This window comes from Enterobacter cloacae complex sp. IR5450, assembly GCF_049238665.1.
Lineage (GTDB): Bacteria > Pseudomonadota > Gammaproteobacteria > Enterobacterales > Enterobacteriaceae > Enterobacter > Enterobacter hormaechei_C.
Genome location: NZ_JBMKIC010000004.1, coordinates 1 through 114,039, shown reverse-complemented (window position 1 = coordinate 114,039; position 114,039 = coordinate 1). Strand labels below are relative to the sequence as shown.

105 protein-coding genes and 3 pseudogenes (1 of these 108 only partly in view) are annotated in these 114,039 nt (G+C 57.8%); 34 read left to right on the top strand and 74 right to left on the bottom strand.

Annotation, left to right across the window (positions count from 1 at the left end; genetic code table 11):
- Window positions 1-304, bottom strand: the start of a protein-coding gene (gene mtnA, locus ACOTYB_RS05620; protein WP_047054240.1) for an S-methyl-5-thioribose-1-phosphate isomerase. Its footprint begins 713 nt before the window's first position; the window shows 304 of its 1,017 coding nt (coding positions 1-304); it begins with the start codon at window positions 302-304; its stop codon lies off the left edge, out of view.
- A 102-nt stretch (window positions 305-406) separates the two neighbouring features.
- Here mtnA and mtnK point away from each other — a divergent pair, with 102 nt between their 5' ends.
- Window positions 407-1,606, top strand: coding sequence for an S-methyl-5-thioribose kinase (gene mtnK, locus ACOTYB_RS05615; RefSeq protein WP_045342263.1), 1,200 nt, complete (start codon window positions 407-409; stop codon window positions 1,604-1,606).
- 52 nt (window positions 1,607-1,658) lie between these two features.
- On the opposite strand, the gene ACOTYB_RS05610 is transcribed toward mtnK, so the two are convergent.
- From ACOTYB_RS05610 to ACOTYB_RS05595, 4 genes are read right to left on the bottom strand one after another with little or no spacing between them, the layout of a single operon-like run.
- The gene (locus ACOTYB_RS05610; RefSeq protein ID WP_045332393.1) at window positions 1,659-2,900 is read right to left on the bottom strand and encodes an LVIVD repeat-containing protein; all 1,242 of its coding nucleotides are present in this window, start codon (window positions 2,898-2,900) and stop codon (window positions 1,659-1,661) included.
- A complete protein-coding gene (locus ACOTYB_RS05605; RefSeq protein WP_409248771.1) occupies window positions 2,897-3,961 on the bottom strand; it encodes a sugar ABC transporter substrate-binding protein in 1,065 nt (354 codons plus the stop codon). The genes ACOTYB_RS05610 and ACOTYB_RS05605 overlap by 4 nt, the downstream gene beginning before the upstream one ends.
- Before the next feature lie 19 nt (window positions 3,962-3,980).
- Window positions 3,981-4,976, bottom strand: a complete 996-nt coding sequence (locus ACOTYB_RS05600; protein WP_421765769.1) for an ABC transporter permease — start codon at window positions 4,974-4,976, stop codon at window positions 3,981-3,983.
- Window positions 4,973-6,475 carry a sugar ABC transporter ATP-binding protein gene (locus ACOTYB_RS05595; RefSeq protein ID WP_126525168.1) on the bottom strand — a complete coding sequence of 501 codons (1,503 nt, stop codon included), beginning with the start codon at window positions 6,473-6,475 and terminating at the stop codon, window positions 4,973-4,975. The genes ACOTYB_RS05600 and ACOTYB_RS05595 overlap by 4 nt, the downstream gene beginning before the upstream one ends.
- A 159-nt stretch (window positions 6,476-6,634) precedes the next feature.
- Here ACOTYB_RS05595 and ACOTYB_RS05590 point away from each other — a divergent pair, with 159 nt between their 5' ends.
- The 4 genes from ACOTYB_RS05590 (at window position 6,635) to ACOTYB_RS05575 (ending at window position 9,389) form a co-directional block, all read left to right on the top strand.
- Window positions 6,635-7,723, top strand: a complete 1,089-nt coding sequence (locus tag ACOTYB_RS05590) for an oxidoreductase (protein ID WP_126525167.1) — start codon at window positions 6,635-6,637, stop codon at window positions 7,721-7,723.
- 57 nt (window positions 7,724-7,780) lie between these two features.
- The gene (locus ACOTYB_RS05585; protein WP_017382507.1) at window positions 7,781-8,524 is read left to right on the top strand and encodes an SDR family NAD(P)-dependent oxidoreductase; all 744 of its coding nucleotides are present in this window, start codon (window positions 7,781-7,783) and stop codon (window positions 8,522-8,524) included.
- Between the two features lie 183 nt (window positions 8,525-8,707).
- The gene (locus ACOTYB_RS05580; RefSeq protein WP_022647393.1) at window positions 8,708-9,010 is read left to right on the top strand and encodes a type II toxin-antitoxin system RelE family toxin; all 303 of its coding nucleotides are present in this window, start codon (window positions 8,708-8,710) and stop codon (window positions 9,008-9,010) included.
- Complete coding sequence (locus ACOTYB_RS05575; protein WP_003858790.1) at window positions 8,985-9,389, top strand: helix-turn-helix domain-containing protein; 405 nt, start codon at window positions 8,985-8,987, stop codon at window positions 9,387-9,389. Before ACOTYB_RS05580 ends, ACOTYB_RS05575 begins: the two co-directional genes overlap by 26 nt.
- Here the strand turns inward: ACOTYB_RS05575 and ACOTYB_RS05570 are convergent.
- The 7 genes from ACOTYB_RS05570 to entC all read right to left on the bottom strand — a co-directional run bounded on the left by ACOTYB_RS05570 (window position 9,386) and on the right by entC (window position 16,778).
- Entirely contained in the window at window positions 9,386-9,583 is a 198-nt protein-coding gene (locus ACOTYB_RS05570; RefSeq protein WP_006809671.1) for a YbdD/YjiX family protein, read from the bottom strand. The genes ACOTYB_RS05575 and ACOTYB_RS05570 overlap by 4 nt on opposite strands.
- 114 nt (window positions 9,584-9,697) lie before the next feature.
- Entirely contained in the window at window positions 9,698-11,803 is a 2,106-nt protein-coding gene (gene cstA / locus ACOTYB_RS05565) for a pyruvate/proton symporter CstA (RefSeq protein WP_015571172.1), read from the bottom strand.
- Between the two features lie 149 nt (window positions 11,804-11,952).
- Window positions 11,953-12,366: a proofreading thioesterase EntH gene (gene entH / locus ACOTYB_RS05560; protein WP_015571173.1), complete on the bottom strand. Its 414-nt coding sequence runs from the start codon at window positions 12,364-12,366 to the stop codon at window positions 11,953-11,955.
- Window positions 12,366-13,118, bottom strand: a complete 753-nt coding sequence (entA, locus tag ACOTYB_RS05555) for a 2,3-dihydro-2,3-dihydroxybenzoate dehydrogenase EntA (protein ID WP_023305663.1) — start codon at window positions 13,116-13,118, stop codon at window positions 12,366-12,368. The genes entH and entA overlap by 1 nt, the downstream gene beginning before the upstream one ends.
- A complete protein-coding gene (locus tag ACOTYB_RS05550) occupies window positions 13,118-13,972 on the bottom strand; it encodes an isochorismatase (protein ID WP_017382510.1) in 855 nt (284 codons plus the stop codon). Before ACOTYB_RS05550 ends, entA begins: the two co-directional genes overlap by 1 nt.
- 10 nt (window positions 13,973-13,982) lie before the next feature.
- Complete coding sequence (gene entE / locus ACOTYB_RS05545; protein WP_045342271.1) at window positions 13,983-15,593, bottom strand: (2,3-dihydroxybenzoyl)adenylate synthase EntE; 1,611 nt, start codon at window positions 15,591-15,593, stop codon at window positions 13,983-13,985.
- A 9-nt stretch (window positions 15,594-15,602) separates the two neighbouring features.
- Window positions 15,603-16,778, bottom strand: coding sequence for an isochorismate synthase EntC (gene entC, locus ACOTYB_RS05540; protein WP_023324292.1), 1,176 nt, complete (start codon window positions 16,776-16,778; stop codon window positions 15,603-15,605).
- Window positions 16,779-16,966: 188 nt separating this feature from the next.
- On the opposite strand from entC, the gene fepB reads away from it, so the two are divergent.
- A complete protein-coding gene (fepB, locus tag ACOTYB_RS05535) occupies window positions 16,967-17,926 on the top strand; it encodes a Fe2+-enterobactin ABC transporter substrate-binding protein (RefSeq protein ID WP_047054257.1) in 960 nt (319 codons plus the stop codon).
- Between the two features lie 46 nt (window positions 17,927-17,972).
- Here fepB and entS read toward each other — a convergent pair whose 3' ends face one another.
- Window positions 17,973-19,220 carry an enterobactin transporter EntS gene (gene entS / locus ACOTYB_RS05530; RefSeq protein ID WP_045342275.1) on the bottom strand — a complete coding sequence of 416 codons (1,248 nt, stop codon included), beginning with the start codon at window positions 19,218-19,220 and terminating at the stop codon, window positions 17,973-17,975.
- Between the two features lie 108 nt (window positions 19,221-19,328).
- Here entS and fepD point away from each other — a divergent pair, with 108 nt between their 5' ends.
- The 3 genes from fepD to fepC are packed head-to-tail and all read left to right on the top strand — an operon-like array spanning window position 19,329 to window position 22,119.
- Window positions 19,329-20,333, top strand: coding sequence for a Fe(3+)-siderophore ABC transporter permease (gene fepD, locus ACOTYB_RS05525; RefSeq protein ID WP_045342277.1), 1,005 nt, complete (start codon window positions 19,329-19,331; stop codon window positions 20,331-20,333).
- Window positions 20,333-21,322, top strand: a complete 990-nt coding sequence (gene fepG / locus ACOTYB_RS05520) for an iron-enterobactin ABC transporter permease (protein WP_072206322.1) — start codon at window positions 20,333-20,335, stop codon at window positions 21,320-21,322. Before fepD ends, fepG begins: the two co-directional genes overlap by 1 nt.
- Entirely contained in the window at window positions 21,319-22,119 is an 801-nt protein-coding gene (gene fepC, locus ACOTYB_RS05515) for an iron-enterobactin ABC transporter ATP-binding protein (protein ID WP_032608819.1), read from the top strand. Before fepG ends, fepC begins: the two co-directional genes overlap by 4 nt.
- A gap of 88 nt (window positions 22,120-22,207) precedes the next feature.
- Here the strand turns inward: fepC and entF are convergent, their stop codons facing one another.
- The 3 genes from entF to fes are packed head-to-tail and all read right to left on the bottom strand — an operon-like array spanning window position 22,208 to window position 27,487.
- A complete protein-coding gene (gene entF, locus ACOTYB_RS05510) occupies window positions 22,208-26,065 on the bottom strand; it encodes an enterobactin non-ribosomal peptide synthetase EntF (protein WP_220153642.1) in 3,858 nt (1,285 codons plus the stop codon).
- Window positions 26,062-26,274 (bottom strand): MbtH family protein, encoded by a 213-nt coding sequence (locus ACOTYB_RS05505; protein ID WP_003858806.1) that lies wholly within the window; start codon window positions 26,272-26,274, stop codon window positions 26,062-26,064. Before ACOTYB_RS05505 ends, entF begins: the two co-directional genes overlap by 4 nt.
- A gap of 10 nt (window positions 26,275-26,284) precedes the next feature.
- Window positions 26,285-27,487: an enterochelin esterase gene (gene fes, locus ACOTYB_RS05500; protein WP_220153641.1), complete on the bottom strand. Its 1,203-nt coding sequence runs from the start codon at window positions 27,485-27,487 to the stop codon at window positions 26,285-26,287.
- Window positions 27,488-27,633: 146 nt separating this feature from the next.
- On the opposite strand from fes, the gene ACOTYB_RS05495 reads away from it, so the two are divergent.
- Both ACOTYB_RS05495 and entD read left to right on the top strand, forming a co-directional pair.
- Complete coding sequence (locus ACOTYB_RS05495; RefSeq protein ID WP_220153640.1) at window positions 27,634-29,883, top strand: TonB-dependent siderophore receptor; 2,250 nt, start codon at window positions 27,634-27,636, stop codon at window positions 29,881-29,883.
- A gap of 162 nt (window positions 29,884-30,045) precedes the next feature.
- The gene (gene entD, locus ACOTYB_RS05490; RefSeq protein ID WP_048210488.1) at window positions 30,046-30,735 is read left to right on the top strand and encodes an enterobactin synthase subunit EntD; all 690 of its coding nucleotides are present in this window, start codon (window positions 30,046-30,048) and stop codon (window positions 30,733-30,735) included.
- Here entD and ACOTYB_RS05485 read toward each other — a convergent pair.
- The 7 genes from ACOTYB_RS05485 to betT form a co-directional block, all read right to left on the bottom strand.
- The gene (locus ACOTYB_RS05485) at window positions 30,671-31,510 is read right to left on the bottom strand and encodes a metal ABC transporter permease (protein WP_003858815.1); all 840 of its coding nucleotides are present in this window, start codon (window positions 31,508-31,510) and stop codon (window positions 30,671-30,673) included. The two genes, entD and ACOTYB_RS05485, sit on opposite strands and share 65 nt — an antisense overlap.
- Window positions 31,507-32,355, bottom strand: a complete 849-nt coding sequence (gene sitC / locus ACOTYB_RS05480) for a metal ABC transporter permease (RefSeq protein ID WP_220153639.1) — start codon at window positions 32,353-32,355, stop codon at window positions 31,507-31,509. Before sitC ends, ACOTYB_RS05485 begins: the two co-directional genes overlap by 4 nt.
- Window positions 32,352-33,158, bottom strand: a complete 807-nt coding sequence (locus ACOTYB_RS05475) for a manganese/iron ABC transporter ATP-binding protein (protein ID WP_409248770.1) — start codon at window positions 33,156-33,158, stop codon at window positions 32,352-32,354. The genes sitC and ACOTYB_RS05475 overlap by 4 nt, the downstream gene beginning before the upstream one ends.
- Window positions 33,159-33,160: 2 nt before the next feature.
- Entirely contained in the window at window positions 33,161-34,072 is a 912-nt protein-coding gene (gene sitA / locus ACOTYB_RS05470) for an iron/manganese ABC transporter substrate-binding protein SitA (RefSeq protein WP_109948484.1), read from the bottom strand.
- Between the two features lie 211 nt (window positions 34,073-34,283).
- Entirely contained in the window at window positions 34,284-34,568 is a 285-nt protein-coding gene (gene nadS / locus ACOTYB_RS05465) for a NadS family protein (RefSeq protein WP_220153638.1), read from the bottom strand.
- A 2-nt stretch (window positions 34,569-34,570) separates the two neighbouring features.
- Complete coding sequence (locus ACOTYB_RS05460) at window positions 34,571-34,957, bottom strand: type II toxin-antitoxin system RelE/ParE family toxin (protein WP_032610190.1); 387 nt, start codon at window positions 34,955-34,957, stop codon at window positions 34,571-34,573.
- 138 nt (window positions 34,958-35,095) lie between these two features.
- Window positions 35,096-37,129: a choline BCCT transporter BetT gene (gene betT / locus ACOTYB_RS05455; RefSeq protein WP_003858825.1), complete on the bottom strand. Its 2,034-nt coding sequence runs from the start codon at window positions 37,127-37,129 to the stop codon at window positions 35,096-35,098.
- A 128-nt stretch (window positions 37,130-37,257) separates the two neighbouring features.
- On the opposite strand from betT, the gene betI reads away from it, so the two are divergent.
- Genes betI through betA form a run of 3 tightly spaced genes read left to right on the top strand, consistent with a single transcriptional unit; the run spans window position 37,258 to window position 41,009 of the window.
- Window positions 37,258-37,845, top strand: a complete 588-nt coding sequence (gene betI / locus ACOTYB_RS05450; RefSeq protein ID WP_003858827.1) for a transcriptional regulator BetI — start codon at window positions 37,258-37,260, stop codon at window positions 37,843-37,845.
- Window positions 37,846-37,858: 13 nt separating this feature from the next.
- Entirely contained in the window at window positions 37,859-39,331 is a 1,473-nt protein-coding gene (betB, locus tag ACOTYB_RS05445) for a betaine-aldehyde dehydrogenase (protein WP_421765768.1), read from the top strand.
- A gap of 13 nt (window positions 39,332-39,344) precedes the next feature.
- Window positions 39,345-41,009 (top strand): choline dehydrogenase, encoded by a 1,665-nt coding sequence (betA, locus tag ACOTYB_RS05440; protein WP_003858831.1) that lies wholly within the window; start codon window positions 39,345-39,347, stop codon window positions 41,007-41,009.
- 69 nt (window positions 41,010-41,078) lie between these two features.
- Here the strand turns inward: betA and ACOTYB_RS05435 are convergent, their stop codons facing one another.
- Complete coding sequence (locus ACOTYB_RS05435; protein WP_421765767.1) at window positions 41,079-41,777, bottom strand: GNAT family N-acetyltransferase; 699 nt, start codon at window positions 41,775-41,777, stop codon at window positions 41,079-41,081.
- A 200-nt stretch (window positions 41,778-41,977) separates the two neighbouring features.
- Here ACOTYB_RS05435 and ACOTYB_RS05430 point away from each other — a divergent pair, with 200 nt between their 5' ends.
- From ACOTYB_RS05430 to ACOTYB_RS05410, 5 genes are all read left to right on the top strand, one after another.
- Window positions 41,978-43,546: an ABC transporter substrate-binding protein gene (locus ACOTYB_RS05430; protein WP_220316767.1), complete on the top strand. Its 1,569-nt coding sequence runs from the start codon at window positions 41,978-41,980 to the stop codon at window positions 43,544-43,546.
- Window positions 43,547-43,617: 71 nt separating this feature from the next.
- Entirely contained in the window at window positions 43,618-44,631 is a 1,014-nt protein-coding gene (locus ACOTYB_RS05425; protein WP_058658483.1) for an ABC transporter permease, read from the top strand.
- Window positions 44,631-45,464, top strand: coding sequence for an ABC transporter permease (locus ACOTYB_RS05420; protein WP_003858839.1), 834 nt, complete (start codon window positions 44,631-44,633; stop codon window positions 45,462-45,464). The genes ACOTYB_RS05425 and ACOTYB_RS05420 overlap by 1 nt, the downstream gene beginning before the upstream one ends.
- On the top strand, window positions 45,457-46,293 hold the full coding sequence (locus tag ACOTYB_RS05415; protein WP_220153637.1) for an ABC transporter ATP-binding protein: 837 nt from the start codon (window positions 45,457-45,459) through the stop codon (window positions 46,291-46,293). The genes ACOTYB_RS05420 and ACOTYB_RS05415 overlap by 8 nt, the downstream gene beginning before the upstream one ends.
- The gene (locus ACOTYB_RS05410; protein WP_116290478.1) at window positions 46,280-46,984 is read left to right on the top strand and encodes an ABC transporter ATP-binding protein; all 705 of its coding nucleotides are present in this window, start codon (window positions 46,280-46,282) and stop codon (window positions 46,982-46,984) included. The genes ACOTYB_RS05415 and ACOTYB_RS05410 overlap by 14 nt, the downstream gene beginning before the upstream one ends.
- Window positions 46,985-47,053: 69 nt before the next feature.
- On the opposite strand, the gene ACOTYB_RS05405 is transcribed toward ACOTYB_RS05410, so the two are convergent.
- The 4 genes from ACOTYB_RS05405 to budA form a co-directional block, all read right to left on the bottom strand.
- Complete coding sequence (locus ACOTYB_RS05405; protein WP_003858845.1) at window positions 47,054-47,527, bottom strand: cold-shock protein; 474 nt, start codon at window positions 47,525-47,527, stop codon at window positions 47,054-47,056.
- Between the two features lie 137 nt (window positions 47,528-47,664).
- Entirely contained in the window at window positions 47,665-48,435 is a 771-nt protein-coding gene (locus ACOTYB_RS05400; protein WP_003858846.1) for a (S)-acetoin forming diacetyl reductase, read from the bottom strand.
- 20 nt (window positions 48,436-48,455) lie between these two features.
- Complete coding sequence (gene alsS / locus ACOTYB_RS05395) at window positions 48,456-50,177, bottom strand: acetolactate synthase AlsS (RefSeq protein WP_258319356.1); 1,722 nt, start codon at window positions 50,175-50,177, stop codon at window positions 48,456-48,458.
- Window positions 50,149-50,928 carry an acetolactate decarboxylase gene (gene budA / locus ACOTYB_RS05390; RefSeq protein ID WP_026094386.1) on the bottom strand — a complete coding sequence of 260 codons (780 nt, stop codon included), beginning with the start codon at window positions 50,926-50,928 and terminating at the stop codon, window positions 50,149-50,151. Before budA ends, alsS begins: the two co-directional genes overlap by 29 nt.
- Window positions 50,929-51,033: 105 nt before the next feature.
- Between budA and ACOTYB_RS05385 the strand changes: the two genes are divergently transcribed.
- Both ACOTYB_RS05385 and ACOTYB_RS05380 read left to right on the top strand, forming a co-directional pair.
- The gene (locus ACOTYB_RS05385) at window positions 51,034-51,915 is read left to right on the top strand and encodes a LysR family transcriptional regulator (RefSeq protein WP_022650550.1); all 882 of its coding nucleotides are present in this window, start codon (window positions 51,034-51,036) and stop codon (window positions 51,913-51,915) included.
- A gap of 282 nt (window positions 51,916-52,197) precedes the next feature.
- On the top strand, window positions 52,198-52,653 hold the full coding sequence (locus ACOTYB_RS05380) for a hypothetical protein (RefSeq protein WP_220153636.1): 456 nt from the start codon (window positions 52,198-52,200) through the stop codon (window positions 52,651-52,653).
- A 112-nt stretch (window positions 52,654-52,765) separates the two neighbouring features.
- On the opposite strand, the gene ACOTYB_RS05375 is transcribed toward ACOTYB_RS05380, so the two are convergent.
- Complete coding sequence (locus tag ACOTYB_RS05375) at window positions 52,766-53,428, bottom strand: hypothetical protein (RefSeq protein WP_409248769.1); 663 nt, start codon at window positions 53,426-53,428, stop codon at window positions 52,766-52,768.
- Between the two features lie 455 nt (window positions 53,429-53,883).
- Here ACOTYB_RS05375 and ACOTYB_RS05370 point away from each other — a divergent pair, with 455 nt between their 5' ends.
- The 3 genes from ACOTYB_RS05370 to ACOTYB_RS05360 all read left to right on the top strand — a co-directional run bounded on the left by ACOTYB_RS05370 (window position 53,884) and on the right by ACOTYB_RS05360 (window position 55,369).
- The gene (locus tag ACOTYB_RS05370; protein WP_022650547.1) at window positions 53,884-54,195 is read left to right on the top strand and encodes a type II toxin-antitoxin system HigB family toxin; all 312 of its coding nucleotides are present in this window, start codon (window positions 53,884-53,886) and stop codon (window positions 54,193-54,195) included.
- On the top strand, window positions 54,192-54,611 hold the full coding sequence (locus ACOTYB_RS05365) for a helix-turn-helix domain-containing protein (RefSeq protein ID WP_022650546.1): 420 nt from the start codon (window positions 54,192-54,194) through the stop codon (window positions 54,609-54,611). The genes ACOTYB_RS05370 and ACOTYB_RS05365 overlap by 4 nt, the downstream gene beginning before the upstream one ends.
- A gap of 323 nt (window positions 54,612-54,934) precedes the next feature.
- Entirely contained in the window at window positions 54,935-55,369 is a 435-nt protein-coding gene (locus ACOTYB_RS05360; RefSeq protein ID WP_045342299.1) for a hypothetical protein, read from the top strand.
- A 52-nt stretch (window positions 55,370-55,421) separates the two neighbouring features.
- Here ACOTYB_RS05360 and ACOTYB_RS05355 read toward each other — a convergent pair whose 3' ends face one another.
- A complete protein-coding gene (locus ACOTYB_RS05355) occupies window positions 55,422-56,312 on the bottom strand; it encodes an oxidoreductase (RefSeq protein WP_421765766.1) in 891 nt (296 codons plus the stop codon).
- Window positions 56,313-56,417: 105 nt separating this feature from the next.
- On the opposite strand from ACOTYB_RS05355, the gene ACOTYB_RS05350 reads away from it, so the two are divergent.
- Window positions 56,418-57,539, top strand: a complete 1,122-nt coding sequence (locus ACOTYB_RS05350; RefSeq protein WP_023324277.1) for a YbdK family carboxylate-amine ligase — start codon at window positions 56,418-56,420, stop codon at window positions 57,537-57,539.
- On the opposite strand, the gene ACOTYB_RS05345 is transcribed toward ACOTYB_RS05350, so the two are convergent.
- The 3 genes from ACOTYB_RS05345 to ACOTYB_RS05335 form a co-directional block, all read right to left on the bottom strand.
- Window positions 57,469-60,624: an efflux RND transporter permease subunit gene (locus tag ACOTYB_RS05345; protein WP_409248768.1), complete on the bottom strand. Its 3,156-nt coding sequence runs from the start codon at window positions 60,622-60,624 to the stop codon at window positions 57,469-57,471. The genes ACOTYB_RS05350 and ACOTYB_RS05345 overlap by 71 nt on opposite strands.
- 9 nt (window positions 60,625-60,633) lie before the next feature.
- Complete coding sequence (locus ACOTYB_RS05340; RefSeq protein ID WP_220153634.1) at window positions 60,634-61,698, bottom strand: efflux RND transporter periplasmic adaptor subunit; 1,065 nt, start codon at window positions 61,696-61,698, stop codon at window positions 60,634-60,636.
- A 108-nt stretch (window positions 61,699-61,806) separates the two neighbouring features.
- Window positions 61,807-64,515: a cation-transporting P-type ATPase gene (locus tag ACOTYB_RS05335; RefSeq protein WP_126525249.1), complete on the bottom strand. Its 2,709-nt coding sequence runs from the start codon at window positions 64,513-64,515 to the stop codon at window positions 61,807-61,809.
- Window positions 64,516-65,003: 488 nt separating this feature from the next.
- Here ACOTYB_RS05335 and ACOTYB_RS05330 point away from each other — a divergent pair, with 488 nt between their 5' ends.
- Window positions 65,004-65,252: a DUF1158 domain-containing protein gene (locus ACOTYB_RS05330; RefSeq protein WP_003858875.1), complete on the top strand. Its 249-nt coding sequence runs from the start codon at window positions 65,004-65,006 to the stop codon at window positions 65,250-65,252.
- Here the strand turns inward: ACOTYB_RS05330 and ACOTYB_RS05325 are convergent.
- A complete protein-coding gene (locus tag ACOTYB_RS05325; protein ID WP_126525247.1) occupies window positions 65,238-66,806 on the bottom strand; it encodes an alpha/beta hydrolase-fold protein in 1,569 nt (522 codons plus the stop codon). The two genes, ACOTYB_RS05330 and ACOTYB_RS05325, sit on opposite strands and share 15 nt — an antisense overlap.
- A 123-nt stretch (window positions 66,807-66,929) precedes the next feature.
- Here ACOTYB_RS05325 and ACOTYB_RS05320 point away from each other — a divergent pair, with 123 nt between their 5' ends.
- Window positions 66,930-69,074 carry a TonB-dependent siderophore receptor gene (locus ACOTYB_RS05320; protein WP_220153632.1) on the top strand — a complete coding sequence of 715 codons (2,145 nt, stop codon included), beginning with the start codon at window positions 66,930-66,932 and terminating at the stop codon, window positions 69,072-69,074.
- Window positions 69,075-69,180: 106 nt separating this feature from the next.
- Here ACOTYB_RS05320 and ACOTYB_RS05315 read toward each other — a convergent pair whose 3' ends face one another.
- Together ACOTYB_RS05315 and ACOTYB_RS05310 are read right to left on the bottom strand one after the other, a co-directional pair.
- Complete coding sequence (locus ACOTYB_RS05315) at window positions 69,181-69,522, bottom strand: RamA family antibiotic efflux transcriptional regulator (protein WP_003858880.1); 342 nt, start codon at window positions 69,520-69,522, stop codon at window positions 69,181-69,183.
- Between the two features lie 32 nt (window positions 69,523-69,554).
- Window positions 69,555-70,658, bottom strand: a complete 1,104-nt coding sequence (locus ACOTYB_RS05310) for a RomA family MBL fold metallo-hydrolase (protein ID WP_126525245.1) — start codon at window positions 70,656-70,658, stop codon at window positions 69,555-69,557.
- 191 nt (window positions 70,659-70,849) lie between these two features.
- Here ACOTYB_RS05310 and ACOTYB_RS05305 point away from each other — a divergent pair, with 191 nt between their 5' ends.
- The 3 genes from ACOTYB_RS05305 to nfsB all read left to right on the top strand — a co-directional run bounded on the left by ACOTYB_RS05305 (window position 70,850) and on the right by nfsB (window position 72,572).
- Entirely contained in the window at window positions 70,850-71,440 is a 591-nt protein-coding gene (locus tag ACOTYB_RS05305; protein WP_003858882.1) for a TetR/AcrR family transcriptional regulator, read from the top strand.
- On the top strand, window positions 71,430-71,798 hold the full coding sequence (locus tag ACOTYB_RS05300; protein WP_003858883.1) for an MmcQ/YjbR family DNA-binding protein: 369 nt from the start codon (window positions 71,430-71,432) through the stop codon (window positions 71,796-71,798). Before ACOTYB_RS05305 ends, ACOTYB_RS05300 begins: the two co-directional genes overlap by 11 nt.
- 120 nt (window positions 71,799-71,918) lie before the next feature.
- Window positions 71,919-72,572, top strand: a complete 654-nt coding sequence (gene nfsB, locus ACOTYB_RS05295; protein WP_023324270.1) for an oxygen-insensitive NAD(P)H nitroreductase — start codon at window positions 71,919-71,921, stop codon at window positions 72,570-72,572.
- Between the two features lie 36 nt (window positions 72,573-72,608).
- Here the strand turns inward: nfsB and ACOTYB_RS05290 are convergent, their stop codons facing one another.
- From ACOTYB_RS05290 to ACOTYB_RS05280, 3 genes and pseudogenes are all read right to left on the bottom strand, one after another.
- Window positions 72,609-72,896 (bottom strand): helix-turn-helix domain-containing protein, encoded by a 288-nt coding sequence (locus tag ACOTYB_RS05290; protein ID WP_015571209.1) that lies wholly within the window; start codon window positions 72,894-72,896, stop codon window positions 72,609-72,611.
- A pseudogene (locus ACOTYB_RS05285) lies at window positions 72,877-72,978 on the bottom strand (type II toxin-antitoxin system RelE/ParE family toxin); the annotation flags it as partial. The pseudogene ACOTYB_RS05285 and the gene ACOTYB_RS05290, both read right to left, overlap by 20 nt.
- Window positions 72,979-73,170: 192 nt before the next feature.
- Window positions 73,171-74,040: a helix-turn-helix transcriptional regulator gene (locus ACOTYB_RS05280; RefSeq protein WP_003858886.1), complete on the bottom strand. Its 870-nt coding sequence runs from the start codon at window positions 74,038-74,040 to the stop codon at window positions 73,171-73,173.
- Between the two features lie 107 nt (window positions 74,041-74,147).
- On the opposite strand from ACOTYB_RS05280, the gene ACOTYB_RS05275 reads away from it, so the two are divergent.
- Together ACOTYB_RS05275 and ACOTYB_RS05270 are read left to right on the top strand one after the other, a co-directional pair.
- Window positions 74,148-75,584, top strand: a complete 1,437-nt coding sequence (locus ACOTYB_RS05275; RefSeq protein WP_022650532.1) for an MFS transporter — start codon at window positions 74,148-74,150, stop codon at window positions 75,582-75,584.
- A gap of 67 nt (window positions 75,585-75,651) precedes the next feature.
- Complete coding sequence (locus ACOTYB_RS05270) at window positions 75,652-76,896, top strand: mechanosensitive ion channel family protein (protein ID WP_023315564.1); 1,245 nt, start codon at window positions 75,652-75,654, stop codon at window positions 76,894-76,896.
- Here ACOTYB_RS05270 and ACOTYB_RS05265 read toward each other — a convergent pair whose 3' ends face one another.
- The 8 genes and pseudogenes from ACOTYB_RS05265 to yahO form a co-directional block, all read right to left on the bottom strand.
- Window positions 76,897-77,868 carry a LacI family DNA-binding transcriptional regulator gene (locus ACOTYB_RS05265; RefSeq protein ID WP_220153631.1) on the bottom strand — a complete coding sequence of 324 codons (972 nt, stop codon included), beginning with the start codon at window positions 77,866-77,868 and terminating at the stop codon, window positions 76,897-76,899. It abuts the gene before it with no gap.
- 75 nt (window positions 77,869-77,943) lie between these two features.
- Window positions 77,944-79,086 (bottom strand): Gfo/Idh/MocA family protein, encoded by a 1,143-nt coding sequence (locus ACOTYB_RS05260; protein WP_045343165.1) that lies wholly within the window; start codon window positions 79,084-79,086, stop codon window positions 77,944-77,946.
- Complete coding sequence (locus ACOTYB_RS05255; protein WP_032657444.1) at window positions 79,079-80,104, bottom strand: sugar phosphate isomerase/epimerase family protein; 1,026 nt, start codon at window positions 80,102-80,104, stop codon at window positions 79,079-79,081. The genes ACOTYB_RS05260 and ACOTYB_RS05255 overlap by 8 nt, the downstream gene beginning before the upstream one ends.
- A gap of 15 nt (window positions 80,105-80,119) precedes the next feature.
- Window positions 80,120-81,355, bottom strand: coding sequence for an MFS transporter (locus ACOTYB_RS05250; RefSeq protein ID WP_045343166.1), 1,236 nt, complete (start codon window positions 81,353-81,355; stop codon window positions 80,120-80,122).
- Window positions 81,356-81,607: 252 nt separating this feature from the next.
- Window positions 81,608-82,996, bottom strand: coding sequence for a phenylalanine transporter (gene pheP / locus ACOTYB_RS05245; RefSeq protein ID WP_045343167.1), 1,389 nt, complete (start codon window positions 82,994-82,996; stop codon window positions 81,608-81,610).
- Window positions 82,997-83,098: 102 nt separating this feature from the next.
- The gene (locus ACOTYB_RS05240; RefSeq protein ID WP_022650528.1) at window positions 83,099-85,072 is read right to left on the bottom strand and encodes a PhoX family protein; all 1,974 of its coding nucleotides are present in this window, start codon (window positions 85,070-85,072) and stop codon (window positions 83,099-83,101) included.
- Window positions 85,073-85,199: 127 nt separating this feature from the next.
- Window positions 85,200-87,383: pseudogene (locus ACOTYB_RS05235) on the bottom strand (TonB-dependent receptor).
- 200 nt (window positions 87,384-87,583) lie between these two features.
- Complete coding sequence (gene yahO, locus ACOTYB_RS05230; protein ID WP_409248767.1) at window positions 87,584-87,859, bottom strand: DUF1471 family periplasmic protein YahO; 276 nt, start codon at window positions 87,857-87,859, stop codon at window positions 87,584-87,586.
- 611 nt (window positions 87,860-88,470) lie between these two features.
- Here yahO and ACOTYB_RS05225 point away from each other — a divergent pair.
- On the top strand, window positions 88,471-89,142 hold the full coding sequence (locus tag ACOTYB_RS05225) for an SOS response-associated peptidase (protein WP_045324550.1): 672 nt from the start codon (window positions 88,471-88,473) through the stop codon (window positions 89,140-89,142).
- 66 nt (window positions 89,143-89,208) lie between these two features.
- Here ACOTYB_RS05225 and ACOTYB_RS05220 read toward each other — a convergent pair whose 3' ends face one another.
- The 3 genes from ACOTYB_RS05220 to ACOTYB_RS05210 form a co-directional block, all read right to left on the bottom strand.
- Window positions 89,209-89,616 carry a cell envelope integrity TolA C-terminal domain-containing protein gene (locus ACOTYB_RS05220; RefSeq protein WP_032666022.1) on the bottom strand — a complete coding sequence of 136 codons (408 nt, stop codon included), beginning with the start codon at window positions 89,614-89,616 and terminating at the stop codon, window positions 89,209-89,211.
- Window positions 89,617-89,758: 142 nt separating this feature from the next.
- Window positions 89,759-91,027, bottom strand: coding sequence for a Y-family DNA polymerase (locus ACOTYB_RS05215; protein ID WP_217202383.1), 1,269 nt, complete (start codon window positions 91,025-91,027; stop codon window positions 89,759-89,761).
- The gene (locus tag ACOTYB_RS05210) at window positions 91,027-91,332 is read right to left on the bottom strand and encodes a hypothetical protein (RefSeq protein ID WP_126525303.1); all 306 of its coding nucleotides are present in this window, start codon (window positions 91,330-91,332) and stop codon (window positions 91,027-91,029) included. The genes ACOTYB_RS05215 and ACOTYB_RS05210 overlap by 1 nt, the downstream gene beginning before the upstream one ends.
- 293 nt (window positions 91,333-91,625) lie before the next feature.
- On the opposite strand from ACOTYB_RS05210, the gene ACOTYB_RS05205 reads away from it, so the two are divergent.
- The gene (locus tag ACOTYB_RS05205; RefSeq protein WP_126525302.1) at window positions 91,626-92,693 is read left to right on the top strand and encodes an acyltransferase family protein; all 1,068 of its coding nucleotides are present in this window, start codon (window positions 91,626-91,628) and stop codon (window positions 92,691-92,693) included.
- Window positions 92,694-92,727: 34 nt separating this feature from the next.
- Here ACOTYB_RS05205 and ACOTYB_RS05200 read toward each other — a convergent pair whose 3' ends face one another.
- The 24 genes and pseudogenes from ACOTYB_RS05200 to ACOTYB_RS05085 form a co-directional block, all read right to left on the bottom strand.
- On the bottom strand, window positions 92,728-95,103 hold the full coding sequence (locus tag ACOTYB_RS05200) for a hypothetical protein (RefSeq protein WP_250018369.1): 2,376 nt from the start codon (window positions 95,101-95,103) through the stop codon (window positions 92,728-92,730).
- Between the two features lie 59 nt (window positions 95,104-95,162).
- Window positions 95,163-97,643 carry a host specificity factor TipJ family phage tail protein gene (locus tag ACOTYB_RS05195; protein WP_421765765.1) on the bottom strand — a complete coding sequence of 827 codons (2,481 nt, stop codon included), beginning with the start codon at window positions 97,641-97,643 and terminating at the stop codon, window positions 95,163-95,165.
- Window positions 97,630-98,046 (bottom strand): NlpC/P60 family protein, encoded by a 417-nt coding sequence (locus ACOTYB_RS05190; RefSeq protein WP_058685235.1) that lies wholly within the window; start codon window positions 98,044-98,046, stop codon window positions 97,630-97,632. Before ACOTYB_RS05190 ends, ACOTYB_RS05195 begins: the two co-directional genes overlap by 14 nt.
- Window positions 98,009-98,479 (bottom strand): hypothetical protein, encoded by a 471-nt coding sequence (locus tag ACOTYB_RS05185; protein ID WP_058685234.1) that lies wholly within the window; start codon window positions 98,477-98,479, stop codon window positions 98,009-98,011. Before ACOTYB_RS05185 ends, ACOTYB_RS05190 begins: the two co-directional genes overlap by 38 nt.
- A complete protein-coding gene (locus ACOTYB_RS05180) occupies window positions 98,479-98,976 on the bottom strand; it encodes a hypothetical protein (RefSeq protein WP_395312629.1) in 498 nt (165 codons plus the stop codon). Before ACOTYB_RS05180 ends, ACOTYB_RS05185 begins: the two co-directional genes overlap by 1 nt.
- Entirely contained in the window at window positions 98,976-101,879 is a 2,904-nt protein-coding gene (locus tag ACOTYB_RS05175) for a tail protein (tape measure) (protein WP_421765764.1), read from the bottom strand. The genes ACOTYB_RS05180 and ACOTYB_RS05175 overlap by 1 nt, the downstream gene beginning before the upstream one ends.
- 12 nt (window positions 101,880-101,891) lie before the next feature.
- A complete protein-coding gene (locus ACOTYB_RS05170; RefSeq protein WP_047727152.1) occupies window positions 101,892-102,563 on the bottom strand; it encodes a DUF6246 family protein in 672 nt (223 codons plus the stop codon).
- A 57-nt stretch (window positions 102,564-102,620) separates the two neighbouring features.
- Window positions 102,621-103,364 carry an Ig-like domain-containing protein gene (locus ACOTYB_RS05165; RefSeq protein WP_421765763.1) on the bottom strand — a complete coding sequence of 248 codons (744 nt, stop codon included), beginning with the start codon at window positions 103,362-103,364 and terminating at the stop codon, window positions 102,621-102,623.
- 63 nt (window positions 103,365-103,427) lie between these two features.
- Window positions 103,428-103,811, bottom strand: a complete 384-nt coding sequence (locus tag ACOTYB_RS05160; protein WP_045898306.1) for a phage tail termination protein — start codon at window positions 103,809-103,811, stop codon at window positions 103,428-103,430.
- The gene (locus ACOTYB_RS05155) at window positions 103,808-104,248 is read right to left on the bottom strand and encodes a hypothetical protein (RefSeq protein WP_045898304.1); all 441 of its coding nucleotides are present in this window, start codon (window positions 104,246-104,248) and stop codon (window positions 103,808-103,810) included. The genes ACOTYB_RS05160 and ACOTYB_RS05155 overlap by 4 nt, the downstream gene beginning before the upstream one ends.
- 2 nt (window positions 104,249-104,250) lie before the next feature.
- Window positions 104,251-104,607 carry a hypothetical protein gene (locus ACOTYB_RS05150; RefSeq protein WP_421765762.1) on the bottom strand — a complete coding sequence of 119 codons (357 nt, stop codon included), beginning with the start codon at window positions 104,605-104,607 and terminating at the stop codon, window positions 104,251-104,253.
- A gap of 151 nt (window positions 104,608-104,758) precedes the next feature.
- Window positions 104,759-104,929 (bottom strand): hypothetical protein, encoded by a 171-nt coding sequence (locus tag ACOTYB_RS05145; protein ID WP_032665489.1) that lies wholly within the window; start codon window positions 104,927-104,929, stop codon window positions 104,759-104,761.
- Window positions 104,929-105,309 (bottom strand): DUF7370 family protein, encoded by a 381-nt coding sequence (locus ACOTYB_RS05140; RefSeq protein ID WP_421765761.1) that lies wholly within the window; start codon window positions 105,307-105,309, stop codon window positions 104,929-104,931. Before ACOTYB_RS05140 ends, ACOTYB_RS05145 begins: the two co-directional genes overlap by 1 nt.
- A gap of 2 nt (window positions 105,310-105,311) precedes the next feature.
- A complete protein-coding gene (locus ACOTYB_RS05135; RefSeq protein WP_219989889.1) occupies window positions 105,312-105,677 on the bottom strand; it encodes a hypothetical protein in 366 nt (121 codons plus the stop codon).
- 9 nt (window positions 105,678-105,686) lie between these two features.
- Window positions 105,687-106,784, bottom strand: a complete 1,098-nt coding sequence (locus tag ACOTYB_RS05130; protein WP_047716508.1) for a major capsid protein — start codon at window positions 106,782-106,784, stop codon at window positions 105,687-105,689.
- A 10-nt stretch (window positions 106,785-106,794) separates the two neighbouring features.
- Entirely contained in the window at window positions 106,795-107,229 is a 435-nt protein-coding gene (locus ACOTYB_RS05125) for a hypothetical protein (protein WP_277105989.1), read from the bottom strand.
- Window positions 107,230-107,232: 3 nt separating this feature from the next.
- Entirely contained in the window at window positions 107,233-108,621 is a 1,389-nt protein-coding gene (locus tag ACOTYB_RS05120) for a DUF2213 domain-containing protein (RefSeq protein ID WP_409248766.1), read from the bottom strand.
- Window positions 108,622-108,633: 12 nt separating this feature from the next.
- On the bottom strand, window positions 108,634-108,816 hold the full coding sequence (locus tag ACOTYB_RS05115) for a hypothetical protein (RefSeq protein ID WP_017693194.1): 183 nt from the start codon (window positions 108,814-108,816) through the stop codon (window positions 108,634-108,636).
- Window positions 108,817-108,885: 69 nt separating this feature from the next.
- A complete protein-coding gene (locus ACOTYB_RS05110; RefSeq protein WP_017693193.1) occupies window positions 108,886-109,368 on the bottom strand; it encodes a hypothetical protein in 483 nt (160 codons plus the stop codon).
- Between the two features lie 57 nt (window positions 109,369-109,425).
- Entirely contained in the window at window positions 109,426-110,412 is a 987-nt protein-coding gene (locus ACOTYB_RS05105) for a phage minor head protein (RefSeq protein ID WP_421765771.1), read from the bottom strand.
- Window positions 110,348-111,799: a DUF1073 domain-containing protein gene (locus ACOTYB_RS05100; RefSeq protein WP_421765760.1), complete on the bottom strand. Its 1,452-nt coding sequence runs from the start codon at window positions 111,797-111,799 to the stop codon at window positions 110,348-110,350. The genes ACOTYB_RS05105 and ACOTYB_RS05100 overlap by 65 nt, the downstream gene beginning before the upstream one ends.
- Before the next feature lie 11 nt (window positions 111,800-111,810).
- Window positions 111,811-113,379, bottom strand: a complete 1,569-nt coding sequence (locus tag ACOTYB_RS05095) for a terminase (protein ID WP_348575460.1) — start codon at window positions 113,377-113,379, stop codon at window positions 111,811-111,813.
- A complete protein-coding gene (locus tag ACOTYB_RS05090) occupies window positions 113,376-113,864 on the bottom strand; it encodes a DUF2280 domain-containing protein (RefSeq protein WP_112930155.1) in 489 nt (162 codons plus the stop codon). The genes ACOTYB_RS05095 and ACOTYB_RS05090 overlap by 4 nt, the downstream gene beginning before the upstream one ends.
- A 31-nt stretch (window positions 113,865-113,895) precedes the next feature.
- A pseudogene (locus ACOTYB_RS05085) lies at window positions 113,896-114,039 on the bottom strand (hypothetical protein); the annotation flags it as partial.

The window sequence follows — 114,039 nt, the reverse complement described above, 5'->3', positions numbered from 1 at the left end:
CAAGCTTCATGTGGTCGAGGTTGTTCATCAGGTTTACCGCCGTCGGGCGGGATGCGCGCAGGGTTTCCATCGCCACCGCTAGCTCGTCGCGACTTTTGCCGTTTTCCGCCAGCAGCGCCAGCAGCAGGCTTGCAGAGAGACCAATCAACGGCGCGCCACGTACGCGCAAAGCGTGGATATGCCCGACCAGCGCCTCGACCGTCGAGGCATCCAGCCAGCGTTTCTCCTGCGGAAGCGCCTGCTGGTCGAGAATAAAGAGCTGATTATTCGCCACCCGCAGGCTGGTCGTCTGTAATGTCTGCATGTCGTTAATTCCCTGTTGCGTTGTTGTAGCACATTGTGTCAGGATGAAATCCAGATGTATAGACGTCTACATGTCTTAATTAGCAAAACTGAGGAGCAGGCCATGTCGCAATACCGTACCTTTACCGCTCAGGACGCCGTGGAGTATGCCAGGCAGTTTGGCGGACTTGACGATCCGTCATCCCTGGTAGAGGCGCAGGAAGTGGGCGACGGCAACCTCAATCTGGTTTTTAAAATTTTCGACAGCGCGGGCGTCAGCCGCATCGTCGTTAAGCAGGCGCTGCCCTACGTACGCTGCGTCGGCGAATCCTGGCCGCTGACGCTGGATCGTGCCCGTCTTGAAGCGCAAACCCTGGTCGAGCATTACCAGCACAGCCCGCAGCACACCGTGAAAATCCACCACTTTGATCCGGAACTGGCGGTGATGGTGATGGAAGATCTCTCCAGCCATCGCATCTGGCGCGGCGAGCTGATCAGAAATAATTATTACCCACAGGCAGCGCGTCAGCTGGGGGAATATCTGGCTCACACCCTTTTCCACACCAGCGATTTTTATCTGCATCCGCACGAGAAAAAAGCGCAGGTGGCAAAATTCATCAACCCGGAGATGTGCGAGATCACCGAAGATCTGTTCTTCAACGATCCGTACCAGATCCACGCGCGCAACAGCTACCCGGCCGAGCTGGAAAACGATGTTGCCGCCCTGCGCGACGACGCGCAGCTTAAAATCGCCGTGGCCTCCCTCAAGCACCGCTTTTTCTCGCACGCCGAAGCCCTGCTGCACGGAGACATTCACAGCGGTTCGATTTTTGTGGCCGACGGCAGCCTGAAGGCCATCGACGCTGAGTTCGGCTATTTCGGGCCGATTGGCTTTGACGTTGGCACCGCCATCGGCAACCTGCTGCTGAACTTCTGCGGCCTGCCGGGGCACCTCGGCATTCGCGATGCCGCCGCCGCGCGCGAGCAGCGCCTGACCGATATTCAGGAACTGTGGAACACCTTTGCGGAGCGCTTCCAGGTGCTGGCAAACGAGAAAGCCCGCGACGCCGCACTCAGCGCACCGGGCTATGCCTCCGCATTCCTGAAAAAGGTCTGGCACGATGCCATCGGATTCTGCGGCACCGAGCTGATTCGCCGCAGCGTCGGGCTTTCCCATGTGGCGGATATCGACACCATTCAGGATGAAGCGATGCGTCACGAATGCCTGCGCCACGCGATATCCCTCGGTAAAGCGCTGATTGTGATTGCCGACCGCATCGACAGCGCGGAAGAGCTGGTGGCACGGGTGCGGCAGTACAGTTGATTTTCTCCCTCTCCCTGTGGGAGAGGGCCGGGGTGAGGGCATCAAACCGCACTCACCCCAGATACTCAATCACCGACAGCCCGCCGTTATAGTCCGTGCTGTAAATAATCCCCTGCGCGTCCACAAACACGTCACACGACTGGATCACCTGCGGGCGATTCGGCCGCGTATCCATCATCCTCTCCGGCGCCGCGGGCACCAGCGCTCCCGTTTCCACCGGGCGATACGGATTGGAAATGTCATACGCGCGCACGCCCGCGTTCTGATACGTCGCGAAGATCAGCGTGGAGCTGACAAAGCTCCCCGGCCGGTTCTCGTGCAGGTTGTGCGGGCCAAAATGCGCCCCTTTCGCCACGTAGTCGATTTCATCCGGCTGCGGGAAGGTAGAGATACTCACCGGGTTCGACGGCTCGCGAATATCAAACAGCCAGATCAGCTTCTCGCCGTCTTCCTGGTTATCGAGCACCGCTTCGTCCAGCACCACCAGCAGATCGCGGTCCGGCAGCGGCAGCGCGGTGTGCGTCCCACCGCCAAACGGCGGGCTCCAGTTACGGTGGCTAATGAGCTTAGGCTGGGTGCGATCCTTCACGTCCAGCAGCGTCAGGCCGCCGTCGCGCCAGCTGCCGTACGCGGTATCCCCCGCAATAATCGCGTGGTGCAGCGCGTAGCGTTTCCCTTCCGGCCAGTCCGGCTGTTCGCCTGCGGCCTGGTTCATCCCCGGCAGCCACCAGCGCCCCGCCACCTCGGGCTTGCGCGGGTCCGCCAGGTCAATGGTCAGGAAAATGTAGTCGGTAAAACCGTCGATCAGCGCCGACACGTACGCCCAGCGGCCACCGACGTACCAGATGCGGTGAATGCCGATGCCGCTCAGCGACAGAAAGCCGATTTCGCGCGGCCTGTCCGGCGTGGAGATATCAAAAACGCGAAGCCCGGCGCTCCAGCCCCTGTCCTGAACGTCGCTGACGGTCTCTCCTACCTGACGGGTGTAGTAGACCTTCTCGTCGGCGAAGCGGGCATCGGCAAACAGATCCCGGGCGTTGATCACCAGCAGCAGGTCGTCATGCGCCTGGAGGTGCACGTTCCAGGTGCCCGGCGGCGCGGGGACATAGCCCGCGGGTTTCGGATTTTTTGGATCGCGCACGTCGACAATCGAAAAGCCCTGCGACACCATATGGCCGATATACGCAAAGCCGCGGTGCACCATCAGCTGCACGCCGTCCGGGCGACCGCCCTGGTCGCTATGGCCAATCAGCCGCATATTGCGGCTGTATTCTGGCGTAGGAAGCATGCTCATTTATTTTTCGCTTCCAGCGTCGCAAACCACGGCGCGATAAAATCTTCCGTCTGGCCCCAGCCCGGAATGATTTTGCCCAGCGACGCCACGTTCACCGCCCCCGGCTGCGCGGTCAGCAGCGCCTGCGGGATCGCAGCGGCTTTGAAGTCGTAGGTGGCAGGCGTGGCTTCACCGGCAATCTTGTTGGCGATCAGGCGTACGTTGGTCGCGCCAATCAGCTTCGGATCTACCGCCACGCTCAACTTCCACGGGCTACCCGGCTCGCGCATCAGCTGTAAATCCTGGTTGGAGATGTCGATGCTGTAGAGTTTGATCTCGGTGCGGCCGTTCTCTTTCAGCGCCTTATACGCGCCCTGGCTGAAGGCATCCCAGGTCCCCCAGATGGCGTCGATTTTGCCTTTCGGGTATTTCGCCAGGATCGCACCCACCTTGTTGGCGGTGTCGCCCTGCACGTCAGAGGAGACCGCGCCGATGGACTCCAGCTCTTTAATCTCCGGGTACTGCTTTTGCAACTCTTTATACGCCGCCTGACGACGCTCCATCGGCGGGAAGCCCGCTACCCACAGCTTGACGATATTGGCCTTGCCGTTGAAATCTTTCGCCAGCTGGCCGAAGGAGAGATTGGTCAGAGAGGCATCGTCCTGTTGGGTAACGGTCACGCCCGGAATCTCGCCGTTGACGGCGGTATCAAATACGGCGACCTTGATCCCGGCATCCACCGCCTTTTTTACCAGCGCGGTGGAGTACGGATCGCGGCCCTGAGACAGGATAATCCCGTCGTACTTCTGGCTGATGGCCTGGTTCACGAAGTCCTGGAATTTAGCGTCATCCCCGTTGCTCAAAAAGGTGCTGACCTTAAAGCCGAGCTTTTTCCCTTCCTGAATGGCCCCGGCAACAAACTGCGTGGTGTTGTCGTCTGAGCCGAGGTTGCGGATCACCGCAATGCGAATGGGGCCGTCATGGTTGGCAATGGCCGCCGGGAGCGGTGCGGGCGTGGCCGCGAAGCCAGGCAGAGCGGTGAATAACCCTAATGCCACCAAAGAGAGTGCAATCTTTTTCATTTTTTATCCCGTTGTGTTGTCAGCGTTTTTGTATGTAGGTAATCGCCAGCGCTACCGCGAGCACCAGCCCTTTTATAATGTCCATGGCGTAATACGGCACGGAGAGCATCACCAGCCCGTTCGACAGCACGCCGAGAATCACCGCCCCGACCAGGGTCCCCAGGGCATTCGGCTTGCCGGACCCGGCCAGCGAGAAGCCGATCCACGCCGCCGCCACCGCATCCATCAGGTAACCGCCGCCCGCGTTCACCTGCGATGAGCCAATACGCGAGGCCAGCAAAATCCCGCCCAGGCCCGCCAGCAGGGAGGCAATCACGTAGGCCGCCACCTTGTAGCGCGTGGTGCGAATCCCCGAGAGGCGCGCCGCTTCCGGGTTACCGCCAATGGCGTACATCCGACGACCGTGAGTGGTCAACGAGAGGCCAAGCTGCGCCAGCACCGTCACCACCAGCATGACGATCACGATAGTCGGTACCTGTCCCAGCAGGCTGAACGTCGCAGGGATGGTGCCTTCCGCCATGCCGCCGCTCGGCAGCACCATGTTCTCAGTAATCGACCCGCCGTAACTGTAGGTCATCGCCACGCCCTGGATGACAAACAGGCTGGCGAGGGTGGCGAGCATGTCCGGAATACGCAGGATGACGATCAGGAAAGCGTTAAACAGGCCGACCAGCGTGCAGAGCGCGAGAGTGATTACAATCGACTCGGTAGTGCCGAAGCCGTGCCAGACGAAAAGCGAAATGACCAACGCGTTCGCCAGCGACGCCGTGGAGCCCACGGAGAGATCGAACCCGCCGACGGTCAATGAAATCGACACGCCAACGGCAATCACCGTCACGATGGCAATCGAGCGCAGAATGTTAATGATGTTGTTCGGATCGAGGAAGCTGTCCGACGCCAGGCCAAAAACGGCCACCAGCGCGACGACGGTCAGCAACATGCCCCACTTGTAGAGAAAATCAAAAAGTTGCTGACGGCCAGACGCCGCCGCGGTCACTGAAAGGGCCTTGCTCACGACGCCGTTCCTCCGGTTGAATAATAAAGTAGTGTCTCTTCCCGGGCCTCGGCCCCGGCGATTTCCGCCACGATGCGCCCGTCCCACAGCACGCAGATGCGGTCGCAGAGCCCCACCAGCTCGACGAACTCGCCGGAGGCGTAAATCACCCCTTTGCCTTCGCGCGCCAGGCCGTCGATCAGCTGAAACAGATCGGTTTTGGCCTTCACGTCCACGCCTTTGGTCGGCTCGTCGAATATCAGCACGCTGGCGTCATTACGCAACCATTTACCGATGGCGACCTTCTGCTGGTTGCCGCCAGATAAGCGACGCAGCACCTGCCCCGGCCCGCGCGTGCGCACGCCGACGCGGGCGATCACCTCTTCCGCCCAGCGCCACGCCTGACGATGGCCGAACAGGCTCCAGCGCGAGAAGCTGTTATCGGCGCACACGGCAAGATTCATGCTCACCGGCTCGTCGATAAAAATGCCCTCTTTGCGCCGCTCTTCCGGCACCAGCGCCAGGCCGCGCAGCACCGAGTCCGCCGGGTCGCGCGGTTTCCAGTCCTGATGGTTCAGCTCGCCGTTCGCGACGCGGCTTTTACTGGCGCCAAACAGCGCCTTACAGAGTTCGGTTTTGCCCGCGCCCGCCAGCCCGGCAATGCCGAGAATTTCGCCCTTGCGCAGGTGCAGCGAGATATCTTTCAGCAGCGCGTCGTCGTGCAGCCCTTCTACCCGCAGCAGCGTTTCGTCGCCGTGCGGCGGGCGCGCGGGCGGGTAGATATCGCTCAGCACGTGGCCGAGCATCTTCTCAACGATCGCTTCACCGCTGAGATCGGCCATCGGGCCAGACTCAATCAGCCTGCCGTCGCGCAGCACCGTCAGGGTGTCGCAGATAGCTTTTAGCTCGTGAATGCGGTGTGAGATAAACACCACGCCGATGCCCTGCTGTTGCAAACGTCTTACTACCGCAAACAGACGCTCGCTCTCGTGCGCGTCAAGCGGCGCGGTGGGTTCATCAAGAATCAAAAAACGGCAGTGATGAGATAACGCCCGCGCCAGCAAAATCTGCTGTTTTTCAGCCAGCGTGCAGCCGTCGATGGAGCGGCGAACGTCGAGCGAAACATCCAGCTGCGCCAGCGCCTGCCGCGCCTGCTGGCGGATGTCGCGCCAGCGGTAGCGGTGCCCTGGCTGCGCCAGCTGGTCGAGCATGATGTTTTCAGCAATGCTTAACCCCGGGATCAGCGCCACGTCCACCTCCTGCTGCACGAGGTGGATGCCCAGCCGTTTGGCGTCCAGCGGCTCGCGGATGCTTACCGGCTGGTTGTTAATGCAGATTTCGCCTTCATAGTGGTCGTGCGTCCCGCACAGCACCGCCATCAGCGTCGATTTCCCCGCGCCGTTGGCGCCGGTCAGCGCATGCACCGACCCGCCGTTCAGGGTGAAATCCACGCGCGACAGGGCCTGAAAGCCGGAAAAGGCCAGGCTGATACCGCGCATCTCAAGGCGACTGGAAACCATCCGCGTAAATCCTTCATTACTCTTCTGATTTAGCGAATTTTTCACAGCTCCGGTTGACTGACAACGACGGAAAAGGCATAAGATAAAGCGAAATATTATTAGCCATCCGGATGTCCAGACATAACATCGGGTTAGCGCTTGCTAAAAAAGGACAACTTCATGAGCAACACCGATATCCGCGTCGTGCCCGGCCCGGCGAACTACTTCTCTCATCCGGGATGCCTTGCGCGCCTGGATGATTTCTTTACCCCGGAACAGCTTTCCCGCGCGGTGTGGATCTACGGCGAGCGGGCGATTGAGGGCGCGCGCCCTTACCTGCCGCAGAGTTTTACCGCGACGGGGGCAAAACATCTGTTGTTTAAGGGCCATTGCAGCGAGCGTGACGTCACTCATCTGGTAAACGAGTCGGGAAGTGAAACCAGCGTGGTGATTGGCGTGGGCGGCGGTGCGGTAATGGATACCGTCAAGGCCGTGGCGCGTCGTCTGGGCGTGCCGTTCGTGGGCATTCCCACTATCGCCGCCACCTGCGCGGCGTGGACCCCGCTCTCCGTGTGGTACAACGATGCCGGTCAGGCGCTACAGTTTGAGATTTTTGACGACGCCAACTTTCTGGTGCTGGTGGAGCCGCAGATCATCCTTAACGCCCCGGCGGAATACCTGCTGGCGGGCATCGGCGATACGCTGGCGAAGTGGTACGAAGCGGCGGTGCTCGCCCCTCAACCTGAGAGTCTGCCGCTGACCGTGCGTCTTGGCCTGAACGGTGCGCTGGCGATCCGCGACGTGCTGCTGGAACGCAGCGAAGAGGCGCTTGCAGATCAGCAGCGCGGCGAACAGACGCAGGCGTTCCGGGACGTGGTGGATGCGATTATTGCCGGAGGCGGAATGGTCGGCGGTCTGGGTGAGCGCTATACCCGCGTGGCGGCGGCGCACGCGGTGCACAACGGCTTAACCGTGCTGCCGCAGACGGAAAAATACCTGCACGGCACCAAGGTGGCCTACGGCATTCTGGTCCAGAGCGCCCTGCTCGGCCAGGACGACGTGCTGGCGCAGCTGGTGGCGGCGTACCGGCGCTTTAACCTGCCAATCACGCTTCGCGAGCTGGACGTCGATATTCACAACCGCGACGAGCTGGATAAGGTCATTGCCCACACCCTGCGCCCGGTGGAGTCGATTCACTATCTGCCGGTGACGTTAACGCCTGAGGTGCTGCGCGCCGCGTTTGCGAAGGTGGAATCCTTCAGCCGTTAATTGCGCCGACGGGCTATACCTAATGATGATTCTCTCCACTCTTGCAACGAGGTCATCATGCAGATCGATTTAACAGGTAAAAAGGCGCTGGTTACCGGCGCCAGCCGCGGGCTGGGTCGAGCGATTGCGCTGTCGCTGGCGCGCGCCGGTGCCGATGTGGTTATCACCTACGAAAAATCCGTCGATAAAGCCCAGCAGGTCGTCGATGAGATCAACGCGCTGGGGCGACACGGCGAGGCGATTCAGGCCGACAGCGCCAGCGCGCAGGCGATTCAGGATGCGGTCACGCAGGCGGCGCGCTCCCTCGGCGGGCTGGATATTCTGGTCAATAACGCCGGGATTGCGCGCGGCGGCCCGCTGGAGTCCATGACCCTGGCGGACATCGACGCTCTGATCAACGTCAACATCCGCGGCGTGGTGATCGCCATTCAGGAAGCGCTGGTGCATATGTCTGACGGCGGACGCATCATCAACATCGGTAGCTGTCTGGCGAACCGCGTGGCACAGCCGGGGATCGCCGTCTACTCGATGACCAAGTCTGCCCTTAACTCCCTCACCCGAGGTCTGGCCCGCGATTTAGGCCCGCGCGGCATTACCGTCAACCTGGTCCACCCCGGCCCGACCAACAGCGATATGAACCCGGAAGACGGCGAGCAGGCTGACTCTCAGCGTCAGCTTATTGCCCTGGGCCATTACGGCCAGCCGGAGGATATCGCAGCGGCGGTCACCTTTCTCGCCAGCCCGGCTGCGGGGCAAATTTCCGGCACCGGTCTGGATGTCGACGGCGGTCTGAACGCCTGATCGCAAATTTACTGTATGCCTCTGTCGCCCGGCAGAGGCCTGTTCGAGCCGCCTCGACGATTCGCGTTTTGCCGCTTTCTCGCGGTTATTCTCCGCTCTACAGTACCTCATTAGAAATTCGGAATTTATCTAATAGTCTTATTATTTCCTTATATTTTGTATGGGCGTACAGTGGAGGTACGGATGAAGATTGTGTGGTCTAAAACAGCAGAGAAGCAGTTTTCTAAAATCGATCCTCGATATCAGAACCGCATTAAATTCAGGCTGGAGAAGATGGACGATAAAACATCACCTGTCGCGGATATCAAGAAATTATCTTCTCCCGAAAACCACTACAGGTTGCGATTAGGTGATTACAGGGTCATTTACACCTTCGGAGACCCGCCGGGTGATATCTGCTACGTAGTGGCAGTAAAACGCCGGACAACCACTACCTACCTTCATGAGGAGCATACGGAATATGACTATTCAGTTCATCAAGGATGAAGAAGGAAAAAAACAGTATGTTGTCATACCCTACGGTGAATATTTTCGCATGCGTTTAGCCATGCTTGAGTACGATGACGATGATGAAAACGACTGGGAAGACATCCCTTACGAATCAGACATCTACGATAACGTAGGTTTACCGGGTGAAGTGTGCGACATCATGCATAACGAGAACGTCAGCCTACAGGCCGCCTGGCGCATTTTATGCGGCATGTCCCAGCAGGAGGTGGCGGAGAAGCTTGGCATCAGCCAGTCCGCCGTGTCACAGCTGGAAGCGCTGGACTCCCGACCGCAAAAGCGCACCCGCGAAAAGCTGGCGGCACTTTACGGCTGTAAACAGGAGCAGATCAGCCTCTATTTACCGAAAGAGGGTTAACAGCACTTCGCCCCGCCCTTGCCACCGTAGCGGGCGTCCTGGCGGTCGCGGAAAAATTCTTCGTAGGTCATCGGCGTCTGGTCCGGGTGGTTGACGCGCATATGCTCGACGTAGTTGTCGTAATCCGGCACGCCAATCATCATTTTAGCGGCCTGGCCCAGGTATTTACCTGCTTTGGAAAGGGTGTCGAACATAATCAGTTTCTCGTTTGTATTCCCCTCACCCTGACCCTCTCCCCAAAGGGGAGAAGGAACTTTAACACCCTCTCCCCTTTGGGGAGAGGGCTGGGGTGAGGGGGTTTGGTAATGTTAATGCGCCCCTTTCGCCTGGGTGACAATCTCGTCCAGGTTCTCAGGCATTGGCTCATACGGTGTCTCTTTCGCCGTCGGTTTGTCGACTTTCAACGCCGCCAGCGCGGTTTTCAGAGAATACAACGCCAGCACCACAACCACCACCATAAAGAAGATGGTCAGCCCGGCGTCCAGACGGTTGTTAAACACCAGCTGCGACAGCTGAGATTCGGTGTACTGTGCCGGGATCTTACCGCTGTCGATCATCGCCTGGAACTTGTTGGCGATCGCCAGGAAGCCCACCTTGTTGTCCGGGCTGAAGGCTTTCTGCCAGCCCGCGGTCAGGGTACAGATCAGCAGCCACGCCGTTGGCACCAGCGCCACCCATGCGTAACGCTGGCGCTTCATCTTGAACAGCACTACCGCGCAGAGCATCAGGGCCATGCCCGCCAGCATCTGGTTGGCGATACCGAACAGCGGCCACAGGGTGTTAATCCCGCCCAGCGGGTCGACCACGCCCTGATGCAGGAAGTAGCCCCACGCCAGCACGCACAGCGCTGTCGCCAGCAGGTTAGCCGGGAGTGAATCGGTACGTTTCAGGTTCGGGGAGATCACCCCCAGCAGATCCTGCAACATAAAGCGTGCCGCACGCGTACCGGCATCCACCGCCGTCAGAATAAACAGCGCCTCGAACAGAATGGCGAAGTGATACCAGAACGAGACATCCATCAGCCCGCCCAGCGCGCCGTGCAGGATGTAGGCCATGCCCACCGCCAGCGTTGGTGCCCCGCCTGCGCGGGAAATAATCGACTGCTCGCCGACCTCATTAGCGATATGCGTCAGCGTTTCAGGCGTAATCGCAAAACCCCAGCCGCTCACCACCTGCGCGGCGGAAGCGACCACGTCAACGGTGCCCGCCGGAGCCAGGACCGCCATCGGGCTGTTCATCGCGAAATACACGCCCGGGTCAATAATGCAGGCGGAGACCAGCGCCATAATCGCCACGAAGGACTCCATCAGCATGCCGCCGTAGCCAATCAGGCAGGCCTGATTCTCATTCGCCAGCATCTTCGGCGTGGTCCCGGAGGCAATCAGCGCGTGGAAGCCCGACACCGCCCCACAGGCGATGGTGATAAACAGGAACGGGAACAGATTGCCGGTCCAGACCGGGCCGGTGCCGTCAATAAATTTGGTCAGCGCAGGCATGGTCAGGGTCGGGCGCATAATTAAAATGCCGATCGCCAGCCCGACGATGGTGCCGATTTTCAGGAAGGTAGAGAGGTAGTCACGCGGGGCCAGCAGCAGCCATACCGGCAGCACCGCCGCCACGAAGCCGTAGCCTACCAGCATCCAGGTCAGCTGCACGCCGGTGAAGTCGAAGAACGGTGCCCAGGTCGGGCTTTCCGCCACCCAGCCGCCGGAGATAATGGCGAACACGAGGAATACCAGGCCAATCACCGACACTTCACCAATGCGGCCCGGACGCAGGTAACGGATGTAGATCCCCATGAACAGCGCCAGCGGTATGGTGAAGGCGACGGTGTAGGTTCCCCACGGGCTGTGGGTCAAGGCTTTCACCACAATCATCGCCAGCACCGCGAGGATGATCACCATGATCATAAAGGTCGCCACCAGCGCAATCACCCCGGCGGTTGCCCCCATCTCTTCTTTCACCAGCTCACCCAGCGAACGACCGTCGCGACGGGTGGAAACGAACAGCACCATGAAGTCCTGCACCGCGCCCGCCAGCACCACCCCCGCGAGGATCCAGATCATCCCCGGCAGGTAGCCCATCTGCGCGGCCAGTACCGGCCCCACCAGCGGGCCTGCCCCGGCAATCGCCGCGAAATGGTGACCGAACAGCACTTTTTTATCGGTCGGCACGTAGTCCAGACCGTCGTTATGACGCACGGCCGGCGTCATGCGCGTGCCGTCTACGCCCAGCACCGTCTTTGCGATATAGCGGCCATAAAAACGGTATGCGATCAGATAAATGCAGACGGAGGCGACGACGATCCACAGCGCGTTGATCTGCTCCCCCCGGTTGAGGGCGATATAGCCCAGGGCAAAGGCTCCCACCACGGAGAGCACCGCCCACGTAAGGTATTTCCCTGAGTTGTTCATAGTTGTTGTCCGTTGTTGTGAAACAGTGAGATGTTACATTTTGTTTCTAGAACAACGGGTAAAATTTAACAACTTTGAAACGCAATAATGCGTGGTCAAACCAGAGATTTACACCACAGTGTTAAGCCGATCACTTTCAGCTGAATGACTTACCCCAACACCATCGTACTCAACCGACAGGTACAGCACCGCCGTCCCTGCTCGTCGAACACCACGATCTCCCAGCTCTGGCTGGAACGGCCCAGATGCAGCGGCTGACACACGCCGCGTACCTTACCGTGTGAGACTGCGCGGTGGTGCGTGGCATTCAGTTCCGTACCCACCACGTTCTGCCCGTCACGGGTCATCAGAAAACCGGCCATCGAGCCCAGCGTTTCCGCCAGCGCCGCCGAGGCGCCGCCGTGCAGCAGGCCAAACGGCTGATGGGTACGCGCATCCACCGGCATCTCCGCTTCCAGCGTATCGTCCCCGAGGCGGGTATAGACGATGCCAAGGTGCCCCACCATCGTATTCAGGCTGGTGGCGTTCAGCTCCTCGAGCGTTAAATGACGTTTCCAGATCATTACGCCCCCAGCGTGGAGCCGCCGTCCACCACGATATCCTGCAAGGTGATATGGCTGGCGGCATCGGATGCCAGGAACAGCACGGTCGCAGCAATCTCCTGCGGACGGGCAATTTTACCAAGCGGAATGCCGAGCTTGAATTGCTCGCCAAAGCCGCGAATGCGCCGCTGTTCCGCATCGTCGCTGGTCCACAGGGTGCGCTGCATGTCGGTATCCGTTGAACCCGGCGACACCAGGTTACAGCGTACGCCGCTGCCCGCCAGTTCCAGCCCGACTGTCAGCGCCAGGCTTTTCAGCGCCGCTTTCGACGCGCCGTAGGCGCTCATGCCGATGCGCGGCGTGTGCGCCGCGTCAGAGGCCACCGTCACAATCGCCCCACCCTGCTGACGACGGAACTGGCCCATCGTCTGCTGGAACAGGTTGAACGCGCCGCCGACGTTGACCGCAAAGGTCTGCTGCCAGTCCTCCTGCGAAAGCTGATCCGTCGCGCCCATACGCAGAATGCCCGCTGCGTTAACCAGCACGTCGAGCCGCTCAAGGCTGCTGAGCAAACGCCCGCAGACGTCACTCGCCTGCGCCGCATCCGCCACGTCCAGCGTTTCGGTGGCAAACGGATATTCGCCGTGAGGGAAAGCCAGATCGAACCCGGTCACCTGCGCCCCGGCCTCCACAAATGCCAGCGCGGTCGCATAGCCAATGCCCTTACCCGCGCCCGTCACCCAGACGGTTTTACCGGTAAAATCAAAAGCCATCACTTCACCTCGCGGGAGAGCAGCGCCCACCAGGCATCGAGGGTCGGATTTTTTGCCAGCATCACGAAATCAATGTCGCCGTGCACTTTGCGCCAGCGGGCGGCGAGCGCCATCATCCGTACTGAATCCAGACCGTAGTCGATCAGGTTTTCGTCATCCATCGGCTCGTCGGACTCGTCCAGCAGCGGCAGGATCAGCTCACGCAGCGCGGCTTTCGTTGCCGGAACGGACGGCAGCAGCTCGTCGGTCATCACCACGCGGCCCGAACGTCCGGCCACGTATTTCAGCGACATCAGGTGCTCGTCGCGGGTGAAATCCGCCAGCGCGTCGGCGATAAAGAACGGTTTAATGTCGCGCATAAAGGCGTCGGTGGCGGTGGTCATGCAGCCGATGTGGGCGTATACGCCGGTGATCAAAAGCTGGTTGCGCCCGGTCTCTTTCAGCATCTGCTCCAGCGGCGAGCGGTGAAACGCGCTGTAGCGCCACTTCACCAGCACGGTGTCCGCTTCATCCGGGGTCAGCTCAGCGACGATGCGCTGCTGCTCCGGCGAACGGGTCAGGCCCGGCCCCCACATGTCGTTCAGCAGGGCACGGTCTTCATCGCTCTGATCTTTCGGCTGCGCGGTGTAGTACACCGGAATATTGTGCTCTTTGCAGTACGCGCGCAGTTTAGCGATGTTCGCCACTACCTGCTGCATCATGTCGCTATTTTCGCCCCAGAAGTTCAGGAAGTACTCCTGCATATCGTGGATCAGCAGCGCGGCGCGCTCCGGTTCAAATGCCCAGTTCACTTTACTGGTCGGCAGTTCGGCGGCGGTTGGCAGCGCGTATGCGGTTAATTTTGGAATGGCCATTCTCTGTTCCTCAGCCCCGGGCGCGTTCAGCAAGCCACAGGCGCAACTGTTTCTTATCGACTTTGCCGACCGGCGTGAGCGGAAGCGCATCCACGCTCTCCACGCGGTCCGGCAGCTTAAATTCGGCAACGCCCTGCTCGCGCAGGAAGCGGCGCACCTCCACCGCGCGCAGGGGCTGTTTCGCCACCAGGTACGCGCAGCTTTTTTCGCCCAGCAGGCTGTCCTCCATGCTCACCAGCGCGGCGTGGATCACCGCGTCGTGGCGCAGCAGCAGGTTTTCGATCTCTTCGGCGGCGATCTTCTCGCCACCGCGGTTGATCTGATCTTTCTCGCGCCCCTGCACGGTGATGTAACCCTGCTCGTCGATGGCGATCAGATCGCCCGAGCAGTAGAAACCGTTGGCATCAAAGGCGCTGGCGTTGTGTTCCGGGCTGTTGAAATAGCCGCGGAAGGTATACGGGCCGCGCGTCATCAGACGCCCGACTTCCCCGCGCGGCAGCGGGTTGCCGTCCTCATCCGCCACCCACACTTCATCGTCCGGGCACATCGGGCGGCCCTGGGTATTGATGATGCGCTCCGGCGCATCGTCGAGGGCGGTGTAGTTCACCAGCCCTTCCGCCATGCCAAACACCTGCTGAAGCTGGCAGCCAATTTCCGCCGGAATGCGCGCCGCAAGCGTGGCGGAGAGACGTGCGCCGCCTACCTGGAGCAGTTCGAGGGATTTCAGCTGGGCGTTCCCCGCGCCGTCGGCAATCGCCTGCAACCACAGGCTGACCGCGGGCGGCACCAGCGAGGTGACGTTGATCTGATGCTGCTCAATCAGCGGGAAGCAGAGCGTGGCGCTCGGATCGTTAGCCAGCACCACGCAGCCGCCCGCCGTGAAAACGCCTAACGATCCCGGCGAACTCATGGCGTAGTTGTGCGCCGCGGGAAGCGCGTTCAGATAGCGGGTGTGCGCAGTGATACCGCAGATTTCGTTGCTGCGGCGAATGCTGTAGTCGTAGTCGTTGTGCGTACGCGGGATCAGCTTCGGCGTGCCGGTGCTGCCGCCGGAGAGCTGGAAGAACGCCACTTCGTCGGCGGGCGTCGGGTTCGGGATGAAATTGTCCGCCGGGCGTGAAATCGCCGCCTCCAGCGCGTGTTCGCCCTTATCGCCGCGTAGCAGCACAACGCGCACCGAGCGATGCGCATCCACAAAGGTGTTGAGAAAATCATCGCCCGAGAACAGCGCGTGGTCGCGATCGGCAATCAGCACGGCGGGTTTGATCTGCTCCGCGTAGGCGTTGAGTTCACTGCGCTGATGGCTAAAGAGCGCGTTGACCGGCGCGACGCCGATTTGCAGTAGCGCGAAGAAGGTGATGTAGAACTCGGCCACGTTGCCGAGCTGCACCAGCGCGGTCTCGCCGCGATGCAGCCCCTGCGCCTGAAGAGCGGACGCCAGATTCGTCACCGCCTGATTAAACGCGCGGTAGGTAATGCGGCGATCGCCGTCAATTATCGCGACCGCATCGCTGTCCGCATGGTCCGTCAGGATGTGGGTCAGCGGCAGATCCTGCCAGTAGCCTTTTTCACGGTAGCGCCGGGCAAAATCCTCAGGCCAGCGGGTAAAAGGGATGGTCATGAGTATTCCTTAGTGCAAACCAAACACGTTGAGCATGGTGGAGAGCTTCACGCCCGTCTCGCGCCACTCGCCCACCGGGGAGGAAGCAGGCACAATGCCCGCGCCGGCAAACAGGCGAACGGTATTTTGATGCAGCCGCGCGCAGCGGATAGTTACCACCCACTCGCCGTTACCTTCGCTGTCGCACCAGCCAACGATGCCGCCGAACAGTTCGCGGTCGAAGGGCTCCAGCTCGGCAATGAGTTCTTTTGCCGCCTGATGCGGGAAACCGCTCAGGGCCGGGGTCGGGTGCAGCAGGCAGGCCAGCGTCAGGGCGTTCTCGTTTTCACGCGCGTCACCCTCAACCGGCGTGGCCAGATGCCACAGCGTTGGGGTGGTAATGAGCTGCGGGGAAGCCGGCATGCTCAGATGATGGCTGCGCGGTTCCAGAATGGTTTTCATCGCCTGGGTTACCAGGTCGTGCTCGTGACGGTCTTTTTCGGAGGCCAGCAGCTTAGTGCCCGCTTCGCGATCCAGCACATCGTCCGGCTGACGGCGCGCAGAGCCCGCCAGCGGCAGCGAACTAAAGTGCGCGCCCTCTTTACGCAGCAGCAGTTCCGGGCTGGCGCCCAGCAGCACGCCGCCGTCTTCCAGCGGTACGTGGAAGTTAAAGCTCGCCGGGTTCTGGGCGATAAGACGCTCCATCAGCGCGCTGCTATCAATCTGTTTGTCGGTGGCAATATCAATCAGGCGCGACAGCACCACCTTATTCACCTGCGGCGTGGCGGTGAGCGACGCGGCGCGGGCCACCATCTCCTCGAAAATCGGCTGCGGCGGGATCTCGGTGCGTTGTTGCACGTTCAGCGTCTGCGCGCCGGAGGCGTAGCGTGCGGACTGCTGACGCGCCGGGCGGGAGAAGGTTTGCCAGCGTTGCGGAATAAACAGCGATGACGGTTTGCGGGTATCGAAGGGGATCGCCCCTACCATCACCGGATGGGCAATGCCGCTGTTTTTCGCATTCCGGAAAGCCTGAGCTAATTTCTGCTGAAAGGGACCCGCCGGATCGTCACCGCCGACGGCGGGTTCAGAAAAACGGGCAAAACAGCCGGACGTGGTAAAACTGCGGTAAGGCGACATAAAGAAAAAGCTATCTGCTTGCAGCGTAGTCGCGGTGTGCTGAACTTCCTCAGCCAGGGACGTGTCCATATCATCCTCCTTAAAATGATAAAAGAAGCAATAATGATTATCATTTATATTTTCGTCGGCTAACCTAATCCCACATCGCCCCGCTGTCAACCGTCGGGCAAATAACTTGTGCGACAAACGCTTGCATCCCTTCCCTACAGCCCTGAAAATGAGAAGCATTATCTTCAATAAAATCAGGATGCCGCTCTGTGAAAATCGCTGCCGTTTGCCGCAATGCCCTTCTTTTAACAGGACTTTTTGTTTTAGGACTAACCTCAGCCGCCGCCGACGACTGGCCGCGCCAAGTCTCCGACAGCCGCGGCGTTCACACGCTTGAGAGCAAACCGACGCGCATTGTCTCCACCAGCGTGACCTTAACCGGCTCCCTGCTGGCCATTGACGCGCCGGTCATTGCCAGCGGAGCGACCACGCCGAACAACCGCGTGGCGGATGCGCAGGGCTTTTTACGTCAGTGGGGCGATATCGCGAAGCAGCGTAAGGTTGCCCGGCTGTACATCGGCGAGCCGAGCGCCGAAGCGGTCGCGGCCCAGATGCCGGACCTGATTTTGATCAGCGCCACCGGCGGGGATTCCGCGCTTGCGCTCTACGAGCAGCTTTCCGCCATCGCGCCGACGCTTATCATCAATTACGACGACAAAAGCTGGCAGGAACTGCTGACCCAGCTGGGGACGATCACCGGGCAGGAGACACAGGCCGCAGAGCGCATCGCTGCCTTCGATAAACAGCTCGCCCAGGTGAAGCAGCAGATGAAGCTGCCGCCACAGCCGGTGAACGCCATCGTTTACACCGCCGCGGCACACACGGCGAACCTGTGGACGACAGACTCCGCGCAGGGCAAGCTGCTGCACCAGCTGGGCTTTACGCTGGCGGACCTGCCTGCCGGTTTGCAGACCTCAACAAGCCAGGGCAAGCGCCACGACATTATTCAGCTGGGTGGAGAAAATCTGGCGACGGGGCTGAACGGCGAAGGGCTGTTTGTGTTTGCCGGCGACGCGAAAGACGTGAATGCGATTTACGCTAACCCGCTGCTGGCGCATCTGCCGTCGGTCAAGAACAAGCGCGTCTGGGCGCTGGGAACGGAGACGTTCCGCCTGGATTATTACAGCGCGATGCTGGTGTTAGACAGATTGAATGCGTTGTTTAAGTAGGCATTTTCCCTCCCTCTCCCCGTGGGAGAGGGCCGGGGTGAGGGCATCAGGCCGCACCGTCGTTCAACGCGGCCTCCTGCCTGAACCGCCGCAATTCCACCAGCGTCACCAGTAAGATCGCGCCAACCATCGCTAACACAAACCCGCTGCTGCTCGCCGACGCCACCGGGGTCATTATCGTCCCCAGCCCGCCGAGGATCGCCGCGCCAATCGCATCGCCCGTGACGTTCTGCGCCGTCCACAGGCCGTTAATGCGCCCGAGCATCCCTTCCGGCGTCTGGGTCTGGATCAGGGTGTACTGTAAAAGAGAGCTTACCGCGCTCAGCCAGCCGAAAATCACCAGACACATCACCCCCAGCGCCCACACCGGCATCAGGCTAAAGAAACCAATGGCGATAAACGAGGCCAGCGTCGCCACCAGCATGATCAACCCCGGTCTCGCGCTCTGCGCCAGGTTGCCGCTGGTCAGCGCCCCGAAGGCCGCACCGAGCGGAATGGCGGCGTACAGCACGCCAATCTCTGAGGCGCTCATCTGCCACTCACCCGCCAGCGCCGGGTACAGCACGCGCACGGCGCTCGCCATCGTCAGCAGGCCGCCGAGCAGCGCAATGCCGCCAATCAACGGGTTGCTGAACAGAAAACGAATCGCGGCCATCAGGGACTTCAGCGGATGCTCGCGCGGCTGCGGCGGGGGTGGCAGGAGCGGCAGACGCAGCAGCGTCAGGGTGGTGATAAAGGTTCCGGCTGCGGCAAGGCCGTAGTTCCACGCCACGTTGCCGGTCGCCAGCAGCAGACCGCCGACCATCGGCGAAATCACCGAGCCGAGGCGCACGGTGAGCATGGTGATCGCCCCCGCCTGCATCAGGTTCTCGCGCCCGACCAGCGCGGGCGTGGCCGCCAGCAGTGCCGTCACGCCTAACGAAGCAAAAAAGCCGTCCCACAATCCCAGCACGTAAATGGCCACCAGCGACGGCTCCGGCAGCATGGCGTTCAGGCACAGCCCGACAAAGCCCACCCCGCAGGTGCCGCGCGCCAGCAGGATAAGCTTTTTACGCTCGTAGCGGTCCGCCAGCACGCCGCCCACCATCAGGCCGATAAACATCGCCCCGCCGGTTAAGGTGACGGATAGCCCTACCAGCCAGCTGGAGTGAGTGATGGTCTGGATTTGCACCGGCACGGCCACACCAAGCAAACCGAGGGACAAAATGGAGATAAAGCGAGCGATAAAAACGGCGCGATACGCCGGGTGTGTTTTGAGCAGGCTGAGGTTAAGCAGCCAGGATTTTTGATTCATGACAAAGCCTTGAGTCTATTTCTACCCATTCCATGGGCGCACATGCTAACATAGCCAAATAAGATAGATAACGATAATCACTATCATTATCAAATCATGGATGTTGCTATGTCGTTTTCCTCTTCTGCGGTGCGCGCCCTTGCCGTGCCCGTTTTATTGCTACTGCTAATCCTTGCGATTGCACTCAGCCTGCTGGTCGGCGCAAAACCGCTGCCCGCGTCCGTTATTGTCGATGCGCTATCCGGTACCTGTCAGAGCGCCGACTGCACCATCGTGCTCGACGCTCGCCTGCCCCGCACCCTTGCCGGCCTGCTGGCCGGTGGTGCGCTCGGCCTTGCCGGTGCCCTGATGCAAACCCTCACCCGCAACCCGCTGGCGGACCCCGGCATTCTCGGCGTTAACTCCGGCGCCAGCTTTGCCATCGTGCTCGGCGCGGCGCTGTTTGGATTTACGTCCCCCTCTGAACAGCTGGTGATGGCTTTTTGCGGCGCGCTGTCGGCCTCGCTGGTAGTGGCGTTTACCGGCAGCCAGGGCGGCGGACAGCTCAGCCCGGTACGCTTAACGCTGGCGGGCGTAGCGCTCGCGGCGGTACTGGAAGGCTTGTCCAACGGCATCGCCCTGCTCAACCCGGACGTGTATGACCAGCTGCGCTTCTGGCAGGCGGGTTCGCTGGATATTCGTACCCTTGAAACCTTAAAAGTGGTGGTGATCCCGGCGAGCGTCGCTGCGGCCGTGGCGCTCTGTTTAAGCCGGGCGCTGAACAGCCTGAGCCTCGGCAGTGACACCGCGACCGCCCTCGGCAACCGCGTGGCGCGTACGCAGCTGACGGGCCTGCTTGCCATCACCGTGCTGTGCGGCAGCGCGACCGCCGTGGTCGGCCCGATTGCCTTTATCGGCCTGATGATGCCGCACATGGCGCGCTGGCTGGTGGGGGCGGATCACCGCTGGTCCCTCCCGGTAACGCTGCTGGCGACCCCTGCCCTGCTGCTGTTTGCCGACGTGCTGGGCCGCCTGCTGGTGCCGGGCGAACTGCGTGTCTCGGTGGTCAGCGCCTTTATCGGCGCGCCGGTGCTGATCTTCCTGGTACGACGCAGACGCGGGGGTGGCGCATGATGGCCCCGTCCCGTCGTTTACTCACCAGCGTCGCCCTGCTGGTCGTCGCCTGTCTGCTGCTGGCGGCCTGGAGCCTGCAAAGCGGTGCCGTAACGCTTGATTTCGCGCAGGTCTTTCACGCTCTCACCGGCAGCGCGCCGCGTAACATCACCATGGTGGTCACCGAATGGCGACTGCCGCGCGTGGCAATGGCGATCCTGGTTGGCGCGGCGCTTGGCGTCAGCGGCGCGATATTCCAGTCGCTGATGCGTAACCCCCTCGGCAGCCCGGACGTGATGGGCCTGAATACCGGCGCGTGGAGCGGCGTGCTGGTGGCGATGGTGCTGTTCGGGCAGCATCTCACGGCCATTACCTTTACGGCGATGGCGGGCGGCATTCTCACCTCCCTGCTTATCTGGGCCCTGGCCTGGCGCAACGGCATCGACACCTTCCGCCTGATCATCATCGGGATCGGCATCCGCGCGATGCTGATGGCGTTTAACACCTGGCTTCTGCTACAGGCGTCGCTGGAAACCGCACTCTCCGCCGGGCTGTGGTACGCCGGTTCCCTCAACGGTCTGACGTGGGTAAAAACCTGGCCCGCCGCGCCGCTGATTATCCTGATGTTTATCGGCGCGTTGCTGCTGGTCAGGCGCATGCGGCTGCTGGAGATGGGCGACGACAGCGCCTGCGCGCTGGGCGTGAGCGTAGAGCGCTCGCGCCTGATGCTGATGCTGGTGGCGGTCTTGCTGACCGCAGCGTCTACCGCCATCGCCGGGCCGATCTCGTTTATTGCCCTTGTCGCGCCGCATATCGCGCGGCGACTTAGCGGCACCGCGCGCTGGGGATTAACCCAGGCGGCGTTGTGCGGTGCAGTATTACTGCTGGCCGCCGATCTCTGCGCCCAGCGGCTGTTTACGCCTTATCAACTGCCGGTGGGCGTGGTGACCGTCAGCCTCGGCGGGATTTACCTCATCGTCTTGCTCGTTCAGGAGTCACGCAAGAAATGACAGATTCAACCACCCGCTTGCGCGGCGAAAACTTGACCCTCGGCTACGGCAAAAAAATCATTGCCCGGGACTTATCCGTTGCCATTCCGGACGGCCACTTCACCGCCATTATCGGGCCAAACGGCTGCGGCAAATCAACATTGCTGCGCACGCTGAGCCGCCTGATGTCGCCGGTTGAGGGTAGCGTGTTCCTCGACGGGGAACAGATCCAGCGCTTCGCCAGCAAAGAGGTGGCGCGCCGAATTGGTCTGCTGGCGCAAAACGCCACCACGCCGGGGGATATTACCGTGCAGGAGCTGGTCTCCCGCGGGCGCTATCCGCACCAGCCGCTGTTTACCCGCTGGCGCAAGGAGGACGACGAGGCCGTGAAGCGCGCGATGCAGGCGACGGGCATCACCGAGCTGGCCCAGCAAAGCGTCGATACCCTCTCCGGCGGACAGCGCCAGCGCGCGTGGATCGCAATGGTGCTGGCGCAGGAAACCTCGATCATGCTGCTGGACGAGCCGACGACCTGGCTGGATATCAGCCATCAGATTGACCTGCTGGAGCTGCTGAGCGAGCTGAACCGTACGCAGGGGTACACCCTGGCGGCGGTGTTGCACGACTTAAACCAGGCGTGCCGCTACGCGACACATCTGATTGCGCTGCGCGACGGCGAGATTGTGGCGCAGGGCGCGCCGAAGGAGATTGTGACGCCAGAGCTGATCGCGCGGATCTACGGCATGCGCTGCATGATTATTGACGATCCGGTGGCGGGTACGCCGTTGGTGGTGCCACTTGGAAAACGTGCGGTCTGATGCCCTCACCCCGGCCCTCTCCCACAGGGAGAGGGAGCAAACCATCCCCTCTCCCCGTGGGAGAGGGTTAGGGTGAGGGGCATTTGCACTATCCTAAAATTTCCTTCAGTACCGGCCCAATTTTCTCAAACGCCTGCGGTGAAATAATATCCACGTGGGCGCAGTCCTGGCTGTAGACCTCCAGCTCGCCCACCCACGGAGCCCACGCGGCCTGAGGATCCAGGGTTCGCGTTCGCTCGGCGACAAACAGCGTCGCTTTACCGTCAAAGCGCGCGCTGTGCGCGGTGGTGAGCAGCCGCACCGCGTCGGCGTAGTTGCCCTCAATGGCGTTAAACAGCTCGCTGGAGCCCTGCCCCTGCTGGGCGGCGATAAACGCCTGACGCTCGCGCTCGATCTCTGCCAGCACCGCCGGGTCGAGGCCGTTGGCCTCTTTCTCCGCCCAGTTCTGGGTTTCCGGCGGCCAGGTATCCAGCAGGCCGAGGAACGCCACCGCTTCACCCTGCTCGCGCAGGCGGGCCGCAATGCCCTGCGCCAGCGTGCCGCCGAGGGAATAGCCGAACAGGTAATACGGCCCCTGCGGCTGCTGCTTACGCAACGTGTTCAGATGATGTTCGATTACTCCATCGAGATCCGCGCACTGCTGCATCGGGCCGTTTGGCCGCGGCGACTGAATGCCGACGATGGACCAGCGCGGGCTGAGGTAGCGCGCCAGGACGCTAAACTGCCAGGCAAAGCCGGACGCCGGATGGAAGCAGAACAGCGTCGGGCCGTTGCTTTCACGCAGCGGCAGAAGGGTTTCATACCCCAGACGCTGCGCCTGTTCGTCGCTCATCTGCGAGTCCAGCAGGGCGCTAAGCTTGCTTACCGTCGAGGCGACCATAATCTGCCCCGGCGTGACCTTACGGCTGAACGCACGGCTGAGCTGAGCCGCGAGGCGCATCGCCAGCAGCGAGTGGCCGCCGAGGGCAAAGAAATCGGCCTCGATATCGTTCACCGCGCAGCCCAGCAGGGAAGAAAACGCCTGCGCCACGGCCACTTCGGTTTGCGTCTCAGGTGCGCGACCGGAAGTTCTGCTGGTCAGCTCCGGCAGCGGCAGCGCCTTGCGATCCAGCTTGCCGTTGGCGCTCAGCGGCAGCGCGCTGATTTGCAGCAGCACCACCGGCACCATATGCGGTGGCAGCTGGGCTTTGAGTGATGCAAGCAGCGCGTCGCGGTCCAGCGGTAAGCCAGATTCAGAAACCACGTACCCCACCAGCTGGCGGGCATCGCCACCCGTCGCCGCTGCCTGGTTGAACACGCAGGCGTGCGCCACGGCCTGAGCCACGTCCGGCAGCGACAGCATCGCACGGTCGATTTCACCCAGCTCGATGCGCTGTCCGCGGATTTTCAGCTGGTCGTCGCTGCGGCCCAGATATTCCACCGCGCCGTTATCCAGCCAGCGGGCAACGTCACCGGTGCGGTACATCCGCTCGCCCGGCGCGAACGGGTCGGCGATAAAGCGGCTGGCGGTAAGGTCGGGGCGTCCCAGATACCCCTGCGCCAGCTGGATGCCGGTGAGATACAGATCCCCCGCCACGCCGAACGGTACCGGGCGCATCATCGCATCCAGAATGCGCAGCCCCGTATTCCATACCGGGAAACCGATCGGCACGCTGTTACCCTCCACCGCCGCCAGCTCGGGGCCGTACGCCGGATACCAGCTGACGTCCACCGCTGCTTCGGTCGGGCCATAGAGGTTGTGCAGCGGCGCATGGGTGAGCAGTTCCCACTCGCGACACAGCGCAGTCGGCAACGCCTCGCCGCTACAGAACACCTGCTTCAGCGTCCTGCAACAGTGGGCGTTTTCCGGCGTCAGCGAGGCGACGAACGCCGCCAGCATCGACGGCACGAAGTGGGTGGTGGTTACGCCATATTCTGCGAAGAAGCTCTGCATCGCCTGCGGATCGCGGTGCGCGTCCGGCTCGGCCATCACCAGCTTCGCCCCGGCGATAAACGGCCACCAGAACTCCCACACCGACACGTCAAAGCTGCACGGGGTTTTCTGCGCCACCACGTCATGCGCCGTCAGTGGATAATGATCCTGCATCCACTTCAGGCGGTTAACGATGGCGGTATGGCCGACCATCACCCCTTTTGGACGTCCCGTCGAACCGGAGGTAAAGATGATGTACGCGGTTTGCTCCGGCTTCGCCAGGCGCAGCGGTTCAGCACCCGAGGTCGGTAATAGTGTGTTGTAACTAAACGTCTCGACGGAGAGATCGCTAAAGCGCGGAAGCTGCTCGTCGGTGGTAATGAGCAGAGAGGGCCTCGCATCCTCCAGCATCATCCGCAGGCGATCGTCCGGGTAGCCGGTGTCGAGCGGCAGCCACGCGGCGCCCGCCTCCACAATGCCGTGCAAGGCTAACGTCAGGAACACCGAGCGCGGAAGCGCCACCGCCACGCTGTCGCCCGGCTTCACGCCGCGCGCGCGCAGCAGGTTTGCCAGCGCGACCACCTGCTCGCGCATCTGGCGGTAGTTCAGTTCAGTATGGGCATCCGCCAGCGCGGGGGCGTCCGGCGTTTTGCTCGCCTGCTCCGCGACCAGATCCGCCAGCGTGGTGGACGGCAGCGCCAGCCCGGTATCGTTAATGCGCGCCAGCCGGGCGTATTCCTGCTCTGATACGGTTTCCACGTCGCCACAGCGCAGGTCCGGGTTGGCGGCAAACTGCGTCAGCATTGCGTTCAGCCGCGCCGCGTGACCCTTTAGCGTCGCCTCGTCGTAACGCTGCCCGTTGGCGAGGATCTCAATGCTCAGTCCGCCCTGCTCGTCCGGGAACAGCGCAAGCTCCAGATCGTTCACCGGGCCGGTCGCCAGCGTGTGGGTAATGGCCTCCACGCCGTCGATATCCAGCTGATAATCGAACACCTTGACGTTCAGCACCGGACCAAACAGGGCTTCATCGCCTGCGGCACGTCCGCTGTCGCGCACGATCTGTTCGGCGTCGTAACGCTGATGGCGACGCATCTTTTTCAGCTGGTTCGCCAGGCGCAGCGCCAGTTCCGGCAGGCTCTCGTGCGGGCGAATATTCACCGCCAGCGGCAGGACGTTGAGCACCGGTCCGGTCGCGGTCAGCGCGGCGGAGCCCATGCGGCGCATAAAGATAAACCCGGCGGCGTAGTCCAGCCGTCCGGTCAGGCGGCCCAGCCACAGCACCACCAGCGCAAGCGCCAGATCGGTACGCTGCGCCTGGCCTGCCATCTGTGCAAGCTGGCTGAAAGCACTTCCGTCCATCGCCATTTTAAGGCGCAGGATGTCGGTGGTGGCGGCGTGTCCAGGCAGGGGCGCGGAAGAGAGCGAGACCGGAGAAGGAAGCTGTTGGCGCTGTTCGGCCCAGAAAGCACCGTCGCGCTGATACGCCTCACTGTCGCGATAGCGCTGATACTCCTCCACCACCTCGGCGAACGGGGTAAACGGGGAGGCGGGCGCGGGTTCCCCTTTCTGCCACGCAGCGTAAATGGCGGCGATCTGACGCGTAATGGCCGGGAAACTGAAGCCATCTACCACCAGATGATGATACCGCTGATACCAGTACCAGTGGCTTTCTCCCACCTGGATCAGCTGGTGAAACGCCAGCGGCTGACCGCTGTCGACGCGCAGGTTCTGCTTGAGATCGGCTTCCATCAGCGCCACGGCGGCGTCGTGGGAGTCAACGCGCACGATGGACGGCTCCGGCAGGAGCATGGCCTCATCGATCCACTGCCACACCTCACCGTGATCTTCGGCAAAACGCATCCGCAGGGTGTCGGCCTGCATCATACCTTCAGCGATGGCTTTTGCCAGCAATGGCGCATCGATAGCGCCTTTCAGTTCGGTATAGTGCGCGACGCTCCAGGCGTTTGGCAGGGAGGAAAGCTGCTCTGCCATCCAAATCCCCGGCTGGGCGGCGACAAGAGGGAGACGGTTCATGCGCGCTCCCCCGCAAAATAAAACGGCTCAAGCGTCTGCCACTGTTCCGCCAGCCACTGCTGGCACGCCTCCTGAGATTGCGGTTCGCAGACCACGCGCCAGCCCGCGGGCAACTCGCACTGCTGCGGCCACAGGCTGTACTGCCCCTGGTCATTTTGCAAAATGGCGAACTGTCCCTGCGGATTATCGAAAGGATTGCTGAATTCCATACAAACTCCGTTATTGAATAAGCGGCTGCCAGAGGGTCATCAGCCCCTGCGTCAGCCCACCGCGCCAGCAAAGCGCATCGTGTCCGCCGTCAACCTGACGCCAGAAAACCGGTTGCTGAGTGTGTAGTTCGGCGAGGATCGCCTGGTTTGCGCGCAAAATAAGCGGCTCGTTGCGCCCGGCCTCAAGGACAATGCGCAGCCCGCGAGCGGTTTTTTCACCCGCTTTGAGTTGTTCGATGAGCAGCCCGTCCTGCTGCGCGCCGCGGTGCGGCCACCAGTAGGATCCGGACTGGCTGAGGATGCAGCCAAAACGCTGCGGCCAGTTGAGGCCCGCATAGAGGGAAGAGAGTCCGCCGAAGCTCTGACCCGCCACCACGGTATGGTCGGCGCGGTCGCTGAACGGGGCCATGCTTTTCACTTGCGGGAGAAGTTCTTCCTGCACCGCCAGCCAGAAATCAGGGTTGCACGGCAGCTCGCGGCTGCGGTGTGCGGTGTCAATGACGTCAATTAAGACATAAACCGCAGGCGGCAGTTTGCCTTCATGGGTGAGCGACGCCAGAGCAGGCCAGACGGGCATGCTTTCGGCCCAGAACTGCCCGTCAAGGAGCACCGCCAGCGGGCGCTCGGGGCTTTCATCCCCGGTGGTAAAAATCCACACGCGGCGACGGTTCTTCAGACGCGCGCTGTGCCAATCAATACAGACAGGCTGCTTATTGTAAGGGGTATCGGGATGGTTCCAGCCGGGCTGTACGGGCGCCTCCGGCATCTCCAGCGCCGAGACGGCGTGCCCGCGCCCGCCGCGCCAGCTCTGCGGATTCAGCGGGTCGGACACCGCGTGCGGCAACAGTTTACGCCAGCCTTCGCGCAGCGCCATGCGGTCCGGCTGCTCGCCTTCAAACACTGCATCGGCAAAATCGTTTTCGTTATCGGAGGGGATAAAACAGTAGCTGCCGCGCCATTCCGGGCTGAACTCGCCCTGCCACTGCCAGACGTCGGTATCCGGGATACGTTCAAGGGATTGCGGACGGGCATTTTGATGGTGATCGGTCACGCCGGTGACGTAGAGCCAGACGCGTTTCACCGTCGAGGTTTTCTGCGTTCCCGCCGGGTCCCGCCACCAGAATGTTACGCGATAGTTTTCCTGATGACGTTCCCGTTCCGGCCCGTTTTTCGCCTGCCACCACGCTTCACTTCCGGTTGTTAACGCCGTCACCCTTATAACCCCATGTTTAACAGTCTTTTTTGTTTCAGAGCAAATTTTATTGATAATATTATTGATAACTATTTGCATTTGCAATAGCGTAATGCCCGCGCTGTGGGAAGCGCGCTCATTAAATAACCATAAAAGCGGGACGTACAATGAATAAGAAGATTCACTCTCTGGCCTTGCTGGTCAATTTAGGGATTTATGGTGTCGCGCTGCCCGCCATGGCAGATGACAATACCGCCTCCGCGCAGCACGAAGACACCATGGTGATCACCGCCGCCGAGCAGAATTTGCAGGCGCCGGGCGTGTCGACCATCACCGCCGATGAGATCCGCAAAAACCCGCCAGCGCGTGACGTGGCGGAAATCATCCGCACCATGCCGGGCGTTAACCTGACCGGCAACTCCACCAGCGGCCAGCGCGGGAACAACCGTCAGATTGACATTCGCGGCATGGGCCCGGAAAACACCCTGATCCTGATCGACGGCAAGCCGGTCACCAGCCGCAACTCCATCCGTCTGGGCTGGCGCGGCGAGCGTGATACCCGCGGCGATACCGGCTGGGTCCCGCCGGAGATGATCGAGCGCATCGAAGTGATCCGTGGCCCGGCTGCTGCCCGCTACGGTAACGGTGCGGCGGGCGGCGTGGTGAACATCATCACCAAAAAATTTGACGACCAGTGGCACGGCTCCTGGAACACCTACCTGAATGCGCCAGAGCATAAAGACGAAGGTTCCACCAAACGCACTAACTTCAGCCTGAGCGGCCCGCTGGGCGGGGATTTCAGCTTCCGCATGTACGGTAACCTGGATAAAACCCAGGCCGACGCCTGGGACATTAACCAGGGCCATCAGTCTGACCGTACCGGCGCATATGCCGACACGCTGCCGGCAGGCCGTGAAGGGGTCGAGAATAAAGACATCAACGGCATGGTGCGCTGGGACTTTGCGCCTATGCAGTCCCTGGAGTTTGAGGCGGGATACAGCCGCCAGAACAACCTTTACGCGGGCGATACCCAGAATACCAACAACGACAACAGCTCAAGCGGGCTGGTGAAGAAGAACTACGGTAAAGAGACTAACCGTATCTATCGTCAGAACTTCGCCGTAACCTGGAACGGCGGCTGGGATAACGGCATTACCACCAGCAACTGGGCGCAGTACGAGCACACCCGCAACTCGCGTCTGGGCGAAGGGCTGGCGGGCGGTCTGGAAGGATTGTTCAACAGCAATAAATTCACCGACACCGACCTGGCCGACGTGATGCTGCACAGCGAAATCAACCTGCCGATTGATTTCATTGTGAACCAGAACCTGACGCTCGGCACCGAATGGAACCAGCAGCGCATGAAGGACTCGACCTCCTTCACGCAAACCCTGCAGGGGGGCACCATCCCGGGCATGAGCGAAGATCGTAGCCCGTACACGTCAGCGGAGATCTTCTCCCTGTTTGCCGAAAACAACATGGAGCTGACCGACAGCACCATGCTGACCCCTGCCCTGCGCTTCGACCACCATACTATTGTGGGTAATAACTGGAGCCCGTCCCTGAACCTGTCGCAAGGTCTGGGGGATGACTTCACCCTGAAGATGGGCATCGCGCGCGCCTATAAGGCGCCAAGCCTGTATCAGACCAACCCGAACTACCTGCTGTACAGTAAAGGCCAGGGCTGCTACGCCAGCTCCGACGGCGTGGGCTGCTACATGATGGGTAACGACGATCTGAAAGCGGAAACCAGTATCAACAAAGAGATTGGCCTGGAGTGGAAACGCGACGGCTGGCTGGCTGGCGTGACCTGGTTCCGCAACGACTACCGCAACAAGATTGAAGCGGGCTACGCGCCGATTGGCCAGACGTCCACCGGCAAAGTCACCACCGATATCTACCAGTGGGAAAACGTGCCGAAGGCGGTAGTGGAAGGTCTGGAAGGCTCCCTGAACGTGCCGGTCAGCGACACCATCAACTGGACCAACAACATCACCTACATGCTGCAAAGTAAGAACAAGGAGACCGGCGATCGTCTGTCGATCATCCCGGAGTATACGCTGAACTCTACCCTGAGCTGGCAGGTACGTCAGGATGTCTCATTGCAGTCGACCTTCACCTGGTACGGCAAGCAGCAGCCGAAGAAGTACAACTACAAAGGTCAGCCGGTGACCGGGTCTGAGAAAGACGAAGTCAGCCCGTACAGCATCGTTGGCCTGAGCGCGACCTGGGACGTGACCAAAAACGTCAGCCTGACCGGCGGCGTGGACAACGTCTTCGACAAGCGCCAGTGGCGCGCGGGTAACGCCCAGACCACGGGTAATACCACGACGGGTGCGTATATGTACGGCGCGGGTGCGTATACGTATAATGAACCGGGTCGCACCTGGTACATGAGCGTAAATACGAGGTTCTGATACAGGCAGTGACTTCCCCCTCTCCCTGTGGGAGAGGGCCGGGGTGAGGGCGAGGTAAAAGCAAAACGGCAACCCCGTTGCCGTTTTTAGTGTTTGCTCCCTCTCCCTTTGGGAGAGGGCTGGGGTGAGGGCATCAGGCCGCACAATACTGAAGGGAAAACCATGCACACCACCCACAGCACATTTTCTCTCGCTGGCCATACCCTCCACCGCATCACCTTCGACCCCACCACCTTTACGGACGCCGATCTCCTCTGGCTCCCCCACCACGCCCAGTTGGCTAACGCCGGACGCAAACGCAAGGCCGACCACCTCGCAGGCCGCATCGCCGCCGCGCACGCCTTACCTGACTACACCATGCCCGCCATCGGCCCCAGCGGGGAACCGCTCTGGCCGCAAGATATTTCCGGCAGCATCACCCACAGCGGCACGCAGGCGATAGCCGTCGTCACGCAATACCCGGCGCTTATCGGCATCGATTGTGAAACGATCCTCTCCGAAAACGAAGCCAGGGAAATCAAAGACGGCATCATTGATACACAGGAAGAACCTGTGCTTTCCCGCCTGGGATACCCGTTCGCCCTCGCCCTGACGCTGGTCTTCAGCGCCAAAGAGAGCCTGTTTAAGGCCCTCTTTCCGCAGGTACAGGCCTGGATGGGTTTTGACTGCGCCCGCGTTACCAAGCTCGACGACAAGACGCTCACGCTGGCATTGACCCGTCAACTGGCAGGCTTTGAGGAAGGCACCGCCTTCCCCCTGCACTGGCAGCAGCACGGCGAACAGGTCATCACTCTGCTGTCACACGCTCCTGGCGACGAGCCTTCACGCTGGTCACCACAAACGTCACGATAAACACCATCGCGAACAGGACCACAATGGTCGGCGCAGGCGCGCTGTCGAGATAAAACGAGGCATAAACGCCGCTTACCGACACCAGCGCTGAAACGGCGACCGCCACCAGCAGCGCCATGTGAAAGCGTCGGGTAATCAGCACCGCCACCGCGCCGGGGGCAATCAGCAGGGAAATCGACAGAATGATCCCCACCGCTTTCAGCGTCGCGACGATGGTCAGCGAAACCATGCACAGTAAGCCGTAGTGCAGCCAGCGGGTGCGCAGGCCACTCGCCTGCGCCTGCTGATAGTCAAAGCAGAACAGCAGAAAATCGCGCCACTTCAGGCCAATCACCAGCGCAATCATCCCCGCGACGAGACCGCTTTGCAGAATGTCCATCCCGTTAATACCCAGCATATCGCCGAACAGAATGTGGTCGAGATGCACCTCAGGTTTGACGGCGATATAGAGGATCAGCCCGGCGCCGAACATGCCGGAAAAGACGATCCCCATGACCGTATCCTGTTTGATGCGGCTGTTATCCTTCAGGTATCCGGTGGCGACCGCGCAGAACAGACCGGCCACGAATGCACCCAGCGCCAGCGGCAGGCCCATCATCCAGGCCAGCACGACGCCGGGAAACACCGCGTGGCTCATGGCGTCGCCCATCAACGCCCAGCCTTTCAGCACCAGAAAAACCGACAGCAGCGCGCAGGGCACGGCCACCAGGAGTGAAATCAGCAGCGCGTTGTTCATAAACGCAAACTGGAAGGGTTCGAGGAGCAGCGTCATCATGGGTGTGCCTCCCGCGCCCGACGACGGCTGGCAAGCAGTCCGTGCTTCGGCGCAAAGACGAACGCCAGCAGGAACAGCAGCGTCTGGGTGACCACGATAATGCCGCCGGTGGCGCCGTCCAGGTAATAGCTGGCCCACGCGCCGAGGAAGCTGGTGATGCTGCCAATGGCGACGGCAATCATCAGCAGGCGCGGGAAGCGGTCGGTCAGCAGCCACGCGGTCGCGCCGGGCGTGACTACCAGACAGATCACCAGAAACGCGCCGACGGTTTGCAGCGCCGCCACGGTAGAGACCGCCAGCAGCGTGAAGAAGAGAATTTTCAGGCGTTCAGGACGCAGGCCGATGGCGCGGGCGTGGTTCTCATCAAAAAAGGTCACCATCAGATCTTTCCATTTGAACAGCAGGATAACTATCGACACCACGCCGATAATCGCCAGCTGGACGATATCTTCCGGGGCGATAGCCAGAATATTGCCGAGGACGATGGTCTGAATGTTCACCGAAGTCGGGTTGAGCGAGACCATAAACAGCCCCAGCCCGAAAAACGAGGAGAAGATCAGCCCGATAATGGCGTCCTCCTTCAGGCGGCTGCGCTGGTTGAGAAACAGCATGCTGCCCGCCGCCAGCCCGCCCGATAAAAACGCCCCCAGCGAGAACGGCAGCCCGAGCATGTAAGCGCCCGCTACGCCCGGCACGATGGAGTGCGACAGCGCATCGCCGATCAGCGACCAGCCTTTAAGCATCAAATAGCAGGAGAGAAACGCGCACAGCCCGCCCACCATCGCCGAGACCCACATCGCGTTGAGCATGTACTCGTAGCCGAAGGGTTCGAGAAGCGCGTTCATTTGGCCTCCTGTCGGTGCGTCACGAAGGGGTGCTCGTCGTCGGTTATGATGCGATCTTCCGAGCCGCTGAGCACCACGTGGCGCAGCACGCCGCTGAAGGCGCGCTCAAGATTCTCGGCGGTAAAGGTGATATCCGTCGGGCCGCTCGCCAGCACGGTGCCTTTGACCATCACCGTGTAATCGCAGAATTCCGTGACCGAGCCCAGATTGTGGGTCGAGACCAGCATCGTTTTACCCTCGTCGCGCAGCTCCCGCAGCAGGCTGATGATCCTGGCTTCGGTTTTGACGTCCACGCCGGTAAACGGCTCGTCGAGCAGGATCACTTCGCCCTGCTGGGCAATCGCCCGCGCCAGAAACACGCGCTTCTTTTGGCCGCCGGACAGCTCGCCAATCTGCCGATGACGCAGCTCAAGCATGTCCACGCGCTTCAGGGCGTCGGTGACGATCTGCTTATCGCATTCTTTGGGACGACGCAGAAACCCCATATGCCCGTAGCGGCCCATCATCACCACGTCCTCGACGAGCACCGGAAACGACCAGTCGACCTCTTCCGACTGCGGCACGTAGGCGACCAGGTTCTGACGCAGCGCCCGGTGAGGCGGCAGCCCCAGAATGGAGATAGTGCCGCTCGCCGCCCGCACAAACCCCATCACCGCCTTAAACAGCGTGGACTTGCCGGAACCGTTCACCCCCACCAGGGCGGCAATCGTTCCGCCCGGCACGCTGAACGATGCGTCGCGCAGCGCCGTGTGGCCGTTGCGGTAGGTCACGGTCACGTCGGTTACAACAATCCCCTTCTGCATGGTTACTCCTTCATCCCGTCGCGGATGCCCTGCACCAGCGTGCGGGTGGTGACGTTCAGCAGATCGATATAGGTTGGCACCGGGCCGTTTTCCGCGCTCAGAGAGTCGACGTACAGCACGCCGCCATAGTGGGCGCCGGTTTCACGCGCCACCTGACGGGCGGGCTTATCCGAGACCGTGCTTTCGCTGAACACCGCCGGAATGTGATGTTTTTTCACCAGATCGATAACCTTGCGCACCTGCTGGGGCGTGCCCTGCTGATCGGCGTTGATCGGCCACAGGTAAAGCTCCTTCAGGCCCAAATCCCGCGCCAGATAGGAAAAAGCCCCTTCGCTGGTCACCATCCAGCGTTTGTCTTCCGGTATCTCCGCGACCTGCTTGCGCAGCGGTTCGAGAGTGGCGGTGATCTTCTGCTTGTAAGCATCAGCGTTGCGCTGATACGTCTGTGCGTTGGCCGGATCGTACTTCACCAGCGCGTCGCGGATGTTATCGACGTAAATCAGGGCGTTGTCCGGCGACATCCACGCGTGCGGATTGGGCTTGCCGTTATAGGGCCCTTCGCTGATGCCCATCGGGGTGATGCCTTTGGTGACAATCACCTCCGGCACACCGTTCAGATGCTGATAAAAGCGCTGGAACCACAGCTCCAGATTCATGCCGTTCGCCAGGATCAGCTGTGCCTTCTGCGCGCGTTTGATATCGCCCGGGGTGGGCTGGTATTCGTGAATTTCCGCGCCCGGTTTGGTGATGGAGGTGACCTCTGCGGCATCCCCCGCCACGTTTTTCGCCATATCTGCGATAACGGTAAAAGTGGTGATGACCTGGAACTTTTCAGCCGCCAGCGCGCCCGTGGTGGTCGCGGTCATGAGCAGCGCGCCGAGCAACAGACGCTTCAATCCTTGCCGTAGATGCATCGCAGAAGTCTCCTGAGGTGATTAAAATCAAAGCAAAATTAGCCTGTGCTATAAGGTATAGCACAGGCTATGTTTAAATGAAAATAATTATCATTAAAGTTGTGTCAACGGAGGGAGAGCCTGATGGCGCTTCGCTTATCAGGCCTACGGTAAAGCAGTTTTGGAGTTTTGTAGGCCGGGTAAGCGCAGCGCCACCCGGCATAAGGGCGACTCACTGCCCGGCAAGTGCCTTATAAAATGCAGGATTCTCCCGAATCACATTAAGTACCTTCGCCGCCAGCCCGGTTGGGTTGCGACGTTTAGACTCCCAGCTCTTTATCGTATCGACGCTCGTGCCAAGCGCCTTCGCCATTTCGCTTTGCGTGATATTGAGCTGCTCTCTGATGGCGCGCACATCAGTAACTTCATAGCGGGTTACCCGGGAAGCGGCTTTCCTTCCGTTATGGATCTCAACGGCCTCTTCAAGCGAAGATTTTAATTCATTGAAAATACTCATTATCAGCCTCCACCTGCCTGATTAGGGTACATAGTACACCTCAAATTTACGGCACTGGAAGCAGTATTTTTCAGAATGGAAGTCAGCTTTTTAAGTTCTGCTTTCTCTGTCTCTGTCAGGCTGTCCTTTATGCATTTTGGATAGGCCATAATGAAATAGATCACCTCCTCTGTGGCAAGAAAGTAAATCACTCTGATCCCCCCTCTCTTTCCCTTTGAGCCTGCCGCCATCCTTATTTTACGTAACCCCCCCGTCTGCTGGATCAGGTCACCTTTATCAGGCCAGGCAATAAGTTCCTTTTGCAGATCCTTTAATTCATCATCCGTAGCAATGCTTTTAATCTGTCGGGTAAAGAGTGATGTTTCGATAAACTCTATCGCATGACTCATCCATAGTTCCTTCCCTAAACGCAGCAAAAGCCCGAATGCTTCAGCATCAGGCTCTTGCTGCATGGTTACTCTTCCTTGAGTAATGCTGCGCCAAATAACTGTATTTATATACAGTCTGAAGGTATTTTAAGAATCCGTTTAGACATCCGGGAACATCACGCTATTCCCCGGTGCTTCCCTGTGCAGATGGATAAAGTTCAGGTGCCGTTCATACTGGTCCAGAATGTCCGTAATCACCTGCTCCTTGCTGTAATCCATCAGATCATTCCCCTGGCTGCCTTCCAGCAGGAAGGTCTCCAGCCGGTAGTAGGTCGACTTCCCGCTGCGCGCCCGGTAGGTAAAGCCGGGTACCGAATACTGCTGCGGCCAGATCTGATAGACAAAGTTCTGCTCGTCGCCCATGTGCACCAGCAGATCCAGGTGCCCCAGATTTTCGCCCTCTTCCGGGGGCAGGTTTTTCAGCTCCACGTAGGCGCCACGCAGCTTCAGCTCCTGGGCCACCTCTTCCATCGCCGGGAAACAGACCGTCTCCATCATCTGTTTGGTGTAGCGCGTACCGGGGTAATTCATCAGGCGCGAGAGGCGTTTCTTCCAGCTCAGCCTGTCCTGCGCGCCCAGCGGACGCGGGGCGGTGTCGCGGCTGGCGCTGACGCGGCGGTAGTCTTCCACCTTAAGCGATTTATACAGCCCGGCCATCACGAAGAAGATCACGAAGCTGAACGGCAGGCCCATGATCACCGTGGTGTTCTGCAACGCCGAGATACCGTTGGTCATCAGCATGCCGAGCGTCAGCAGGCCGATGGCGACGGACCAGAAGATGCGCAGCCAGTTCGGCGCGTCGCTGTTAATGTCCTTGAGCTTCGAGGTGAAGTTCCCCAGCACCAGCGCGCCGGAGTCCGCCGAGGTGACGTAGAACAGCAGGCCGGTGATGGTCGCTACGGACGCGCTAAAGGTGAACGCCGGGTACTGCGCCAGCAGGCTGTAGAAGCCGCGCTCCGGGTGCGCCATCGCTTCCTGGGCAAAAGTCGCATTGCCGTGGATGATCTCGTGCAGCGCGCTGTTGCCGAAAATCGACAGCCACAGCAGGGTAAAGGTGAACGGGATGATCAGCGTGCCCATCACGAACTGACGGATGGTCCGCCCACGCGAAATACGCGCCAGGAACAGGCCGACAAACGGTGACCACGCCACCCACCACGCCCAGAAGAACAGCGTCCAGTTGTTCATCCACTCTGTCGGACGGTCAAAGGCGAAGCTGTTCAGCGTCATGCCCATAAAGCGGTTCACGTAATCACCCACGTTCAGTACCAAAGCATTGAGCAGGAACGAGGTGTCGCCCATAAACAGCACGAACAGGATCAGCCCCAGCGCCAGCGCGACGTTCAGTTCGGAGAGCACGCGAATCCCTTTATCCACGCCGGAGGTCACCGAGATGGTGGCGATAATCACCGACAGCGCAATCAGCGCCGCCTTCGCCGCCATCGAATCCGGGATGTCAAACAGCACGCTCAGCCCGTAGTTGAGCTGCACCACGCCAATTCCGAGCGTGGTGGCGATGCCGAAGATGGTGCCGATCACCGCCGCAATGTCGACGCTGTGGCCAATCGGACCGTTGATCTTTTTGCCGAAAATCGGGTACAGCGCGGAGCGGATGGTAAGGGGCAAATTATAACGATAGCTAAAGTATCCGAGCGCCATGCCCATCAGGGCGTACATCGACCAGCCCGTCAGGCCGTAGTGGAACAGCGTCCAGACCATCGCCTGGCGCGCGGCCTCCATCGTCTGCCCTGCCCCTTCCGGCGGCTGCATATATTGCGTGACCGGTTCCGCCACGGAGAAGAACATCAGGTCGATGCCGATGCCTGCGGCAAACAGCATTGCGGCCCAGCTCAGCAGGCTGAACTCGGGCTTAGACTGCTCTGGCCCGAGCTTTACCGAACCGAAGCGCGAGCAGGCAATGCAGACCACGAACACGATGTAAAGCGTCGCGGCCAGCAGATAGTACCAGCCGAAGGTCTTTGACACCCAGTCCAGAGTGCGCCCAATCCACTCGGCAGAAAAATCACGAAAGAAGATGGTCGTCAGGGAAAACAACAAAATCAGCCCGGCGGACGTATAAAAAACGACCGGGTTGATTTTGTCTTTTTCTCTGTCTTGTGAAAGGTCTGTCATCCAGTATCCCCACTGTTTTTGTAACTATTGAAATCCAAAATCGCAACAATTAAGACACATTTTATATTGAACGTCCAATCAAAAACCGCTTTAATAGATTACCAACGCTGATGAATGGAGTGGCAAAAATGCCCAAAGTGGGGATGCAGCCGATCCGGCGCAGGCAGCTAATCGATGCCACGCTGGAAGCAATTAATGAAGTGGGAATGCATGACGCAACCATCGCGCAGATCGCCCGTCGGGCGGGCGTATCCACGGGGATCATCAGCCACTATTTCAAAGATAAAAACGGTCTGCTGGAAGCGACCATGCGCGACATCACCGGTCAGCTGCGCGACGCGGTATTAAGCCGTTTACGCGCCCTGCCGGACGGCAGTGCAGAGCAGCGCTTGCAGGCGATTGTCGGCGGCAATTTTGATGAAACTCAGGTTAGCGGCGCGGCGATGAAGGCCTGGCTGGCCTTCTGGGCCAGCAGCATGCATCAGCCGATGCTCTACCGTTTGCAGCAGGTCAGCAGCCGTCGGTTGCTCTCAAACCTGGTGTACGAGTTCCGCCGCGAGCTGCCGCGTGAACAGGCTGAAGAGGCGGGCTACGGGCTCGCCGCACTGATTGACGGGCTGTGGCTGCGCGCTGCGCTCAGCGGCAAACCGCTGGATAAAACCCTGGCCCAGTCGCTTACCAGCCACTTTATCAGCCAGCATTTACCGACCGACTAACCGAGGAGAATTTATGTCCCGAATGGCAGAACAGCAGCTTTATATCAATGGTGGTTATACATCCGCCACCAGCGGTCGCACCTTCGAGACCATCAACCCGGCGAACGGTGAAGTTCTGGCGAGCGTGCAGGCCGCCGGGCGCGAAGACGTGGACCACGCCGTCGAAAGCGCAAAGCGCGGGCAAAAAATCTGGGCGGCGATGACCGCCATGGAGCGCTCGCGCATCCTGCGTCGCGCCGTCGATATCCTGCGCGAGCGTAACGACGAGCTGGCAACGCTGGAAACCCTCGACACCGGTAAAGCGTATTCCGAAACCTCGACCGTCGACATCGTCACCGGCGCGGACGTGCTGGAGTACTACGCGGGGCTGATCCCGGCGCTGGAGGGCAGCCAGATCCCGCTGCGCGACACCTCGTTCGTCTACACCCGCCGCGAGCCGCTGGGCGTGGTGGCGGGCATCGGCGCGTGGAACTACCCGATCCAGATCGCCCTGTGGAAATCCGCGCCGGCGCTGGCGGCGGGCAACGCAATGATCTTCAAGCCGAGCGAAGTGACGCCGCTTACCGCCCTGAAACTGGCGGAGATCTACACCGAGGCGGGCCTGCCGGACGGCGTGTTTAACGTCCTGCCTGGCGTGGGCGCAGAGACCGGCCAGTTCCTGACCGAGCATCCGGGCATCGCCAAAGTCTCCTTTACCGGCGGCGTCGCCAGCGGCAAAAAGGTGATGGCCAACTCGGCGGCCTCGTCCCTGAAAGAGGTGACGATGGAGCTGGGCGGTAAATCCCCGCTGATAGTGTTTGACGATGCGGATCTGGATCTCGCGGCAGATATCGCCATGATGGCCAACTTCTTCAGCTCCGGCCAGGTGTGCACCAACGGCACCCGCGTGTTAGTGCCCGCGAAGTTCAAAGCCGCGTTTGAGCAAAAAATCGTTGAGCGCGTGGGCCGCATCCGCGCGGGCGATCTGTTCGATGAAGCTACCAACTTTGGTCCGATGGTCAGCTTCCCGCACCGCGACAGCGTGATGCGCTACATCGCCAAAGGCAAAGAGGAAGGCGCGCGCGTGCTGTGCGGCGGCGACGTGCTGAAGGGCGAAGGCTTCGATAACGGCGCGTGGGTGGCCCCAACCGTGTTCACCGACTGCACCGACGAGATGACCATCGTGCGCGAAGAGATCTTCGGCCCGGTGATGTCCATCCTCACCTATGAGTCCATTGAGGAAGCGATTCGCCGCGCCAACGACACCGACTACGGGCTGGCGGCAGGCATCGTCACGACCGACCTGAACCGCGCCCACGGCGCCATTCATCAGCTCGAAGCGGGCATCTGCTGGATCAACACCTGGGGCGAATCCGCCGCAGAGATGCCGGTGGGCGGCTACAAACACTCCGGCATTGGCCGTGAGAACGGCGTCATGACGCTTCAGAGTTACACCCAGGTGAAGTCCATCCAGGTTGAGATGGGTAAATTCCAGTCCATATTTTAACCGGGAGGTTTATTTGCAATTTGACTACATCATTATCGGGGCCGGCTCTGCCGGCAACGTACTGGCAACACGACTGACTGAAGATCCAAACACCACCGTCCTGCTGCTTGAGGCGGGCGGGCCGGACTACCGCTTTGACTTCCGCACCCAGATGCCTGCCGCGCTGGCCTTCCCGTTGCAGGGCAAGCGCTACAACTGGGCGTATGAAACCGAGCCAGAGCCTTACATGAACAACCGCCGCATGGAGTGCGGACGGGGTAAAGGGCTGGGCGGCTCGTCGCTGATCAACGGCATGTGCTACGTGCGCGGCAATGCAATGGATCTGGACAACTGGGCGAAAGAACCGGGTCTGGAGCACTGGAGCTATCTCAACTGCCTGCCCTACTACCGCAAGGCAGAGACCCGCGACGTGGGGCCGAACGACTACCACGGCGGCGACGGTCCGGTGAGCGTCACCACCTCTAAGCCGGGTGTGAACCCGCTGTTTGAAGCGATGGTGGAGGCAGGCGTGCAGGCGGGCTACCCGCGCACCGACGATCTCAACGGCTATCAGCAGGAAGGCTTTGGCCCGATGGATCGCACGGTCACGCCGCAGGGCCGACGCGCCAGCACCGCGCGCGGCTATCTGGATCAGGCCAAACCGCGCCCGAATCTGACCATCCGCACCCACGCCATGACCGATCACATTATCTTTGACGGCAAGCGCGCGGTGGGCGTCGAGTGGCTGGAAGGCGAAAGCACCATTCCGTCAAAAGCGACAGCGAAGAAAGAGGTACTGCTGTGCGCGGGCGCCATCGCGTCTCCGCAGATCCTCCAGCGCTCCGGCGTGGGCAACGCTGAACTGCTGAAGCAGTTTGATATCCCGCTGGTACATGATTTACCCGGAGTGGGTGAAAACTTGCAGGATCACCTGGAGATGTATCTTCAGTATGAATGTAAGGAGCCGGTCTCCCTCTACCCTGCCCTGCAATGGTGGAACCAGCCGAAGATTGGCGCGGAGTGGCTGTTTGGCGGCACGGGCGTGGGCGCGAGCAACCACTTCGAAGCAGGCGGGTTTATCCGCAGCCGCGAGGAGTTCGAGTGGCCGAACATTCAGTATCACTTCCTGCCGGTGGCGATTAACTACAACGGCTCGAACGCGGTGAAAGAGCATGGTTTTCAGTGCCACGTTGGCTCCATGCGCTCCCCGAGCCGCGGCCACGTGCGCATCAAGTCGCGCGATCCGCACCAGCATCCGGCGATCCTGTTCAACTACATGTCCCACGAGCAGGACTGGCAGGAGTTCCGCGACGCGATCCGCATCACCCGCGAGATCATGCATCAGCCGGCGCTGGACAAGTATCGCGGTCGTGAAATCAGCCCGGGCGTCGAATGCCAGACCGACGAACAGCTGGACGAGTTCGTGCGCAACCACGCCGAAACCGCCTTCCACCCGTGCGGTACCTGCAAGATGGGCTACGACGAAATGGCGGTGGTCGACGGCGAAGGCCGCGTTCACGGGCTGGAAGGGTTACGCGTAGTGGATGCGTCGATTATGCCGCAGATTATCACCGGCAACCTGAACGCCACCACCATCATGATTGGCGAAAAGATTGCCGACGCCATTCGCGGGCGCGAGCCGCTGGCGAAGAGCACGGCGGCTTATTATGTGGCGAACGGGGCGCCGGTTCGCCGCTGAGTGCGAACTTCTCCCCTCACCCTAACCCTCTCCCCTTTGGGGAGAGGGTTGAGGTGAGGGGTAAGGCTTTTACGTCCGAAATTCCTCTAACCGCCTGACCTGCCGCCCTTCCCCGTCAAAATTCTCCGCTGCCAGCCAGGCCCGCAGAGCCGCATCCTTTTCCGGCCATTCGCCGTCAATAATCGAAAGCATATCGCTGTCGCGGTTGCGGCCTTTACGCACCAGCTTCTGGCGCAGGCGCCCTTCCCAGACAAACCCCAGCCGCTCCGCCGCGTTGCGTGAGGCGATGTTCATCGAATCACACTTCCACTCCAGCCGGCGATATTGATGCTCAAAGGCATTTTTCAGCAGCAGCCACACCGCTTCGGTACCCACGCGGGTGCCCTTCATCCTGCGCGACCAGGTGACGTGGCCGATCTCAACCGAGCCCTGAAAGCGTTCTATCGCCATATAGCTGACCAGCCCTACCGCCTTTTCGGTGCGCAGATCGATAACGGCTAAGGGCACCAGGTCGTCATCCAGCACCTTTCCCAGCACCCAGTGCGCAGTGGCCTCAACGCTCACAGGCTGGGTGCTGGCAAGCCACGTCCAGTCGCTGTCGTCACCCAGCGCATAGGCTTCAAACAAATCAGCCGAATGGCGGTCAGCATCCAGCGGCTCCAGGCGGCAATACTGGCCGGTGAGCAGAGTACGGGTTAACGCGCGGGCGCATTTCCAGTCCGGGACAATATCGTTAACGGTTTGACCATGTTGATTGATTTCGGGCACGGCGGTGACTCCCTGAAAGGTAAGGAGTTTGTTATAGCAGGTTAAAAAGCGAACGAAAAGAGAGGTGACTCATAACCAGACCGAATGCGTTATTCCCGGATGGCATAAGCAAAGCAGAATTTCGACTTTGAGGAAATCCTCAGCCAGCCTACCGTAACGGTGCATAAAACAATCACAATATATTTTATTCAGGGATCGCTATGACTAAAAAACTGCTGCCGTTACTGGTGCTGGCTGCGCTCTCAAGCGCTGCTCACGCCGCTACCCCGCCCAACACGCTGGTTGTCGCCCAGGGTCTGGATGATATCGTGAGCCTTGACCCGGCCGAAGCCAACGAGCTTTCCAGCATCCAGACCGTTCCGAGCCTGTACCAGCGTCTGGTACAGCCGGACCGCGATAATCCGGAAAAAATCACGCCGGTTCTGGCAGAAAGCTGGGACGCGGACGCGGCAGCAAAAACCCTGACCATCAAGCTTAAACCCGATGCGAAATTCTCCTCCGGCAACCCGCTGCGCCCGGAAGACGTGATCTTCTCTTATACCCGCGCCGTGACGCTGAACAAATCCCCGGCGTTTATCCTCAACGTACTGGGCTGGGACGCCAGCAACATCGCCAGCCAGCTAAAGAAAGTGGACGACCATACCCTCACGCTTAACTGGACGGCCGACGTTAGCCCGTCGGTGGCGCTGAATATTCTCTCCACGCCGATTGCCTCCATCGTCGATGAAAAACAGGTTGCGGCGAACGTGAAGGATAACGACTTCGGCAACGCGTGGTTAAAAATGCACTCTGCGGGCAGCGGCGCGTTCAAAATGCGCGTTTACCAGCCGCATCAGGCCATCGTGCTGGAAGCCAACGAATCCGCGCCCGGCGGCGCGCCGAAGCTTAAAAGCATCATCATTAAAAACGTCCCCGATCCCGCTTCCCGCCGCCTGCTGATCCAGCAGGGTGATGCGGACGTGGCGCGCGATCTGGGTGCAGACCAGATAAGCGCCCTCAGCGGCAAGCCGGGCGTGAAGGTGCTTAGCATCCCTTCTGCCGAGCAAAACTATCTGGTGTTTAACACCGGCAACAGCGCTAACCCGCTGCTGAATAATCCAGCGTTCTGGGAAGCCTCGCGCTGGTTGGTGGATTATGAAGGCATCACCAAAGACCTGCTGAAAGGCCAGTATTTTGTTCATCAGAGCTTCCTGCCGGTCGGCCTGCCGGGCGCGCTGGAGGACAATCCGTTCACGTTTGACCCGGCAAAAGCAAAAGCGATCCTCGCCAAGGCGGGCATCAAAGACGCGCATTTCACGCTGGACATGGAGAATAAACCACCGTTCATCACCATCGCGCAATCCATGCAGGCGAGCTTTGCTCAGGGTGGCGTGAAGGTGGATCTGCTGCCCGCTGCGGGTAGCCAGGTGTACGCCCGCGTGCGCGCTAAGCAGCATCAGGCGGCGATTCGTCTGTGGATCCCGGATTACTTCGATGCGCACTCCAACGCCAGCGCCTTCGCGTGGAACGACGGGAAGTCCAGCACCGTGGCCGGTCTGAACGGCTGGAAAATCCCGGAGCTGAACAAGGCCACGCTGGCGGCGGTTGCCGAGCCGGATCCGGCGAAACGTCTGGATCTGTATAAGAAGATGCAGGAACAGTTACAGCATACCTCGCCGTACGTGTTCGTTGACCAGGGCAAAACTCAGATCGTGGTGCGCGATAACGTCAAGGGGTATCAGCAGGGGCTGAACGCGGATATGGTCTGGTACGATCGCGTTATGAAGTAGCTTTTCCCCCCTCTCCCTCTCCCGTGGGAGAGGGGGTCGTTCGTGCATATTTTCAGGATAACGAATTTCCCATGCCACATCTTTCCACCCGCATGCTTCAGGGTCTGCTGACTCTCCTGCTCACGCTGTTCGGGCTACTGCTGGTCACGTTTGCGCTCTCTGCCTTTTCCCCGGTCGATCGCGTATTGCAGATCGTCGGCGATCACGCCAGCCAATCCACTTACGATCAGGTACGCCACCAGCTTGGGCTGGATCGGCCCCTGCCGGTGCAGTTCTGGCACTACCTGCAAAACCTCGCTCACGGGGATTTAGGCACCGCCAGCGCTACCGGTCAGCCGGTATTGCAGGACCTGCTGCACGCCTTTCCCGCCACGCTGGAACTGGCAACGCTGGCGCTAATTATCGGCACAGTACTCGGCGTGATTGCGGGTGTGCTGTGCGCCCGCTACGCCGGTTCGCCACTGGACTTAGCGATCAGAACGCTCACCCTGCTCGGCAATTCGGTGCCGATATTCTGGCTCGGCCTGCTGATGCTGGCTATGTTCTACGCGAAACTACAGTGGAGCGCTGGCCCCGGCAGGCTGGACGACATCTGGCAATTCACCGTCGAGCCACGAACCGGATTTGCGCTGGTAGATACCTGGCTTTCCGGCGACCGCGAGGCGTTCCGCAACGCCATCAGCCACCTGGTGCTACCGGTGCTGCTGCTGGCCTACTACTCGCTGGCAAGTATCACCCGCCTGACGCGCTCCGCCTGTCTGAGCGAGATGAACAAAGAGTACATATTGCTCGCCCGCGCCAAGGGCGCCGGAGAGATGACCATCCTGCTGCGTCACGTGCTGCCGAACATTCGCAGCACCCTGCTGACGGTGATTGCGCTGGCCTACACAAGCATGCTGGAGGGCGCGGTATTAACCGAAACCGTCTTCTCGTGGCCGGGCATCGGGCGCTACCTCACCACGGCCCTGTTCGCCGGTGACACCACCGCCGTGATGGGCGGCACGCTGCTGATTGGCGTCTGCTTTGTTCTGATCAATAACCTTACCGACCTGCTTGTGCGGGCGACCGATCCCAGGGTGCGCTAATGCCGTTTTATCTCTTCTTACGCCGCCTGCGCCGCTCCCCTGCCGCGTTTTGCGGGCTGATCGCCATCGCGCTGCTGGTGCTTATTGCCCTGTTCGCGCCGTGGCTTGCGCCGCAGGATCCCAACTGGCAGGACGCCGCCGCGCGTCTGCAACCGCCCAACGCGCAGCACTGGCTGGGTACTGACAGCTATGGGCGGGATCTGCTCTCCCGATTAATCTACGGCACCCGTCCGGCACTGGGGCTGGTGGCCTTAGTCACCGTTATTACCCTCCCCGCCGGTCTGCTGGTGGGGATTTTGTCAGGCTACTACGGCGGCTGGATGGAGCGCATCCTGATGCGCTTTACCGACGTGGTGATGTCGATGCCGCGCCTGATCCTCGCCTTCGCGTTTGTCGCGATGCTCGGCCCCGGTCTGGTGAACGGCGCGCTGGCGCTGGCCTTAACGACCTGGCCTGCCTATGCGCGCCAGGCGCGCAGTGAAATCCAGCGTCTGCGCCACAGCGATTATCTGGCCGCCGCGGAGATGATGGGCATTCGCGGCCCGCGCCTGCTGGTCGGCCATATTCTGCCCCTGTGCCTGCCCTCCGCGATTGTGCGACTGGCGCTGGATCTGGCCGGGATTATTCTGGCCGCTGCCGGGCTGGGCTTCCTTGGTCTGGGCGCGCGTCCACCGATGGCGGAATGGGGCGCGATGATTGCCGACGGCATGCAGGTCATTTTTGACCAGTGGTGGATTGCCGCCATTCCAGGCGGGGCGATTCTGTTTGCCAGCCTGGCCTTTAACCTGCTGGGCGATGGCCTGCGCGACGTACTGGAGCCACAGCATGACTGAACACCGCGTCATCGTCGATGCGCTGAATATCGACTACCCCGCCGCGCGCGTGGTCAACAACCTGAGCTTTACGTTGGGCAAAGAGCGGCTGGCGCTGGTGGGAGAATCCGGCTCCGGCAAGTCCATGTCTGCCCGCGCCCTGATGGGGCTGGTGCGCAAGCCCGGCATCGTGAGCGCTAAGCGGCTTAACGTGCTTGGCAACGACCTGCTGACCCTGAACAGCCGCCGCTGGCAGGCGCTGCGCGGCAACGGCATTGCGATGGTTCTACAGGACCCGCGCTACGCGCTAAACCCGGTGAAAACCGTCGCCGCCCAGCTTGATGAGGCGCTGACCCTCCATCAGCGCCTGCCCCGCGCCGAACGACTGGCGCGCATTCACGATATCATCCGCGCCGTGGGGCTGAACGAGCACGTGCTCCAGCGCTATCCCGGCGAACTTTCCGGCGGCATGGGCCAGCGCGTGATGATCGCCATTGCGCTCGTCAACAACCCGCAGGTGCTGATCGCCGACGAACCGACTTCCGCGCTGGACGCACGCCTGCGCAACCAGATCCTGAAGCTGCTGGTACAGCAGTGCGAGGCGCGGCAGATGGCGATGCTGTTAATCAGCCACGACTTGCCGCTCGTCGCGGAACACTGCGACCGCGTGCTGGTGATGTATCAGGGTGAGAACGTTGATGAAATGGCGGCGAGCCAGTTGCCGCAGGCAACCCATCCCTACACGCGCACGCTCTGGACCTGCCGCCCGAACGCCGGGACGTTTGGCAAGATGCTGCCGACGCTCGACCGTTCGCAACCGTGGAAGGAGGACGACAATGGCACTCGTTGAGGTTAACCAGCTCCGGGTGAGTTTTGGTGAAAAAACGGCGGTTTCCGCCGCCAGTTTTGCCATCGAAAAAGGTGAAACCTTCAGCCTGATCGGTGAATCCGGCTGCGGCAAATCGACTCTTCTGCGCGTGCTGGCGGGGCTGCTGCGCGAGTGGAATGGCCACATTTCCGTCCTCGGGGAAAATTTACGGCCAGGACGACGTTTTGAAGGCGCGCTTCGCCGCAACGTGCAGATGGTGTTCCAGGATCCGTGGGCGTCTTTGCACCCGAACCACACCATTGCCCGCACCCTGTCGGAGCCGTTAAACATCCACGGCGAAAGCCAGGTTGCCGAAAAAGTGGCGGATGCGCTGCAACAGGTAGGTCTGGCTGCCGATGCGGGCAGGCGTTACCCGCATCAGCTTTCCGGCGGACAGCGTCAGCGCGTGGCCATTGCCCGCGCGCTGCTGCTGCGCCCGCAGCTTCTGCTGCTGGATGAACCGACCTCGGCGCTGGATATGTCGGTACAGGCGGAGATCCTGAACCTGCTCAACCGCCTGAAGGCGCAGCACGGCATGACCTACCTGCTGGTGAGCCACGATGCGGACGTGATTGCGCATATGTCCGACCGGGCGGCATTTATGGCGCACGGGGAGATCCAGCGGGTATTTGAACGTGAAGCAATGTTGCGGGGCGAGCACAGGATGGGGTAAACCGTGCGGCGGCGAGTGCCGCACGCATTTCGTAGGCCGGGTAAGGCGTAACCGCCACCCGGCAAAACGTTACTTCAGCAGCTTCACCGTGGCGTCGATGTCGATCTCATCTTCAGTGAAGATCAGCGTCGTGTTCTGGAAGGTAGTGATCGCCAGCTTCTTCACCGTGCGCATTTCGCCCGGCTTTTTCTCGGATTTTGGTTTGATGCTGTTCATCAGCAGCCCCACCGACAGCACCGCGTTCTCTTTGTCGATTTTAGTATCAACGGGCTCTTCTTCGCTGAACACCACGAAGGATTTAATTGAGGTGAGCTTCACGCGCTCGCCTGCAATATAGAGGTGCTTACTTTCGGGGATCACCTTCACCGCATACGCGGAAAGGCCTTTGCTGTTGGTGGTTGGCTCGAAGGTCACCGCCGCATCTTTCTTAATCAGATCAGGGTTGGCGACCTTAATCACATGAAAGTAGCGGTTGTCGCCGTTTTCATCTTTGATAAATCCAAAGCCTTTATCTTTAAACCACGTTGTGATTGTACCGTTCATCGCTGTTACCGCCTGTCAGATCTCAAGACTAAAGTTTTGCAGCGCGCAGTGTAATGCACAATGGCTGACGAGACAAAAAAAAGCCCCTGCACGGGAGCAGGGGAAAGTTCATGTCAGAGCTTTTTAGTATTGTGTATTTAGTTGAACACCATCCCACCATCAATCAGCAGCGACTGACCAGTCATGTAGTCGGAATCCGGCCCGGCGAGGTAAGAGACGCAGGCGGCCACGTCTTCCGGCTCGGACAAACGGCCAAGCGTGATGCGTTTGGCAAAGGTTTCCGTCCCGTAGCCAAGCGGTTTACCCGCCGCCTCGGAGACCTGACGGTCGATTTCCGCCCACATCGGCGTTTTGACGATGCCCGGGCAATAGGCGTTAACGGTGATCCCCAGCGGCGCGAGATCCCGCGCGGCGGTCTGGGTTAAGCCACGCACCGCGAACTTGCTGGAGCTGTAGACCGCCAGTTCCGGGTTGCCGGTATGGCCCGCCTGGGAGCAGGCGTTGATGATTTTGCCGCCGTGCCCCTCTTTGCGGAAGGCGTCAATTGCGGCCTGAATGCCCCAGATCACCCCTTTCACGTTGATGTTGTAGACCTTGTCGACAATCTCCGGCGTGATGGATTCGATGGGCGTGGACGGCGCCACCCCGGCGTTATTGACGATGACGTTAAAACCGCCCAGCGCGGTGCGGGCTTTTTCCACCGCCGCGAACACCTGCTCGCGGTCAGAGACGTCCACCTTCACGGCGACGGCCTTCCCGCCGTTGCGGGTGATCTCATCCGCGACCGCTTTCGCCGTCTCCTCGTTATAATCCGCAATAGCAACGGCAAAACCATCCTTCACCAGGCGAAGCGCGATCGCTTTGCCAATCCCCTGGCCTGAGCCGGTTACGAGAGCCACTTTTTGCATTTCTCTGTCCTTATATTGATTCACAAAATCTGGCTGAGATGGAGCTGGCCCATCAGCAGCGGGTTATCGCTGTAGTCGACGGGAATGGCCACCACGGCCGGGCCATCGACATCCATTGCCGCACGCAGCGTCGGTTCGAGCGCGTCGGCGCTCTCGACGGCAAAGCCTTTCGCACCGAACGCGTCGGCATAGGCTTTGAAATCGACCGGGCCGAACTCCACGCCGGAGAGACGCTGATATTTTTTCTCCTCCTGGATGGCCACCATGTTGTAGGCGTTATCCACCCAGATGATGTGCAGAATATTGGCGTTGAGGCGTACGGCGGTTTCTAGCTCCATGCTCGACTGCAAAAAGCCGCCGTCCCCGGAGACCGACACCACCTTGCGCCCCGGGTTGACCAGCCACGCGCCAATCGCCCACGGCAGCGCCACGCCCATGGTCTGCTGACCGTTGGAGATCATTACCTGACGCGCGCGGAAGCTGTAGAGGTAGCGGGCGATCCAGATGTGGAAGCTGCCCATATCGACGGTAAGCGTCACGTCGTTGTTCACGATGTCCTGCATGGCGCGCACGATGCGCAGCGGATGCAGGGCAAACTGGTTTAGCGATGCGCCGCGACGGTCGAGGAGGTCCCGCTGATGCTGGCGATCGACAAGAATTTCCGAGGCGCGCTGGCTGAGTTCAAGCTTGTGCTCGATTCGGCTGGCAAGCAGATTCAGCGTGGCGGCAATATCCCCAACCAGTTCCAGATCGGGAACATACTTGCGCTCCTCATAGGCGGGCAGCACGTCAATGTGCACCAGGGTGGCGTCGCCGCTGTTCCACATGGACGGCTCGTATTCCACCGGGCTGTAACCGATACAGATGATCAGATCCGCCAGATGCAGGAGCCGATCGCCCGCCTGGTTGTTAAACAGACCGACGCGTCCGGCGAAGCGGGTGAAGTGTTCCTGATTCACCGCCCCGGCGGCCTGATAGGTGCTGGTGACCGGAATACGGCTTCTCTCCAGCAGTTTATGCAGCGCGGCGCTGTTGGCGGGCTGGCTGGCCATCAGGCCGAGTAAGATGACCGGGTTTTTGGCCTTCGCGATAAGCTTCGCCACCTCGTTGATGGCGGATTCCGGTGCTGGCCCCATCAGCGCGGGACCGCTGGCGGGCAAAATCGCCCCCGTGGTGGGCTGGTCGACAATATCCTGCGGCAGGCTGACAAACGCCCCGCCCGGCCTGCCCTGCTCGGCAGCGCGAAACGCGTTCGACACCACCTCGGCAATCGCGTCAGGCGAATTGACCTCCACGGCGTATTTGGTCACCGGGCTGAACATGGCGACGGTATCCATGCTCTGGTGCACCAGCTTCGCTTTATCTGCCCGCTTCACCGCCCCGCCCAGCGCGACCACCGGGTCTCCTTCGCTGTTGGCGGTGGCGATGCCGGTGATCAGGTTGGAGCAGCCCGGCCCGGATGTGACCAGCGCGACCCCGGCCTTGCCGGTTAGCCGCCCTACCGCTGCCGCCATAAACGCCGCGTTCGCCTCGTGACGCACCGGGATAATCTCGATGGAGGAGTCCAGCAGGGAGTCAAAGACCTTGTCGATTTTTGCGCCCGGTATGCCGAACACCTGCTTCACACCCTGCGCTTCCAGCTGGCCGACAACCATATCGGCACCGTGCGCCCACTGACGTGACTGTTTCTCACTGTTCACGGTAGTTCTCCTGTTAGTTTTCGACGGCGCGGATAGCCGCATCAAGGTTGCTGGGGTGCAGATTGGCCTGTAAAAACGCGCTGTCGGCGGGCAGGTCAATCATCAGCTTGTGGATTTCGCCGAAGGTGAGCACGCCGTTCTCCAGCTGATAGTCGAGCAGGTGGCCCCCGCCCTGACGGTCGTCGGTGATAAAGTGTTCGTGATAGCCCGCCACGTTAATGCCCTGCATATGCTGCGGGGTGCGGAACCCGACCAGCACGCCCTCGCGCTGGTTAAAGCGGAACACCGGCTGGTCATCCAGCACGTCGGTCATCGCCCGGTACGGCGGTGTCTGGCGCGGTACGGTGCGGGTGTGCGCGTGGCGGAAATTGCCGTCGATGCGCAGCGCGCAGAACAGGTTATCGGAGGGGATTTGCTTGTCGATCACGTCGTGGATCTGCTGACGGCTGACCGGCCCGTCGAAGGCTTTGCGGTACTGCGGCTGGAACCAGGTCATCACCGCGAACGGCGTTTTTTGCTCCGGCTTCGCGGCGCGGGCGCTGCCGTCGGCGCGCAGCTGGTACACCTGGCTGCTGAAGGCAATCATTTCACCGTCCAGCTCGTTAAAGGTACCGAGACCAAAATCGCCGTGCGCCAGCAGGTCGGCGATGGTGGTCTCCCCTTCGTAGACGCCGCTTAGCAGGGCGCTCATTAGCGATGTCTGATAGATCACGCTGTCAGGATGCTGAGCCGAGAATCCGCGCAGGGTCTCGCATAAGCTCGCCTCACAGTCGCATGCAGATGAATGCATCATCATGCCCGTCCTCTTCAACTTTATTTATAAAGGTTAAATAAATGTTGACCCGATTCAGCAGAGAGTTCCAATATGGAATCCATGCTGGTTTGAGACGTTTTTGATATGGAACTTCGTTATCTGCGCTATTTTGTCGCGGTAGCACGCGAGCGACACTTCACCAGGGCGGCCAAAGCGCTGGGTATTTCACAGCCTCCTCTGAGTCAGCAGATCAAACGGCTCGAAGAGGAAGTGGGCACGCCGCTGTTCAGGCGCCTGACGCGGGGCGTGGAGCTGACCGAGGCGGGAGAAGCCTTCTATGAGGACGCCTGTAAGATCCTGGCGCTGAGCGACGCCGCGCTGGAGAAAGCCCGGGGCATCGCGCGCGGGCTGAACGGCAGCCTGTCGATTGGCATCACCAGTTCAGATGCTTTTCATCCCAAAATCTTCGCCCTGATACGTCAGTTTCAGGTGCAGAACATGGCGGTGCAGGTTCACCAGGTGGAAGCCAATATGTCGTCGCTGACGACGATGCTGGCGGAGGGTGAGCTGGATATCGCCTTTGTGCGCCTGCCGTGCGAAAGCAGTAAGGTGTTCGAATTAAAAATCCTCGATCGGGAGCCGATGGTGGTGGCGCTGCATCGCGATCATCCCCTGGCGGCGTGTGGCGATCTGGCGCTGGAGGAGCTGCGGGATACGCCGGTGGTGCTGTTTCCCCAGGAGGTCGCGCCGGGGCTGTATGACCGCGTTTACGGCAGCTGCGAGCGGGCCGGGATCGATATGCAACACACGCTGCAATCTTCACAACTTTCCTCTTCCCTGAGCATGGTCTCCGCGGGCGGCGGGTTCGCGCTGGTGCCGAAATCCATGGCCGCTATTTCTCCGCCGAATGTCACCTACCATGCGCTGCGCTCACCAGAGCTTTATACCGATATCGCACTCTGCTGGCGGCGATTTGAGCGTTCGCGGACGGTGAAGCGGTTTCTGGCGATGATGAGCGAGGGGTGACGGCAGCGCGGCGGTGCCCGGCGGCGCTGCGCTTGCGCGGGCCTACGGTTCGTGTCGCTGTTGGGGCTTTGGATTTTGTAGGCCGGGTCAGGCGTAGCCGCCACCCGGCAATGCCGTTCTGGAAGCCGCCTCGCAAACCTGCAAGCAACCTTATGTAATTCAGGGGTATCCCTTTTCATCCTTTCTTCGCGGTTTTAAAGTGCCTGCGTTGCGGCACATCCGCAGCCGGGCGTAGGAACCCGTTAGCATAACATGACATTTTTTGGACAACGAGGATGCTAAATGGCGACTACCCCTGGATTTTCATACGTACACGCTGAAGAAAGCGCTGTTAATCACCTTCTTCACCTGCAACTTCCCGATTCTGCGGATCTCTTTGAACTAACCGACACCTGTGCGGCGTACGTGAGCGTACTGGTGGAAACGGACGATGCGGTGACATTTGCCACGCTCTGTAAGCAACTGCTGGCAGCGCTGAAGCGGCTGCGGGAATGCTGCGATGCCGAACTGCCTTCGCATCTGGTTGAACAGCTGATCGCAGGGGAAAAGATCGCCTCCTGCGTACCGGACTGCTGGCAGGATACGGCGTTGCAGGTGGACTATGCCGTGGCGTTAACGCTGGCGGTAATGGGCGGGACATTGCCTGCGAGCGTAGCGAAAGAACTCACCGGGCTGCTGCATGATATGGTCTGGCTGCTGGCGTATTTTGTGAAGGAGCCTTATATAACGGCGCACTGAGGCGGGTGATGGGAGGCCGGAATACTGCTGGGTGATAAGCGGGATTTCGGCCTTTAGAAATGCAATATTTCATTGTGAATGATTTGTTGATAATGAGAAGCAGAACTCTCTCTTATAACTCTAAGCTTGTTAATTTTACTTGTAGCGCCGCTATTTCTTGATTAATAACATTAAATCCCTCATCGATAGCACATCTAAGCTCTGCATCAATATTTTTTATTCCTTGTGCATAATCCACCATCACTTCAATTTTTGCAGCATGCAATCTTTCATACATATCTTTATCTTTATCTTTATTATTATCAGCCATATCAAATAGAATTTTTTCGTAATCTACGACAAGCTGATTATTTCCTTTGAAGGACTGTATTAATGAGCGAGCATATGTGTAAATGTTAATTATTGAATCTCTTGCTTCATCATTCAGTTTTGCAATGATCTTTGCGTTTTGCTCGTAAAACGTAAAATTATCATCACCAACAGGGAAGTTAATAGGCAGTATTTTTCCCGGCCCAATGTTATCAATATGATTTTGCATTCTTTTATTATACAAAGTAATCAAAGTAAAAATCTCTCCTTTTATTCCTTTTAATACAGACAACTGCAACTCAAGGGAGTTCTTTTCAGCCTCTGCGCGAGTAATCTTTGCCTCGCGATCAACACCTCTAAGAGTAAACCAGCCTCCAACAACCGCGCCCATTAAAGCGATAATAAACGATGATAACCATTGAGGAAGGCTATTTAAAAAATCGCTAATCACGTTCAAAAAAGACATTATGGTTCATTCCTTAGTCTGTTTACGGTAAAATGGACATAATTATACATCAAAATCAATCTATAATTGAACTTAACTTTTTAAGTCTGTTGTAATAATGATAATAAAAGAAATTGAGCTCATCAGTTAATTCTACTACCAATCCACGATGTTTAAAGGACGCTTTTGGCATAAGCGACGTAACTATCATGGTATCTATCGTTAGCAAAAGAATAATCCACTACACTTTTTTTCAGCAAACAAATCCTGAATACGCTACGCAAATCACACAAATACTTCAGGCCAAGATACTTCTGGCACTTTAATGGCATACCACTCTAACTTAAAGTGCTCGCACTCAATGCAAAGCTCAATTGTCACGATCATGTAGAAACTGCATTTTCATCGAAGTTTCCGCATTGTCAACTCACCAACCACTATCTATAATGTTTCCATCTTGGCAACAAGGGGCAAGGATGCACATAGTCTCAAGAGCGCCTTTCGACACAGCGGCCAGACATTATCCCAATCAAGCACAAGCCCTGGACGATCTTTACCGGGTACTAAAAAAGGAACACTACCCCTCACCAGACGAGATGCGAAAGCGCTTTCCCAGCCTGGACCGGATGAAATACCGGGAAAAATGGTGGGTCATTGATGTGGGTGGCGGGCATCTAAGAGTAATGTTTTTTGCTGATTTTGAGCGGGGAAAGTTCTTCATCAAACACATCAGCACGCACGCAGAGTATGACAAGCTCACGGACTACTATCGGAGAACGAAAGAATGAATTATGCAGCAGCCATCAAAGCGGCAAACGCTCTGACAAACGAACTCCCTTTCCTGGGTTCAAGCCCGTCGCGGCAAGACTACGAGGATGCGCTGGCGCTGGTGGAGTATCTTATCGAGCACGACCCGGATAACCCGCTGGTAGAGATGCTTACTGCCAAAATCGATAAGTACGAAAACGAGTCCCCGGAGTTTGCAGAATTTAACGCGCGTATTGCCAGTATTCCGTCAGGCGTTGCGTTACTGCGAACGCTAATGGATCAGTACCAGCTCACTCAGAGCGACTTCGAGAACGAGATTGGTAAGAAGTCTCTGGTAAGTCGGATCCTGAACGGACAGCGCACGTTAACGCTGGATCATATGCGGGCGCTGGCGAAGCGTTTTGGTTTGCCGGTGAGCGCATTTGTGGGGAATTGATGCGAAAGCAGGCTCTATGTACCCAATCTGCGTTCTATTTGATTGATTAGCGATTAAAAATCTTAACAAACCAATCGCCCATATTTGCAAACCACGGTGAAATACTTCGGCTTTCATAATCCGCATCAACAAAAAAGTATCTATTTCATATCCCTGTTGCGCCAACATTGACGGCCTTTTTTATAAACGTTAACGTCCCGTCTGTTCATTAACCGACTGTAATAGAAGAATTTATCAGGATTTTCTTAAAAGGAGTTTAAGCAAATGTCTATAACCGTTTATGTATGGTGCAAAAACGATGTCGGCGAGCGGGGAATAATGCGATGAAATACCCAATCGTCCTGCTGCTTTGTGCGCTCACTGTCCCAGCCATTGCAGCCAGCACTGACTGGCCATCAGCACTTCATGGAATCGCCTCAGGTGACACACACTGGATTGAGCAAGCCCCAACGCTGGCTGCCACGGCTGACGCCAGGCAGGCGCAACTGCTGGAGGATGCTTTGGCCGCAGCGCTCACAACAAACACCAGCGCCACACTGAAAGCGCTCCAGACCATTGACGCGGGAAAGTGGCCGCACATGGTTGGCAGCGATATCGTCTGCACGCCGCCTCTAGAGAAATCCCCCGCCGAAGTCGACGCGTTCTATCAGCGCACCCGCCGGGCGCTGCTGGATACGGTTGAGGGTGCTCAGTGCCTCTGGATCCTGGAAGCAACAATGGAAGAGCTAAACGCTGAGAAAACCCGTCAGGGTAAGTAAGAGAGTTACCCGGCGCACAACGGCCGGGTCTTCCTTCTCGCCAGACCCTGGCTCACCCCGGCCCCTCACTTTCCGCCGCCAGCAGCGGCACCACCACGTCGCTGATGGGCACCGCAATCCCGTGCCTGCGGCCATAGCGCTGGATCACGCCGTTGCGGATGTCCCACTCCATCGGGCGATCCGCCTGGCGGTCAGCGAGAATCGACGTACCTAAATCCACGGGCGCGCGTTGGAAGTTCGCCAGGATCTCCTCCGCCACCGCATCGTCCAGCTTCGCCCCTTCGGCGCGGGAGACGGTAAGCCCCTCGCGCAGGTAGGCCAGCGCCAGCTCGCTGATATCCTCGCGCCTGAACATCCCGGCGCGGCGATTGGCCAGCACCATCAGCCCGGCGACCGCGTTTTGCAGCAGCTTGCGCCAGGCAACGGTAGTGAAATCTGTCGAGAACTCAACGTCACAGCGCGTCCCGCGAAGCGCCTCGACCACCCGCTGCGCCTGCGGCACGGCCGGCAGCGTCAGGCGCGGTTTGGCGCGCAGCCAGACGGAGGCATCCGGCTCGCGCTGGGCAGGGAACCAGACCACCGAGGGCAGTACCGTTGCGCCATTAACCAAAGGCGCAAGCTGGGCTTTCTGCTCCACGCCGTTTTGCAGCGCGCAGACCACGGTGTTTTCATCGCACAGGGTTCGCAGCCACCCGGCGCTGTCGGCATTTTGCGTCGTTTTGACCGCCAAAAAAACGAGGTCAACGGGGCGCGTAATGACGCTGGGATCGGTGAGTACCGGACCGGGCACCACAATTTCACCCTCATCATGACGCAGGCGCAGTTCCGGATGCGCGGTGCGACCACACAGCAGCGGCGTGCGGCCCGCTTCATGCAGCACCGCGGCGATGGTGGTCCCAATCGCACTGGGTCCTGTCAGCGCAATGGTTGGATAGTCAGACATGGGGCACTCCCCTTTTGCTAAGCCTGCAATCAGTTATACCACCCTGAAAAGAGCGCGCCACGCCCATTGTCTATACTCAACTCATAACAGACAACGGAGTGCGCCATGCCCTTACCCGACTTCAAATCCTCTGAACCTTATACCCTTGGCATTGAGCTCGAACTTCAGGTGGTTAACCCGCCGGGTTACGATCTGAGCCAGGACTCCTCTGCCCTCATCGCCGCCGTCAAAGACGACATCAAAGGGGGCGAAGTCAAACACGACATCACCGAAAGCATGCTCGAAATCGCCACTGGCGTGTGTCAGACCATCGACCAGGCGGCAGCGCAGTTCTCGGTGATGCAGCAGAGCATCCTGCGCGCGGCGGCGGAGCATCACATCCAGATCTGCGGCGGCGGAACGCACCCGTTCCAGAAGTGGCAGCGTCAGGAGGTGTGTGACGACGAGCGCTATAACGTCACGCTGGAGCGCTTTGGCTATCTGATTTTGCAGGCAACGGTGTTCGGCCAGCACGTACACGTCGGCTGTCGGACCGGGGACGACGCAATTTATCTGCTACACGGCCTGTCGCGCTTTGTGCCGCACTTTATCGCCCTGGCCGCCGCATCACCGTATATGCAGGGCACGGACACGAAGTTCGCCTCATCGCGTCTTAACATCTTCTCGGGCTTCCCGGATAACGGACAGATGCCGTGGGTCAACAGCTGGCAGGAGTTCGAGGGGCTGTTTCGCCGCCTGAGCTCCACCAGCATGATCGACAGCATTAAGGATCTGCACTGGGACATCCGCCCCAGCCCGCATTTTGGCACCGTGGAGGTGCGGGTAATGGATACGCCGCTGACGCTCGGCCACGCGATTAACATCGCCGGGCTGATCCAGGCGACGTCGCACTGGCTGCTGACCACGCGGCCGTATAAGCATCAGGAACGGGATTTTCTGCTGTATCGCTTTAACCGTTTTCAGGCCTGTCGCTACGGGCTGGAAGGCATTCTGACAGACGTGCATACCGGCGAGCACAAAACCGTGGCGGAAGATATCGCCTGGCTGCTGGAGCAGGTTGCGCCGTCCGCCGAGAAGCTCGGCGCGACAAGCGCAATCAAGGAAATTGCCCTGCTGTTAAAGCAGGGCAAGAGCGAGGCGCAGCGCATGCGGGACTTTATCGCCGATGGCGGCTCGCTGATTTCTCTGGTGCAGAAGCACTGTGAGCTGTGGGCGACGAGTCCGTAAGGCCGTGGCCCCACTCGCGCAGGCGCTGGAACAGCACGAACAGCGCCGGGATGAACACTATCCCCACTACGGTCGCCACCAGCATGCCGCTGAAGACCGTAGTGCCGATGATGCGGCGGCTCTGGGCGCCCGCCCCGGTCGCCAGCATCATCGGCAGGACGCCGATAATGAACGACACGGCGGTCATCATTACCGCGCGGAAGCGGCGCGATGCCCCCTCCCGTGCGGCATCGACAATCGCCATTCCGTCCATGCGCCGGGCGCGGGCAAACTCCACGATAAGAATTGCGTTCTTGGCGGCGAGGGCTATCAGTAGCACCAGACCAATCTGCACATACACGTCGTTGGCGTAGCCCGCCAGCCACAGCCAGACCAGCGCCCCGCCGATGGCGAACAGCACCGAGAGCATCACGCTCGCCGGCAGCGTCCAGCTCTCATACTGGGCGACGAGGAACAGCCACGCCATCACCACCGCCGCCAGCACAATCCATATCGCCTGATTGCCGGTCTGCTGCTCCTGATACGACATGCCGCTCCAGGCGTAGTCGTACCCGGCTGACAGGTTTTCCGCCAGAATCTCACCCATCGCCGCCATTGCGGTGCTGCTGCTCACCCCTTCCGCTGCCGAGCCGCTCACCGATACCGACGGGAACTGGTTGTACTGCTGAATAAATGGCGCGCCGACGGTCGGCGTGATGGTGACGAGGTTGCTCAGACGCACCCGCTCGCCGCTGTTGCTGCGCACGAACAGCTCGCTGATTTGCTCCGCGCGCTCGCGCCACTGCATTTCGTTCTGCATCACTACGTGGTAGACGCGGTTGTTGACGCTGAAATCCCCGGCGCGCGTGCCGCCAAAGGCGGTTTGCAGGCTGCTGAAGATGCGTGACACCGGCACGTCGAGGCGGGCCGCGCGCTCGCGGTCAACGGTGAGCGTCATCTGCGGCACGTTGCTGCTCCAGGTGGTGAACACGCGGCTCAGCTGCGGGTGCTGGTTGGCTTTCGCCAGCACCTCACGCGTCACGCGCTCCAGCTCCGCCGGGCTTTGCCCCGCCTGCGCCTGAATGCGCAGGTCGAAGCCGGAGGCGTTGCCCAGCCCCGGCAGCGTCGGCGGCGCAAAGGTCATGATGGTGGCTTCCGGCAGGGCCAGCAGCTGTCGCTGAAGGGTGCCCATCACCTCATCCAGCGGCGGACGCTCGCTCCAGTCTTTGAGCATGATGGAGATAAACCCGCCGTTCGATGCGCTGGTGCCGTTGAGGATGTTAAACCCGGAGACCTGAATCACGTCTTCTACCGCCGGGTTTTTAGCGATCAGCTCGCGCGCGGTGGTCATCACCGCTTCGGTGCGCTCCAGCGAGGCTGCCTCCGGCAGTTGGACGCTGGCGAAGAAGTAGCCCTGATCCTCCTGGGGCAGGAAGCCCTTTGGCATCGACATAAAGCTGAATACCACCACCGCCGCCGCGCCTGCGGTGGCCAGCAGCGCCAGCCACGGACGGAGGTTGAACACGCTCACGATCCGGGTGTAAAGCGTGCGCGTGGCGTCCAGCCCGCGGTTGAACCCACGGAAAACGGCGGCGGGCTGTGCCGGACGCGGGCGCAGCAGCAGCGCGCAGAGCGCGGGCGTCAGGGTCAGCGCCACCAGGCTTGAGAGCGTGACGGCGGTCGAGAGCGTCACCGCAAACTGGCGGTATAGCTCGCCCACTATCCCTGGCAGGAGCGCCACCGGTACAAACACCGCCAGCAGCACCAGCGTGGTGGCAATCACTGGCCCGGCAATCTGGCGCAGCGCCAGCGCGGTCGCCGCCGTGCGGCTCTGCCCTTCCGCCATCAGGGTTTCGACGCTCTCCACCACCACGATGGCGTCATCCACCACCATGGTCAGCGCCAGAATGATGGCGAACAGGCTCAGCGTATTGGCGGAGTAGCCGAGCGTATAGAGCACCGCGAAGGTGCCCACCAGCGACACCGGAATGGCAAGGGCGACAATCAGCGTCGCGCGCCAGCTTTGCAGGAACAGGGACACCACGACCACCACCGCCAGCATCGTCAGCGCCAGCGAGACGCCAATCTCTTTGATGGTGGCGGCCACAAACGAGGTGGTGTCGAATTTGACTTCATAGACCAGATCGTCCGGGAAGCGCGTGGATAACCGTTCCAGCTCCGCGCGCACCGCATCGGCCACGCGCAGGGCGTTGGCGGACGGCGTCGGGTAGATGCCGAGGTAGGCGGAGTCGTGCCCGTTCAGCTGCGCGCCAGAGCTGTAGCTGCGCGAGCCAAGCTCGATGGTGGCGACGTCCTTCAGGCGCACCAGCTGCCCCATCTCCCCGGCGCGGATAATGATATTGGCAAAGCCGTCGGCCTGGTTTAAGCGCCCCAGCCCGTTAATGGTCAGCGTCTGCTGCTGGCCGTTAAACACCGGCGGCGTGCCGACCTGGCCCGCCGCCCCCTGCACGTTCTGCTCGCGCAGCGCCTGCGCCACGTCATCGCTGGTCACGTTCAGGGCGTTCATGCGGTCCGGCCTCAGCCAGATGCGCATGCTGTAGTCCCGTGCGCCAAACATCTGTACCTGCCCGACGCCCGGCAGACGCGACAGCGCCTCGCGCACCTGGGTGCTGGCGTAGTTGCTGACGAACAGCGGCGTGTGGGTGTTGTTCGGTGAGTAAAGGCTTACCCCCATCATCAGGTTGGTGGCCCGCTTGCGCACCTGCACGCCGTTTTGCTGCGCCTCGGTGGGCAGCTGCGCCACGGCCTGCGCCACGCGGTTCTGCACGTCGATGGCGGCAAGATCCGGATCGGTGCCCGCCGCAAAGGTGATGTTCAGGCTGTAAGAGCCCTCATCCGAACTGGTGGACTCCATATAGAGCATATGATCCACCCCGTTCAGCTGCGTCTCCAGCGGCGTGGCGATGGCCTCCGCCACGTCAGCCGAGCTGGCGCCCGGCCATGACGCTGACACATTCACGACCGGCGGGGTGATCTGCGGGTACTGCTCCACCGGAATAATCCTCAGCGCGATGCCCCCCAGCAGGGTGATGACCAGCGCAATCACCATCGCAAAGCGCGGGCGTTTGATGAAAAACGTCAGCATGATGGCTCCTTAATTCAATATCTGGACGGTTGCGCCTGGCTGCACGCGCTGCGCACCGTCAGTAATCGCTCGCTCACCGGGCTTCACGCCGGAGGCAATCTGGAACTGCTGGCCGATCTGCCCGGCGACCTTCAGCGGACGCATTTCGGCTTTATCCTCGGCGTTAATCACCCAGGCGAAGAACCCGTCGCCATTCTGCTGTACGGCAGCGGCGGGCAGAGTCAGCACCGGTAGCTCGCTTGCCGGACGCAGGTAAACGTTCACATTGCCGCCGGGCAGCAGCTGATGGCGCGGGTTGGTGAACTCGGCACGCAGCATCACGCTGGCGGTACGCGGGTCGATGCGGTTGTCCACGGAGGTGAGTTCCCCGCTGATGCGCTGGCCGTTGCTGTCAATCAGCGCCTGCCAGGCCTGCTTCATGGCGCTGATATCCGCATGCTGTCCGGCTTTGGTGGCAAACGCGCCCTCTTCCAGCGCAAAGGCGATGCGGATCGGATCGAGCTGCACCACCTCCACCAGCACACCGCTGGCAGGATTCACCAGGCTGCCGACGTGAAAGTTGCTGTGCCCCACGCGCCCGTCAATCGGCGAGGTGATGCGGGTGTAGTTCAGGGTGACGCTGCGGGTGTCGAGCCGGGCCTTGGCCTGCTCCAGCGCGGCGCTCGCCACGTCGCGCTGCATGCGGGCGTTGTCCACGTCGTGGCGGCTGATGGCGTTACTGCTGCCGAGGCTTTCGAAGCGGGACAGCTGCTGCTGTGCCTGACGCAGCGTGGCTTCGGCGCTTTTCACTTCGGCCTGCGCCAGGCGCAGGGCGGCGCGCGGCTCGGCGTCGTCCAGTTCGAACAACACGTCGCCTTTTTTCACATACTGGCCATCGCGGAAGTGGATTCTGGTGATGACGCCTTCCGTACGTGCACGCAGTTCAACGGTGTGGATAGCTTCAATGCGGCCCGGAATTTGGCGCTCGGCGGCGTGGGCGGTTTGCTCCACGGTGGCAACACGCACGGGAATGGCCGCGGCGAACGAGGGTTGCAGGGTGCAGGCGAGGAGCGCGAACAGGAGTGGGAATATCATTAAGAAGTACCTCGGCGTTGTTTTCCCTCACCCCGGCCCTCTCCCACAGGGAGAGGGCAGTCAGGGTTCCCTCTCCCTGTGGGAGAGGGTTAGGGTGAGGGCAAAAAGTTATGCAGCCTTACGGAACCTGCGGGTCAGTCGCTTCTCGATTTCGACGACGAAGAACATCACCCCAGCCACCGCCAGCGTCACGAACCAGTAGCGCAGCGGCAGCGCTTCGGTGCCGAACAGCATCTGCATAAACGGCAGGTAGATAATGGCCGCCTGGAGCAGGAACAGTACGCCCGTTACCAGCCAGATCCCTTTGTTCGCCAGCAGGCCGCGGTTCAGTGAGAACCCTTCAGTGTTGCGGCAGTTAATCATGTACACCCACTGGGCGCAGACCAGCATCTGGAGCAGCACGGTGCGGATGAACTCCGCGCTGTGGCCGCGCGGGGCCAGCCAGGCTTCCAGCGCAAAGGCGGCGATGGCAATCATGGTGCCGACGAAAGCCACGCGCCATACGGCGTAGGCGTCCATTACGTGCTGCCCGGTCTGGCGCGGCGGGCGGCGCATGATGTTGCGCTCGGCGGCCTCAAAGGCCAGGCCGAAGGAGAGCGTGGCGGAGGTCGCCATGTTCATCCACAGAATCAGCACCGGCGTCAGCGGAATGATGTTCCCCGCCAGCAGCGCAATCACAATTAAAAGCCCCTGCGCCAGGTTGGTCGGCATGATGAACAGAATGGTCTTCTTCAGGTTGTCGTAAACGCGACGCCCCTCTTTCACCGCGCTGGCGATGGTGGCGAAGTTATCGTCCGTCAGGACCATGTCCGCCGCCTCTTTGGTGACTTCCGTGCCTTTGATGCCCATCGCGATACCCACGTCCGCCTGGCGCAGCGCCGGCGCGTCGTTCACGCCGTCACCGGTCATACCGACGATTTCGCCTTTATCCTGCAACGCTTTCACCAGGCGCAGCTTATGCTCCGGGCTGGTACGGGCGAAGATGTCATACTTCACCGCCGCTTCCGCCAGCTCGGCGTCGTCCATTTTCTCCAGCTGATAGCCGGTAACCGCCTGCTCGCTGTTGGTGATCCCCAGCATCTGGCCGATGCTCATCGCCGTCTGCGGGTGATCGCCGGTGATCATCTTCACGCGGATCCCCGCCTGCTGGCAGGCGTTAATCGCGTCAATCGCTTCCGGACGCGGCGGATCCATCATCCCGGCGATGCCGAGGAAGATCAGGCCGTGGCTCAGATCGTCGTGAGTCAATGCCTGCTCGCCGTTCGCTGGCTTGAACGCCGCGGCGACCATGCGCAGCCCCTGACGCGCATAGCGCTCCATCTCCGTTTCCCAGTACGCGCGGTCAAAGGCTTGCGCACCGTTGCGGGTCTGCTGCTGCTCACACAGGGCGAAAATCACGTCCGGCGCGCCGGTGATCAAAATCTGCTCCTCACCGCCAATCTGGTAGTGGGTGCTCATGTACTTGTACTGAGAGTCGAACGGGATCTTGTTAACCAGCGTGGTCACGACCGGCTCGAGGTGGGCTTTGGCCGCCAGCACCTTCAGCGCGCCCTCGGTCGGGCCGCCGGTAATGCCCCACAGGCCGCGCTCGTCCTGAATCAGCTGGCTGTCGTTACACAGGTCGATGGTGCGCAGGTACTGCTCCAGTACGGTGCCCGGCTGGATCTGCACCGGCTCATCGCTGCCTTCGAGATAGATGTTGCCCACCGGCTCGTAGCTGTTGCCGTCCACGCGGTAGCAGGTGTCGGCGGTGATGATGGCTTTCACCGTCATCTCGTTCATGGTCAGGGTGCCGGTTTTATCCGAGCAGACCACGGTCATCGCGCCCAGGGTTTCAACCGTCGGCAGCTTGCGGATAATCGCCCGCTTGCGCGCCATCGCCTGTACGCCCAGAGAGAGGATGATGGAGATAATTGCCGGCAGACCTTCCGGTACGGAGGCGACCGCCAGGCTAATCAGGGAGAGCAGCAGCTCGCCCATCGGGATCTCGCGGAACACCAGGCTGAAGACAAACAGCGCGGCCATCATCGCCAGAATGATGGCGAAGATCGCTTTGCCCAGCTTGTCCATCTGCACCAGCAGCGGGGTGCGGTGTTTTTCAATGCCCGCCATCATCTGGTTGATGTGGCCGAGTTCGGTCTCCTGGCCCGTGGCAATGACCACGCCCACGCCGCCGCCCGCGCTGACCGTCGTACCGGAAAAGACCAGGTTCGTGCGGTCGCCCAGCGGTAATTCGCCGCTCAGCGGGTTCGTGTGTTTATCCACCACGGTGGATTCACCGGTCAGAATAGCCTCTTCCACGCGTAAATTATGCGCTTCGATTAAGCGCATATCCGCCGGAATACGATCTCCTGCGCGCAACACAATAATATCGCCCGGGACGATTTCCGTCGTCGGGATAGTTTCATGGTTGCCGTTACGAATAACGCGCGCCTCGCTGGAGAGCATATTGCGAATACTCTTCAGGGATTTTTCCGCGTTACTTTCCTGAATGTGGCCAATTAAGGCATTGATTACCGCCACGCCCAGAATAACCAGCGTATCAACCCAGTGTCCCATTACTGCCGTTAATACGGCGGCTGCCAGCAGGACGTAAATCAGGACATCGTTAAAATGCGCGAGAAAACGCAGCCAGCCCGGCTTGCCTTTTTTCTCCGGCAGCGCGTTCGGGCCATGCTTCTGTAAACGCGCCTGCACCTCGGCGCGGTCCAGGCCATTAGCCTGGCTCTGCGCCTGAGCAAGCACCTGCTCTACGGTCTGCTGGTACGCCTGCCCGCCTGCGGGTGGCATATTCTGCGAGAAATTTTTTTTGGTCATGGTATTTTTCCTTCAATATCCGGTGGACGGAAGCCGGAATTCCTTTCTGGCTTTAAATAATTCATTTTTAAGTCTTGCGGGTTAAATTGATCTACCGCAATATATTGACTACCCGGTTATTCAAAACTGATTAAAATTATTTCGACGCGTTGATTTTTACAAAATATTTCTAAACCAACACTAAACGAGGAGGAAGCATGTTTGGTATTTATCGCGGACGGCGTCTGGCGTTATACATTGTCGCAGCCATTGTTATTGCGACGTTAATTGGATATAGCACCTATAGCTTTGTAAAATTATTTTCGTGAGAAAGACGTTTATTTACATAACGCGATATTAATTTAATCGCCCCGAAAATATTATCTGTTTTCTGTTATTAATTCGCAGAATAACGGTGGCCTTTCACCCAATTTTGCCAGCAGGGATGATATTGCTTTACGTTTCAGGATGCCGGACAATGACATTTTTAACTGACGATTAACATTACGATGAAACACCCGTTAGAATCGCTGCTCACCGCAGGGGGCATTTTGCTGATGGCCCTGCTCTCCTGCCTGCTGTTACCTGCGCCGTCGCTGGGTCTGGTGCTGGCGCAGAAGCTGGTTCAGACCTTTCATATGGTCGATCTGAATCAGCTGTACACCATTCTGTTCTGTCTGTGGTTTTTGGTGCTCGGTGCCATCGAATTCTTTATCCTGCGTTTCATCTGGCGCCGCTGGTTTTCACTGGCGTCGTAAGCCAGTGAGATCGCGCATCCCGTGGATCAGCGCTTCACACCAGGCCGCGTAGTCGTGGCCGCTGGATGAGGGGTGGAAGCTGACGCGGTAGCCTTTTTTCCTCAGCACCTGTTCAAAATCCTGCGTGGTGCGATAGATGCCGCCGCCCGGCCCCGCGGTTTCAAACTTCCCGGCCTGTAACCAGAAGCGCACCGGATACGGTGGAGACTGTTGGTACTGACGCGTCAGCCAGCCGGGAGTGTCACCTTCCGGCGCCCACCAGTATGAACCGGAAAGGCTCAGCACGTTGCCAAACAGGCGCGGATAGCGCAGCGCCACCCATGAAGAGGCAATTCCCCCGTAGCTGGATCCTGCCAGTACGGTTTTCTGCCGCTGCATGCCGATGCCCTTCCCCCGCAGCCACGGCAGCAGCTCGTGCGCCATAAAGTCAGCAAAATCCGGGTTCGGCGGCAGCTCGTTGCCGCGACGGGCGTGATCGAGGCTGTCGATAAACACCACGTTAATCGGTGGCAGGTGATGCCGGGCAATCAGACCGTCCAGCACGTTGGCAAAATGGTATTCGTCCTGATAAACCTGTCCGTCGAAAAGGATGAGCGTCCAGCGTGCAGGCTGTGCGCCGCGCGGTTTGTAGATCATCACGTCGCGGGCGTTGCCAAGGATGTGGCTGGAAAAACTCTGACGGCTCAACGTCCCGTGCACCAGCGGCTTTGCCGTAGCCCGAACGGAGCAGTAGCGCGCCGGGCTGAGATCGAGCAGCGAATAGCGATTCCAGCGATCGGTCTTCTGCTCCCCGAAGGTATTCGGGTTAAGCGGATCGGCCTGCGCGCTTACCAGGATGGCGCGGCGTTGATCGCGTGTGGAACCCTCGACGATCGGCACATCGGGCGCGAGCTTGTACTGCATTACCGTATCAGCGGGGACTACATAGCTGCGGAACCAGACGTCGCTGTTGCCCAGGCGGAACAGCGGATCGTGATCCCCCGCCGGAGAGCCGAGAATGAAGACGTTATCCCGCGCGCCGCGCCACAGAAAGGTCACGCGCTTATGGCTCGCATCTACCGGCTCCACCATCGGCGTTCCCTGTCGACGCTGCGCCTGCCAGAACGCCTCGGTAGTTCCACCGGCAGAAATGACGCTTGCCAGCGCCTTCAGCGTCGGGCTTTCAGGCGCCAGCATCTGCACGCGTGGTAACGGAGAGGTCTCTTTCATCCGCCACTGAAAACGCCACGGCTTACCGGCTTCTCCGTGTAGCACCAGCGAGGTGTTCTGTTTCACCGGCAGGGCAAACAGCAGCGTGTGTTCCCCGTCCGCAGGACCATTTTCGATCAGCGTGCGGATGCGGCGGTTTTGCCCATCAAGCAGGCGCGCATCCGTCACGCCATTCAGCGTGGCGGAAACATAGTTTTCACCCAGTTCAGGCAGGGAGAAGCAGACTTCGCCGCTGGCATCAAACTTTCCCTGAATATCGCCCTGCCGGGACGTCTGCTCGCACGTTGCCGCCACGGCGGGCAGCGCGCCGATCCCCAACAGCAACCCACTCCATACCCTCTTCATTACCGCTTGTTCCCCAACGAAATTTGTTAACAACGCTAATGCAAATGGTAATAATTTGCAATATCATCAACGGCGATTTACCGGTGATTTTATGGCGATAGCAACCAAGGACGTTCAATAAAAATGTTTAAAAATAATAAGATAATGCGGCTCTGGCTACTGAGTCTGGCGACGACCAGCGTCGCGGCTCAGGCAGAAACGAAAGAAGAAACGATTACGGTGACGCAGGGCGTGAGTGAAGAGCCCACTGCGCCCGTAAAAGGCATTGTGGCGACGAAAACGCTCTCGGCCACCAAGACCAGCGCGGAGATCGTGAAGACGCCGCAGTCGGTATCGGTGATCACCCGCGATCAGATGAACATGCAGGACGTCACCTCCGTTTCGCAGGCGCTGCGCTACTCGGCGGGCGTGTTTACCGAGTACCGGGGCTCGTCTAACCGTAACGACGAGGTGTTTGTGCGCGGCTTTAGCTACGTGCCGAAATTCCTCGACGGCTTAAGCTTTGGCGCAACGGCCTCATCACAGACGGGCACAGTTGACCCGTGGCTGCTGGAGCGCGTGGAGCTGGTGCGCGGCCCGGCCTCGGTCCTGTTTGGACAGGTGAATCCTGGCGGGTTAATCAGCATGACCAGCAAGCGCCCGACGGCGGAGGCCATTCAAAACGTGCAGTTCCGCACCGGCAATAACGATCTCGCCGAAGGTGCGTTTGATTTCGGCGGCAGGCTGAGCGACGACGGCCGCGTGCTGTATCGCGTGAACGGTATCGCCCGTACGCAGCATAATCAGGTGGACGATTATAAAGAGACGCGGATGGCGATCGCCCCGGCAATCACCTGGTACCCTAACGATCAGACCCGCTTTACGCTGCTGACCAGCTACCAGAAAGATCCGGATGCCGGATACCGCAACTTCCTGCCCGCGTATGGCACGGTGAAAAGTGCCGACGGGAAGTACATCCCGCGCGATTTTAACGTCAGCGATCCGAATTACAATCAATCCTGGCGCGAGCAGACGATGATTGGCTACGAGCTGGAACACCAGTTCGCCGACAACCTCACCTTCCGCCAGAACGCCCGTTACGCCACCATCAAGCAGAAATATCGTTATCTGGTTTACGCCAACAGCGCGGCCAACAGCACGGTGTTGACCCGTCGCGCCCAGCGTGAAGCGCGCACGACCAACGAATTTGGCCTTGATAACCAGCTGGAATATCAGCTGGAGACCGGAAGCGTCAGCCACACCCTGCTCGGCGGGTTTGATTACAAGACCTGCAAGGATAAACAGCTGCTGGCGCGCGGGAGCGGCTCACAGTATGACCTTGACTGGACAAACCCGGTTTACGGCGTGAACGTGGATGAAAGTACCTTCAAAACGGCGTCCGACGAGCAGCAAAATCTCGACCAGATGGGCCTGTATCTTCAGGAGCAGATGAGCTGGAATAACTGGGAGTGGCTGGTTTCCGGGCGCTACGACTGGAGCGAAGTGCGTACCAGCGACTTCACCGATAACAGCGTTACGCAGCAGAACGACAGCAAATTTACCTGGCGCACTGGCCTGCTGTACGCGTTTGATTCTGGCCTGTCGCCGTACATCAGCTACAGCACCTCGTTTGAACCGAACCTGCAAACCAACCGTGCGCCGGGCGTTGCGCCCTTCAGGCCTACTACCGGGGAGCAGACCGAGATTGGCGTGAAATATCAGCCGGTCGACACCACGCTGATGACCCTGGCGCTGTACGATTTAACTCAGAACAACGTCGCGACCTATAACAGCGCTGAAGGCTGGTTCGAAAATGCGGGCAAGGTGCGTTCGAAAGGCGCTGAAGCGGAAATCCACGCCACGCTGATGGATAACATCAACCTGATTGGCTCCTACACTTACACCGATGCAAAAACCGAAAGCACCACGGTGGCGGGAACTGAAGGCAAAACGCCTGCGCGCATTCCGGCACATATGGCATCGGCGTTCGCCAGCTATACCGTTCCGGGCGGCGCGCTGAAGAGCCTGACCGCTGGCGTGGGGATGCGCTACATCGGCACCAGCTACGGCGATGCGAAGAATACCTTCAAGGTGCCATCGGTGGATCTGTATGACGCGATGCTGCGCTACGACCTGGGCGAGATGAACCGCAGCCTGAAAGGGGCAAGCGTGCAGTTCAACGTCAATAACGTGGCAGACACAAAGTATGTGGCGTCGTGCGCAAGCGATACGGCGTGCTTCTACGGGATTGGCCGGACGGTGACGGCGACGGTGAATTACAGCTGGTAAGCATGGTGCTGTCTGATCCCCTCACCCTAACCCTCTCCCCAAAGGGGAGAGGGGACGATTACGCCCTCGCCCCTTTGGGGAGAGGGCCGGGGTGAGGGGATGTTTTTCAGTGCGCCCGACCGTGGTTTTCTTTGCGGTACGCACCGGGCGGCTGGTTGAAGGTGCGGGTAAAGATGCGGGTAAACGTCTGCTGCGAGTCAAACCCGTAGCGCAGGCAGATATCGTACACGCGCTCGTCTGACTCACGCAGATCGCGCGCCGCCATCAGCAGCTTGCGTTCGCGGATGTAGCGCCCCAGACTTTCGCCTTTGTACTGCATAAACAGCCGCTGTAAATGCCATTTTGAGTAACCCGCATGGCGGGCAATCTCTTCGATGCGTAACGGCTGGTGTAGATTGTCATCAATCCATTCGACAATCGTATCAATGACCTGAGCGGAAATCGTCATACTGCTCTCCCCCTCTGTTTCTCGCTTAAACATTATTCCCACCACTCGCGAAATTGTTGCGTGGTATCACTCACCCGCACGGGCTCGCCCAGCTCCGGCGTCAGCAGCCGGTAGTTTTTATCCTTGCTGGCTTTCGCCAGCTGGATCAGTGGATCGTTCCAGGTATGTTTCGCCAGCACAAAACGCCCGTTATGTCCCGGTACGACCGCCCTGGCATTGAGATCTGCCGAGGCCTGCGCCGTTTCCGCCGGATGCATATGGATGTACTTCCAGTCCTGGTCGTACTGCCCGTTTTCCATAATGGCTAAGTCCACTCCGCCAAACTGCTCGCCAATAGCCTTGAAGTGCGGGCCGTAACCGGAGTCTCCGCTGTAGTAAACCTTTCGCTTTGGGGTGACAAACATAAAGCTCCCCCACAGGGTCTGGTTACGCTTAATGCCGCGCCCGGAAAAATGGCGCGCGGGCAGAACATGTACCGTCAGCGCATCGCTGATATGCACCGACTGGTTCCAGTCCCGCTCGTCGATTATCTCCGGGGTCATCCCCCAGTAGCGCAGATGCGAACCCACGCCCAGCGGCGTGACCACGCGCTTAACCTTCGGCAGCAGCGCCTTGATGGTGGCGTAATCCAGATGGTCATAGTGATCGTGGGAGATAATCAGCAGGTCGATCTCCGGCATGCTCTCCGCACGCCACGGGTACTCCCCCGCAAACGCTTTATTGAGAAACGAGAACGGTGCGGCGTAGCTACTCAGAACCGGATCGATCAGGATGCGTTTCCCTGCAAGCTGCATATACCATGAGGAGTGGCCTAGCCACACCAGCGTGTCCTGTTCAGGCGACAGGCTCGCCAGATCGGTTTTCACCAGCGGCAGCGGCTGCGCAGGACGGGCGTTTTCGGTTTTACGGGTAAGGAACTGCCACCACGCCACCAGCATATTTTGTTGCCCGGTAAAGCCCGGCGTAGGGAGCGTGTTATGGAATTGCCCGTCGCGATAGTGCGGAGAGGCTTCCACTTCAGAGAGCTGCGCACCCTGCGGTGGCTGGCCAAATCCGGCATTCAGTACAAACGGTAAACTGGCAGCTGAAGCAATAATCATGACTAACACCACGCAGATGAATAGAGGCTTTTTCATTTCCTGACCCGCCTGCGCGCCCCATCCGATGGTTTGCGCGGGTGATACTTGATTATGAGTGAGTAAGCACTCATTATAGATAGGATGATTACGCCGTCAAGAAGGTTTTCGATCTTTGACATTCCGCGTTGCAGCGTATCAAGGCTCGTGTTTCAATCAGGGCTTTTACAATTGACGGGAGGAAAAATTTAGTGGCACGTCCGAAGAGTGAAGATAAAAAACAGGCCTTACTGGAAGCAGCAACGGCTGCGTTTGCGCAGTCAGGTATTGCCGCCTCAACGGCGTTAATTGCCCGTAATGCGGGCGTCGCTGAAGGGACACTGTTTCGCTACTTTGCTACTAAAGACGATCTGCTGAATGCCCTCTACCTGCATCTGAAGCAGGATCTCTGCCAGACCATGCTGGCGAATCTCGATCGCACCATCACCGAGCCAAAAGAGCATACCCGCAATATCTGGAACAGCTATGTGGACTGGGGCATTCGTAACCCCCTGGCGCATGCGGCTATCCGTCAGATTGGCGTCAGTGAAAAGCTGAACGCCGAAACCGAGCAGGCGGTGAAAGACATGTTCCCGGAACTGCATGAACTGTGTCGTCGTTCGATCCGCCCGGTGTTTATGTCTGACGAGTTTAAGACCTTCGGTGATGCAATGTTCTTATCGCTGGCTGAAACCACCATGGAGTTTGCCGCCCGCGATCCGTCCCGTGCCGTCGATTTTAAAGCGCTGGGCTTTGAAGCCATGTGGCGCGGGCTTGCTGAGGAAGATAACCATGGACAGTAAATCCTTGCAGGAACATGCCAGACGCGTCGCGCTGGAGATGCCTTTTACCGAACATTGCTGGCCGTTTGGCCCGGAGTATGACGTGTTTAAGGTGGGCGGGAAAATTTTTATGCTGATGGCGACCGCACACGGTCGGGCCCACGTCAGCCTGAAATCCGATCCGGAAAAATCGCTGCTCAATCAGCAGATCTACCGTGGCGTGGAGCCCGGTTACCATCTGAATAAAAAACACTGGATCTCCCTTTATGGCACGGACGACATCACGCCTGAACTGGTCACCGACCTGATTACGGATTCGTGGAATCTGGTCGTTGATAAACTGCCGAAAAAAGATCAGAAGTGGATTCGCCCAGCCTGATTGTTCGTCTCAGACGAACAGAATAAGCGCTCGAATCGCACTTATCTTTTCCCGCTTCGCGCGGTAATCTGCTTTCCTTTCACGCCCGCCCGCGGGCGAATTTCATCACCAGGAGTTGTTATGGATATTATTTCTGTCGCCCTGAAACGCCACTCTACCAAGGCGTTCGACCCAGCCAAAAAACTGACCGCAGAAGAAGCGGAAAAAATCAAAACGCTGCTGCAATACAGCCCGTCCAGCACCAACTCCCAGCCGTGGCACTTTATTGTTGCCAGCACTGAAGAGGGTAAAGCGCGCGTGGCAAAATCCGCGGCGGGCACCTATGTGTTTAACGAACGCAAAATGCTGGATGCCTCTCACGTAGTAGTGTTCTGCGCGAAAACCGCGATGGACGATGCCTGGCTTGAGCGCGTTGTCGATCAGGAAGAAGCCGATGGCCGTTTCAACACGCCAGAAGCAAAAGCCGCGAACCACAAAGGCCGCTGCTATTTTGCCGACATGCACCGCGTGGATCTGAAAGATGACGACCAGTGGATGGCGAAGCAGGTTTACCTGAACGTCGGCAACTTCCTGCTGGGCGTGGCCGCGATGGGCCTGGATGCGGTACCAATCGAAGGGTTTGACGCCGCGATCCTCGACGAAGAGTTTGGCCTGAAAGAGAAAGGCTTCACCAGCCTGGTGGTGGTCCCGGTCGGGCATCACAGCGTGGAAGATTTCAACGCCACGCTGCCGAAATCTCGCCTGCCGCTGAGCACGATTGTAACTGAGTGCTAAGCGCTTCTGGCACGCCGGCTATCGGCGTGCCCGTTTTCAGTAAAGCGTTATCTGCGGATGCTTTACCCCGCACACCAGCGCATAACGCGTTAATGTATCGAGACTCGCCCGGGTAATATTTGCTTCCATTCGTGATACCGTCGGTGCGCTGACGCCCATCCGCTCCGCCACCTGGGCGCGCGTCAGACCAGCATGATTGCGCCATTGCGCCAGCATCTCCCGCAGGCGTTCCTTGCGCTCTTCTGCATCAAAGGAAGCCTGAACTTCTGAATCGCTTAACAGTTCAGCTCTGAGTTCATCCCAGTCAATAATCTTCTTGCTCATCCAACATCTCCTGTTGTCGTTTCAGTGCCAGACGGAGTTCAGCAGAGGGCGTTTTTTGCGTCTTCTTGATAAACATCCGCAGGCAATGAGAGGATCTCCTCCCTGACTGCCGCATGAACGATAAGTCTGAACACTGTATGTCATCCCTGATAATATTAGCATGTAAGGCAATTTGCATTAAAGGCTAATTTTGCCTTTCGTGATTCACCTTACCAGCTTATTCCAGGCAGGACCGGATCAGCGTTGATTCCCTGAAAGCCCCTCGCAAAAAAATTTATATCCCCTGCTCCGCCAGCCACGCCATCGCCCTCTCCCCTGCCTCATCCACGGGTAAATAGACCAGCAGCCGCGATCCGTTTCGCGGGGCGGAGTACCAGTACATCTGCTGGAGATGAAAATCCCCCAGCTCGGGATGGGTGAACAGCTTGAGCTGGTTCTCCACGCCGCGCACGTCGTTACGCTGGTGCCACAGGGTTTTGAACTCTTCGGACACCGCAAAAAAACGCGCCAGCTTCGCTTCCCAGAGCGGGTCGCCACGGTGCTCAGCCATTGCCGCGCGGAAGTAGGAGACGAAAATCGGCAGCACGTCGTCACGTTTGCCGAGCCGCGCGCGCCACGCCGGATGGGTGAGGAACAGGTAAATACAGTTGCGATCTTCCGGCGGGATAGCGTTGAAATCGACACCCATCAGGTGTCCGAAGCTGTCGTTCCACGCCACGATATCAAAGTTCGGTTTCTGAATGCTGGCGGGTTTCGGCATCAGGGTATCCAGCAGGCGACGCGTGCCTTCGCTGATCCCCTCACAGCACACCGCCTGCGGGGCTTCGCCCGGCGGCAAACCGGCGAGCACAAAAAGATGCCGGGCTTCGGTCGGGGTGCATTGCAGCGCTTTTGCGATGGCGGCCATCACCGCGCTGGACGGATTGACGTCCCGGCCCTGTTCCAGCCAGGTGTACCAGGTCACGCCGACATCCGCGAGCATCGCCACCTCTTCCCGGCGCAGGCCCGGCGTGCGGCGGCGACCGCTGCGCGGTAAGCCGAGGCGCTGCGGATCGAGGCTTTCGCGCCGGGCACGCAAAAACGCGCCCAGCTGCTTGCGGGTGTCATCCTGGAGAGAGGTGACAGGTTCAGACATCAGCGCCATAACATCTCCTGCATGGTAGTGCCAGTACCAGTATAAGCAAGAACTGGTACCCGTTTATCAGATGGTTGATGCTACGACTCTACGCTGTTTGACGCAATGGAGTCACCATGAATACGTCAGTTGTTTCACCGGGTCGTGCGGGCCTGATATTGCTGTTAACCGGCCAGATGCTGCCGTTGATTGATACCTCAATCACCAACGTGGCGCTGGATTCCATCACCCATTCGTTACACGCCACCGCCACTGAACTGGAGCTGATCGTCGCCCTCTACGGCGTGGCCTTTGCCGTCTGCCTGGCACCCGGCAGCAAGCTGGGCGATAACCTTGGCCGCCGTCGCCTGTTTATGTGGGGCGTGGCGTGTTTTGGCCTGGCCTCACTGCTGTGCGGCATGGCGGGCAATATCGAACAGTTGCTTGGCGCGCGCATTATTCAGGGTGCGGGCGCCGCGCTGATCATGCCGCAAATTCTCGCGACGTTGCATGTGACGTTAAAAGGAACGGCACACGCCAGAGCGATCAGTCTGTTCGGCGGTATCGGCGGAATTGCGTTTATCGTCGGCCAGATGGGTGGCGGCTGGCTGGTGTCGGCGGACATCGCCGGGCTTGGCTGGCGTAACGCCTTCTTTATCAACGTGCCGATTTGTCTGGTGGTGCTGGCGTTGAGCCGTCGCTACGTACCGGAAACCCGCCGCGACACGCCGTCGCGCATTGACTGGACCGGGACTGTCCTGCTGACGGCAATACTGTGCTGTCTGCTGTTCCCGATGGCGCTCGGCCCGCAGTGGCACTGGTCGTGGCCGCTGAAGGCCGCACTGCTGGCGATTGTGCCGCTGGTCTGTGTAATGGTGCTGAACGCGCGCAAAAAAGAGCGTGAGAATGCCCACCCGCTCATCGCGCCGCGCCTGTTGCAGCTGCGCAGCATCCGCTTTGGCGTGCTAATCGGGATACTCTTTTTCAGCGTCTGGTCCGGGTTCATGTTCTGTATGGCGCTGACCATGCAAAGCGGTCTGGGGATGGCGCCGTGGCAGTCCGGGAACAGCTTTATCGCGCTTGGCGTCACCTATTTTATTTCTGCCTGGTTCGCCCCACGCCTGATTGCCCGCTACAGCACCAGCGCCATCCTGCTGACCGGACTTGCGATTCAGCTTGTCGGTCTGGTGGCGTTGATCGCCACGTTCCGTCACTGGGGAATGCAGAATACCGCGCTGACGCTGGCCCCGGCCACCGGGCTGGTGGGTTACGGGCAGGCGCTGATTGTAAACAGCTTCTACCGTATCGGGATGCGTGATATTCAGCCTGACGACGCGGGGGCCGCGAGCGCGATTTTAAGCACGCTGCAACAGGCTGCGCTGGGGCTTGGCCCGGCCATTTTCGGCGCGATTTTGCTGCACGGGCTGCAAAATCATCACGGAGATTACACCCAGGCGGTCAATGTCTTCCTGATGGTGGAAACGGCCATGATGGTGGTGCTGGCGCTGGCCACGCTGCGTATGCGCCATCGTCTGTGTTTACCGGTCGTCAAGGCCTGTCCGGCGACAAAATAAAACTGCCTGAATTTGCATAATAGATCCGCAGCCGCCATTATGGGGCTGCATCAATACAGGAGACGTTATGCAGGAATTAATTGCTCAGGTTGAAGAGTTAGGGATTGAAATTAATCACACCACCTCTTTAGTGATTATCTTTGGTATTATTTTTCTTACGGCCATTATCGTTCATTTTATTCTGCACAAAGTGGTGCTGCGCGCATTCGAGAAACGCGCCCAGGCCAGCAGCCATTTATGGTTGCAGATCATTACGCAGAACAAGTTATTTCACCGTCTGGCGTTTACCCTCCAGGGGATAATCGTCAACGTTCAGGCGGTTCTGTGGCTGCAAAAAGGCAGCGAAGCGGCGGAATTACTTACCACCTGCGCGAAATTGTGGGTGATGGTTTATGCCCTGCTCTCCTTCTTCTCGTTGCTGGACGTGATTTTCAATCTGTCGCAGAAAATGGCCACCGCTTCACAGCTGCCGCTGAAGGGGATATTCCAGGGCATCAAGCTGGTGAGCGCCATTCTGGTGGGGATACTAATTATCTCCCTGCTGATCGGTCAGTCACCCGCCATTCTGATAAGCGGCCTGGGTGCGATGGCTGCCGTTTTGATGCTGGTCTTTAAAGACCCGATACTCGGCCTGGTGGCCGGTATTCAGCTCTCAGCCAACGACATGCTCAAGCTCGGCGACTGGCTGGAGATGCCGAAATACGGCGCCAACGGCACGGTGACCGACATCGGCCTGACCACCGTTAAAGTGCGCAACTTCGATAACACCATCACCACCATCCCGACCTGGGCGCTGGTGTCCGATGCGTTCATCAACTGGAGCGGCATGTCCGCCTCCGGTGGTCGCCGCATCAAGCGCAGCCTGAATATCGATACCACCAGCATTCACTTCCTCGACGAGCAGGAGCAGCAAAAACTGATTCAGGCGAAACTGCTGAAGCCGTATCTGGCGGCGCGTCATGAGGAAATTAACCTGTGGAATCAGCAGAACGGCGAAGGGGAATCGGTATTAAACCTGCGCAAGATGACCAATATCGGCACCTTCCGTGCCTACCTGAATGAATATCTGCGTAACCACCCGCGTATTCGTAAAGATATGACGCTGATGGTGCGCCAGCTCGCGCCGGATGCCAACGGGCTGCCGATTGAAATATATGCCTTTACCAACACGGTGATCTGGGCGGAATACGAAGATATTCAGGCCGACATCTTCGATCATATTTTCGCGGTGGTGGATGAATTTGGCCTGCGTATTCACCAGTCGCCAACCGGAAACGATATTCGCTCCCTGGCTGGCGTCATCGCGCAATAATCAGGTGCTGGCGCGGGAAATAAAGCGCCAGTCCATCATCACCCTTTCCGTGGGCGCGTCCGGGTTGTCGATCTTATTTAAGAGCAGATCGACCGCCTTGCGCCCGATATCCCGCGACGGTTGTTCAATGGTGGTGAGAGAAACCATCTCCGCCAGCTCGGTGCCGTCAAAGCCGACCACCGCGATATCTTCTGGCACCCGCAGCCCTGCCTGCTGAATGGCGCGCAGCGCCCCCGCCGCCAGCGTATCGGAAACGGCAAACACCGCATCCGGCGGATTATCTTTTAACAGGTTTTGCATCGCCGCCATGCCCGCACCAGAGCTGAGCTCACTGGCGTACTCCACCGCCTGATAGTCCAGATCCCGCAGGTGGATCACGCTCTTGTAGCCGCGTTCGCGCAGGCGGGCATATTTGTAGCTGAGATCGTGGTTGATCATCGCGATACGCTTGCGGCCGCCGTCGGCCAGCTGGCTGACGGCATGCTGTGAAGCGTCCACATCATTGATGCCGACGCAGGAGACCGCGCCCGTATCGGCATATTCGGCGCACTGCACCCACGGTGCAGAACCAATCAGCGCGGCCAGTTCCGGCAGCTTCGAGAAGGCGTCCATGGTGATAATGCCGTCGACGATTTTGCCGGAGAGCAGGCTTAAGCCCGAGCGGGAGCGCTCAATATCCGAGCCGGAGTTGCACAGCAGAATGCGATAGCCGTTCTTTTCCGCCTCGGCTTCGATGCCCTTCACCACTTCGGCGCAGAACGGGTTGGCGATGTTCGAGACCATCACCAGGATCATATAGCTGCGGGCGGTGCGCAGCTGACGCGCCAGCAGATTGGGCTGGTAGTTACTCTCCTGAATCGCCCGCAAAACGCGCTCGCGGTTTTTCGCCTTCACGGTGTCGCTGTTATTCAGCACGCGGGAGACCGTTGCCACGGATACCCCGGCCAGTTGAGCGATTTTCTGAATTGACATAGCGACGATACATCCTGCGGTTAGCGTTTTGTGCAGGCTATCATAAATTGATTGCCCGGCGAACCGGGCAATACGTCAGTATTCCACGCGCACCCAGCGCTGCTGCTGATGACTTTTCACAATTGCATCAATGATATACATCACACTGGATCCATCGTAAAAGGTGGCAAACTGCGGATTATCCGGCATCGCGCCCGCCTGCACGGCACGGTAAAACTGCGCTATCATATTTTTAAAGGCATCCGGCCAGCCTTCAATGTGCCCGCCGGGGAAGTGGGCGCTGTCGGCCACGTCAGGGTTCATCAGGCCTGGATCGTCGGTGAGCGTCTGGTTTGCCCGGGCGCGATGGCCGATCCACAGCTGCTGCGGGATTTCCTGATCCCACGCCACCGACTGCTCGCTGCCGTTAATTTCAAAGGTCAGGCGGTTTTTTCGCCCCGCGCTCACCTGCGAGACGCTAAAGCTGCCCTTGCTGCCGTCGTCAAAGCGGAACAGCACCGAGCCAAAATCTTCGGTGGTGACCGGTTTGACTTCATACTCCGCCTGCTCGTCATGGGAGAAGGTCTGATGACCACCCGCGCTGGCCTTGCGCCTCGGCCAGACGATGGATAAATCAGCCATCACCTCGGTAATGCGCCTGCCTGTCACATACTGTACCGTATCGCACCAGTGGGAACCGATATCCGCCACCGCCCGCGACGCGCCGCCGAGCGCGGCATCCACCCGCCAGTTGTAGTCGGTTTCCAGCAGCATCCAGTCCTGCAAATAGCTGCCGTGCGAGGCGAACAGCCGCCCGAGGGTGCCCGCGCGCATCATGCTCGCCGCCTGTCGCACCATCGCAAACTGACGATAGACAAAGCTCACGCCATGCACCACGCCCGCCTGCTCTGCCAGCGCCACCAGCTCGCGCGCCTCGTCCGGCGTCATGCACAGCGGCTTTTCGGAAAACACGTGCTTGCCCGCGCGCAGGATCTGGCGGTTAATCTCCGCGTGCAGGTGGTTCGGCGTGCAGTTGTGCACCGCATGCAGATTGGGGTGCGCGAGCAGTTCTTCCACGCTGGCGTAAGCATGCGGGACATTTAGCTGGCGCGCCTTTTCCTGCGCCTTAACGAGCGAACCGTCGCAGAGCGCGACCACCTGCACAAACCCGAGACGCCTGAGCGCCTCGATGTGTGCCGGGCCAATAAACCCGCTGCCGATAATCCCGACGTTAATCATGGCTGCCCCCTGCGGCGAAATCATCAAACGCCCGTCCGGAAACGGGAATAATGTGGCGGCAGATAAATTCGCTGCCCTCACTCGCGCCGGTATCGCCATCCTTCAGGCAGCACTCCCACTCCAGCACCGCCCAGCCGTCGTAGTCGTACTGGGTCAGCTTGCTGAAGATGCCCTTAAAGTCGATTTGCCCGTCGCCGGGCGAGCGAAAGCGTCCGGCGCGGTTGATCCACGGCTGGTAGCCGCCGTAGACGCCGCTGCGCCCGCTGGGGCGGAACTCCGCGTCCTTGACGTGGAACGCTTTAATGCGCGCATGGAAGATATCGATAAAGGCCAGATAGTCCATCTGCTGAAGCAGCATGTGGCTCGGGTCGTAGAGAATGTTGCAGCGCGGATGGTTATCCACCAGCGCCAGAAAACGCTCGAAGGTCACGCCGTCGTGCAGATCTTCCCCGGGATGCAGCTCAAAGCAGACGTCCACCCCCTGCTCGCCAAAGGTATCCAGTATTGGCCGCCAGCGGGTTGCCAGCTCCTCGAACGCTTCCTGAAAACGCTGCTCGTTATGCGGCGGCCACGGATAGAAAAACGGCCACGCCAGCGAGCCGGAGAAGGTCGCGTGCGCCTTCAGCCCTAATCGGGCCGAGGCGACCGCCGCCTGCTTCAGCTTTTCCGTCGCCCACGCCCGGCGCGCCGCCTCGTTACCGCGCACGGCGGCGGGTGCGAAGTGGTCAAACGCCTCGCTGTAAACCGGATTCACCGCCACGAGCTGCCCTTCCAGATGGGTCGACAGCTCGCTGATAACCAGCCCGTGTGCGGCCAGCCTGGCGGTGATGTCGTCGCAGTAGGCCTGGCTCTCTGCGGCTTTCTCGACGTCAAAGATGTGCGGATGGTTGCAGGGGATCTGCACCGCCTTATAACCTTTACCTGCCGCCCATTCAGCAAGCCCGTCGAGCGAATTAAACGGCGCTTCTGCGCCAATAAACTGCGACAGAAAAATGCCGGGTCCTTTCATTGTCCTCATACCACCTCCTGAACGTTACGCCTTGTCATCGTCATACTTAAACGTGAGAAGGAAAATCAGCGCGATCGCCGCGGCAGCCACCGCCGGGATCCACCAGAATGTGACCCACGCCTGCGGCACGGTCTGTCCTGCCACCAGGCGGTTGTAGAGCGCGCCGGAAATCTGAGAGCCGAGCAGCATGCCGATGCCGTAGGTGAACATCACGATCATGCTCTGCGCCTGGCCTTTGACCTTTTCGCCCGCCACGCGGTCGGTATAGATAAAGCCGACGACAAAGAAGAAATCGTAGCAGACGCCGTGCAGCAGAATGCCGAGGTACAGCAGAATGCGCCCCTCTTCGCTGACGCCCAACGCGAACATGGCATAACGCACGAACCACGCCAGCATGCCGATCAGCAGCATGACTTTCACGCCCAGGCGGCGGAACAGCAGAGGAATGACCAACATGAAGACGATCTCAGACATCTGCCCGAAGGACATGGCGGTGCTGACGTCGGCAATGCCGGCATCCGCCAGATACGAGGCGGTGTAGGCGTAATAGGTGCCGAGCGGGACAGAGATCAGCATCGCGCAGACGGAGAAGACGAAGAAGTGGCGGGTTTTAAGCAGCGCGAAGGCGTCCGCGCAGAAGAGATCCCGCACCTTAACCGGCAGGCCTTTTGCCGGCGCTGGCGTGTGCGGCAGCGTCAGGCTGTAAAGCGCCAGCAGCACGGAGCTGACCGCCGCCACCTGGAAGATGGTGACGCTGGACGCCACGCCGGTGACGCCGATGAAAATGCCCGCCGCGATCCAGCCGATGGTGCCGAACACGCGCACTACCGGGAAGGTTTTATCCACGTTCGCCAGGCTGTGAAACGCAATGTTGTTGGTCAGCGCCAGTGTCGGCATATAGCAGAGCGTGTAGCCAAACAGCAGGCCAATCAGCAGCGCGCCATTCTCAGCAATCAGCGCCCCCGGCACGAACCAGAGGATCACCGCGCCCGCGAGGTGCATCACCGCCATCACCTTCTGCGAGGCGAAGAAGCGGTCCACCAGCATCCCGAGCACGAACGGCGAAAGAATGGAAGCGATGGGCCCGGCAGAGAACGCGTCGCCAATCAGCAAAGACATGTTGTGCCGGGTCATCACCAGGCCAAGCGTGACCGACCAGCTACCCCAGATAAAAAATTGCAGAAACATCATCAGCGACAGACGCGGCACCAGCAGCCGGTGTTGCGTTATCGCCTTTTCACTACTTTCAGTTGACACCATGATAAGCCTCACCCGGAAAAAGTAATCGATTACAAAACAGTTCAGATAAAAAGTAATCGATTACAAAATAAAGATCCTGTGGATCGAAACGGAATTGGGAGGGGGGTCACGATAAAGGTGGAGTGATACTTTGTAGGCCCGGTAAGCGCAGCGCCACCGGGCGTGAAGGCAGGCAGTGTGGTGCGGTCTGGTTTGGTGCGGTCTGGTGCCCTCACCCCGTCCCTCTCCCACAGGGCGAGGGAGAAAACCGCGCTACTTTTTGCGCGAGAGCTTAAATGCAATAAACAGGAACACCACCCACACCGGCAGCAGCATCGCTGACAGGCGCATCTCATCCATGGTGCACATCAGCACCAGAATCAGGCCGAGGAAGGCGATACAGAGGTAGTTCCCCGCCGGATAGAGCAGCGCTTTAAACTGCGTCTCGCGCCCCTTGCGGCGCATCGCCGCGCGGAAGCGCAGGTGCGCCAGGCAGATCATGATCCAGTTAAGCAGCAGCGTGGCGACAACCAGCGCCATCAGCAGGCCAAACGCCTCTTTCGGCAGCAGATAGTTAATCAGCACCACCAGCGAGGTGATAGCGCCAGAAAGGAACAGCGAGTTGACCGGCACGCCGCGACGGCTGACGCGGGTAAGGAACTTCGGCGCGTTACCCTGCACGGAGAGGCCAAACAGCATGCGGCTGTTGGAGTAAACCCCGCTGTTGTAGACCGACAGCGACGCCACAAGAATGACGAAGTTCAGCGCCGAAGCGACCACGTTGCTGTTCAAATTGTGGAAGATCATCACGAACGGGCTACTGTCAGATTTCACTTCCACCCACGGGTAGAGCGCCAGCAACACCACCAGCGAGCCGATATAGAACAGCAGGATACGGTACACCACCTGGTTGACCGCTTTCGGGATGCTTTTGTGCGGATCGCGCGCTTCAGCCGCGGTGATGCCAATCAGCTCCAGCCCGCCGAAGGAGAACATAATGACCGCCAGCGAGAGGATCAGCCCTTTCCAGCCGGTCGCCAGGAAACCGCCGTGCTGCCACAGGTTGTCGATGCTCGCGCGCTCGCCGCCGTGGCCGGAGAACAGCAGCCACAGGCCAAAGCCGATCATGCCGATAATTGCCAGTACCTTGATCAGCGCAAACCAGAACTCGGTTTCACCATACAGGCGCACGTTGACGAGGTTAACGGCGTTAATGATGATGAAGAAGGCCGCCGCCCAGATCCACGTGGGCACGTCCGGCAGCCAGTACTGCATGTAGATGCCGGCGGCGGTCAGCTCCGCCATCCCCACCAGCACGAACATCACCCAGTAGTTCCAGCCGGAGAGGAAGCCTGCGAACGGGCCCCAGTATTTATAGGCAAAATGCGCGAATGAGCCGGACACCGGCTCTTCAACGACCATCTCGCCGAGCTGGCGCATGATCAGGAAGGCGATAATCCCGGCGATACCGTAACCCAGCAGCACCGCCGGACCGGCCATCTGAATAGCGGGGCCGATGCCGAGAAAGAGCCCGGTACCGATTGCGCCGCCAAGGGCAATTAACTGAATATGTCGATTTTGCAAACCACGTTGCAGCGTCGGATTCTGATCCGACGAGGCTTCAGCGCTACCATGGCCTGAAGCGGATGACGCGTCTTTCACGCCCTACCCCTGTCTCTTTTTTAGAAGGGGCACGTTTTAACACTTCATGCTGGTGGTAGCAAGCTTAACGCCGGGCCAGCGCATGCGCCCGGCGGATAAACGTCACGACCCGATGATCCCGCCGTCCGCTTTGGTAATCACCACCGTTGACGATCGCGGACGCCCGTTCGGGCTGGCGTCTGGCCAGTTGGAAACAGCGCGCGGATTGGCCGGGTCGGTAATATCATCCCCGCCCTCCCCCGGATGCTGAATGTTGATAAACAGCGTGCGGTTGTCCGGCGTAAACGCAATGCCGGTGATTTCGCACCCGCGCGGCCCGGTCAGGAAACGGCGATACTCGTTGGTGCCCGGAATGGTGGCCACCATCTGGTTATTGCCCATCCCCTCGTAGGCTTTCTTATTGATGGTGCTGGAGGAAACGTCGGTCTGGATCCACAGCACGCCCTGGTGATCGAACGACAACCCATCCGGGCTGCCAAATGCCGCGCCCTGCATCGAGCCTTTGGCTTTGGGATCGTCGCCGTCGGTGCGCCCGGCCATGACCAGAATATCCCACTTAAAGCGTGCGGCGGCAGGATCGGCACCCTCTTCGTGCCAGTGCATGATGTGACCAAACACGTTATTAGCGCGCGGGTTGGCGGCATCCACCGGCGCCTTGCCCTCTTTACCGCGATCGCTGTTGTTGGTCAGCGTACAGTAGACGCTGCCGCTGGCGTGCGGATCGACGGCTATCCACTCCGGGCGATCCATTTTCGTCGCCCCCACCACGTCGGCCGCCAGACGGGTTTTAATCAGCAGATCGCCCTGGCTTGCAAAACCGTTGCTTTTATCCAGGCCATTTTGCCCGAAGATCAGCGGCAGCCAGTCGCCGCTGCCGTCCTCGTTGAACCTGGCGACGTACAGCGTGCCGGACGTCAGCAGCTGCATATTGGCTTCCCGGTTCGCGGGATCGTATTTTTTATCCGAGACAAACTTATAGATGTACTCAAACTTCTGGTCGTCGCCCATGTAGACCACCACGCGATTATCGGCGGCGAGCGTGACGGCGGCCCCCTCATGCTTGAAGCGGCCGAGCGCGGTGTGCTTGCGCGGGGTGGAGGTCGGGTTGTAGGGATCGATCTCCACCACCCAGCCGAAACGGTTGGGTTCGTTAGGGGTTTTATCAACGCTGAACCGCTCATCCACCTCGTTCCAGCGGTACGATTCATCGCTGTCGCTGATGCCGTAGCGTTTTTCCAGCGGGTTGAGATCGGCTTTTTTGACAAAAATGTCCGACCAGTTCTCCTCGCAGGTGAGATAGGTGCCCCACGGCGTGTGGCCGTTGGCGCAGTTCTGCATGGTGCCCAGAACGCGTTCCCCCTGCGGGTCGGCGGCGGTTTTCATTAAATCCTGATGCCGCGCCGGGCCGGTAAGCTGCATCGGCGTATTGACGGTAATACGCCGGGCGAAGGAAGACGGACGCACTACCTCCCAGCCGCTGCCCGTTTTTTTCACTTCCACCACCGACACGCCCATCGCGTTCTGCCCCTTGCGGGCCTTGTCGAGACTCCAGTTCGCCGTACCGTCGGTAAACAGCATTCCGTTGTCGATGTACTCATGGTTCAGCGCCAGCAGGCCATGCTCCGGGTTTTGCGCCCCCTGCGGCAGGCTAAACCACGCCATGCCGTCGTGGTGCATGCCCGCCTGCACAGCCTGTTCGTCTGTGGTATTGCTGGCGTCCGGCTTAAAGGCCGGCATGTTGTCCTTGATCCCCGTCGGATCGCCCCAGCGATAGAACGGGCGGGCGATATAACCTTCCGGCACCCTGACCGTGTCTTCCGTAGAGACGTCGATGCTGGTAAAGCCCAGGGAAACCGCTTTTGCCAGCGCGGAAGGCTTCGATACCGCGGCAATGGCATTTTCGGGTGTGATCAGATACGGGAATGATACGGCAGCCCCCGCTACGGCCCCCATCTGGAGAAAACGGCGGCGCGAGAGGAACACTTCTGCAACCTCGGAGAATACCGGGTTAGCGCTGCGGTTACTGATATCGTCGCGATGCTCTTTTTTAAATACGGATTTGAGGGGTCTGCCCATAGCGGCTTCCTGTCATTGGCCAAGAGGTAAGGTTGTGGCGACCAGTGTAAGAAGCTTTTATTACAATTTTATAACACGACAACGAAGGGATTGGGGCGTCCCTGCCCCGGATAACGAGGTGGAACGCTTAGAACTCGTAGCCAACCGAGACCTTAAAGGTACGCGGCTCGCCCTGAGTAATGTAAGTACCGGAATCGTCCACGCTTGACCAGTAGTTCTCGTTGGTCACGTTGTCGATACCTGCCCGTACGGTCATCTGATTTTCATTGTGGTTCACCGCGAAGCGATAGCGCATGCCCAGATCCAGCGTGGTGTAGCTGTCCAGCTTTTTGCTGTTCGCAAGATCGGCATACTGCGTGCCGGAGTGGTTAACGCGCGCGGTCGCCGTCAGGCCTTCAATCGGCTTGATATCGTACTCTGCGCCCAGCACGGCGTAGAAGCTCGGAATACCGATCGCATCGTTGCCCTGATTGACGCCGTTTTTGGTTTTGGTCAGCTCGGCCTGCAACCAGGTGGCGCTGGCGTTCAGACGCATCCCGAGCATGGGCTCGCCGAAGACGTTCAGCTCCACGCCGCGGTTACGCTGTTCTGCATCCAGACCATAGTGACCGCTGTCGTCAAGGATCGCCGACGGCATTTTGATCTCAAACAGCGCCAGGGAGCCGCCCACGCGACCAAAGTCCGCCTTTACGCCCACTTCGTTCTGCTTAGAGTGAACGATACCGGTGCTCTGGCCGTAGTTGTTTGCTGAGCGAGGCGCGGTTTCACCGGGCTGTAACGCCTCGGTGTGGTTGGCGTAGAGGGAAATTTCCTCCCACGGTTTATAGACTACGCCGTAGGTGGGCATCCAGCGGCTGCCGTCGAAACCGTCCGCGTCGTTTTCCGCACCGGTGATTTTGTTGTACCCGCGAATCACCACCTTCTGATGGCGCGCGCCTGCGGTGAACAGCAGCTTGTCATCCAGCACGCCCAGGGTATCACTCAGCAGCCAGCCTTGCGTGCGGGTGCGCCCGCTGGTCAGCGGATCGCTGTATTTGCCGCCTGAGCCGTTGAGGTTGGAGCTGTCCGGCATATCGACGCCGGTGTTGTGGTAGATGTTGGTGGTCGGATTATCCTTCGTCGCCGACATTTTCCACGCGATCTTTTCGTTTTTGGTCATCGCCGAATAGCCAACATTGACCTTGTGCGAGACGAATCCGGTAGTGAAGTTACCGCGAATGCCCGCCATGCCGCTGACAGAATCGCTGATGCGGTTGGTATCAAGACGGCTGACCACCGCATTACCGCTCTTATCGAGGAGCTTCGGCGCGCTGTAGATCCCTTCTTCGTGCGCGTGCTGCGCGCCGAGACCGGTATACGCCGTCCAGCTATCGGTGATGTCATACTCGCTGCGCCACATCCCGAACTCGTTTTCGATATCGCTGTAGGCCCACTTCTGCGAGAAGTTGCGATCGTTCTTCGGCGGTTCAGGCACAAAATCCACCGCCGAGATGTTGACGCTGGTCGGGCTGCCGTGGAAGGTTTTTTTCTGGTAGCCCAGGTCCAGCGAGGTGCGGAAACGGTCGCCTTTGTAATCCAGACCAGTAGAAAGCAGCGTGGTGCGGCGGCGGTCATTCGGCACGCCGGTTTCCCCTTCGCGATGCACGAGGTTCACACGCGCGCCAAACTGGTCGTTATCGCCAAAGCGACGACCCGCATCCAGCGTGGTGCCAATCTGGGAATCCGAGGTGTAGTCCACACCCACTTTCGCCTGCGGGGTGTCGCCCGCGTGTTTTGGCTCAAGGTTGATCATCCCGCCCACGCCCGAGCTTGCGGCGCCGTTCATCAGGGAGTTGGCCCCTTTGAAGATCTCGATGCGGTCGACCATCTGGGCATCCACCACCTGACGCGGCAGTACGCCGGACAATCCGCCAAAAGTCATGTCGTCGCCGTCAAACTTCAGGCCGCGAATGCGGAAGGTTTCCGCGCTGTTGCCGTACCCCTGAACAAATTGCACGCCCGCGTCGTTGGCAACCACGTCAGCAATGGTTTTCGCCTGCTGATCTTCCACCAGCTTCTAGGTGTAGCTGATGATATTGAACGGCACGTCCATGGCGTTCTGCTGACCGAGCATACCCATGCGCCCGCCGTTCGCCACCTGCCCGTCAAGGAAGGCGGGCACCAGCTGGTCGCCGCCGGGTTTGAAATCACTCCCCGCCGTGGACTGGACGACGATGGTGTCCTCTTTTTTCTCATCCGCCGCAAAAGCGGAGTGGGTTACCGCGCCGATGGCAATCGCCAGCAGCGTTTTGTGCATTGTGGTGTTGTTCATAATGAGCTCTTAACGTGCGCGCAAAAATGACCCGTTGTCGGGCCTTAAAAGTTATTAAAAGAAATGCAAATGAGAACTATACGCATTATGTATACGTAATCAAGTGTAAACGGCCTCTCTGAGCGAGAAGCGGCAAGAAACAATGTTGGGAGGGAGGTAGGGCGCGCAACCACCCCGAAACAGGGGTGGTTACTAAGGTATTATTTTTTCTTGTAAATATCGGCGGTGCCGTGAATTTTGTTGTTTGTATTACCGGAAGTCAGCACCAGTACATCAGCACCTTCTTTATCGGCCTTTTCGACCAGCTCTTTTTTCGCATCGTCGACAGAGACTTCGTTAGCCGCGCTCACGGTACCGATTTTTTCGTACTGAGACTCAACTTTCTCAAACTCGTTTTTCGTCAGCAGTTCAGCCGCAAAGGTATTGGTGGTAAACAGAAATGCAGCGCCCATCAAAATAGCAGTCGTTTTTTTCATAACCTTTTTCCTTGAGATTAATCAGCAACTACAAAAAGCCCCACGAGTGAGAGTGAGGTGATATGAGCATGGTAGAGGAATAATAAAATTGCCACAGCGTAAGAAAAATACTGTTATAACAGTCAATTGTGCTGTGAAAAATGTACGTTAACGCTACTTTCGCGATGGGTGTTTCATGAAGAAAATCAGGCTGGCTTGAAACTGGCGTAAGCGCCTGTTTTTAAATGGCACGCCCTGTAGGATTCGAACCTACGACCTACGGCTTAGAAGAACGTAGAGTACTATATAACGCACTGTAATATCATTGGTTTTTCCGCGCTCGCTACGCATTTGTGTCATTACGTGTCGTTACCTGCTTTCTCGTTTTCTTGTGATACATCCATGCATGACACATCTATGACACAGAGAATGCATAGCCATGCCACCAGACATCGCTATGTAATTTCCCGGTCCCCCAACTTTGCGTAGCTCCTTCCAGTTTCGTAACACGAAGCTTTACGCCTACCTCTACCATCAGCATAATCCCCACCGATCCGATTGTAAGACTTAACCAGCGCGCGCTACTTTTTCTCCCTGCCCTATACTTTCAGTCTGTCTGACTGGAGGTTTCTATGTGTGGACGTTTTGCACAAGCCCAAACCCGTGAAGAATATCTGGCATATCTGGCCGATGAAGCCGATCGTGACATCGCTTATGACCCGGAACCTATTGGCCGATTCAACGTCGCACCCGGTACCAAGGTCCTGCTACTGAGCGAACGCGACGAGCAACTGCACCTCGATCCTGTGTTCTGGGGATATGCACCCGGGTGGTGGGATAAATCCCCTTTGATTAACGCGCGCGTCGAGACGGCGGCCACCAGCCGAATGTTCAAGCCTCTCTGGCAGCATGGCCGGGCGATCTGCTTTGCTGACGGCTGGTTCGAATGGAAGAAAGAAGGCGACAAGAAGCAGCCCTACTTCATTCACCGCGCCGACGGCCAGCCAATATTCATGGCAGCGATCGGTAGCACGCCATTTGAAAGCGGCGATGAAGCAGAAGGTTTTCTGATTGTGACGTCCGCAGCTGATAAAGGCCTAGTCGATATCCACGACCGCCGTCCACTTGTTCTTTCACCGGAAACTGCCCGCGAATGGATGCGCCAGGATATAGGCGGAAAGGAAGCTGAAGAGATAGCTGCCGACGGTGCTGTGCCCGCCGACAAGTTTATCTGGCACGCCGTTACGCGTGCCGTGGGGAATGTTAAGAACCAGGGGCCGGAACTAATCGAGGCAGCACAATAAAAAGTTAAAGAAACCAGGCGCGTTCTAAATGAGCGAGAAGTGAACATTTAGATAGGCATCGCCTTGCTATCCGCCCATATTAAAGCCGGATTTTTGAAAATCTCTGTAGACTTCCGGATTGTTGAAGGCCGGGAATTTAGCTTTATGGGCTGCTGATTCAATCGCTTCGCAATAGGCTTTATTACCATTGCTGGTTGATATTTTTAAAGCCGTGCCATCCTGAGCAAATTCAATATGCAACCTGCATTTTTTTCCCTTCCATTTCTGAGGCTCATCAAGTTTGTCATTTATTGCCGCCCTGATTGCCCGAGCTTGCTTACCCCATTCATCCTGATCATCCCAGCGTCCTGAACTGCAATTACCCGTAGCTGTGGTCTTATGGCAGTCAGAAGGATGCAACGGCGCACATCCCGCGACCAGGCTGAACGCAATGGTTGATATAACGATTTTCTGTACTGTATTAGACAATCCCATATCTTGCCCCTAAATCCCTTTAAACCTCAGCAATATTGGCACATTCTTCCTTCATTCTGCCATCTTTTCAACTACTAATTTTTTTGCAATCGCAATTCTTCGTCCCCTTCTGGAATAAAGCGGACCAAGACATCAAGAAAATTTATCGGACTCTAAGCAAATCTGAATATCTCGTGGTATATCGAGGCGACAGCATTTCACGCTTCATCTGCCACTGCTGCTGTATTCCCTGTCCGGCAAAATAGAGCGTACCCTTTCCGTCCTTTGCATTCAGTTGATCCAGCACCTCCATTAACTTTTCGCTACCAGCTCGAGGTGCACTGTCGTCGAAAAGGTTTAGCTGGGCCACGCCCTGGCTGAAGAAGTCACCCAGCATGACACCCGCTTTCTGGTACCGGTGACCGTCCTTCCATATTTTGTCCAGACACTTTACCGCGGCGTTGATGATGTCTCTGCTGTCCTGCGTTGGCGTGAGCAGCCTTACCGATGCGCTGTTTCCGTAATACGGCTCATTAAGGGCAAATGGAGAGGTCTTAACGAAGGCGGATATAAAACGGCAATACTGGTGTTCTCCCCGCAGCTTCTCAGCACCACGGGCCGCATAGCTGCAAATAGCCTGCCTCATCTGTTCATAGTCAGTAATGCGTTCGCCAAACGATCGGCTGCATACAATTTCCTGCTTTACCGGGGCGAACTCCTCCAGATCCAGGCATGGCTCGCCGCGCAGCTCCCGGACGGTTCGCTCCAGCACAACGTTAAAGTGTTTACGGATAATCCACGTACTCTGCTCTGAAAGGTCCAGTGCGGTTTTGATGCCCATAGCGTTCAGCTTCTTGCTGATGCGCCGGCCAACGCCCCAGACATCCTCCACAGGAACAAGCGCCAGTAACCTTCGCTGCCGGTCGACGTTTGAGAGATCAACCACGCCTCCCGTCTGCCGCTGCCATTTTTTCGCAGCATGGTTAGCCAGCTTAGCCAGCGTCTTGGTCTGAGCTATTCCAACACCCACAGTAAGATGCGTCCGCTGTAAAATGGTCGCGCGGATCTCTTTCCCAAATTCAGTCAGGTCCCGGCAGTTCCTTACACCGGTCAGGTCGCAAAAGGCTTCGTCTATGCTGTAAATTTCCACGCGCGGGCTCATTTCTTCCAGTGTGGTCATTACCCGGCTGGACATATCTGCATAGAGCTCGTAGTTGCTGCTGAAGCAAACAACACCAGCGCGCCGGAACAATTCCTTCTGCTTGAAGAACGGCTCACCCATCGCAATCCCGGCAGCCTTTGCTTCTGCGCTACGTGCGATTACGCAACCGTCATTATTCGACAGAACGACAACAGGCCGCCCGCGCAGGTCTGGTCTGAATACCGTCTCGCAACTGGCATAGAATGAGTTAACATCGACCAGGGCAAACATCACATCACCGGATTGTCGTCTGTGAGCGCCGCAGCGCCATTTATAAAGAAGGTCACCACACCCATAACTTCAACTTCATCCAAAGCATCACCTTCTATGCTTTCACCGCCTTCTGTGATGAGCGAACCGCCCATAACGACCGCGAACTGTAGCTGGCCGAACGCATTCACCAGCACTCGCGTTCCGTTGTCGGGCACAAGATCAGGCTGAAAAAGCGCATATCCACCTGACGTTTCAACTAGGCATGAGTAGCGGTTAACACCACACAACTGCTCAAGTTTGTAACTTTGAGATGCAGGCTTCATATCTAACCACCCTTAATATTACTGTATGCATACACAGTAATATTAAGCGACATTGTCGATCAAGCCCTGAGGCAGCATTGACTTGTAAGTGGCTAAATTAGATAGACATTTACTTGTTGAATACCATCAGGTTGTTCTAATGTAAAATCATAACACGCTCATCTTGATTACGAGATCTTAACGGTTAAGAAGAAAGCTCATCATGCATTGAAATTAGCTTTAGTCATATGCTGTTTGTGACGTGATGATTTTCAGTTACTATATCCACTACGGTCAATTCTTTAGCGCTTGATATGAAAAAACAAATAATTAATGCAAATGGCTCCACTGAACGAAATGGCATAATTGACACACTTAGATTCTTAGGTCTCTCATTAATAATATTAGCCCATGTAAATCCTAACGAATACATCTTCCAATTGCGGAATTTTGATGTTCCGCTGATGTTCATTGTAATGGGAATGTCTTTCGGATTAACATCGGATAAACAACGCACAAAACTTACATACATAGTTTCACGATTCAAAAGGTTGATAATTCCGACATGGGTGTTCTTGGTGTTTATGTTTGTTACGAGCTATCTTTATTATTTAACAGCTAACATAAGAATATTTTATTTTAGTGAGTATGAAATATACACGTCATTTTCTTTATCGCGAGGGTTTGGGTTTGTATGGGTTATTAGACTGTTTTTTGCGGTATCAGTGATTGCTATATTAACACCAAGTAACTTCTACCGGATTAATGTTTTTATAATATACATACTTTCAATTTCTATCATATTTATGAGCGACAATATACTTGGTGAATGGTATAAGGAGTTAGATAGTGGGAATGATATATTACTACTCGGCTCTTTCCTCTCTAACGTCATACCATATTTTTTTATTTTCCTGTTAGGAACCAAACTATTAAACGCCACAAGCAAGCAGATGTATAGCTTATTTTCGATCTCATTGTTATTTTTCCTTGGCTATGCCTTATATAACTATTTATACCATTCGGCCTACTACCAAACTCAAATAGATAAATACCCTCCTGGCTTATACTATCTGAGCTATTCACTGGCAATGTCCTTACTTTGTTTAATAGCTCTGAGAACATTACAATCAAAAAACATTAACACAGCCAGCGCGCTGATAATATTCATTTCCTCCAATTCGATCTGGATATATTTATGGCACATAGTTTTTGTGATGTTAACAGATTCAGTTGATATGTATTTTTTAGCAAGATATGCGTTAGTATACGCAGCTGCAATTTTATCTTTCAGCGTCCAGTATAGACTTATAACCCAATTATCAAGTAAATTACACAATAAGAAATATAAAAATTGGATGACTTCCATATTCACTGGTTGAATTATAGCCCGTCATTATGACGGGCTAGTTCATACTATTTAGAGAATGCAGAAAGCAAAGCAACAGTGAATGATGCTGTTCCCGCATTCATCATGCAGGTTTTACCGCCAGAAAATCCACTTATATTTTGCGAAACAGAGTTTCCTGAGGTTGGGTATAGAGTGATGGTGTCACCACCTTTAATAACTCTTACCTTTCCTGCCACGTCAACGGAGGATGTAGCTACCGAGGTTAGCGTGCCATTACTCATCGTATAGAAGTTGATAGTACCTGTAGCGGTTCTGCTTATGCCACATCCGGACTTCTGCTTTTGTTTGTAGTTAAAAAGCACCATGGTGCCAACTGGCATAGACTCCAGATCGACTGTTGATGCCTGGTATGCCTTGACTCCATTAACCATATCAGGGGCTTCATCGTCAGGTGTTGATAAGCTATATCCTAAAGTCAAATCATTGACCGAAGGGTCATTACCTGACACACCTTTTATTTGTGCAACATTTAGCGCAATGAAGTTAAATCCAGTGAAAATTGGTTTCATTGGCTCCCTGAACATTAATCCCGGAGGGTAAACTCTTGAAGGCGCCCCGTCATAAGATACAGATATAATATTGAGACCCTTTTTAAGAGTTCCGATATTTGTTGTCTGCTTGCCCGTGAATGATGCCATGCCATTACTCGCAACCGGCCCTGACAGATATGCAGCATTCCTGATATCATTAAGGATAACAGAGAATTGGTTCACACGACCTGAAGTTGTATAGGTGGGATTATAAGGCTCGAACAGTGTAACTGAAATATCGCTTGAGTCACTCCACACAAAGTACCTGCACGTAACATTCTCAGATGATGGGCTGATAACCCCCCAACCACCGAGAGCATCCAGGTAATCACCACCACTCAAATTAGCTATCGAAGGTAAATACCTTGCACCAGATGGATATCCAAACCCTACAAAAGACAACTGAGTAGTAGGGATGACATTCTTATTATTCCTTGCAGTATAGACTCTTTCCTTAAATACTTCTTTTGCTGCATATGCGCCGATGTAAGCATGCCCAACAGTTGAGGGATGGCTTTGGTCGAACACAGTCCCGCCCGCACGCTTTGCAATTTCAGATATTGAATAAGCACCAATATCAGCATAAGCATCAGTTGTTGCCAATGATAGGTCTAAAAACTCAACTTTTGGATACAATCTCTCAATGCGCTTCTTAATTGATGATTCAAGAAATGCTTTCGGCGCATCATTATTATTCATAGTAACGAAGCAGACAGGGCTTCCATACCCCCATGCTTTTCTTATAATCTTTTCGAATTCGTGAAAATATTGATCAAACCCGATGGTCGGTAATTCACCGTTATCATTATATCCAAGGCTAACGAAAAGAACATCAGGCGCAGTTTTTCCATATGCGGAGTTCTGGAAGAACCCATAATCAAAGTTAGCATACCCCCAACCTGTGGCTAAAGCCTTTCCTGAAGAGGCACAGTTGTATCCTTTAAAGATATTTGTTGTGCTATCAGATAACATGTTTAGGCAGTCAGTGAATATCCTGAACCATGAATATGATCCACCATTAAGATTATGGTTGTAATTTGTTGAGCTCAGATTACCACTGGCATCAGTAGGGTTTGCAGTCCACCCAGAACTGTAAGCTCCGTCCGTTATAGAATCTCCAATGATACCGACATGACAAGCAGCAATCGTTGATGGGTATCCCTGTTTGTTTGCAAATTGAGCAAGAGTGCCAAGGGCTGTAAAATCTGTCCCGTTGGTTGCAAGACCCACATCAAAGACATGCTCGTTCCCCCATGGGTCGCGAGTAAGAATTTTCCCTTCACCGATGAATTTTGTTACATCATCGTCTGGCAGGAAATTACAGCGTAGCTGGACACCCTTCGGAACATAAATTTGTCCTGTGTAAGCGTATACTGCTGCGCGGTTATCAGTCGTGCTATCAATGACGACCCCTGGAACATATTTTACAGCTAATGCGTCACTGCGGTATTTACCGTTGCTTAGCTCTGTCCTTAAAGCGGCATCCCCAACACTGACCCACTTCCCGTCACCAATACCGCCAGTGCTATCGGGAGTAGATCCTGGGGGAACTACTTTGGGGAGGGTTCCGTCCCATCTGTAATATTCCCCGTTGCTCTTCCAGCGCAGGCACTCGTTAGCAAGGCTAATGGTGCTGCCATCTTCAAAAGAATCCTTCGTGATATAGCCATAATTCAGAATTGCCTGATTCGCATCGTAATTTATTCCCGCAATTGTACGATGTTCATCGCCGAACCTGTCAACATAAACATGATTTTCTGACGTAACGAACTCGTCGATTTTGCCTGCGTTGAACTTCAGATCACGCGGGGATTCGCTCGGTACTGGCAGATTAGTAGGTGTAGTGGCCATATTTATTCCATAAAAAAACCCGGCGCGATGACCGGGTTAGGTTTGTCGGGGGGCGGTTCTTATTCGTAGATGGCGTCGCTGTATTCCGCGACTGTCAGAGATACAGTGTTGTCCGTGTTAGGTTTGATGCTGTTAACCGTCCATAGTTGGCTGTCCAGTTCCTCCACGGTCGCTATGAGGTAGCGCGATGGGAGCTGCACAGTGTCTCCGTTCCATATGTTGAGCTGAATGTTAGGGATAGCCGCGGTGAATCCGTACTTCGTGTCGCTACGGGCGGTGGCCGGATAACGAAGAGTTGGGTTACCCAGGCTGTCGGTAACCAGCACATACATCGAACCGGTAAACCTGATCGGCTCGCTGGTATCGAAGTTATTACCGGCGCGGCCGGTGATGTAACCCTGCTGCTGGTTGCTGTCGTAGATGTCGGGCATCTGAATGACGCTACCGACCTGGATAATGCCGTCCTCAAACACTTTCGCGTTCATCTTCACGCGCGAGTAGATCAGGCGTTTGGTTTCGCGTAATGCTCGCTCCCGGGCTTGATATTCATTACGGAAGCCGACGATCTCCAGCTTGTTTGGGTTTTCCGCTTCCTGCTCGACGATGGCGCCGTTCAGCACGCGGTAGTTGATGTACGTCTTATTGTTCGTGGTCGGGTGAACATAGGACACCTGCACGCCGTCATAACCGCCCGGAAGAGTGGCCTCGTACGTCATTTTGTACTCGTCAGTCTTCATGTTCGCCCGGTTGAATACGGCCGCCGGGTAATCAACCTTCTGGTCTCGAGTAAACGTCAGCACGCCATCATCCCAGTACGCCACAACCGACGCCGCATTGCAGATCGCCTGCACGCGATCGCCGAGTGAGTCGTTCTCGTCGTCAAACGTGTAGTCGAAGTAGCCCAGTCGCTCATCAGGCAGGCTTTCGGCGATCGAGTACAGCCCGTACAGGTCAATGCTGCTTACCGGCTGCTCACCCATGATGAGCCAGGTGTGAGCCACTGCATCAGCGAACGAGCGCGACGGCCGCAGTGTATAATCCACCGTCTGCGTGTCCAGGTCGTACGTAATGGTGTGGCGCGTCACCAGTGCGTTATATTTGCGCTCGCGGCTGCCAAGAGCGTTCTCTGTCGCCCGGACTTTTACTCGCACAAGCGTGTCGGTCGGGTGAACGACGTTTGTCCTGATGTTGATGCTGTGGATCTCTTCGACCTTGAGCAGTGACGCGTCACCGGAGTTATCCGTGCGCTGGAAGCTGACCGCGTATTTCCCGAACCCGCCGGTCGGAGTGATCTTGTCAGTGCGATAAAACACCTCGCTCGTCGACTGGTGCGGCGTCGTCTGCCGGTACGTAAACGTCTGCTGCGTTCCCGGCACCTGGTTGTAGTCGTCGTCGATTTTCCAGATGACAACCTTCCAGTTGGTCTCTTTCTTCCCGCCGAGGCTGGACTGGGTATGCAGCCACAGCTGCGTTGACACGACCGGGGAAAAGAACGGCCCAACCACCAGCGCCTCGTTATCGTTGAGGATGAATTTCGTGGTGTTGATCGTGGCATTCGCCGGGATGTCCTGCGGTCCTTCGAGCTGGTTCATCGTAAACGTGTACCAGCGCACCGGATTCACCACCGCGCCATCGTTTGTTTCAACCGCTGAAATCAGCGTGCCTGAGAATGTCGCGTCGGTGGTGACGCTGCCTGAGGCCGTGCTGTACGTCACGTTGATGGTGAAAGTCACAGCGTGCGGCAGAACCAGCCCCATGAAATAGTCGAACTCAGCCTGCTTAACGATTTTCATCGCTATCTGGCCGCCGGAATACGTTCCGCTGACCACCGTATTTGCCGTTGCTGTTTCGATCGGAAAATCGCTGGCTTCGTTCTGCCCCGGCACCTCCTGCCCGTCTACGTCATCGAACCCGTATCCCTCGACGATCTGCGGGATTACTTCGCCAGGCTGGAAGAACTGGAATTCGGCACCGGCCAGAGAGCCCAGGCTTGATTCCGAGTAGCGCACGGACTCATAATCGTATTTACCGATTCCGATGCACATCCACTCTGTAACGTACTTCAGGCCGCCGTCGGTGGACGTCTGGTGCACGTATTCGAATACCGACTCCTGAATCAGATCCGGGAACGAACGAATCTGCCCGTAAATGTCCGGCTTTGCCTTGTAAACGCGAGCGGTGTTTGTCTGGCCGGTCAGGCTATTGTTTGGCGAGTCGACGGTATTACCGCCGTTGTTCGCGATTGCCGGCTTCGGCGCCAGGAACGAAAATACCTGCCCGACTATCTTGAACAGGGGGCTAATGAGCGGAAGGGATTCGAGGCTTTTAGGCTGGTCGAATATCTGGATGCGGTCCAGTTCGCGCAACTCAAACGCCAGCTCGTCATCGTCGCCAAGCTTCACGCCATTGCGGACGATCAGCAGGTCGCGGTGAAATGTAGCGTCATTGGCCGCCAGCCAGTCATAAAAAAGGGTGCCGTTTGGCACCCTGTAGCGTTCTTTTGGCGTTCCCGGGAAACGCTGAAGCTCAATCAACGCCATATGAAAAAAACTCCACTTTGGTGAATGCCCGCTGAATGACCAGTAACGAGTCCATGCGCACGCTTCCGTTCTCGCCGCGCGAGTGCAGCGCCTGGCGGTTCAGTACCAGACCAACATGTGCCGGTTGCGTGCCGCGGTACCCAACGAATATCCCGCCCTCGACAGGTTTATCAACCTGGTGCCAGAAGACGACGTCACCCTGATAGCAGGTGAAGAAGTCAGCTCCGGCTTCGTAGTCCGGCGTCTGGTGCAGCTCAATGCCGAGAACGTGCCGGTAATACAGCACGCATAATCCCCAGCAATCCACCTTCTCGAACGAACAGGCCCGGTTAGCCCACGGCACGCCGATCACCTTCCGAACAAAATCAGAGGTACTGAAGTCCCGTATACTCGACTGGATCATAAAGGCGACCAATATTGTTGTTCAGAGGGTTGGTCACGGAGAGGGTTACCGATGCAGCGTCGGCGTCGATGTCGACCGTTTTTACGTATAGCTGCCAGGACTTAATCGGTACCGACACGTCACCGCTGTCGAAGATCTGCCTTGTTGCTGTGATGGCCGTCAGCCGGGCTGCGCCCTTCCACTGCTTCATCAGCGCTTTGATATCCGACGACAGCCGCCCAAGCTTCACCGTCGCGTCGATAACCGGCGTACCGCTCTGCTGACTCTCTTCGATTTCAAAGCGCGCTGGTGTGTACGTCTGGCCGCCAAGCGTTTTCGGGAAGAACTGCTTATCGACCAGGCGGACATAGCCAAAGGATGGATGGTAAAACGTGATTGTGTCGTACAGCCCGCGTGTCGGGCGCTGCTGCTTATATTCCCTGAAGCTAGGCATTACGGCACCCTCGGCAGTGATTCAGGATCGCGCCCGTCCGGATAGCCAGTCACCACGATATCCAGCACTGAAGGCCATGGCGGCGGCAGCTCAACAATAACGTCGTCGAACTCGTCGTCGGCGTTGTAGAGGTGATTCGCAATAACGGTCCCCGTCCAGGTCACCACCCCGCCGTCGATACTGGTTTGCACCGGCATCTGAGTGAAGTGAAGCTCCTGCTGCTGGAGACCGCTGCCGCCTAGGTTGATATTCATCCGGAACCAGTTCAGTCCCCGGTTGAGATAGTTCGGGCTGCGTAGCCACTGCTGGAATGCTCTTTCCTCATCCAGAGTGAAGATCCACGTCAGTGACCAGGTCACTTTCAGGTCGTCGGTTTGATTCTCGAAGATGGCCGGGCCGACCGCTGGTTGATCGGTCTGGAACCCGGTATCGAGCGTCATGTTTTTGCTGGCCTTCTGCGCCAGCGGCAGCCAGTCGGGATAGTCGATAATTGGCATCAGCCCTGCCCTCTTGGCGTGCGTTTAACGTTCATGTTGCTGGTTATGGCGTTACTGATTGGCCCGCCGTTGTTCAGGTCAGCGACGATTAAATCCACAGTCACGCCGCCATTGCCGTCAGAACTGGCCTGCGCATCTATTGATGAACCGTTATAGTTCTGAACATTTAAGACAACGTTTATGCCTCCCCCACCCTGCATATCCTTATTGCTGATCACCTTGCCGTTGTCGCCCGGTATCATGTACTGCTTACCGGTACTGGCCTGGTAAATCTCAGGTTTCCCTCGCTCACCGACCTGATAAAGACCTCCTGCATTCACCGGGCCGCCATTGTAACGCATACCGGTTAAAGCAAGGCCCTGTGCCAGGCCTACCGTTGAAGCAATTCCGGTCATGGCAGGAACTGAGTTTGCCCCAAATGAAGCGAGACTCGCCATGGCGGCGGCAGGAGCCCAAGCTGTAGCCAAGATTGCAGCCTGAGATGCTCCAGCAGCAGTAGCCGCTGCGCCCAATGTCTGCCCTATAATGAAGTTTTTGAGGGCCTCAACTCCAACCTGGACTAGCGCATTGACCACGCTGTTCAGCATCGTATTCCCGAGCGAACGCATAGCATCCTGCGCTGACATCGTTCTGGTGAACAGCCCGGTTAACGCATTGGATGCATTACCTGAAAACGCATCTACTGCACTTGTCAGCATGCTGTACCCCAGGCTCTGCTGGCTAAGAAGCTCCCATTGTGCAGCGGTTCTTTGCTGCTCATACTGCGTATCGGCAGCATTTTTAAGGGCTAATGCATTCTGGTGAGCTAATAATCCCTGCTGCTCGAACTGTTGGATAAGGGCCAGTTGCTGTGCGTGCTGATTAGCTAATTGCTGCACTGGATCAACCTGTGCAACTGCCTCTTGCTGTGACGTCACCGCCTGCTGCGCGCGGATTTTTGCGAGGTTTGCCTGGTGGGTTGCCTCCAGTCTCTCAGATGTCTGATTGAACTGCTCCTGGCTGATTTTCTTAGCAGCCAGAGCGGTATTCAGATCCTCAACATCCTGCTTATAGTTGGCGTTTTCGCGCGCTTCTGGCAGGAGCTTCTCGGCTGCGGACTGCGCCTTAATGGCGTTGGCAGTGTCCCATTTTGTTGCGGCGTACTGCCCAGCCAGCGCGATCTGTTCCTTCGTTGCGCCTTTACCAAGTGACTGCTGAGCATTCAGGATCGCTTGTTCGCGGCTCAGCTTGTTTGTTGAGTCGGCAGCTAGCTCTGACTGCTGCTTCAGGTTCGCCAGTTTCTGAGCAATAGAATCAGCCTGGGAGGCTCCTTTCTTTTGCTCTGACTGAAGTGTTTTCTGCGCCTGCGTATTTTTGTACGTAGCGGCGGCGTCATCCTGCATCTGCTTAGCGTGCGGATCATCCTTCGCAAACCCGGCATCTTCGGCAGCGTATTGCGCCTGCAACCTCGCGCGGGCCTCTCCCTGTAGCTTAGACAGTGCCAGATTGCGCTCTGACTGCTTTATAAGGTTCTTCTGCCCTGAGGTAAGATTGTCGACCTCTTTTTTCATTCCGGAGAGATTGATCTGGGCCTCGCCAGCTACTCGAACGAGTTCCGTCAGCGGGCCAAGGAACGTCCTTATTGCATCAGCACCTGACTTTGTCGAACTCTCTGTGCTCTGAAGTTCAAGAACGAGCCTTTGTAGTGCTTCAGGCGTTGGATTGTTCGCCACATCAGAGAGTTGCTTGCTTAGCTCGAATGCGCGCTGCTCAGACACGCCAAATTTATCCGCAAGCGTGGTTACTGTGTTCTGGATCGCGTTGGCGTTAACGGTGAACTTTGCTCCAGCGTCCCTTGCTTGCTCCATGGCTGCCGAGTAGTTGTCAGCTGTTGCCCCGACTGTAGAAAGGTTTTTGTTGAATTCATCGATGGAGGCAATACCACCAACGAAAGAAGTCTTCAACTTGTCGGTGAATCCAACGATAGAACTGGAAGCATCGTTGATGGATTTAGGGATCTTCGCTATGGCAGCGTTGTACTCAATCATTGCCTGATTTCTCAGGATGGTTGCTGCCTCGGCGTTTGTTCTTGCCAGGTTCGCGTACTTATCAGACAGAGCGGCCACGCCATTTTGGGAAATGGTGATCACCTTATCCATCGCTTCGGCTGCATCTTTCAGCGCGTCCATGGCGTTCTTTCCACCATTAAGCGATGTAATCAGCACGCCAGCGATGACAGAGCTCAGCGCGATCACTGCGCCAACTACCGCGCCGCCTGGACCAAACGCGCCAGCGAGCTGCGAGCCCTGCTGGGCGAATGCTACCAATGCTGACTGGCCGCCCTGGACTTGTACGATAAAGTCCTGCACCTGGTAACCAGCCTGCTGCATGCTGGACTTCCAGCCTTTGTTGCTGCCCATCGAAGTATCAGCAGCACCTTTCATGTCGAAGAGCCGCCCGGTCAACTCGCCGATCTTCTGCTTCTCTTCGTCGGTGGCTTTCGACCCTGCTCGCAACTGTGCAGCCAGAACTGCGGCACTACGTGCGCCATTCTCCTGCGCTTCGTCCAGCACAGCCAGCTGGTTACCCAGCGCCTCGATGATGGATTCTGCACGGCTGAATTCACTGCTCGCACCACCGGTGCCGCTTCTGGCCTCTTCCATTGCACGGGCAATGCCACTCACGTTGGTGTTCAGCTTGCGCAGCTGGTTGTCCATGGAGTTGGCATATCCAGCCAGTTCTGTAAACGCGGCCCCGGTTTGTGAGGTACTCTCGTCGAGGTTATCCATGCCCTTTCCGGACTGCTGGGCCGCAGCATCCAGTTTATCCAGAGCATCAATGGCCTGTTTGCCGCCTTGTAACAGCGGCTCAACGTCGGCGCTGATTTCATAAACGATGCTACCGGCGTTCTTCTCACCTGCCATGTCATTCTCCGGTTATTGCTTTGCTTTTGCCCTGCGCGCGGCCTGTTTAGCCAGGTATTGGTCGGCGATGCTGTCGTATTCATCGCGAGTGAAGCCTTTCTGGTCCGGGTATTTCGCCGACAGCAGCATCTGAAATTCGGTCATCGTTAACTGAGAGGCTTCAGTGCGGTTCATTCCGAAGTGGCTGCGAGCTGCGCTGATGTAGTCGAATGCTTTAAACTCTGTAGTGCGCTCGCCTGTTTCATGGCGCTGCAACTGGCGAACCTTGGCTTTTCCGACGATGCCGTGCTGCATGAGGTGCTGCGCCAGCACGATAATGTCGTTCTTTGGCAATCTGCCAGGCCGGTATACGACGCAGTGCCGCCACCCCTTCCACTCGCCTATCATTGGCGCCAGGTCGTCATCGCAGCACGATTGCAGCACCAGCATGCACGTTGATAACAGCTTCTCGGCAGCGCGGTTGAATGATGGAGATAGCCAGTCAGGAAAGCGCCCCAGCGTGCCAGCGCACACCTCAATGAGCTGAGCGACATCATTGCCGTGGATGGTGGCGTATGCCTGCACAATCTCTTCCGGGCTGCCGATCCTGGTCATAGCCTCGAATGAAGGCCTGAGCAGGTAGTCTTTCCCGCCTTCGCGGCTGTCGCTTATAGAGAGTTCGCCAATATCGGTTAAAGCGGTCATAGGCCTTCCAGTAAACGGTCATTATCAAGGGCAGCACGCCGCCCTTTGGAATGTCCGTTAGGTGACGGTAACCGTGTGCACGGCCACAAAGTTTCCGTCTTCGGTGTTGATGATGATCTGCGCGCTGCCGGTGGCGACGCGCGTCACGGTAACGGTGTTGCCGGAGGCGGTAGCCGTTGCTTTGGTCGCATCGGTAGTCGCTACAGTGAAATCTTTGTTTGTAGCGCCGGTTGGTGCGATGTTCACCGTGAAGGTGCTGGTACCGCCTGCCGTGCCGGTGCTGGTTGTCGGGGTTACCGTCACGCCAGTCACCGCAACCGCAGTCAGCTCATTCACTTCAATGGTGGTTGCATCACCGACTTTGAACTCGGTAGAGAACGTGACGATGTCGTTGGTACCGCCGTCAGAGCTCAGCGCCGTAATGTTCATGTAGCCGATAAATTCGACCGGGCCGTAGTCCATGCGCACCCAGATACCAGGCTGGCGCTTGGCCTTCAGTTCGTCAGCGAAACACTTGATGAACTTGCCGACACCGTACTGATCCAGCTTGTCCTTCTTGCGCACTTCACCTTCAAAGCTCAGGGTGAAATCACTGTTGGTGATGATGGTCTCGACATAGCCGCCGCCGTCATCCGCATCAGAGGTAACCGAGTTCGGGTTGAAGTCGAAGCCCTTCGACGTACCAGCGGCCAGCGCCATCCACTCAGACTCAAGTGGCTTGACGTCCGGGCAGCCATCGGCGACTTCCAGCACGACCGCACCGCCGAACAGGCGCTCGTTCGAGTTCTGGCAATTAGCCATGTGAAACTCCTCTTTGACGTATAAAAGAAAACCCGCCGAAGCGGGTTATTTGGTTGGGGATGGCTATTCGCCGTAAGTGCAGGCGAACTGGAGTCGGAAGACTATTCGCCCTTCTTCTGTGAGCACCGGCGCGGGAATTGCGCCCATGTTCTGGATGTAGCCGACGCACTCGTCAGCCATAGGGTTGGCCTGGACATAATCGACGATCCGTTGCACAGCGCTGAGTGCGTCTTTGCGCTTATCTTTTGCGCCGACGACGTCGACCAGGACGTGGTATTCAGAGCCCAGATTGGTTCGGATATTCGACCCACCGTTAGGCCTGAACACCATGATCGCCTTCGACAGGTCTCCCGGGTCGTCGTACATCAGCTGCTGCACCGTGAAACCGGTAGTTAGCCCAGCGTCGCCGAACATGTTGCGCACCCGCTCGTGCATCATGGGTGTCATAGCGAAAGCTCCTTGCGCATCACCGCATCAACGTTATCGCGCTCGTCATTTGCGCCTTTGGTCAGGAACTGAGGCTCACCATGCGGATCCCAGTAGTTGCCCGTTCCTGTCCCGCCGCCGAACTGCTGCCCGGAACTGGTCACACCGAAGTGCGCGCGAGGCTGACCTTTGAGTTTGCCTGACGCCTCATGCACGTAAGCAGCATAGTTTGCTGAGTAACCGATGCGCCCGGTGATGAGCACGCCGCCAGCGTCAATTTCGCGGAACTGGCTGTTAATAAGCGTGGAGGTGTCGATCGGAGTGTAATAGGCTGCCCGGGCACCGATGAGAATCATCGCTGACTGGAGGGCGCGGATTACCTTGCGCCCCTTAACGTCGTTGATGACATCGTTCAGGTGCTTCTTCGCCTGGCTGATGCCCTTCACTTTGATGCCCATGGCTACACTCCCGTAATTATCGCCCAGTCATCTTCCAGACCGTCGAGAGTGTCGTTCCAGCGCGTCACGTGACGGACCTCATCAGCACCTGCTACGACCGGATCCTGCTCAGCGCTAACACCAATCAGGATGTAATCGCCCTCATCAGCTAACACATACGCAGTAAAGAAGGTGTTTTTTACGACAACCTCTTTACCGATGGAGCCGAGCTTTGCAGACAGGCCGCCGATGTAGTCGCACATGATGGTTTCAGGCGGTTCGTATGGGTCGACAGGATCGCCCCACTCGTCATTACCGCCCGCGCCCTTACGCCATATCGTGCACGGCTTATTGTATGACCATGAAGCAGTAGACGACATCAGCCCTCCTTACAACTCAAAACAACCGTCACGTTTCCACACTGGCCTTTCAGTTGCTCACTGCGCTTAATGGGATTCGGTGGGATGTAAGAGTCCATGACGACTTCACCAACACGATAAAGTCGGCCGTTTTTCAGTAACCCGCCTCGCTTCATTCTTTCCACCTCAGCACTTTCGCGCCAGTCGCCCGAATGTGCGGACAGTTGATGAACCACTCACCATCCGATTTCACGTAGCCGGTAGTTTCCCGCCCGGTGTCGGTCATCACCCATACGCGGGTAAACGAACGCGGCAGGCCTTGCTTAACTGATTTGTACGTCATCAGCAGCCCCCGACCACCATGAACAGGCCGACACTATTACCAGCGCTGATCGGTAACTCACCGGTGCATCCGCTGGTATCGAGACGGGCCAACGAGTCGCGCAGCCAGGTAATGCTGTCGTCACCATATTCAAACGAGCGGGACGCGCCAGACGGCGCACCCTGTGATTTGATGCGGCGCGCATCAGACGACGTAGCCATAAGCGCGGCGGCGTACATCAGGATCAGCTTTGCGGTGCAATCATCGTATCCAGCGCCATCGAGGCACGGGATAATTTTGTTGACCGCGCAGAGAATCGGATCCAGCAACGCCATGGGAATGGTGTAACCCAATTCACCGAGGTACGCCTGCACGTCTGCCGCTGTGATTGGGTCAGCCATGGTTATTTCGCCTTCTTGGTTGCTTCTGCCAGTGCCGCTTCGGCTTCGTCAGCGCGTTTTGTTTCTGCTGCCAGTGCGTCGGCGTGAGCCTTGTCTTTTGCTTCACCATCGGCGATTAGCTTTTGGTTCTGCTCCAGCGCGTCCGCGAGTTGCTTTTTCAGGCCAGAAAGGTCTGCCGCCTGCGCGGACGGAGTTGCCACTTCGAAGGTAAGCTTCTCGCCTTTCTTCTTGTCGGTTTCCTTCGCCTTGCCAGCGCTGATCCAGCGCTCAGCCGTTGCGTCGTCAACATCCACCACCGAACCAACCTCCAGTTTGCGGAGATTGGCACCGGCGTGCAGGTTACTTGCCACGATTTCTACCAGTGCCATGATTTATCCTTAGCTTGATGCGTGAATGACGGAGTATTTGTTGTTGATGTCCTGCTTGACCATCAGCCCCATTGCACCCCAGGTGCGCCAGATGTAGTCGCTGTTGTACTCCGGGCGGGGGGAGGCAACGGTACCGATAGCCTGGCCGACGATTGGAGCAATGACACCTGCACTCAGTGGAACGATGACGATTTCGTTACCTGACAGTTGGCTGTCTTCTTTAATCGCCGCTACACCGGTCAGCTTCAGGATTTCATCCATGATCGTTCCGGACTGGAAGTTGTCGGAGAAGTAGCGTTCCAGGTTGGAGATGATTTCGCCGGATACATACCAGGTCTGCTCTGCATACTGGTTGTTTACGCGACGCATCTGATCACGAAGCGCGATTGCCCCGGCGCGGATGTCCTGAGACGTTGCTGTGCCAGAGGTAAAATCGATGTTCAGGCCTGAAGCGCCAAGGTCGATCTGCGCTACGCGCTCATCGTCACGCAACCCTTTCCAGGTCAGACCGTCAAACACTGCGAAGTTGCCAGCTTTGTCGCGGAAGCCGTTGAAGATGTAGTCAACGTAACGACGCTGAACGTCTTCAACCGAACCACGCTGCGCATCAGCCTGCGACTGCAATGCCTGCGGGCTGTTGAAGATTGGATCACGCCATTCGAACTTAAAGCCCGAGTCGTGAATAGGTACCATGGTGCCATCGAAGGAATAGCTGCGAGCATCCAGCGCCGCACCAACCTGACCGGACATGGAAGTATGAGCCCAGCCGCGGCCGCCGGTACGAGCGTAATCGTAACGAGACTGCTCAATTCGCACGGAGCGAGAGAGCGGCATCAGATCGTTCAGTAGGGTGAATTCGGTATTTGGCTCGAACTGCTGAAGCACAGTTGTGTCGAAAGCGCGATACAGGCGGCGGATATCGTCAACTGCGTTCACCGCGTCGAGATAAGGGGCGTTTTCTGCATCACCACGGAACTGAGTGCGCGCCAGAAAATCAGCTGCTGCCTGAGCACTGGCGTTTCGCTCAAGTTCGAGAGCGCGCCATTGCGCCTGGTTTACCGCGAGGTTACCGGTCTTCTCGCCGATAGACTTGGAGAATACAAACATTCAGTGCTCCTTATTTGAACACAACGCGAATCAGATCGCCCGCCACCGCAGTGACTGCTTTATCTTCTTCGACATAAGCGAATACGGCGGCATCATCTACAACCGCAGTGATCTGACCGTTGGCTACTGCAACCGGCTGGCCTTTGGTGTAAGTGCCCGCTGCTGCTCGCACATTTAGGAACATGCCAGGCAGCGGATGAATACCAACAACCAATTCATTGGCTGGGATTGCGTCATCAACACTCAGGCAGCGCAGGTAGTCTTTGTTTGCCACATACTTGATGGCGGATTCTGCCCCGACCACAGAGGCCGTGAACTTGTCAGCAGTACTGAAGAAGCCAACAGTACCAGGCAGAGTCGATGCAGCCGCCACGCCTTCGCGGTTAAGCAGCGGATTAGGGAACACGCCGCCGGCGTGGATAATATGCTTTCCGTCTTTAGCCATTTTTTACTCCGGCATTTCGCTGACTGATTGGGTGTTGGTTGCCTGATGGCGGAATGCACCGTTCAGGCCGAAAGATGTCTGGCACTTGGCGTACATGGCGTCGAGCGCCTTACCGTCCAGATCCGCGACTTCGTCGTCGCTCATGTTCATCGCCAGCTTCACAGCCGCGCGCTTTTCGCCTTTCTCTTTATCGGCGTTAGCGCTCAGGCTGTTGAAAACGACGTCCACGCGATCGGCGAGTTTCTGCGCCCACGCTGGCATCTCTTCGTTATTGGCGGCCTGCTCTTTTTTCTTGGGCTTGCCGGTTTCCGGGTCGATTTCTTCATCGCCTTTTTTCTTGGCGATGGCTTCTTCGGCTTTCATCTGGTTGTATGCGTCCATCAGCTCGGCGTCGGACTTGCCTTCAGTCGGCTTACCAGCGGCTTGCAGCGCATTGATAATCAGTTCTTTCATCGGATCGTTCTCTCCGTTGGTTTTAATCTCGTACTCAGGTTGTTTGCGCACGACTTCTACAGGTTCGCCGACGAATTGGGACTTGCCGTCATCGTCGATGATGTACTTCTGTTTGAAATAACGGGAATCATCCCGGTATACGAAGGTGTCAGGCCATACCGACTCTGGCCAAAGCCAGTTGTCATCAGATCGACCCTCTCGCAGCTTTTCACTGATTGCGCGCTGGATGTCGTCGAAGGAAAAGTTGGAGGCATTGGTAAAGAAGAATTTTGTTTTGTTGATCAGGCCATCGCGGGTGCAGTCGATTCCGTCAGCCAGGCGGACAAATTCAATCTGTTGCTCATCACCTTCTGAGTTAACGAAGATGCCCACGCCCTCCTCCGGCGTACCGGCGCCGGGCTCATCAAGCAGCACCGCCACATGGTCAAACATCATGTTGGTGGCGATCTCGTTGTACTTTTTGCCCTTCGACTCGCCGTTGGCGGCGATACCGGAATACAGCAGGCCGGTGGAGATATGGATCGGGTCGGAGTTGGTACCGGCCAGCATCTCATCCAGGCGATTAATCAGGCGCTTACCCTTCTCGCTGGATTCGGCGTACTGGCGGTTAACGTACATATCACCCGTCACTTTGCCGTCTTTGTGGCTGACGTTCTGTAGCCATGCACCGACGTGGTACTCGTTCACCGCCCGGACATCTCGCGCCGACACATGCTTGCCGTCCACTTTCGGGTGGCCCAGCGGCATCGGGTTACGCTCGAGCGTGTTGTAGGCCTTTTCGATTTCTGCTGCCGGGTACAACTTCCGGTTCATCACGATATCGTCCACGACAGGCGTGATGCCGCGAACCACGATATGTGGCTTGCCGTCGATGGTTTCAGTGGTGATGTTTGAAGCGGAGTTGACGACGGTCAGCACGTTAACGCGGTTGCGTTTCATGCTTGATCCTCGTTATTGGATGGTTTTGTGTAACGCTCTGACGATAGCTTTTACTTGGCGGACGTTGCCGCGGCCTTGTGACTTGATGACCTTGCGATCGCCTACCTGCTTCATCATCGCTTCGACGCCACCGATCTTAACGTGCGTGCATGAGATATCACCAAGTCTCTTCGATTCGAAATAAACGCCGCTCATATGGGCCTCATTGGTGGATTTCAGACAATAAAAAAGGCCGCCGAAGCGACCTTGATTAATCGATTAATGTTATTCGTAGCTTCTTTTGTCTAAATGATTCTCAAGATTTTTATAAATTTCGTCATAGGCTAAAGTAAAGTCATTTGTGCTAGTTTTTCTTCTGCACTTTACCTCTACATCTTCGACATTAACGAAGTAATCATCACCTCTACGCCAGATAAGGCACTTTAATATTTTTTTGCTATCAATAATTTCGCTATTTGCTTTAGAAAGATTTACTTGCACATAGAAAAGCAAGGAGTTGATCTCACCTTCAACCCTTTCCATTTTATGTCCTGGGACCTTTTCTACGAAATCACCCTTCATATTTCCGACAGTAACAATGGGATAGCGTTTATCTTTCGAATCATATAATACTGATTCATCCACACCAAGATAGGTTATTAGACCATTTTGGAAATAGTCGATGCGGGATTGGAGGTCTGCCCAGTACTGCTCCTGAGCGTCTCTTAACTCTGATAATTTTTTCTGAATGTTGTTATAAAAAGACATATTCATCTCCTATGTGTAGGTCACTAATATGTCTCTAAAAAATCATACTTACAACTATCAAATTCTCCACTGCTGACGCTCTTTCTTCAACTTATCCGCCAGCCCTTGGTTGAATATGCTGCCGTCATCGTTGAGCAGCACTGGGATTTGGCTGCAATAGCAATGGTATTTGTTCCCATCAACCGCATACCAGTCGCGCACCTCTTGCACGGTTCTGACCTTTCCATGCCAGAATGCGTGCGTTGTCCTGGTGGTAGGCTTCAGCGCAGAAAGATGGAGAAGACCAGTGTTCAGCCCGAGCCTCTCGGAAGCCCAGTCCGTTTCATTCCATTGAGCTTCACGCAGCGCGCCGACCTGCTCAGTCTGAGCAATGTTCTTTGCCTTCGACATCGACACATCGAGGCGCTTGCTGATGACGCTGGCTGTCTCGCGAGGATTAACCCCGCGCGCTACAGCATCGGTGATGATGTTGGTCAGGTCGCCACGGGCAGTGTCGCTGATTACCTTCCAGTCACTGAACGTTGTCAGCCTGGCCGCCGATATCTGATTCAGATAACCGGGGCTGCTTAAAAGCTGCTGCAGCGTCGTCTGGCTGGCGTACACCTGCGACTGCTGCGAGAGGTTATTGAATGCCTCCAGCGTGCCGCGCTGAGCTTCTGCGACGACGTAATCCATCGCCCAGAGGTTTTGCTCGCCGCCATCAAGCAGGTAATTGTCGAGAATGGACTGCACCGCCTCAAGCAAATCCGCCAGTTCCTGCGCCGACATGTCGTAGATGAACTTTCCGGCGTTGACCTGGTAGAGCCGCATATCCGCGCCGTTGTCGTGGCACAGGAAATGCCAGTTATGGCTGTTTGCCTCACGCTCTCGCCCGGTCAGGCGATGGTCGAACAGGGCTTTCAGTGCCACCTTTATCGCGTAATACCGTTCCTCAATGTCGCGCTCCATCTTGCTGACGGACTTGCGCGACATCGTGGGGTCAACTTTCGACCGTGGTATCACCGGACTTTTCGGCTTCTGGTTGAGGGTAGGCCAGAGGATCAGGTTTTGGTTTGTTGCCATCAGGCGGAACCTCATCATCAAGCTCAGGTAGTGGTTGCAGTTCGCCAGCAGCGCGGATCTCGTTCTCTTCGATAGCCGAGCGTCCAAACGCGTTTGTCGACTTAACGGCCACGTCCGCGAGTTTGTCCATGTTGGCAATCTTCTCTGCCTGGCTCGGCGCCAGCAGATCAGACCAACCTACTGTAATCTCCTCCCCCTGAGCTGGAGGGATAATTCCAAGCGTCCAGAAGCGCGAAACCACATCCGTGATTACGTCGGTCAGAAAGCCTTTCCGGCGGCTCATCCTGGTTCGCCCCCAGCCCTTGGCATCCTCAGTGCTGGCGCGCTCACCCGTCTGCATCCCAACGAGCTCTTTCACAGGGATAGGAACGGTCGCGCAGAACTCGCTCAGCGCGGTACGCCATGTCGGCTCTGGGTCAGCAACAGCTACAGACAGTACGCTGGTGTCGCCCTCCTGCATGATGACTGCGCTATCAGTGCTGTCATTCAACCGCCGGACCTGGTTATCAAGCCCTTCAGATAATTGCGCCTCGCTGACGCCAAGGGCGCGCGCTAACTGAGAAAAGCTGGTTTTAGCACTGAAGTTAAAGTTGAGCTGGCGACTGGCGTTCTTCAGGAAGCCCTCAGACGCACCACCGCTAACCTTCTCGATGTCCAGCAGCTTGTTGAAGCCAGCCTCAAGGAGAGACTTGCCTGAAGTCATAACGCCATCATCAGAGCCCTCGGCCAGGATGATTACGCGATCCGGGTGGACGTTGATGATTCGCCCAGGTCGGGCGTCAAAGTTTCCGTCAACCGGCAGTTCTGTGAACGAGTACATCGTAACTTCGCCGAACGTTTCGCTGTCAGGATTATCGTCCCAGTTAACCGGGTCGATTTGCGCTTCCCACGCAGGAATCAGCTTAACGAGTGCCTTTTCCTGAAGCCTTCCCACAATGGTGGTGTCAACAGGCTCAGACCACTTCTTGCTGTCTTTAATCTGAAGCAGAATCGCAGAGTAACGCCCAACAAGGTTACGGCGGTCCGCGCCTTTAATCTGCTCCCAGCAGCGCTTCAGTAGTTTGTTGACACGCTTATCCCACGCCGTTTGCTTCGATGCGTCCTTTGTCTGGTCGCCTTCGTAAACATCCGGGTAGTCTTCCCAGCAGCCGTCGAGCATGCGCGTCACGGCTGCACCAGCCACAGCATTACGCCGGTACGCCCGGTAGAAGTCATCAAACGTGAGGTGCAGTGGGTAGCCGAACTCCTGATAGAGCCGCTGGCGTTTGGTATTACTGGTGCCGTTAAACAGCATTGAGAGGTTTTTATTACGCTCCCTCTCAACACTGGAGTTACTGGCGCGCTGTTGTTTCATTTCGCTTTCGGTCACGATGTCCTCCGTCAGCGCGATCGCACCAACATGCCGGTGATTTTTTGTGGTGAATGCAGTACGCGATAACGTGTTCCATCCCAGTCGTGGTCTTCTTGCTGGGTGTCGACGTCATCAGGGTTTTTATCGTCACGAACGAGCACCGGAATGCGGCTTATCCAGCCACGGCAATAGTCAAAAACGTAGAATGCCGGCTTCTCAGGCATACCTGATTCCAGCTTCACGCCTTCAACTACCGCTTCGAGCATATCCGCAAAAAGAGATGCGCCATTGATACGGGATCCAGGCTTCTTATCAGCTGGCAACCAGGTAACTCCCTGCGCTTCCATCTTCTGAGCGATCGATAACTCGTTATCGCCGGTGTTGAATATCGCCCCGTCAGCCGGTCCGGGGATCACTTCGCTACAGATGCCCGGCATAATGTGAAGCTGGCCCTGCGTGACACCGTCGATTTGAATCTCTTCCGGCTCGTCGGCTTCTTCGCCCACCAGCCGCTTGTCAATCCACGCCACGCCTTTCGCGACGTTGGTGGATGACATATTCAGACCTTTGTTCAGCTCGTCAGGTGGGCAGCCGTACCATTCTCCAATCAGGATTATTGTCCCTGCCGGCGGGCAGAACTGTCGACCATCTGGCAGCTCGGCGGCAGTACCATCAGCCTGCGCCCACCACAGATTTGCGAACGGCTTCGACTCACCCCAGTCATGCGAGCGGTCAACTGTCCAGCTATCCGGTATGCGGAATGGCTTAATGACGTGCAGCGATTCATTCCACAGGTGGTCGAATCGCCCGCCGCTGGTCACATCCCATGAGCCCTCTACCCACGCTTTGCGCCGGTTCGGGTCTTTGATGGCCATCAGGGTAGCGATGTACTGCGGGTCGAGGTACGGGTTCTCTTTAAACGATCCGTGGATGGCCACGCGGGTCAGCGTCACATCCTCTTCGCGCTCAGTCTGCGGGTTGAAAACCTTCTGCGTTTCTCGAATGATGGTGCCGCGCGGTGCTGGCTCAATGAAGCGCTTCTTTACCCATGTATGCCCTATCCCGAATGGGTTAGTCGTACTGAACGTCTCCAGAGGAATAGGCTTCAGCATGCTACCGTCAGGCAGAGGGTAGTTTTCTGGCCTGAAAGATGATCGACGGCAGGAGAACATCATTTCGTAGAATTCAGCAGACTGCTGTTTCGTCAGCTCGTTAAAGCCGATAAACGGGAATTCCTGTCCGTGATAGTCCCAGTAGTCGCTCTCTTCTTTCCCGAAGCGGAAAAGCAGTTCCTCTCCGGTCGGCCAGACCCAGCGCAATTCACTGGCGGATGCAAGATAACGAGCCCCGTCGTTAAACAGGCGATACATACGCTTTGACTGCGTGATGATATCGGTTAGGTTTTTATATTCTGTATCGAAAATGACGCCACGCCAGAACGAACCATACCCAAGGCCAACTAGGCGACGGAAGCGAGCCAGTTGCGCGGCTGTTTTTCCGGGTCCGCGCGTCCCCTCGTAAAGGATTTCGTTACACGGGCAACTCAGTGACAGTGATTGCGAGCCAGGCAGTGGCTTCCATACTGCTTTGTAATTCATCCACCTAATACCTCGCCCTGCTGTTTCTGCGCCGCTTTTTCCCAGTCATCCACGTTGTCACATGACGGAACCGGCATTACGTTATGGGTGGCGATGACATTCTGCTCCACCTTTTGCTTATTGGTGTAGACGTCACCTACTTCCTTCGCTGCCTGCTCCATAAGTGCGGCAGTGAGCGCCATGTTTTTCATCCCTTCTGCTCTCGTAGCCATGCGATCAAGAACGCGCAGGCGATATGCTTTGTTCGCGATAGGGATTTCGGCTATTTCGGTTTGAAAACGGGTCCTTGTCGCATTGAATAGCGCTACCCATTTTTTCGCCAGGCCGCGACCGCTAACCTTCGTAGGATCGTGCGTCTCAACTTGCTGCGGTGTGATCTTTATGCCGAATTCTTTCTGGACGGCGTCGACCACAATCGATGGAGTGTCAAAACATGCAAGCTGTTGAATGATGAAGGCTTTCACTTCCGGTTTTAACGCAGCCATAAATCACCATTCGTCCAGAACAATCCAAAAGTTAAGCCAACTTCAGCATGCACGTCCCGCATGACCTGGCTATATCGATGTGAGCCACTTCTGCTGGCGCATTGGCCGCATCAACGAGCTCCTGTACTTCTTTGCTGGCACCGTATCGACGTACGACACCAGTGAATTCTTCGAC

Coding starts and splice junctions, on each gene's coding strand:
- ACOTYB_RS05185 (WP_058685234.1), bottom strand. CDS start 98,479: ATGCCTAGCTTCAGGGAATATAAGCAGCAGCGCCCGACACGCGGGCTG.
- ACOTYB_RS05355 (WP_421765766.1), bottom strand. CDS start 56,312: ATGTCTGACTATCCAACCATTGCGCTGACAGGACCCAGTGCGATTGGG.
- entE (WP_045342271.1), bottom strand. CDS start 15,593: ATGACCATCCCTTTTACCCGCTGGCCTGAGGATTTTGCCCGGCGCTAC.
- ACOTYB_RS05220 (WP_032666022.1), bottom strand. CDS start 89,616: ATGGGATTGTCTAATACAGTACAGAAAATCGTTATATCAACCATTGCG.
- ACOTYB_RS05310 (WP_126525245.1), bottom strand. CDS start 70,658: ATGAAAAAGCCTCTATTCATCTGCGTGGTGTTAGTCATGATTATTGCT.
- ACOTYB_RS05145 (WP_032665489.1), bottom strand. CDS start 104,929: ATGACGTACAAATCAGTTAAGCAAGGCCTGCCGCGTTCGTTTACCCGC.
- ACOTYB_RS05415 (WP_220153637.1), top strand. CDS start 45,457: ATGACTGAACACCGCGTCATCGTCGATGCGCTGAATATCGACTACCCC.
- ACOTYB_RS05095 (WP_348575460.1), bottom strand. CDS start 113,379: ATGAATTACAAAGCAGTATGGAAGCCACTGCCTGGCTCGCAATCACTG.
- ACOTYB_RS05150 (WP_421765762.1), bottom strand. CDS start 104,607: ATGTCGTCTACTGCTTCATGGTCATACAATAAGCCGTGCACGATATGG.
- ACOTYB_RS05200 (WP_250018369.1), bottom strand. CDS start 95,103: ATGGCCACTACACCTACTAATCTGCCAGTACCGAGCGAATCCCCGCGT.
- entD (WP_048210488.1), top strand. CDS start 30,046: ATGCACACCACCCACAGCACATTTTCTCTCGCTGGCCATACCCTCCAC.
- ACOTYB_RS05485 (WP_003858815.1), bottom strand. CDS start 31,510: ATGATGACGCTGCTCCTCGAACCCTTCCAGTTTGCGTTTATGAACAAC.
- entA (WP_023305663.1), bottom strand. CDS start 13,118: ATGGCTTTTGATTTTACCGGTAAAACCGTCTGGGTGACGGGCGCGGGT.
- ACOTYB_RS05475 (WP_409248770.1), bottom strand. CDS start 33,158: ATGCAGAAGGGGATTGTTGTAACCGACGTGACCGTGACCTACCGCAAC.
- ACOTYB_RS05160 (WP_045898306.1), bottom strand. CDS start 103,811: ATGACACCCATGATGCACGAGCGGGTGCGCAACATGTTCGGCGACGCT.
- ACOTYB_RS05330 (WP_003858875.1), top strand. CDS start 65,004: ATGAAACACCCGTTAGAATCGCTGCTCACCGCAGGGGGCATTTTGCTG.
- sitA (WP_109948484.1), bottom strand. CDS start 34,072: ATGCATCTACGGCAAGGATTGAAGCGTCTGTTGCTCGGCGCGCTGCTC.
- ACOTYB_RS05170 (WP_047727152.1), bottom strand. CDS start 102,563: ATGACCGCTTTAACCGATATTGGCGAACTCTCTATAAGCGACAGCCGC.
- entF (WP_220153642.1), bottom strand. CDS start 26,065: ATGAACCGTCTCCCTCTTGTCGCCGCCCAGCCGGGGATTTGGATGGCA.
- ACOTYB_RS05580 (WP_022647393.1), top strand. CDS start 8,708: ATGAAGATTGTGTGGTCTAAAACAGCAGAGAAGCAGTTTTCTAAAATC.
- fepC (WP_032608819.1), top strand. CDS start 21,319: ATGACAGATTCAACCACCCGCTTGCGCGGCGAAAACTTGACCCTCGGC.
- ACOTYB_RS05205 (WP_126525302.1), top strand. CDS start 91,626: ATGAAAAAACAAATAATTAATGCAAATGGCTCCACTGAACGAAATGGC.
- ACOTYB_RS05210 (WP_126525303.1), bottom strand. CDS start 91,332: ATGAAGCCTGCATCTCAAAGTTACAAACTTGAGCAGTTGTGTGGTGTT.
- ACOTYB_RS05340 (WP_220153634.1), bottom strand. CDS start 61,698: ATGATATTCCCACTCCTGTTCGCGCTCCTCGCCTGCACCCTGCAACCC.
- ACOTYB_RS05350 (WP_023324277.1), top strand. CDS start 56,418: ATGCCCTTACCCGACTTCAAATCCTCTGAACCTTATACCCTTGGCATT.
- ACOTYB_RS05575 (WP_003858790.1), top strand. CDS start 8,985: ATGACTATTCAGTTCATCAAGGATGAAGAAGGAAAAAAACAGTATGTT.
- ACOTYB_RS05250 (WP_045343166.1), bottom strand. CDS start 81,355: ATGGTGTCAACTGAAAGTAGTGAAAAGGCGATAACGCAACACCGGCTG.
- ACOTYB_RS05115 (WP_017693194.1), bottom strand. CDS start 108,816: ATGAGCGGCGTTTATTTCGAATCGAAGAGACTTGGTGATATCTCATGC.
- ACOTYB_RS05325 (WP_126525247.1), bottom strand. CDS start 66,806: ATGAAGAGGGTATGGAGTGGGTTGCTGTTGGGGATCGGCGCGCTGCCC.
- ACOTYB_RS05595 (WP_126525168.1), bottom strand. CDS start 6,475: ATGGTTTCCAGTCGCCTTGAGATGCGCGGTATCAGCCTGGCCTTTTCC.
- ACOTYB_RS05405 (WP_003858845.1), bottom strand. CDS start 47,527: ATGAACGGTACAATCACAACGTGGTTTAAAGATAAAGGCTTTGGATTT.
- ACOTYB_RS05370 (WP_022650547.1), top strand. CDS start 53,884: ATGCACATAGTCTCAAGAGCGCCTTTCGACACAGCGGCCAGACATTAT.
- ACOTYB_RS05425 (WP_058658483.1), top strand. CDS start 43,618: ATGCCACATCTTTCCACCCGCATGCTTCAGGGTCTGCTGACTCTCCTG.
- ACOTYB_RS05165 (WP_421765763.1), bottom strand. CDS start 103,364: ATGGCTAATTGCCAGAACTCGAACGAGCGCCTGTTCGGCGGTGCGGTC.
- ACOTYB_RS05400 (WP_003858846.1), bottom strand. CDS start 48,435: ATGCAAAAAGTGGCTCTCGTAACCGGCTCAGGCCAGGGGATTGGCAAA.
- nfsB (WP_023324270.1), top strand. CDS start 71,919: ATGGATATTATTTCTGTCGCCCTGAAACGCCACTCTACCAAGGCGTTC.
- sitC (WP_220153639.1), bottom strand. CDS start 32,355: ATGAACGCGCTTCTCGAACCCTTCGGCTACGAGTACATGCTCAACGCG.
- ACOTYB_RS05135 (WP_219989889.1), bottom strand. CDS start 105,677: ATGGCACTGGTAGAAATCGTGGCAAGTAACCTGCACGCCGGTGCCAAT.
- ACOTYB_RS05270 (WP_023315564.1), top strand. CDS start 75,652: ATGCAGGAATTAATTGCTCAGGTTGAAGAGTTAGGGATTGAAATTAAT.
- ACOTYB_RS05410 (WP_116290478.1), top strand. CDS start 46,280: ATGGCACTCGTTGAGGTTAACCAGCTCCGGGTGAGTTTTGGTGAAAAA.
- ACOTYB_RS05190 (WP_058685235.1), bottom strand. CDS start 98,046: ATGATCCAGTCGAGTATACGGGACTTCAGTACCTCTGATTTTGTTCGG.
- cstA (WP_015571172.1), bottom strand. CDS start 11,803: ATGAACAACTCAGGGAAATACCTTACGTGGGCGGTGCTCTCCGTGGTG.
- ACOTYB_RS05260 (WP_045343165.1), bottom strand. CDS start 79,086: ATGATTAACGTCGGGATTATCGGCAGCGGGTTTATTGGCCCGGCACAC.
- ACOTYB_RS05375 (WP_409248769.1), bottom strand. CDS start 53,428: ATGTCTTTTTTGAACGTGATTAGCGATTTTTTAAATAGCCTTCCTCAA.
- ACOTYB_RS05290 (WP_015571209.1), bottom strand. CDS start 72,896: ATGAGCAAGAAGATTATTGACTGGGATGAACTCAGAGCTGAACTGTTA.
- alsS (WP_258319356.1), bottom strand. CDS start 50,177: ATGCGGCTATCCGCGCCGTCGAAAACTAACAGGAGAACTACCGTGAAC.
- fepG (WP_072206322.1), top strand. CDS start 20,333: ATGGCCCCGTCCCGTCGTTTACTCACCAGCGTCGCCCTGCTGGTCGTC.
- ACOTYB_RS05335 (WP_126525249.1), bottom strand. CDS start 64,515: ATGACCAAAAAAAATTTCTCGCAGAATATGCCACCCGCAGGCGGGCAG.
- ACOTYB_RS05130 (WP_047716508.1), bottom strand. CDS start 106,784: ATGTTTGTATTCTCCAAGTCTATCGGCGAGAAGACCGGTAACCTCGCG.
- ACOTYB_RS05180 (WP_395312629.1), bottom strand. CDS start 98,976: ATGCCAATTATCGACTATCCCGACTGGCTGCCGCTGGCGCAGAAGGCC.
- ACOTYB_RS05610 (WP_045332393.1), bottom strand. CDS start 2,900: ATGAGCATGCTTCCTACGCCAGAATACAGCCGCAATATGCGGCTGATT.
- ACOTYB_RS05275 (WP_022650532.1), top strand. CDS start 74,148: ATGAATACGTCAGTTGTTTCACCGGGTCGTGCGGGCCTGATATTGCTG.
- ACOTYB_RS05570 (WP_006809671.1), bottom strand. CDS start 9,583: ATGTTCGACACCCTTTCCAAAGCAGGTAAATACCTGGGCCAGGCCGCT.
- ACOTYB_RS05140 (WP_421765761.1), bottom strand. CDS start 105,309: ATGGCTGACCCAATCACAGCGGCAGACGTGCAGGCGTACCTCGGTGAA.
- ACOTYB_RS05495 (WP_220153640.1), top strand. CDS start 27,634: ATGAATAAGAAGATTCACTCTCTGGCCTTGCTGGTCAATTTAGGGATT.
- entC (WP_023324292.1), bottom strand. CDS start 16,778: ATGGACACGTCCCTGGCTGAGGAAGTTCAGCACACCGCGACTACGCTG.
- nadS (WP_220153638.1), bottom strand. CDS start 34,568: ATGAGTATTTTCAATGAATTAAAATCTTCGCTTGAAGAGGCCGTTGAG.
- ACOTYB_RS05430 (WP_220316767.1), top strand. CDS start 41,978: ATGACTAAAAAACTGCTGCCGTTACTGGTGCTGGCTGCGCTCTCAAGC.
- ACOTYB_RS05550 (WP_017382510.1), bottom strand. CDS start 13,972: ATGGCCATTCCAAAATTAACCGCATACGCGCTGCCAACCGCCGCCGAA.
- ACOTYB_RS05175 (WP_421765764.1), bottom strand. CDS start 101,879: ATGGCAGGTGAGAAGAACGCCGGTAGCATCGTTTATGAAATCAGCGCC.
- ACOTYB_RS05225 (WP_045324550.1), top strand. CDS start 88,471: ATGTGTGGACGTTTTGCACAAGCCCAAACCCGTGAAGAATATCTGGCA.
- betB (WP_421765768.1), top strand. CDS start 37,859: ATGTCCCGAATGGCAGAACAGCAGCTTTATATCAATGGTGGTTATACA.
- entS (WP_045342275.1), bottom strand. CDS start 19,220: ATGAATCAAAAATCCTGGCTGCTTAACCTCAGCCTGCTCAAAACACAC.
- betI (WP_003858827.1), top strand. CDS start 37,258: ATGCCCAAAGTGGGGATGCAGCCGATCCGGCGCAGGCAGCTAATCGAT.
- ACOTYB_RS05365 (WP_022650546.1), top strand. CDS start 54,192: ATGAATTATGCAGCAGCCATCAAAGCGGCAAACGCTCTGACAAACGAA.
- ACOTYB_RS05120 (WP_409248766.1), bottom strand. CDS start 108,621: ATGAAACGCAACCGCGTTAACGTGCTGACCGTCGTCAACTCCGCTTCA.
- ACOTYB_RS05155 (WP_045898304.1), bottom strand. CDS start 104,248: ATGGGCATCAAAGTGAAGGGCATCAGCCAGGCGAAGAAGCACCTGAAC.
- ACOTYB_RS05320 (WP_220153632.1), top strand. CDS start 66,930: ATGTTTAAAAATAATAAGATAATGCGGCTCTGGCTACTGAGTCTGGCG.
- ACOTYB_RS05605 (WP_409248771.1), bottom strand. CDS start 3,961: ATGAAAAAGATTGCACTCTCTTTGGTGGCATTAGGGTTATTCACCGCT.
- ACOTYB_RS05215 (WP_217202383.1), bottom strand. CDS start 91,027: ATGTTTGCCCTGGTCGATGTTAACTCATTCTATGCCAGTTGCGAGACG.
- ACOTYB_RS05380 (WP_220153636.1), top strand. CDS start 52,198: ATGGCGACTACCCCTGGATTTTCATACGTACACGCTGAAGAAAGCGCT.
- ACOTYB_RS05265 (WP_220153631.1), bottom strand. CDS start 77,868: ATGTCAATTCAGAAAATCGCTCAACTGGCCGGGGTATCCGTGGCAACG.
- ACOTYB_RS05300 (WP_003858883.1), top strand. CDS start 71,430: ATGGACAGTAAATCCTTGCAGGAACATGCCAGACGCGTCGCGCTGGAG.
- ACOTYB_RS05585 (WP_017382507.1), top strand. CDS start 7,781: ATGCAGATCGATTTAACAGGTAAAAAGGCGCTGGTTACCGGCGCCAGC.
- ACOTYB_RS05090 (WP_112930155.1), bottom strand. CDS start 113,864: ATGGCTGCGTTAAAACCGGAAGTGAAAGCCTTCATCATTCAACAGCTT.
- ACOTYB_RS05420 (WP_003858839.1), top strand. CDS start 44,631: ATGCCGTTTTATCTCTTCTTACGCCGCCTGCGCCGCTCCCCTGCCGCG.
- ACOTYB_RS05385 (WP_022650550.1), top strand. CDS start 51,034: ATGGAACTTCGTTATCTGCGCTATTTTGTCGCGGTAGCACGCGAGCGA.
- ACOTYB_RS05255 (WP_032657444.1), bottom strand. CDS start 80,104: ATGAGGACAATGAAAGGACCCGGCATTTTTCTGTCGCAGTTTATTGGC.
- entH (WP_015571173.1), bottom strand. CDS start 12,366: ATGATCTGGAAACGTCATTTAACGCTCGAGGAGCTGAACGCCACCAGC.
- ACOTYB_RS05360 (WP_045342299.1), top strand. CDS start 54,935: ATGAAATACCCAATCGTCCTGCTGCTTTGTGCGCTCACTGTCCCAGCC.
- ACOTYB_RS05110 (WP_017693193.1), bottom strand. CDS start 109,368: ATGTCTTTTTATAACAACATTCAGAAAAAATTATCAGAGTTAAGAGAC.
- ACOTYB_RS05505 (WP_003858806.1), bottom strand. CDS start 26,274: ATGGAATTCAGCAATCCTTTCGATAATCCGCAGGGACAGTTCGCCATT.
- yahO (WP_409248767.1), bottom strand. CDS start 87,859: ATGAAAAAAACGACTGCTATTTTGATGGGCGCTGCATTTCTGTTTACC.
- ACOTYB_RS05280 (WP_003858886.1), bottom strand. CDS start 74,040: ATGGCGCTGATGTCTGAACCTGTCACCTCTCTCCAGGATGACACCCGC.
- ACOTYB_RS05460 (WP_032610190.1), bottom strand. CDS start 34,957: ATGAGTCATGCGATAGAGTTTATCGAAACATCACTCTTTACCCGACAG.
- ACOTYB_RS05315 (WP_003858880.1), bottom strand. CDS start 69,522: ATGACGATTTCCGCTCAGGTCATTGATACGATTGTCGAATGGATTGAT.
- mtnK (WP_045342263.1), top strand. CDS start 407: ATGTCGCAATACCGTACCTTTACCGCTCAGGACGCCGTGGAGTATGCC.
- ACOTYB_RS05345 (WP_409248768.1), bottom strand. CDS start 60,624: ATGCTGACGTTTTTCATCAAACGCCCGCGCTTTGCGATGGTGATTGCG.
- ACOTYB_RS05195 (WP_421765765.1), bottom strand. CDS start 97,643: ATGGCGTTGATTGAGCTTCAGCGTTTCCCGGGAACGCCAAAAGAACGC.
- ACOTYB_RS05240 (WP_022650528.1), bottom strand. CDS start 85,072: ATGGGCAGACCCCTCAAATCCGTATTTAAAAAAGAGCATCGCGACGAT.
- ACOTYB_RS05590 (WP_126525167.1), top strand. CDS start 6,635: ATGAGCAACACCGATATCCGCGTCGTGCCCGGCCCGGCGAACTACTTC.
- fepD (WP_045342277.1), top strand. CDS start 19,329: ATGTCGTTTTCCTCTTCTGCGGTGCGCGCCCTTGCCGTGCCCGTTTTA.
- betT (WP_003858825.1), bottom strand. CDS start 37,129: ATGACAGACCTTTCACAAGACAGAGAAAAAGACAAAATCAACCCGGTC.
- ACOTYB_RS05125 (WP_277105989.1), bottom strand. CDS start 107,229: ATGGCTAAAGACGGAAAGCATATTATCCACGCCGGCGGCGTGTTCCCT.
- budA (WP_026094386.1), bottom strand. CDS start 50,928: ATGATGCATTCATCTGCATGCGACTGTGAGGCGAGCTTATGCGAGACC.